This window comes from Chitinophaga sp. 9-1-y, from assembly GCF_059511905.2.
Genome location: NZ_CM197955.1, coordinates 5,764,058 through 5,879,400, shown reverse-complemented (window position 1 = coordinate 5,879,400; position 115,343 = coordinate 5,764,058). Strand labels below are relative to the sequence as shown.

At 46.2% G+C, this 115,343-nt stretch carries 97 protein-coding genes and 3 tRNA genes (2 of these 100 running past the window's edge); 62 read left to right on the top strand and 38 right to left on the bottom strand.

What is annotated here, in order from left to right; genetic code table 11:
- The 3 genes from AC5ZC7_RS23070 to AC5ZC7_RS23060 all read left to right on the top strand — a co-directional run.
- Positions 1-1,012, top strand: the 3' portion of a protein-coding gene (locus AC5ZC7_RS23070) for an NAD(P)(+) transhydrogenase (Re/Si-specific) subunit beta (protein ID WP_496158681.1). The gene continues 455 nt to the left of window position 1, outside the view; 1,012 of the gene's 1,467 nt are visible here — the last part of the coding sequence; its start codon lies beyond the left edge, outside the window; it ends in the stop codon at positions 1,010-1,012.
- Between the two features lie 43 nt (positions 1,013-1,055).
- Positions 1,056-2,465 (top strand): methyltransferase RsmF C-terminal domain-like protein, encoded by a 1,410-nt coding sequence (locus AC5ZC7_RS23065; RefSeq protein ID WP_496158682.1) that lies wholly within the window; start codon positions 1,056-1,058, stop codon positions 2,463-2,465.
- A gap of 305 nt (positions 2,466-2,770) precedes the next feature.
- Positions 2,771-3,772 (top strand): LysM peptidoglycan-binding domain-containing protein, encoded by a 1,002-nt coding sequence (locus AC5ZC7_RS23060; protein WP_496158683.1) that lies wholly within the window; start codon positions 2,771-2,773, stop codon positions 3,770-3,772.
- A 185-nt stretch (positions 3,773-3,957) separates the two neighbouring features.
- Here AC5ZC7_RS23060 and fmt read toward each other — a convergent pair whose 3' ends face one another.
- Entirely contained in the window at positions 3,958-4,887 is a 930-nt protein-coding gene (fmt, locus tag AC5ZC7_RS23055) for a methionyl-tRNA formyltransferase (RefSeq protein ID WP_496158684.1), read from the bottom strand.
- A 52-nt stretch (positions 4,888-4,939) separates the two neighbouring features.
- Positions 4,940-6,106, bottom strand: a complete 1,167-nt coding sequence (locus tag AC5ZC7_RS23050; RefSeq protein ID WP_496158685.1) for an exo-beta-N-acetylmuramidase NamZ domain-containing protein — start codon at positions 6,104-6,106, stop codon at positions 4,940-4,942.
- Positions 6,107-6,210: 104 nt separating this feature from the next.
- Here AC5ZC7_RS23050 and AC5ZC7_RS23045 point away from each other — a divergent pair, with 104 nt between their 5' ends.
- The gene (locus AC5ZC7_RS23045; RefSeq protein ID WP_291916936.1) at positions 6,211-6,639 is read left to right on the top strand and encodes an FKBP-type peptidyl-prolyl cis-trans isomerase; all 429 of its coding nucleotides are present in this window, start codon (positions 6,211-6,213) and stop codon (positions 6,637-6,639) included.
- A 125-nt stretch (positions 6,640-6,764) separates the two neighbouring features.
- Here AC5ZC7_RS23045 and AC5ZC7_RS23040 read toward each other — a convergent pair whose 3' ends face one another.
- Both AC5ZC7_RS23040 and metE read right to left on the bottom strand, forming a co-directional pair.
- Positions 6,765-6,989, bottom strand: a complete 225-nt coding sequence (locus AC5ZC7_RS23040) for a cysteine-rich CWC family protein (RefSeq protein ID WP_496158686.1) — start codon at positions 6,987-6,989, stop codon at positions 6,765-6,767.
- A gap of 107 nt (positions 6,990-7,096) precedes the next feature.
- Positions 7,097-9,397, bottom strand: a complete 2,301-nt coding sequence (gene metE / locus AC5ZC7_RS23035; RefSeq protein WP_496158687.1) for a 5-methyltetrahydropteroyltriglutamate--homocysteine S-methyltransferase — start codon at positions 9,395-9,397, stop codon at positions 7,097-7,099.
- 191 nt (positions 9,398-9,588) lie between these two features.
- Between metE and pepT the strand changes: the two genes are divergently transcribed.
- The 3 genes from pepT to AC5ZC7_RS23020 all read left to right on the top strand — a co-directional run bounded on the left by pepT (position 9,589) and on the right by AC5ZC7_RS23020 (position 12,033).
- Positions 9,589-10,836: a peptidase T gene (gene pepT / locus AC5ZC7_RS23030; protein WP_496158688.1), complete on the top strand. Its 1,248-nt coding sequence runs from the start codon at positions 9,589-9,591 to the stop codon at positions 10,834-10,836.
- Positions 10,837-10,909: 73 nt separating this feature from the next.
- Positions 10,910-11,626: a MotA/TolQ/ExbB proton channel family protein gene (locus tag AC5ZC7_RS23025; RefSeq protein WP_496158689.1), complete on the top strand. Its 717-nt coding sequence runs from the start codon at positions 10,910-10,912 to the stop codon at positions 11,624-11,626.
- A gap of 11 nt (positions 11,627-11,637) precedes the next feature.
- Positions 11,638-12,033 carry a biopolymer transporter ExbD gene (locus AC5ZC7_RS23020; protein ID WP_496158690.1) on the top strand — a complete coding sequence of 132 codons (396 nt, stop codon included), beginning with the start codon at positions 11,638-11,640 and terminating at the stop codon, positions 12,031-12,033.
- A 97-nt stretch (positions 12,034-12,130) separates the two neighbouring features.
- On the opposite strand, the gene prmC is transcribed toward AC5ZC7_RS23020, so the two are convergent.
- Positions 12,131-12,994 (bottom strand): peptide chain release factor N(5)-glutamine methyltransferase, encoded by an 864-nt coding sequence (prmC, locus tag AC5ZC7_RS23015; protein ID WP_496158691.1) that lies wholly within the window; start codon positions 12,992-12,994, stop codon positions 12,131-12,133.
- 135 nt (positions 12,995-13,129) lie between these two features.
- Between prmC and ribD the strand changes: the two genes are divergently transcribed.
- Positions 13,130-14,143 (top strand): bifunctional diaminohydroxyphosphoribosylaminopyrimidine deaminase/5-amino-6-(5-phosphoribosylamino)uracil reductase RibD, encoded by a 1,014-nt coding sequence (gene ribD / locus AC5ZC7_RS23010; RefSeq protein WP_496158692.1) that lies wholly within the window; start codon positions 13,130-13,132, stop codon positions 14,141-14,143.
- Positions 14,144-14,172: 29 nt separating this feature from the next.
- On the top strand, positions 14,173-14,769 hold the full coding sequence (locus AC5ZC7_RS23005; protein ID WP_496158693.1) for a YigZ family protein: 597 nt from the start codon (positions 14,173-14,175) through the stop codon (positions 14,767-14,769).
- 112 nt (positions 14,770-14,881) lie between these two features.
- Here AC5ZC7_RS23005 and AC5ZC7_RS23000 read toward each other — a convergent pair whose 3' ends face one another.
- Together AC5ZC7_RS23000 and AC5ZC7_RS22995 are read right to left on the bottom strand one after the other, a co-directional pair.
- Positions 14,882-15,769, bottom strand: coding sequence for a 3-hydroxybutyryl-CoA dehydrogenase (locus AC5ZC7_RS23000; RefSeq protein ID WP_496158694.1), 888 nt, complete (start codon positions 15,767-15,769; stop codon positions 14,882-14,884).
- Between the two features lie 67 nt (positions 15,770-15,836).
- Positions 15,837-16,502 carry a carboxypeptidase-like regulatory domain-containing protein gene (locus tag AC5ZC7_RS22995; RefSeq protein ID WP_496158695.1) on the bottom strand — a complete coding sequence of 222 codons (666 nt, stop codon included), beginning with the start codon at positions 16,500-16,502 and terminating at the stop codon, positions 15,837-15,839.
- 126 nt (positions 16,503-16,628) lie between these two features.
- On the opposite strand from AC5ZC7_RS22995, the gene AC5ZC7_RS22990 reads away from it, so the two are divergent.
- Positions 16,629-17,726 carry a P-loop NTPase gene (locus AC5ZC7_RS22990; RefSeq protein WP_496158696.1) on the top strand — a complete coding sequence of 366 codons (1,098 nt, stop codon included), beginning with the start codon at positions 16,629-16,631 and terminating at the stop codon, positions 17,724-17,726.
- Positions 17,727-17,980: 254 nt separating this feature from the next.
- Positions 17,981-18,802, top strand: coding sequence for an orotidine-5'-phosphate decarboxylase (pyrF, locus tag AC5ZC7_RS22985; protein ID WP_496158697.1), 822 nt, complete (start codon positions 17,981-17,983; stop codon positions 18,800-18,802).
- A gap of 124 nt (positions 18,803-18,926) precedes the next feature.
- Here the strand turns inward: pyrF and AC5ZC7_RS22980 are convergent, their stop codons facing one another.
- Positions 18,927-19,211, bottom strand: coding sequence for a YciI family protein (locus AC5ZC7_RS22980; RefSeq protein WP_496158698.1), 285 nt, complete (start codon positions 19,209-19,211; stop codon positions 18,927-18,929).
- A 360-nt stretch (positions 19,212-19,571) separates the two neighbouring features.
- Here AC5ZC7_RS22980 and AC5ZC7_RS22975 point away from each other — a divergent pair, with 360 nt between their 5' ends.
- Positions 19,572-20,750 carry an acyl-CoA dehydrogenase family protein gene (locus AC5ZC7_RS22975; RefSeq protein ID WP_496158700.1) on the top strand — a complete coding sequence of 393 codons (1,179 nt, stop codon included), beginning with the start codon at positions 19,572-19,574 and terminating at the stop codon, positions 20,748-20,750.
- A 115-nt stretch (positions 20,751-20,865) separates the two neighbouring features.
- Positions 20,866-21,882 (top strand): FAD:protein FMN transferase, encoded by a 1,017-nt coding sequence (locus tag AC5ZC7_RS22970; protein ID WP_496158701.1) that lies wholly within the window; start codon positions 20,866-20,868, stop codon positions 21,880-21,882.
- Positions 21,883-21,960: 78 nt separating this feature from the next.
- On the opposite strand, the gene AC5ZC7_RS22965 is transcribed toward AC5ZC7_RS22970, so the two are convergent.
- The 6 genes from AC5ZC7_RS22965 to AC5ZC7_RS22940 all read right to left on the bottom strand — a co-directional run bounded on the left by AC5ZC7_RS22965 (position 21,961) and on the right by AC5ZC7_RS22940 (position 26,976).
- Positions 21,961-22,581 (bottom strand): outer membrane beta-barrel protein, encoded by a 621-nt coding sequence (locus AC5ZC7_RS22965; protein WP_496158702.1) that lies wholly within the window; start codon positions 22,579-22,581, stop codon positions 21,961-21,963.
- Between the two features lie 30 nt (positions 22,582-22,611).
- A complete protein-coding gene (locus tag AC5ZC7_RS22960; protein ID WP_496158703.1) occupies positions 22,612-23,250 on the bottom strand; it encodes a DUF4136 domain-containing protein in 639 nt (212 codons plus the stop codon).
- A 205-nt stretch (positions 23,251-23,455) separates the two neighbouring features.
- On the bottom strand, positions 23,456-24,073 hold the full coding sequence (locus AC5ZC7_RS22955) for an HAD-IA family hydrolase (RefSeq protein ID WP_496158704.1): 618 nt from the start codon (positions 24,071-24,073) through the stop codon (positions 23,456-23,458).
- A gap of 18 nt (positions 24,074-24,091) precedes the next feature.
- Positions 24,092-25,339, bottom strand: coding sequence for a DUF2130 domain-containing protein (locus AC5ZC7_RS22950; protein WP_496158705.1), 1,248 nt, complete (start codon positions 25,337-25,339; stop codon positions 24,092-24,094).
- Between the two features lie 320 nt (positions 25,340-25,659).
- Positions 25,660-25,746: transfer RNA gene (locus AC5ZC7_RS22945), tRNA-Leu, on the bottom strand.
- Positions 25,747-25,827: 81 nt separating this feature from the next.
- Positions 25,828-26,976, bottom strand: coding sequence for an ATP-binding protein (locus AC5ZC7_RS22940; RefSeq protein ID WP_496158706.1), 1,149 nt, complete (start codon positions 26,974-26,976; stop codon positions 25,828-25,830).
- A 118-nt stretch (positions 26,977-27,094) separates the two neighbouring features.
- Here AC5ZC7_RS22940 and AC5ZC7_RS22935 point away from each other — a divergent pair, with 118 nt between their 5' ends.
- The 5 genes from AC5ZC7_RS22935 (at position 27,095) to AC5ZC7_RS22915 (ending at position 30,236) form a co-directional block, all read left to right on the top strand.
- On the top strand, positions 27,095-28,114 hold the full coding sequence (locus AC5ZC7_RS22935) for a glycosyltransferase (protein WP_496158707.1): 1,020 nt from the start codon (positions 27,095-27,097) through the stop codon (positions 28,112-28,114).
- An 82-nt stretch (positions 28,115-28,196) separates the two neighbouring features.
- The gene (locus AC5ZC7_RS22930) at positions 28,197-28,397 is read left to right on the top strand and encodes a hypothetical protein (RefSeq protein ID WP_496158708.1); all 201 of its coding nucleotides are present in this window, start codon (positions 28,197-28,199) and stop codon (positions 28,395-28,397) included.
- A 168-nt stretch (positions 28,398-28,565) separates the two neighbouring features.
- Positions 28,566-29,792: a PepSY domain-containing protein gene (locus AC5ZC7_RS22925; protein ID WP_496158709.1), complete on the top strand. Its 1,227-nt coding sequence runs from the start codon at positions 28,566-28,568 to the stop codon at positions 29,790-29,792.
- 228 nt (positions 29,793-30,020) lie between these two features.
- A tRNA-Gly gene (locus tag AC5ZC7_RS22920) sits at positions 30,021-30,096 on the top strand.
- A 67-nt stretch (positions 30,097-30,163) separates the two neighbouring features.
- A tRNA-Gly gene (locus AC5ZC7_RS22915) sits at positions 30,164-30,236 on the top strand.
- A 229-nt stretch (positions 30,237-30,465) separates the two neighbouring features.
- On the opposite strand, the gene AC5ZC7_RS22910 is transcribed toward AC5ZC7_RS22915, so the two are convergent.
- Entirely contained in the window at positions 30,466-31,629 is a 1,164-nt protein-coding gene (locus AC5ZC7_RS22910) for a hypothetical protein (protein WP_496158710.1), read from the bottom strand.
- The gene (locus AC5ZC7_RS22905) at positions 31,616-32,596 is read right to left on the bottom strand and encodes a DUF2157 domain-containing protein (RefSeq protein WP_496158711.1); all 981 of its coding nucleotides are present in this window, start codon (positions 32,594-32,596) and stop codon (positions 31,616-31,618) included. The genes AC5ZC7_RS22910 and AC5ZC7_RS22905 overlap by 14 nt, the downstream gene beginning before the upstream one ends.
- Before the next feature lie 116 nt (positions 32,597-32,712).
- Here AC5ZC7_RS22905 and AC5ZC7_RS22900 point away from each other — a divergent pair, with 116 nt between their 5' ends.
- Both AC5ZC7_RS22900 and AC5ZC7_RS22895 read left to right on the top strand, forming a co-directional pair.
- The gene (locus AC5ZC7_RS22900; RefSeq protein ID WP_496158712.1) at positions 32,713-33,585 is read left to right on the top strand and encodes an SMP-30/gluconolactonase/LRE family protein; all 873 of its coding nucleotides are present in this window, start codon (positions 32,713-32,715) and stop codon (positions 33,583-33,585) included.
- Between the two features lie 179 nt (positions 33,586-33,764).
- Entirely contained in the window at positions 33,765-34,058 is a 294-nt protein-coding gene (locus AC5ZC7_RS22895) for a GNAT family N-acetyltransferase (RefSeq protein WP_291916871.1), read from the top strand.
- Between the two features lie 139 nt (positions 34,059-34,197).
- On the opposite strand, the gene AC5ZC7_RS22890 is transcribed toward AC5ZC7_RS22895, so the two are convergent.
- Positions 34,198-34,695 carry an OmpH family outer membrane protein gene (locus AC5ZC7_RS22890; RefSeq protein WP_496158713.1) on the bottom strand — a complete coding sequence of 166 codons (498 nt, stop codon included), beginning with the start codon at positions 34,693-34,695 and terminating at the stop codon, positions 34,198-34,200.
- A 278-nt stretch (positions 34,696-34,973) separates the two neighbouring features.
- On the opposite strand from AC5ZC7_RS22890, the gene AC5ZC7_RS22885 reads away from it, so the two are divergent.
- The 8 genes from AC5ZC7_RS22885 (at position 34,974) to AC5ZC7_RS22850 (ending at position 45,356) form a co-directional block, all read left to right on the top strand.
- The gene (locus tag AC5ZC7_RS22885) at positions 34,974-35,546 is read left to right on the top strand and encodes an RNA polymerase sigma-70 factor (protein WP_496158714.1); all 573 of its coding nucleotides are present in this window, start codon (positions 34,974-34,976) and stop codon (positions 35,544-35,546) included.
- 10 nt (positions 35,547-35,556) lie between these two features.
- Entirely contained in the window at positions 35,557-36,537 is a 981-nt protein-coding gene (locus AC5ZC7_RS22880; RefSeq protein ID WP_496158715.1) for a FecR domain-containing protein, read from the top strand.
- A 15-nt stretch (positions 36,538-36,552) separates the two neighbouring features.
- Positions 36,553-38,361, top strand: coding sequence for an STN and carboxypeptidase regulatory-like domain-containing protein (locus tag AC5ZC7_RS22875; protein WP_511911272.1), 1,809 nt, complete (start codon positions 36,553-36,555; stop codon positions 38,359-38,361).
- A 68-nt stretch (positions 38,362-38,429) separates the two neighbouring features.
- Entirely contained in the window at positions 38,430-39,557 is a 1,128-nt protein-coding gene (locus tag AC5ZC7_RS22870; protein ID WP_496158717.1) for a hypothetical protein, read from the top strand.
- An 88-nt stretch (positions 39,558-39,645) separates the two neighbouring features.
- On the top strand, positions 39,646-40,056 hold the full coding sequence (locus AC5ZC7_RS22865) for a hypothetical protein (protein WP_496158718.1): 411 nt from the start codon (positions 39,646-39,648) through the stop codon (positions 40,054-40,056).
- 189 nt (positions 40,057-40,245) lie between these two features.
- Positions 40,246-42,786: a phosphocholine-specific phospholipase C gene (locus AC5ZC7_RS22860; protein ID WP_496158719.1), complete on the top strand. Its 2,541-nt coding sequence runs from the start codon at positions 40,246-40,248 to the stop codon at positions 42,784-42,786.
- Positions 42,787-43,036: 250 nt separating this feature from the next.
- The gene (locus AC5ZC7_RS22855; RefSeq protein ID WP_496158720.1) at positions 43,037-43,627 is read left to right on the top strand and encodes a hypothetical protein; all 591 of its coding nucleotides are present in this window, start codon (positions 43,037-43,039) and stop codon (positions 43,625-43,627) included.
- A gap of 163 nt (positions 43,628-43,790) precedes the next feature.
- On the top strand, positions 43,791-45,356 hold the full coding sequence (locus tag AC5ZC7_RS22850; RefSeq protein ID WP_496158721.1) for a L,D-transpeptidase family protein: 1,566 nt from the start codon (positions 43,791-43,793) through the stop codon (positions 45,354-45,356).
- Position 45,357: 1 nt separating this feature from the next.
- On the opposite strand, the gene AC5ZC7_RS22845 is transcribed toward AC5ZC7_RS22850, so the two are convergent.
- Complete coding sequence (locus AC5ZC7_RS22845) at positions 45,358-46,107, bottom strand: murein L,D-transpeptidase catalytic domain-containing protein (protein ID WP_496158722.1); 750 nt, start codon at positions 46,105-46,107, stop codon at positions 45,358-45,360.
- A gap of 336 nt (positions 46,108-46,443) precedes the next feature.
- On the opposite strand from AC5ZC7_RS22845, the gene AC5ZC7_RS22840 reads away from it, so the two are divergent.
- Positions 46,444-47,223 (top strand): DNA-formamidopyrimidine glycosylase family protein, encoded by a 780-nt coding sequence (locus tag AC5ZC7_RS22840; RefSeq protein ID WP_496158723.1) that lies wholly within the window; start codon positions 46,444-46,446, stop codon positions 47,221-47,223.
- Between the two features lie 51 nt (positions 47,224-47,274).
- Here AC5ZC7_RS22840 and AC5ZC7_RS22835 read toward each other — a convergent pair whose 3' ends face one another.
- The 9 genes from AC5ZC7_RS22835 to AC5ZC7_RS22795 all read right to left on the bottom strand — a co-directional run bounded on the left by AC5ZC7_RS22835 (position 47,275) and on the right by AC5ZC7_RS22795 (position 57,464).
- Entirely contained in the window at positions 47,275-48,087 is an 813-nt protein-coding gene (locus tag AC5ZC7_RS22835) for an SDR family NAD(P)-dependent oxidoreductase (RefSeq protein WP_496158724.1), read from the bottom strand.
- Between the two features lie 10 nt (positions 48,088-48,097).
- Positions 48,098-48,979 carry a phytanoyl-CoA dioxygenase family protein gene (locus AC5ZC7_RS22830; RefSeq protein ID WP_496158725.1) on the bottom strand — a complete coding sequence of 294 codons (882 nt, stop codon included), beginning with the start codon at positions 48,977-48,979 and terminating at the stop codon, positions 48,098-48,100.
- 324 nt (positions 48,980-49,303) lie between these two features.
- On the bottom strand, positions 49,304-49,897 hold the full coding sequence (locus AC5ZC7_RS22825; RefSeq protein ID WP_496158726.1) for an NTP transferase domain-containing protein: 594 nt from the start codon (positions 49,895-49,897) through the stop codon (positions 49,304-49,306).
- Positions 49,897-51,051: an XdhC family protein gene (locus AC5ZC7_RS22820; RefSeq protein ID WP_496158727.1), complete on the bottom strand. Its 1,155-nt coding sequence runs from the start codon at positions 51,049-51,051 to the stop codon at positions 49,897-49,899. Before AC5ZC7_RS22820 ends, AC5ZC7_RS22825 begins: the two co-directional genes overlap by 1 nt.
- A gap of 9 nt (positions 51,052-51,060) precedes the next feature.
- Positions 51,061-53,268: a molybdopterin cofactor-binding domain-containing protein gene (locus AC5ZC7_RS22815; RefSeq protein WP_496158728.1), complete on the bottom strand. Its 2,208-nt coding sequence runs from the start codon at positions 53,266-53,268 to the stop codon at positions 51,061-51,063.
- Positions 53,265-54,242: an FAD binding domain-containing protein gene (locus AC5ZC7_RS22810; RefSeq protein WP_496158729.1), complete on the bottom strand. Its 978-nt coding sequence runs from the start codon at positions 54,240-54,242 to the stop codon at positions 53,265-53,267. The genes AC5ZC7_RS22815 and AC5ZC7_RS22810 overlap by 4 nt, the downstream gene beginning before the upstream one ends.
- Complete coding sequence (locus AC5ZC7_RS22805; protein WP_496158730.1) at positions 54,239-54,874, bottom strand: 2Fe-2S iron-sulfur cluster-binding protein; 636 nt, start codon at positions 54,872-54,874, stop codon at positions 54,239-54,241. The genes AC5ZC7_RS22810 and AC5ZC7_RS22805 overlap by 4 nt, the downstream gene beginning before the upstream one ends.
- A 277-nt stretch (positions 54,875-55,151) precedes the next feature.
- Complete coding sequence (locus tag AC5ZC7_RS22800; RefSeq protein WP_496158731.1) at positions 55,152-56,363, bottom strand: tetratricopeptide repeat protein; 1,212 nt, start codon at positions 56,361-56,363, stop codon at positions 55,152-55,154.
- Positions 56,364-56,486: 123 nt separating this feature from the next.
- Complete coding sequence (locus AC5ZC7_RS22795) at positions 56,487-57,464, bottom strand: TIM barrel protein (protein ID WP_496158732.1); 978 nt, start codon at positions 57,462-57,464, stop codon at positions 56,487-56,489.
- 329 nt (positions 57,465-57,793) lie between these two features.
- Between AC5ZC7_RS22795 and lepB the strand changes: the two genes are divergently transcribed.
- The 18 genes from lepB to AC5ZC7_RS22705 all read left to right on the top strand — a co-directional run bounded on the left by lepB (position 57,794) and on the right by AC5ZC7_RS22705 (position 83,723).
- On the top strand, positions 57,794-58,978 hold the full coding sequence (lepB, locus tag AC5ZC7_RS22790) for a signal peptidase I (protein ID WP_496158733.1): 1,185 nt from the start codon (positions 57,794-57,796) through the stop codon (positions 58,976-58,978).
- A 310-nt stretch (positions 58,979-59,288) separates the two neighbouring features.
- On the top strand, positions 59,289-60,191 hold the full coding sequence (locus tag AC5ZC7_RS22785; protein ID WP_496158734.1) for an alpha/beta fold hydrolase: 903 nt from the start codon (positions 59,289-59,291) through the stop codon (positions 60,189-60,191).
- Between the two features lie 91 nt (positions 60,192-60,282).
- The gene (locus tag AC5ZC7_RS22780; RefSeq protein ID WP_496158735.1) at positions 60,283-60,873 is read left to right on the top strand and encodes a sigma-70 family RNA polymerase sigma factor; all 591 of its coding nucleotides are present in this window, start codon (positions 60,283-60,285) and stop codon (positions 60,871-60,873) included.
- Between the two features lie 63 nt (positions 60,874-60,936).
- Positions 60,937-62,127 carry a FecR domain-containing protein gene (locus AC5ZC7_RS22775; protein ID WP_496158736.1) on the top strand — a complete coding sequence of 397 codons (1,191 nt, stop codon included), beginning with the start codon at positions 60,937-60,939 and terminating at the stop codon, positions 62,125-62,127.
- 302 nt (positions 62,128-62,429) lie between these two features.
- The gene (locus AC5ZC7_RS22770; RefSeq protein WP_496158737.1) at positions 62,430-65,798 is read left to right on the top strand and encodes a SusC/RagA family TonB-linked outer membrane protein; all 3,369 of its coding nucleotides are present in this window, start codon (positions 62,430-62,432) and stop codon (positions 65,796-65,798) included.
- A 21-nt stretch (positions 65,799-65,819) separates the two neighbouring features.
- Entirely contained in the window at positions 65,820-67,385 is a 1,566-nt protein-coding gene (locus tag AC5ZC7_RS22765) for a RagB/SusD family nutrient uptake outer membrane protein (RefSeq protein WP_496158738.1), read from the top strand.
- 75 nt (positions 67,386-67,460) lie between these two features.
- Positions 67,461-68,888 carry a glycoside hydrolase family 30 beta sandwich domain-containing protein gene (locus AC5ZC7_RS22760; RefSeq protein ID WP_496158739.1) on the top strand — a complete coding sequence of 476 codons (1,428 nt, stop codon included), beginning with the start codon at positions 67,461-67,463 and terminating at the stop codon, positions 68,886-68,888.
- Positions 68,889-69,026: 138 nt separating this feature from the next.
- Positions 69,027-69,599: a sigma-70 family RNA polymerase sigma factor gene (locus tag AC5ZC7_RS22755; protein WP_496158740.1), complete on the top strand. Its 573-nt coding sequence runs from the start codon at positions 69,027-69,029 to the stop codon at positions 69,597-69,599.
- A gap of 52 nt (positions 69,600-69,651) precedes the next feature.
- Positions 69,652-70,788 (top strand): FecR domain-containing protein, encoded by a 1,137-nt coding sequence (locus AC5ZC7_RS22750; RefSeq protein WP_496158741.1) that lies wholly within the window; start codon positions 69,652-69,654, stop codon positions 70,786-70,788.
- Between the two features lie 91 nt (positions 70,789-70,879).
- On the top strand, positions 70,880-74,155 hold the full coding sequence (locus AC5ZC7_RS22745) for a SusC/RagA family TonB-linked outer membrane protein (protein WP_496158742.1): 3,276 nt from the start codon (positions 70,880-70,882) through the stop codon (positions 74,153-74,155).
- 11 nt (positions 74,156-74,166) lie between these two features.
- Positions 74,167-75,582 carry a RagB/SusD family nutrient uptake outer membrane protein gene (locus AC5ZC7_RS22740; protein ID WP_496158743.1) on the top strand — a complete coding sequence of 472 codons (1,416 nt, stop codon included), beginning with the start codon at positions 74,167-74,169 and terminating at the stop codon, positions 75,580-75,582.
- Positions 75,583-75,588: 6 nt separating this feature from the next.
- Complete coding sequence (locus tag AC5ZC7_RS22735) at positions 75,589-76,689, top strand: redoxin domain-containing protein (RefSeq protein WP_496158744.1); 1,101 nt, start codon at positions 75,589-75,591, stop codon at positions 76,687-76,689.
- 143 nt (positions 76,690-76,832) lie between these two features.
- Positions 76,833-77,381, top strand: coding sequence for an RNA polymerase sigma-70 factor (locus tag AC5ZC7_RS22730; protein WP_496158745.1), 549 nt, complete (start codon positions 76,833-76,835; stop codon positions 77,379-77,381).
- 66 nt (positions 77,382-77,447) lie between these two features.
- A complete protein-coding gene (locus AC5ZC7_RS22725) occupies positions 77,448-78,485 on the top strand; it encodes a FecR domain-containing protein (protein WP_496158746.1) in 1,038 nt (345 codons plus the stop codon).
- Between the two features lie 98 nt (positions 78,486-78,583).
- Entirely contained in the window at positions 78,584-81,235 is a 2,652-nt protein-coding gene (locus tag AC5ZC7_RS22720; protein WP_496158747.1) for a GH116 family glycosyl-hydrolase, read from the top strand.
- 3 nt (positions 81,236-81,238) lie between these two features.
- Complete coding sequence (locus AC5ZC7_RS22715; RefSeq protein ID WP_496158748.1) at positions 81,239-81,784, top strand: hypothetical protein; 546 nt, start codon at positions 81,239-81,241, stop codon at positions 81,782-81,784.
- Between the two features lie 34 nt (positions 81,785-81,818).
- Entirely contained in the window at positions 81,819-82,376 is a 558-nt protein-coding gene (locus AC5ZC7_RS22710; protein ID WP_496158749.1) for a DUF1543 domain-containing protein, read from the top strand.
- Positions 82,377-82,580: 204 nt separating this feature from the next.
- Positions 82,581-83,723, top strand: coding sequence for a redoxin domain-containing protein (locus AC5ZC7_RS22705; RefSeq protein ID WP_496158750.1), 1,143 nt, complete (start codon positions 82,581-82,583; stop codon positions 83,721-83,723).
- Between the two features lie 179 nt (positions 83,724-83,902).
- Here the strand turns inward: AC5ZC7_RS22705 and AC5ZC7_RS22700 are convergent, their stop codons facing one another.
- The 3 genes from AC5ZC7_RS22700 to AC5ZC7_RS22690 form a co-directional block, all read right to left on the bottom strand.
- Entirely contained in the window at positions 83,903-85,159 is a 1,257-nt protein-coding gene (locus tag AC5ZC7_RS22700; protein WP_496158751.1) for an acetyl-CoA C-acetyltransferase, read from the bottom strand.
- A gap of 257 nt (positions 85,160-85,416) precedes the next feature.
- Positions 85,417-86,391 (bottom strand): NAD(P)-dependent oxidoreductase, encoded by a 975-nt coding sequence (locus AC5ZC7_RS22695; RefSeq protein WP_496158753.1) that lies wholly within the window; start codon positions 86,389-86,391, stop codon positions 85,417-85,419.
- A gap of 27 nt (positions 86,392-86,418) precedes the next feature.
- Positions 86,419-88,968, bottom strand: a complete 2,550-nt coding sequence (locus AC5ZC7_RS22690; RefSeq protein WP_496158754.1) for an HAD-IC family P-type ATPase — start codon at positions 88,966-88,968, stop codon at positions 86,419-86,421.
- A gap of 93 nt (positions 88,969-89,061) precedes the next feature.
- Here AC5ZC7_RS22690 and AC5ZC7_RS22685 point away from each other — a divergent pair, with 93 nt between their 5' ends.
- The 5 genes from AC5ZC7_RS22685 (at position 89,062) to AC5ZC7_RS22665 (ending at position 94,624) form a co-directional block, all read left to right on the top strand.
- On the top strand, positions 89,062-91,134 hold the full coding sequence (locus AC5ZC7_RS22685; protein WP_496158755.1) for an alpha-N-acetylglucosaminidase TIM-barrel domain-containing protein: 2,073 nt from the start codon (positions 89,062-89,064) through the stop codon (positions 91,132-91,134).
- A gap of 127 nt (positions 91,135-91,261) precedes the next feature.
- Positions 91,262-91,720, top strand: coding sequence for an FtsX-like permease family protein (locus AC5ZC7_RS22680; protein ID WP_496158756.1), 459 nt, complete (start codon positions 91,262-91,264; stop codon positions 91,718-91,720).
- Positions 91,721-91,840: 120 nt separating this feature from the next.
- Positions 91,841-93,340 (top strand): glycosyltransferase family 39 protein, encoded by a 1,500-nt coding sequence (locus tag AC5ZC7_RS22675; RefSeq protein ID WP_496158757.1) that lies wholly within the window; start codon positions 91,841-91,843, stop codon positions 93,338-93,340.
- Positions 93,341-93,553: 213 nt separating this feature from the next.
- Positions 93,554-94,237: a hypothetical protein gene (locus AC5ZC7_RS22670; protein WP_496158758.1), complete on the top strand. Its 684-nt coding sequence runs from the start codon at positions 93,554-93,556 to the stop codon at positions 94,235-94,237.
- 9 nt (positions 94,238-94,246) lie between these two features.
- Positions 94,247-94,624 carry a hypothetical protein gene (locus AC5ZC7_RS22665; RefSeq protein WP_496158759.1) on the top strand — a complete coding sequence of 126 codons (378 nt, stop codon included), beginning with the start codon at positions 94,247-94,249 and terminating at the stop codon, positions 94,622-94,624.
- Here AC5ZC7_RS22665 and AC5ZC7_RS22660 read toward each other — a convergent pair.
- Entirely contained in the window at positions 94,621-95,679 is a 1,059-nt protein-coding gene (locus AC5ZC7_RS22660; protein ID WP_496158760.1) for a response regulator, read from the bottom strand. The genes AC5ZC7_RS22665 and AC5ZC7_RS22660 overlap by 4 nt on opposite strands.
- Before the next feature lie 2 nt (positions 95,680-95,681).
- Entirely contained in the window at positions 95,682-97,199 is a 1,518-nt protein-coding gene (locus AC5ZC7_RS22655) for a PAS domain S-box protein (RefSeq protein WP_496158761.1), read from the bottom strand.
- A gap of 314 nt (positions 97,200-97,513) precedes the next feature.
- On the opposite strand from AC5ZC7_RS22655, the gene AC5ZC7_RS22650 reads away from it, so the two are divergent.
- Genes AC5ZC7_RS22650 through AC5ZC7_RS22640 form a run of 3 tightly spaced genes read left to right on the top strand, consistent with a single transcriptional unit; the run spans position 97,514 to position 101,161 of the window.
- Positions 97,514-99,586 carry a TonB-dependent receptor domain-containing protein gene (locus AC5ZC7_RS22650; protein ID WP_496158762.1) on the top strand — a complete coding sequence of 691 codons (2,073 nt, stop codon included), beginning with the start codon at positions 97,514-97,516 and terminating at the stop codon, positions 99,584-99,586.
- 12 nt (positions 99,587-99,598) lie between these two features.
- Positions 99,599-100,192 (top strand): HmuY family protein, encoded by a 594-nt coding sequence (locus AC5ZC7_RS22645; RefSeq protein WP_496158763.1) that lies wholly within the window; start codon positions 99,599-99,601, stop codon positions 100,190-100,192.
- 18 nt (positions 100,193-100,210) lie between these two features.
- Positions 100,211-101,161, top strand: a complete 951-nt coding sequence (locus AC5ZC7_RS22640) for a DUF6607 family protein (RefSeq protein ID WP_496158764.1) — start codon at positions 100,211-100,213, stop codon at positions 101,159-101,161.
- 57 nt (positions 101,162-101,218) lie between these two features.
- On the opposite strand, the gene AC5ZC7_RS22635 is transcribed toward AC5ZC7_RS22640, so the two are convergent.
- Positions 101,219-102,163, bottom strand: a complete 945-nt coding sequence (locus AC5ZC7_RS22635) for a YiiG family protein (protein WP_511911271.1) — start codon at positions 102,161-102,163, stop codon at positions 101,219-101,221.
- Positions 102,164-102,363: 200 nt separating this feature from the next.
- Between AC5ZC7_RS22635 and AC5ZC7_RS22630 the strand changes: the two genes are divergently transcribed.
- From AC5ZC7_RS22630 to AC5ZC7_RS22610, 5 genes are all read left to right on the top strand, one after another.
- Positions 102,364-103,017 carry an NAD-dependent epimerase/dehydratase family protein gene (locus AC5ZC7_RS22630; RefSeq protein WP_496158766.1) on the top strand — a complete coding sequence of 218 codons (654 nt, stop codon included), beginning with the start codon at positions 102,364-102,366 and terminating at the stop codon, positions 103,015-103,017.
- A gap of 627 nt (positions 103,018-103,644) precedes the next feature.
- Positions 103,645-104,334, top strand: a complete 690-nt coding sequence (locus tag AC5ZC7_RS22625; RefSeq protein WP_496158767.1) for an NrtR DNA-binding winged helix domain-containing protein — start codon at positions 103,645-103,647, stop codon at positions 104,332-104,334.
- A gap of 11 nt (positions 104,335-104,345) precedes the next feature.
- The gene (locus tag AC5ZC7_RS22620) at positions 104,346-104,897 is read left to right on the top strand and encodes a 2OG-Fe(II) oxygenase (RefSeq protein WP_496158768.1); all 552 of its coding nucleotides are present in this window, start codon (positions 104,346-104,348) and stop codon (positions 104,895-104,897) included.
- A gap of 2 nt (positions 104,898-104,899) precedes the next feature.
- Positions 104,900-105,631: a metallophosphoesterase gene (locus AC5ZC7_RS22615; RefSeq protein WP_496158769.1), complete on the top strand. Its 732-nt coding sequence runs from the start codon at positions 104,900-104,902 to the stop codon at positions 105,629-105,631.
- Positions 105,632-105,664: 33 nt separating this feature from the next.
- Positions 105,665-106,390: a metallophosphoesterase gene (locus AC5ZC7_RS22610; protein WP_496158770.1), complete on the top strand. Its 726-nt coding sequence runs from the start codon at positions 105,665-105,667 to the stop codon at positions 106,388-106,390.
- Between the two features lie 46 nt (positions 106,391-106,436).
- Here the strand turns inward: AC5ZC7_RS22610 and AC5ZC7_RS22605 are convergent, their stop codons facing one another.
- The 3 genes from AC5ZC7_RS22605 to AC5ZC7_RS22595 form a co-directional block, all read right to left on the bottom strand.
- Entirely contained in the window at positions 106,437-108,992 is a 2,556-nt protein-coding gene (locus AC5ZC7_RS22605) for an outer membrane beta-barrel protein (protein WP_496158771.1), read from the bottom strand.
- A gap of 102 nt (positions 108,993-109,094) precedes the next feature.
- Positions 109,095-109,799: a response regulator gene (locus AC5ZC7_RS22600; RefSeq protein WP_496158772.1), complete on the bottom strand. Its 705-nt coding sequence runs from the start codon at positions 109,797-109,799 to the stop codon at positions 109,095-109,097.
- Entirely contained in the window at positions 109,799-110,839 is a 1,041-nt protein-coding gene (locus AC5ZC7_RS22595) for a histidine kinase (protein WP_496158773.1), read from the bottom strand. Before AC5ZC7_RS22595 ends, AC5ZC7_RS22600 begins: the two co-directional genes overlap by 1 nt.
- Positions 110,840-110,986: 147 nt before the next feature.
- On the opposite strand from AC5ZC7_RS22595, the gene AC5ZC7_RS22590 reads away from it, so the two are divergent.
- Positions 110,987-111,766, top strand: a complete 780-nt coding sequence (locus AC5ZC7_RS22590) for a fatty acid desaturase (RefSeq protein ID WP_496158774.1) — start codon at positions 110,987-110,989, stop codon at positions 111,764-111,766.
- A 103-nt stretch (positions 111,767-111,869) separates the two neighbouring features.
- On the opposite strand, the gene AC5ZC7_RS22585 is transcribed toward AC5ZC7_RS22590, so the two are convergent.
- Complete coding sequence (locus AC5ZC7_RS22585; RefSeq protein WP_496158775.1) at positions 111,870-113,195, bottom strand: AarF/UbiB family protein; 1,326 nt, start codon at positions 113,193-113,195, stop codon at positions 111,870-111,872.
- 5 nt (positions 113,196-113,200) lie between these two features.
- Positions 113,201-113,827 carry a TetR/AcrR family transcriptional regulator gene (locus AC5ZC7_RS22580; RefSeq protein ID WP_496158776.1) on the bottom strand — a complete coding sequence of 209 codons (627 nt, stop codon included), beginning with the start codon at positions 113,825-113,827 and terminating at the stop codon, positions 113,201-113,203.
- 620 nt (positions 113,828-114,447) lie between these two features.
- On the opposite strand from AC5ZC7_RS22580, the gene AC5ZC7_RS22575 reads away from it, so the two are divergent.
- On the top strand, positions 114,448-115,343 hold the 5' portion of the coding sequence (locus AC5ZC7_RS22575; protein WP_496158777.1) for an RtcB family protein. Its footprint extends 505 nt past the window's final position; 896 of the gene's 1,401 nt are visible here — the first part of the coding sequence; it begins with the start codon at positions 114,448-114,450; its stop codon lies beyond the right edge, outside the window.

Here is a 115,343-nt window from a genome sequence, read left to right as displayed (position 1 = left end):
GATTGGAGCGGTATCTTGCGCGGGCAGTATTATTGCCTGGGGGAAACTGGCCGGTAAAGTGAAGGATTTTTCTTTTAAAGGACAACACCTGGTAAATTTGGGCGTGCTGGCGCTGATTGTGGCGTTATCCGTTTGGCTGTTAATGATATTTGCGGTTTCACCCGGCACTGGTATCCTTGTTTTCTATATTATTTTCCTGCTGGCAATATTTTACGGTGTATTGTTTGTGCTCCCGATTGGCGGCGCTGATATGCCTGTTGTGATTTCTTTGCTCAATTCCTTTACGGGCGTAGCTGCTGCCTGTGGCGGATTCCTGTACAGTAACCCGGTGATGCTCACAGGTGGTATCCTCGTGGGTTCTGCTGGTACTATCCTGACCATCCTGATGTGTAAGGCTATGAACCGTTCTCTTAAGAATGTGCTGATAGGTTCTTTTGGTGCTGGTGCCGGCGCTTCGGCTGCTGGTGGAAAAGAGCAGGGTAGCTATAAGGAAATCAGTTTAAGTGATGCGGCTGTGGTAATGGCCTATGCCAATAAAGTGATCATTGTACCCGGGTATGGATTGGCGGTAGCGCAGGCCCAGCACGTATGTCATGAGCTGGAGAAACTGTTGGAGGAAAAGGGGGTAGAAGTGAAATATGCTATTCATCCGGTAGCGGGTCGTATGCCCGGACATATGAACGTGTTGCTGGCAGAGGCGGATGTGCCCTATGAGAAGTTGTTGGAGATGGAAGATGCCAACGCAGAGTTTCCTACCACGGATGCGGTATTGATCCTCGGCGCCAATGATGTGGTAAATCCTGCCGCCAAAAATGATCCTGCCAGCCCTATTTACGGTATGCCTATACTGGAAGTAGAAAATGCGAAAGTGGTTATCGTGAATAAGCGTAGTATGAAACCGGGATATGCCGGTATTGAAAATGATTTGTTCTTCCAGCCCAAAACGTCCATGCTGTTTGGGGATGCCAAGAAAGTATTGCAGGATTTGCTGACTGCCATTAAAGAGGTATAAAGACAACATCCGCATTTTCATTATTTTTGCGAAAAAACTTCCTTTGTCCAGTCATTTACCAGTAGCGCTGCTTGATTCGTTAGCAGGACTTCCGGGTTATAACCGGGAAACATTTGAACGCGTACATGCTGCCGCAGAAAAAATTACTTCACTGCGGTTGAATCCTAATAAAATCACTTCACCAAAGAAAGCACAACAGGTGCTGCAATCCTTATCTGCTGCCGGTGTGAATAAAGTGCCGTGGAGTCGTGAGGGATACTATTTGCCTGCCAGGCCTTCTTTTACTTTTGATCCATTTTTCCATGCGGGCGCCTATTATGTTCAGGAAGCATCTTCTATGTTCCTGGAGCAGGCGGTACGGGCTACGGTAGATGTATCGGCTCCTTTGAAAGTATTGGATTTATGTGCTGCACCAGGTGGAAAATCGACCTTGCTGCAATCGTTGATCAGCCCCGATAGTTTGCTGGTGGCCAACGAGGTGATTAAAGCCCGTGCGGCTTTACTGGCGGATAATCTTACTAAGTGGGGCGCGGCGAATGTAGTGGTGAGTAATAATGATCCTCGTGATTTTTCGAGGTTACCGGGCTATTTCGACCTGGTGGTGGTAGATGCGCCATGTTCCGGCTCCGGCCTGTTCCGGCGTGATCCTGAGCTGGTGTCTGAGTGGTCGCTGGAAAATGTAACCCTTTGCAGTCAGCGACAGCAACGTATCCTGGCTGATATACTGCCCGCAGTTAAAGAGGATGGCGTGGTGATTTATTCTACCTGCTCTTTTTCTGCCGCAGAAGATGAAGCCATCCTGGACTGGCTGGCTGATCATTTTGAGCTGGAAAATATGACGATACCACTGGAAGAACAATGGGGAATTGTACCAACAGTAACGACTAAACGAAATTGTACCGGGTATCGTTTTTACCCCGACAAGCTGCAGGGAGAAGGGTTTTTCATTGCCTGCTTCCGTAAGCGTAGCGGAGAATCTGTACGCAAAGGCAAAGAAAAGGAGCAAAAGCGGATAGCATTAACGGCGCGGCAACGGGAAGTGCTGATGCCCTGGTTAAAGGTACCTTCCGATTATGAATATTTCCTGCACCAGGAAGAAGTATTGATATTACCACCTTTATTAGCTGCTGACATGCCATTGTTGCAGCAACAATTGTATATTCGCAAAGCGGGTGTTAAAGCGGGGCAACCCGGTCAGAAAGAATTAATTCCTGATCATCAGCTGTCGGCGAGTATGCTGGTAGCAGACCTGGTCCCCACTGTAGATCTGAATTTCCAGCAGGCATTGCAATATCTGCGTAAGGAAGATCCGGGTGTGCCTACTGATGTGAGAGGCTGGGCGCTGGTACGGTATGAAGGAATGAACCTGGGCTGGGCTAAGTTTCTACCCAACCGCATGAATAATTATTACCCGAAAGAATTACGTATCCTGAAAGAAATTACCGGATTGTAAGCATAAGGTGCCACTATTTATCTCGCATTATTGCCAACTTGAAATCCAATGCCAACAGGTATTTGCGGTGAGTGTTTGATGAGAATTGTTCCCGTAGCAGACCACAACAAAAGGCGGATTTTTTCGTTTGGTTTATTAAGTAAAATTGTCAATTTTAACGCATATATTCGTTGCCCGAAATAGCAAATAAATAAATCAGATTTTTTGGTGCTGCTATGGTATAATTAGGTTGTCGTTGGGTAGTAGATACGAGAGCAGAAATATCCGGAGCAGCAGGCAGATCATCAATCATAAACAGAGTTAGTATGGTAAAATCGATTCTATCAATCGTCTTGTTTGGTTTCAGTGCAGGAGCGGTGCAGGCGCAGGACACGCTGCAGGTACAAGGTACTTCCCCCGCCCTTTACATATCCCATGTAGTTAAAAAAGGAGAAAATTTTTATAGCCTCAGCCGTGCATATGGTATTCCACCAAAAGAAATAGCTGCTGCCAATAAAGTATCCATGGAACAAGGGCTACAGCTGGGACATAGTCTGCATATTCCGTTGACCGCAGCTAACTTTTCACAGAAAGCCGATGCTACCGGCAAACCGGTATATCATAAAGTAACCGACAAAGAAACTTTATACCGGGTAAGTGTGAATTATAACAAAGTGCCATTGGATAACATCCGTCAATGGAATAGCTTTTCCGGTGATGGATTGAAGAAGGATAGCTATGTGATCATCGGCTTTATCAAAGCAGGTGGCGCAGCCGGAGACGCCGCTCCTAAAGTGGAAAAAGTGAAAGAGAAAGCGGAACCCGTAGCAGAGCCAGTAGAAACAGTTGCCACACCAGCACCGGCTCCTGTAAAAGAAACGGTGAAGAAAGGAAAAGAGAAAGAAAAAGAAAAGGAGAAAGAAGTGGCCGCTGCTGAGCCGGAAGCCACTGCCGCTGTTACACCACCACCAGCACCAGCGCCTCCGCCAGCGAGACCGGCAGCGGCTAATAGCAGCGCTGATTTTGAGCAGCTGTATGCAGAACAAACCAATAACGGTAAAAAGGCTACTTCCGAGAAAGGCCCTGGTACCTGGTTTAAAAGCAATGCGGTAGGAAAATATTATGCCTTGCACAACACCGCTCCCCGTGGCACCATCATTAAAGTGACCAACCCATTAAACGGTAAAGCTGTATACGCTAAGGTACTGGATGTTATTCCGCAGATGAAAGCCAATGCAGGCCTCATCATTAAGCTGAGCGACAGTGCCATGCAAGCCCTTGGTAATAACGAAACCCGCTTCTATTGCGAGTTGAGTTATGAGAACTAAGCGAATTTTGTCTTATTCAGGATTAAACTGATTAGACTGATTTTATTTTTTTGATTTAAAAAAATTGGGGAAGATAAACGGTAAATGTATCCGCTTATATCTTCCCCAATTTTTTTAAATCAAAAAAATAAAATCAGTCTAATCAGTTTAATCCTGAACAAGACAAAAAAACATTGGCTTTCCCTTTATTGAAAGCGATATCCCCGCAAGAATGCTTCAATATCCATCTTCTTCTTGCCCTCCAGCTGTATTTCATCCAGGTATAAATACCCGTCTGCTGCTGCAATTTTCACATAAGTTTTCTGATCCGTATCAAATTCACCAGGTGCTTTGGATGGGGGTGTATGTTCTTTATGCGCCTTATATATTTTCAGGTTCTTGCCCTGGAAAATGGTCCAGGCAGCCGGATAAGGACTTAGTCCCCTTACGTGGTTATAGACCTTGTCCAGCGGCTGTTGCCAGTTGATCTGGCAGGTTTCCTTGAATATTTTAGGTGCGTGTTTAATATCGGCGGCAGGGATATCGGCTTGTGGTGTGCCTACAGCATTGCCTGCTGCGATGGCCTGCACTGTTTTGAGCAGCAGTGTTGCGCCGGTTTGCATGAGCGCATCATGTAATTCGCCGGCCGTTTCATCTTCCCGGATCGCTACTTTATCGCTGAACAGGATGTCGCCCGTATCGATTTCGTGCTGCAGTTTGAAAGTAGTTACACCCGATACCGTTTCACCGTTGATGATCGCCCAGTTGATAGGGGCGGCACCACGGTAATGCGGCAGCAGCGACGCATGTACGTTGATAGTGCCTTCCGGTGGCATATTCCATACTATTTCCGGTAACATACGGAAGGCTACTACTACCTGCAGATCGGCTTTCAAATCCTTCAAAGTAGCAATGAAATCAGGGTTCTTCAGCTTTTCCGGTTGTAATACGGTTAAGCCTTTGCTTACGGCATATTGTTTTACGGCGCTTTCCTGCAGCTGTAAACCGCGGCCAGCGGGCTTATCGGGCGCAGTAATCACCGCAACAATATTAAAACCATGTTGCACTAATATATCCAGGGAGGCCACGGCGAAATCGGGCGTACCCATAAAAATTATACGGAGATCTTTACTCATAGGGTGCAAAAATAAAGCTTTTAGGGGTTAGCCATTCCCTTTTAGCAAAAAGCTAGTACAGTAAATACTTTGCCCTTATTGTTTTAAACTTTGTTAAGCCAGGTTCCCAGCTTTTGCGGATATCTTCCTCAGATACGCCTTTCACAATTTGCTGTTGTAGCTGTGTATTACCGGCTACTTTTGAGAAAAAGGGAATAAAGAATTTGTCTTTATCCGGGAACGTTTTGTACGCATCTATCAGCCATTTCAATTCAATTCTGCGGCCTTTGTGAGGCACGGTTTCCGGCGCATTACTCAGGTCGTAGCCGTAGCACAGCTGATCTTTGAGTACCGGTGAAGGGTTGGTAGCGCTGGCGCGGGGCGTAAAAGAAAAGCCTTGTTTGGGAAACAGCGGAGAGCCGTATACCTGGAAAGGCTTGTCGGTGCCGCGTCCCAGGCTGAGCACTGTACCTTCAAAAAAGCAGAGAGAAGCATACAGGTTGATGGCGGCCATATTAGGCAAATTGGGAGAAGGCTTAACAGGAACGCGGTAGAAGGTTTGGTGGCTGTAGTTTTCGCAGGGAATCACTTTAATGTTGCATTGCACGCCTTTGCTGAGCATGTGTTCTCCATTAAGCATGCGGGCGTATTCGCCTACCGTCATACCGTGTACAATAGGAATAGGTTGCATGCCAATAAAGGAGCGGAAAGCGGTATCGAGGATGGGGCCGTCTACGTAATCTCCGTTGGGATTGGGGCGGTCCAGGATAACGAGGGTCTTTTTGTTTTCTGCGGCGGATTCCATGAGTTCCTGCAGGGAGGAAATATAGGTAAAGAACCGGGTACCTACATCTTGTATATCGAAGAGGAGGATGTCTACATCTTTCAGGTCTGCTGCGGTAGCTTTGCGGTGTTTGCCGTAGAGAGAAACAATGGGAATACCGGTGGCAGAGTCGATGCTGTTGGCTACTGTTTCCCCATGACCGGCAGTGCCTCTGAAGCCATGTTCGGGGCTGAATATCTTTTGAATTTTTACATGGAGTTTCAGGAGTGAGTCAACCAGGTGGGTTTTTCCGATGGTGGCGGTTTGGTTCACCATCATGGCTACCCGTTTATCTTTCAGCAGGGGCAGATAACGGGTGGTTTGTGTAGCGCCTGGCAGTACGAGATCCGCGTATTGTGCGGAGGCTTCCATAAGGCATCCGGCCAGGAGGATGCAAATAAGTAATATACGGTTCATAGCGTTAAGATACAGCAAAGCTTTATTGGCTGCATCAAAAAAAGCGGATTATAGCAGCTTTTTGTATCTTGCGCGTAATTATTAACACTAAACAATTAATTTTTATGCAAGCTGTTAAAAACGGGGATACAGTGAAGGTGCATTACCATGGCCGTTTAACGAATGGAACTACCTTTGATTCATCAGAGGGCAGACCTCCACTCGAATTCAAGGTAGGTGCCGGTATGGTTATCAAAGGATTTGAGAATGGTGTGCTGGACATGAAAGTTGGCGACAAGAAAACCATTCATATCCCTGTTGATCAGGCATATGGTCCTAAGAGCGATGAAATGATCATGGATTTTCCTAAAGCGAATATCCCAGCTGATCTGAATCCGGAAGTAGGCATGGAATTGCAGATGAGCAATCCTCAGGGCCAGGTATTTCAGGTGAAAGTAGCTGCTATCGGCGACGAGTTCATTACCTTGGATGCTAACCACGCTTTGGCTGGTGAAGACCTGGTATTTGACCTGGAGCTGGTTGAAATCGTATAATGTTTTGGCTATTAGCCATTGGCTTTTAGCTTTTAGTAAAAATGCAGCGGAGATTAACACATAACATGTTAATCTCCGCTGCATTTTTACTAAAAGCTAATGGCTAAAAGCCAACAGCTGTAGAATTACCGTTCATGATCCTTCTTCAAAGGAGCGGCTGGCCCAGGATAGGCCGATTTCAGTTCATGTAAGCAATCTATACAAAGACAACCACTATACTGCTGTTGGATGAAGTGTCGTTCTTCTTCCGATAAGGTAATGTCCTGGCACTGACAGCGTAAAATGGTGCCTACACGGCATTCAAAGGTATGCTGGCAGCGCGGACAGGTAACGGTTTCATGACATGCCATATCATGAAAGTACGAAGGTTTTTTTTAGCTTTTAGCCATTAGCTTTTAGCTTTTAGCAAATGCAGCGGAAATTAGTATATGATGGTCTTCGCCGCATTTGCTAAAAGCTAACGGCTAAAAGCTGGTTGTTTTATCCTTGCATTTTTTGCTGCTGTGACCATATTACGCAGCGCAGCTTCTGTTTCTGCCCATTTCCGCGTTTTCAGCCCGCAGTCAGGGTTTACCCAGATATTACGTGCCGGTAATAATTCCGCCGCTTTTTCCAGTAATGCTTCCATTTCACTCACCGTGGGTACCCGGGGCGAGTGGATATCGTATACGCCCGGCCCTGTTTCATTAGGGTAGCGGAAGTGCGCGAATGCTTCCAACAGCTCCATTTGGGAACGGGAGGTTTCTATGGTAATCACATCCGCATCCATAGCGGCAATGTGTTCAATAATATCGTTGAATTCCGCGTAGCACATATGTGTGTGTACCTGGGTGGCATCATCTACAGTGCATACCGCCAGCCGGAAGGCCTTCACGGCATTTTCCAGGTAGGCTGCACGTGCCGCCCTGCGGAGTGGCAAGCCTTCGCGTAACGCCGGCTCATCTACCTGTATCACGGTAATGCCGGCGTCTTCCAGGTCGCGCACCTCATCGCGGATGGCGAGTGCCAGTTGAAACGCCGTGTCCATGCGGGGTTGATCATTCCGCACAAAAGACCATTGCAGAATGGTTACCGGGCCTGTCAGCATTCCTTTCACCGGCTTATTGGTGAGGGATTGCGCATAGCGGCTCCAGGCCACCGTCATCGGTTGCGGACGTTGCACATCACCGAAAATGATAGGTGGCTTTACACAACGGGTACCATAGCTTTGTACCCATCCGTGTTGGGTAAAGGCGAATCCATCCAGTTGTTCTCCAAAATATTCTACCATGTCGTTCCGCTCAAACTCGCCATGGACTAGTACATCCAGGCCCAGGTTTTCCTGGCGGTAGATGGTGTCGGTAATGGCAATGCGGATTTCTGCGTCATAGGTTTCCTGGGAGATAACCCCTTTTTTCAGATCGGCACGTAGCTGCCTGATCTCCGTTGTTTGCGGGAAAGAGCCGATGGTAGTAGTTGGAAACAGGGGCAATTGTAGCACCGCATGCTGTAATACCTGGCGGTGTGCAAACGTGCTATGACGCTGGGTATCGGCGGTAGTTACCTGTTTAATCCTGTCTTTTACGGCGGGAAGATGTATGCTGGCAGACGTTTTGCGGCTGTTCATCGCTTTTTCATTATCTGCCAGTAAGCTGTTGTCACCACCAATAATTTGCTTTAGTGCTACTACTTCTCCTACTTTTTGTTTGGCAAATGCCATCCATTGTTTTATTTCGGGAGACAGGGCTGTTTCTGCTTCCAGGTCGTATGGCACATGTAGTAACGAGCAAGAAGTGCCCAGCAGCAGCCGGTTTTCACCGATTTTGATGATGGCTTTATGAAGGAGTGCCAGGGAAACGGTATAGTCGTTTTTCCAGATATTGCGGCCGTCTACTACACCGAGCGACAGCATTTTATCTTCCGGTAAGTCCGCCAGTACTGCATCCAGTTGTTCCGGCGCCCGTACCAGGTCAATATGCAATGCGGTTACCGGCAGTTGCAAAGCCAGGGCAGTATTATCTTCCAACCCACCAAAGTAAGTGGCCAGCAAAATCTTCAGATCTGGTAATGCACGACGGATGGCAGTATAGGCGGTATTGTACAGTTCTCCGATGGCCGGTTCAAGATTGGTCACGAGGGAGGGTTCGTCCAGTTGCACCCAGGTGGCACCTGCCTCCTGTAGGGCTTCCAGCAATTGGATATATACCGGCAGCAGTTTTTCCAGCAAAGTGGTATGGCTTAAACCGGCGTCTTTTATTTTACCGCTCAGGATAAAGGTAACAGGTCCTATCAGCACGGGTTTGGTAGTAATGCCGAGACTGAGGGCTTCTTTAAATTCCTGTACACATTTAGGTTGATGCAGGGCATATTGTTGGTTAGATTCGAACTCAGGCACCAGGTAATGATAGTTGGTATCAAACCATTTAGTCATTTCCAGGGCGGTGATATCAAATTTATTTTTCTGGTAACCCCTTGCCAGCGCGAAATACAGCTCCGGGCAATTAGGGTTGGCGAATGTTTGTCGTAATGCCTGGAAGCGGGACGGGATCACGCCCACTGTCATACACATATCGAGTACCTGGTCGTAATAAGAGAAGTCGTTGGAGGGAATGAGGTCAATGCCTGCTTCCTGTAATAAGGTCCAGTTTTCTTTTCGTAGCTGCCTGGCCGTTAGTTCCAGTCTTTCCAGTGAGATTTTTCCGGCCCAGTAGTTTTCACAAGCTTTTTTCAGTTCCCGTTGGCTGCCTATTCTAGGATAGCCTGCAATATTGGTAAGCATTAGGATGTATTTTATTCTTGCAAACCTATTATTATTGTTTGTTTGTTCGATATTGTGATGAATATTTAGATTTTTGTCTTAAAAAAAGATCTTTTAAAAGAATAAATTACTTTTTAGGATATTGTGAGCGGTGGTAAAACAGAATAATTTACGGCAGGGAGTGTATAGGTGTTTTTCCTTAGGTTTGCAATATGTTTACAAATTACGCATACACAGTCGACAAGCGCTTCATGCGCTATGCACAAATAGATACGCAATCAGATCCGATGAGCAATACTTTTCCGACTACGGAAAAGCAGAAGGATTTATCACGCTTGCTGGTACAGGAATTACAGGAGATGGGCATTACGGACGCAGAGTTGGATGAACATGGTTATGTATATGCTACTATTCCTGCCAACACCGACAAGCAGGTACCGGTAATTTGTTTTTGTTCTCACGTAGATACCTCTCCGGATAGCAGTGGTACTGGTGTGAAGCCAATTGTGCATCAACAGTACGATGGTGGCGACATAGCGCTGCCGGATGATGAAACCGTGGTGATCAGTGCCAAAGAACATCCTTACCTGGCCAGCAAGAAAGGAGATGATATTATTACTGCCAGCGGTACTACCTTGCTGGGAGCAGACGATAAAGCCGGTGTGGCTGAAATTATGGATGCTGCCCACTTCCTGATGACACACCCGGAAGTAAAGCATGGTGCCATCCGCATCCTGTTTACTCCCGACGAGGAAGTAGGACGTGGGGTAGAAAAAGTAGATATGAAGAAACTGGCTGCCAGCTTTGGTTATACCATGGATGGTGGTGAACTGGGCTCACTGGAAGATGAGAACTTTTCTGCCGACGGCGCCAGGATCACCGTATATGGTGTTAGTGCGCACCCCGGAGCTGCCAAGGATAAGCTGATCAGCGCTATCAAGATTGCTGCAGAAATCGTAGATGCGTTACCGAAAGATGGCCTGTCGCCCGAAACAACCGACGACCGGGAAGGATTTATCCATCCGGTACGTGTACAGGGCAATGTGGAAAAAACTGAGATCGACTTTATTATCCGTGACTTTGAAACGGCTCACCTGGAGGCGCATGAAACATATTTGCGCCGTATCATGGAAAAAGTGCTGGATAAGTATCATGGCGCAAAGGCCACGTTGAAAGTAACAGAACAATATCGTAATATGAAGGAGGTGTTGGTGCATCATCCGGAAGTAACCGCCTACGCGGCAGAAGCGATTCGCCGTGCCGGTGTACAACCGTTGAGAATGAGTATCCGTGGTGGTACAGATGGTTCCCGGTTGTCTTTTATGGGATTACCCTGCCCGAATATATTTACCGGGGAGATGGCCTTACACAGTAAACATGAATATGTGAGCATACAGGATATGCAGAAAGCGGTGCAAACAATTGTATATCTGGCACAGCTTTGGGAGGAGAAGGCGTAACTTTTCGCAAATATTTTATTACTTTAAGCGTTTATAGTAGTGTTCTACTTATGCACCCGTTAAAATATAGTTCATGTTGTTAGGTTTAATTACATTATTACAGGATTCTTTATTACGTCCCAAAGCAGATACTGTTGCACAGGGCATATCCGCTGCTACTGCGCCTCCTCCGGAGATTCATTTGATTGATATGCTGATGAAGGGTGGTGTGTTGATGATCCCGTTAGGTATCTTATCACTGGTAGCAGTGTATGTTTTTGTGGAGCGGGCCATCACTATTGCCAAAGCTGGTAAATTGCCTGATAATTTTATGCCGATGATCCGTGACCAGATCACCAGCGGTAATATGCAGTCGGCACGTTCACTGGCGAAGAATACGGCAGGACCTATTGCTCGTATGATTGAGAAAGGGATTCAGCGTATCGGCAAGCCGATCGATAATATTGAGAAATCTATGGAAAATGTGGGTAAACTGGAAATTTACCGGATGGAAAAGAACCTGGTGATCCTGTCTATTATAGCAGGTATTGCACCTATGTTCGGATTCCTGGGTACTATTGCGGGGATGATCCAAACCTTTTTCAACATCTCTATTACTTCAGATATAACACTGGGAACTATTGCAGGCGGTATCTATGTAAAGATGATTACTTCGGCCTCCGGGTTAATTATTGGTATCGTGGCATTCATCGGCTACAGTTACCTGAATGCACAAATTGATAAAGTAGTAAATAAGATGGAAGGCGCTTCTGCTGAATTCATCGATATCTTGCAGGAACCTACCCGCTAAAACCACCCATCATGAATTTACGCAGGCGAAATAAAAGGCAGGTGGAAATGCACAACTCAGCACTGAATGACATCTTGTTCATTCTGCTGTTGTTTTTCCTGATTGTTTCCACACTGGCTAATCCGAATGTTATTAAACTGCTGTTGCCCAAAGCGAAGAGCAACACGAAAGCCAAGCAAACGGTGGTAGTAAGTATCAATGAAAAGCGGGAGTTTTTTGTAGGCACTAACAAAGTACCGTTCGATAACCTGAAACAGGCCCTGGCGCCGTCTATTGGCAATGAAAAGATAGATCCTACTATTGTGATTAATGCAGAGAAATCTGTACCAGTGGAAGATGTGGTGAATGTAATGGAAGTAGCGAGGGAAATGGGAGCCAAGGTAGTGTTGGCAACAGCGCATAAATAGCATAAAGCAGAAAGCATAAAGCAAAAAAGCTATCGGGGCGAATGATCAAAGCGAATTAATGTCCGCAATGGTTGTTCGCCCCGATAGCTTTTTTGCTTTATGCTTTTGTCTTTATGCTTCCCCGCACCATTCTGTCTTTCCCAAACATATCCTGTTTCAGCACTACATCTATGAAGCCCAGGGATTCCATGAGGGCCACCACTTCTTTGCCCAATGCTTCATTGATTTCGAAATAGAGAGAGCCGCCGGGAACGAGTTTATTTTTAGCCATGATGGAGATATGGCGGTAAAACAACAGGGCATCGTTGTCTGGTACGAAGAGGGCAAGGGAAGGCTCAAAGCCCCAGACGAGCTCCTGCATATTTTTTTGTTCGCTTTGCGTGATATAGGGGGGATTGCTGACAATCATGTCAGATTCCGGTAATGTGGCCACCTGTGCGGGATCCAGGGCATCCAGTTGCCGGAAGCTGACCTCCAGCCGTTGACGGGAAGCATTGCTGCGGGCTACTTCCAGCGCACCTTCACTCACATCTACAGCGGTGACAATGGCATCAGGCAACGATTTCTTCAGGGCCAGGGGAATACATCCGCTCCCGGTGCCAATATCCATCAGGTGCAGGCGATGCCGGTGGGCGGCATCCTGTACCATCCATTCTACCAGTTCTTCTGTTTCCGGGCGGGGAATCAGTACATTTTTATTGACCAGCAGCTCCATGCCATAAAACCAGCCGGTACCGGTAATGTATTGTACCGGCTCGTGCCGTTGTAATGCTTCGATGGCTAGTTTTAGTCGTTGGTTCTGATCGGGCGACAGGATCTTTGTTTTGTGTACAATACGATCCAGTTTGCTCATACCCGTCAGGTATTCCATGATGATATGCGCTATGTTAGCGGCTTCCCGCTCATCATATAGTTCACTGATGGCACCTGTAATATAGGTAAAGGCCGTTTGTATAGTCAATATATAAAGTTTAAGGAATATAAGTAGGAAAATGCAAACCTGGGGAAGTGGCTTTTCCACTGGCTAAAAACGAATACATTTGCAAAAATATTACATCGGCCGGTATATATGAATAGCACGTTCAATGAATTTTTTATGCAACGCTGCCTGGAGCTCGCAGTGATGGGGGCAGGACGGGTAGCACCTAATCCAATGGTGGGTGCGGTATTAGTGCATCAGGGACGGATCATCGGAGAGGGCTATCATCAACAATATGGGCAGGCTCATGCAGAGGTGAATTGTGTGAACAGCGTAGTACCGGAAGACCGGTCGCTGATTCCACTGGCCACCATGTATGTAAGCCTGGAGCCTTGTGCGCATCATGGGAAAACTCCGCCCTGTGCTGATTTGATTGTATCGCAGGGCATTAAAGAAGTCGTAGTTGGCTGCATAGACACTTTTTCTGCAGTAGCCGGGAAAGGTATTGAGAAGTTACGAAAGGCAGGTGTGACCGTGCAAACAGGCATGCTGGAGGCGGAATGCCGGCATCTTAACCGCCGATTTTTTACTTTTCATGAACAGCAACGGCCTTATATTGTATTGAAGTGGGCACAGGCAAGCAATGGCATGATGGCCGCAGCAGATGGCGCGCCGGTAAAGATTTCAAACCCTTATAGCGACCGGCTGGTGCATAAATGGCGTAGTGAGGAAATGGGTATCCTGATAGGTACCCGAACAGCGCTGTTGGATAATCCCCGTCTCAACAACCGGCTGTGGACCGGCAAAGATCCGGTACGACTGGTTATTGACCGGGAAGGGAAAGTACCGCGTACCCATCATCTGTGGGACGGTAGCATTCCTACCATATTCATGACGGCTGCTCCCGCGGAAACACATGGGTTAACAGAAACCATGCAGCTGGATTTTACAAATATGTTACCAGCATTGCTAAAACAGCTGCATCAACGGCAAATACAGAGTATTTTGGTAGAGGGTGGCCCTCATTTATTGCAACAATTTATCGATACCGGATTATGGGATGAAGCCCGCGTTATAACGGGGATGGTTACACTGGTAAATGGACGGATGGCGCCCACACTTACCAATGCCATCCGCGTACACACCATGTCCGTAAATGGTGATAATATTGATTTTTATGATCCTGCGTAGTTCTTTGAATGCGCATTTAAATGATATGGATGGAGGTTTATTTTACAATTGATAAAACAGCAGTAGCAGAGTTTAAAGACAGGGGCAGCAAATTTCTTGCGTATGCCTTTCCTGTTAAAACTCCGGAAGAAGTAAAAAAGGCCCTTGGAGAAGTAAAGATAGAACACCCCAAAGCCACTCATCATTGTTACGCATATCGCCTGGGTACGGCGGGCCTTCAGTTCCGGGCTGCCGATGATGGGGAGCCTTCCGGTTCTGCCGGTAAACCCATCCTGGGACAAATAGACAGCAAGCAGCTTACGGATGTACTGATTGTAGTAGTGCGTTATTTTGGCGGTAGCCTGCTCGGCGTACCTGGTTTAATTAACGCCTACAAAATGAGTGCTGCCATGGTATTGCAGCTTATTCCGGTGATCCAGAAAAATATAGAAGCCAAATACCGTCTCAGCTTTGACTATACGATCATGAACGATGTAATGATGGTCGTAAAGCAAAATAACTGCACTGTTATTTCCCAGGAATTACAATTATTTTGTGAGATGGAAATAGGCATACCTAAATCCAGCGAAGAACTGTGTCTCTTGCGCTTAGGCGATATTTACGGTCTCGTTATTAAGAAAGCATAAAGCGTAAAGCAGAAAGCATAAAGCTATTATAGCGAATGATCAAAGCGTGTTAATATCCGCAATGATCATTCGCTATAATAGCTTTATGCTTTCTGCTTTACGCTTTATGCTCTCAAGAAAATCTTTCGCTAACTACCAGATCTTTGCTACCGGCAGTATATTTATAAAATCCTTCCCCACTTTTCACGCCGAGATAACCTGCTGTTACCATATTGACGAGCAGCGGGCAGGGGGCATATTTAGGATTGCCAAAGCCATCGTGTAATACCTGCAGGATAGAAAGGCAAACATCCAGCCCGATGAAATCCGCCAGCTGTAAAGGTCCCATTGGGTGTGCCATACCGAGTTTCATGACTGTATCAATTTCTGCCACACCGGCTACACCTTCAAACAGGGAGCAGATGGCTTCATTGATCATGGGCATGAGGATACGGTTAGCAATAAAGCCCGGATAGTCGTTTACGACGCAGGGTACTTTTTCCAGTTTCTCGGAGAGCGTTACGATGGTATCAGTAACTGCTTTATCCGTAGCATAGCCGTTGATGATTTCCACCAGTTTCATGACTGGTACGGGATTCATGAAGTGCATGCCTATTACTTTTGCCGGGCGTTTAGTAGCGGCAGCAATTTTGGTAATAGAAATGGAAGAAGTGTTGGTAGCGAGAATAGCATCTGCCGGGGCGTGCTGATCGAGGTCCTGGAATATTTTCAGTTTCAGTGAAATATTTTCGGTGGCAGCTTCCACTACGAGGGAAACATCTTTCACACCAGCAGCGAGATCCGTTTGCAGGGAAATATTGCCGATGGTTTGAGCTTTCACTTCCGCTGTAATACTGCCTTTAGTAACCTGTCTGTCGAGGTTCCTGGTAATGGTTTGCAGCGCCTTATCCAGTGCCGGGGCGGATACGTCTATTAAAGTAACGGCGTAGCCGTGTTGAGCAAATACATGCGCAATACCATTTCCCATGGTACCGGCGCCGATGACCGCAATTTTTTGCATGGTGTAGTGATTTGTCTGAAATGAATCGGGCACTAATTTAAAGAATTACCTATTACAAACTAGTTATCTAGTTGCCGTAACTTTCATCCTTCCGTTTAAAGTCGCCACGTTTCCAGGCTTGTATGAACTGGGCCCATGCCAGTGGATTAAAGATATTCTGTGGTGGTGGCTGGCCTGCGTAGTAGAGATTTTGCGCCTGTTTGTTGAAGTATTGATTTACGCCTTCCCGTCCATCAACAGGGATAAAGCGAGCCATGGCACGGAGCCTGGCGTTATTGGTATTTTTCCGGGCTACTTCGTAGGCATCATCCGGGATATCTGCGTTGGCGAATGCCCGTTCAAATTCTTCTTTGGAGAGATAAGGTTTGATGATAGTTACCGGGAGATAGGTGGTATCTTCTACCATCAGCTGTATCAGGGAGAAGCTGTTCCCCTTGATATCCGGTGGTACCCGGTAGTTTTTATGTTTGAAGCCCACTGCGCTGAACGAGAGGGTATCGCCTTTGAATACAACAATAGAAAATATACCTGACCTGTTGGAGATAGTTCCTCGTCCCTGACCTTTCACCAGTACGCTTACTGCAGGGATGGCCCGGAGGCTGTCTGCCGTCATGGTAATACCTGAAATCTGGATAACGCTGTCTCTGAATTCCGCAATCTGTGCTTTCAATAGGAAAGGTGACAAAAGGAAAACAATGATGAGTGACAGTATGTAGGATCTTTTCTGATGCATGCTGGCCCTAAGATATAAAAATTTAATTACGTGTTTCCATGCAGTTGATCAGCTGCCCAGAGAAATTGTAAATTAAATCCCAATTGGGTTAACTTTGCTGTCTGGATTCAAAATTAACAACAATTTATGATCACGAAAGAGCAGGTTTTAAAGGCCCTGAGCAACGTAGAGGAACCAGATCTGGGGAAAGATCTCGTTACGCTGAACATGGTAAAAGATATAGAGATTGATGGCAATAAAGTAAAATTTACCGTCATATTAACCACGCCGGCTTGTCCGTTAAAGGACCTGATCCGGAATGCCTGTGTTAACGCCATTCATATGATGGTGAGTAAAGAGGCTGTCGTAGAAGTAGTGATGACCGCCAATGTAAGTACCAAAAGAGCCAGTGGACAAGGAGTACTGTCTAAGGTCAAAAATATTATCGTGGTGGCTTCGGGTAAAGGAGGCGTAGGTAAATCTACGGTGGCAGCCAATCTGGCGCTGGCCTTGGGTAGAGATGGCGCTAAAGTGGGATTGATGGATGCAGACATTTACGGACCTTCTGTTCCTATTATGTTTGGTGTACGTGGAGAAAGACCATTGATGGTGAATGTAGATGGCAAGGGCATGATTCAGCCGATTGAAAAATTTGGCATCAAGGTTATGTCTATTGGTTTGCTAATCGATGAAAGACAAGCCGTTGTGTGGCGTGGGCCTATGGCCAGCAGTGCATTGAAACAGTTTATTACAGATGTTTATTGGGATGAACTGGATTACCTGATCATTGATATGCCGCCTGGTACCGGTGATATCCACCTGACGCTGGTGCAAACCGTGCCTGTTACCGGGGCCGTCATCGTGACTACTCCGCAGGATGTGGCATTGGCGGATGCAAAAAAAGGTATCGCCATGTTCCAGGGACAACAAATTAACGTGCCTATTATCGGGTTAGTGGAAAATATGGCCTATTTCACCCCAGCAGAACTGCCGGAAAACAAATATTATATTTTCGGTAAAGAAGGTGGTAAGCGCCTGGCGGAAGAGCTGGAAATACCATTCCTCGGACAAATACCGCTGGTACAAAGTATCCGCGAAGGGGGAGACGATGGCGTACCTGCAATGGCCGGTGATGAAAAGTTAACCCGCAAAGCATTCCTGGATGTTGCCGGTGCAGCTGCACGCTCCATTGCGATGCGTAACGCCAATATAGCACCAACTAAGATTGTTGATATTATTGTTTAGCCGAAAGCCACTGTGCAGAAGCACCTGTAAATAAAGCTAAAGGCGTAAAGCTGAAAGCAAAAAGCTATTGTAGCGAAGGTAGTAGCGATGCATATCGTGGCTTCATTACAATAGCTTTTTGCTTTCAGCTTTCCGCTTTTTGCTTTCCCGAAAAAGAGTATCTTTAATTACCGCCATTATAGGTAATCATAATATGTTTAAAGCAGCGCCAATACTTAAGTTTTACTTAACTTTGCGCCCCAAATTAACCGACTATGAATCGACAGGAATTGGTGAATCTGATTAAGGAAAAGCAGTCTTACTTATGCGTAGGGCTGGATACAGACATACAAAAGATTCCGAAACACCTGCTTTCTCATGCAGATCCGGTGTTTGCCTTTAATAAGGCGATTATTGACGCTACAAAAGACCTTTGCGTAGCCTACAAAATTAATACGGCCTTTTACGAAAGTATGGGGATCCGTGGCTGGGAAAGTTTACAACGTACTATCGAGTATATCCCTTCCGGTATTTTCACTATTGCAGACGCTAAGCGCGGCGATATTGGTAATACTTCTACCCAGTACGCTAAAACTTTTTTTGAGACCTATAAGTTCGATTCTGTTACAGTAGCGCCTTATATGGGAAAAGACAGTGTGCTGCCTTTCCTGCAATTCTCTGAAAAATGGGCAATCATGCTTGGACTTACTTCCAACGAAGGTAGCCAGGACTTTCAGATGCAGCAGGTAGGTGATGAATTCCTGTTCGAAAAAGTGCTGAAAGCAGGTATGGAATGGGGTACACCAGACAACCTGATGTTTGTGATTGGTGCTACCCAGTCCACACAACTGGGATATATCCGGAAACTGGTACCGGATCATTTCTTCCTGGTACCTGGTGTAGGCGCACAGGGTGGTAGCCTGGAGGAAATTTCCACACAGGCCATGAATAAAGATTGCGGACTGTTGGTAAATGCCAGTCGCGCTATTATTTATGCCGGTAACGGAGAAGATTTTGCCACTGATGCCAGAAATGAAGCCCTGAAATATCAACAGGAAATGGCAGGGTATCTGAATAAGATTGAAGCGGCAGTATAGCGGAAGCATAAAGCCGAAAACGAAAAGTACAAAGCTATTATAGCGAATGATCAGAGCGGATATATCATCTTTTGCGCTCTAATCATTCGCTATAATAGCTTTGTGCTTTTATGTTTTTCGTTTATTATTTAAACACTGCATTTTTCACAGTCCACCACGGCTTCACTTCAAATACCAGTCTGCCGGCTTTTACTGCCGGATCTGTATTTACCAGTGATACTACTTCGAGACTGTCTTTACAATTCATAATAAAAATGCCGCGGAGATCTTCATCATTGCCAAAAGGACCTGCAACTACCAGCTTGCCGGTTTCGGCCATTTTGTTGATGTTGGAAAGATGTGCTTGTTGGATTTTTGCGGCAGCCAGTGAGTCCTGGTTACGTTGGGGGCCCTTTTTCAGGAAAACCATCCAATACTTTTTTAGTTCGGGGGGTGCGACAGGTTTGACTTTTGGGGGCAGCACACGGACTGCAATGGATTGTAATGGTGTGGGGTGAAATGATAACATCACAATGACTAGGAATCCCAATAGCAAAAGCGCAGGTATAACTTTGCTTGCCATAGCTCTCTGATTTGATTGTAAGGTACTAACTTGCTGTGAAATAACCCGTTTATAACAGCGAAGATTTTGCAGGATCATGCATTATTGGTGCAGCCGTAGCAGGTTGATCGGCATTTTCGTTCCTTCCCTGATTATCATCATTTGTAATTCCTGATTCGTAATTCGTAATTCGTAATTTCTTATATTGGGTTAATAAACCTGTAGTTAATGCAACAAGATCTGTTTCAGTCGCCCGATTACTTTAATGTAGACGCCCTGTTGAATGAAGAACACCTTTTGGCCCGCGATGCGGTGAGACAATGGGTGAAGAAAGAAATATCCCCGATCATTGAGGACTATTGCCAGCGGGCCACTTTTCCCTCGCAGATTATCAGCGGATTGGGAGAACTGGGCTGTTTTGGCCCCACTATCCCCGTAACTTATGGCGGTGGCGGAATGGATCACATTTCCTATGGGCTGATGATGCAGGAACTCGAACGCGGTGATAGTGGTATCCGGTCTACCGCTTCTGTACAGGGTTCGCTGGTGATGTATCCAATTTTTACTTTCGGTAGTGAAGAACAGAAACGGAAATATCTTCCTAAACTGGCTACAGGAGAATTAATGGGCTGTTTTGGCCTTACCGAACCAGATCATGGTTCCAATCCCGCCGGTATGATTACCAACTTCCGTGAAGAGGGGGATCATGTTATCCTCAATGGCGCCAAAATGTGGATTTCCAACGCCCCTTTTGCGGACATTGCCGTAGTATGGGCGAAAGATGAAGCTGGTGTTATCCGCGGTATTATTGTGGAAAGAGGGATGCCTGGTTTCACTACTCCTGAAACAAAAGGAAAGTGGAGCTTACGTGCCAGCGCTACCGGAGAGCTGGTGTTTGACAATGTACGAGTACCGAAAGAAAATATATTGCCGGAGGCCAAAGGACTGAAAGGCCCGTTATCCTGCCTTTCTTCTGCCCGTTATGGTATTGCCTGGGGCGCTATTGGAGCTGCAATGGATTGCTATGATACGGCTCTTCGTTATTCGAAAGAACGTGTTCAGTTTGGCCGTCCTATTGGCGGTTTTCAGCTGACGCAGAAGAAGCTGGCAGAGATGATTACTGAAATCACCAAAGCCCAGTTACTTAACTGGCGCCTGGGGGTGCTGAAAAATGAGGGCAAAGCCACCCCTGCACAAATATCCATGGCAAAACGTAATTCCTGCGAAGTGGCCGCAAATATTGCCCGCAGCGCCCGCACTATGTTAGGTGGCATGGGTATTACCGGGGAGTTTTCTGTGATGCGGCATATGATGAACCTGGAAAGTGTGATGACCTACGAAGGCACGCATGAAATCCATCTCCTGATAACAGGTATGGATGTAACCGGATTTGACGCATTTAAATAAAGCTGAAAGCATAAAGCATAAAGCAAAAAGCTATTGTAGCGGATAATAAAAGCGATTTTTTTATTATTATTCGCTATAATAGCTTTTTGCTTTATGTTTTTTGATGAAAATTAAAATGAACAGATTACTATTTGTGGGTATCCTGCTATGGGCTACTGCGGTGAAGGCGCAGCAGGAGCCGGCGTTGAAGCTGGTGGCTTGTGAGGGTAAAGCGCAGGGCACCTATTACATTGTGAAGTATTTATCAACAGATACCAGTACACTGCAACCGCAGATCGATTCTATCTTCCGGGTCATTGACCAGTCGCTTTCTTTGTATAAGCCGGGTTCAGTGATCAATCGTTTTAATGAAACGGGCGCCGTGCAAATGGATGAACATATGCAGGCGGTGATAAAGCAGGCATTGTTGACGAATAAAGCCACCAATGGGTTATTTGATATCACGGTGAAGCCGCTGGTATACCTGTGGGGATTTGGTGTCAGCAAGCCTTCTTTCAAAGGTATACCACCTACAGATAGCATAAAGGCAGCGATGGCGTATATTGGTTCGCGTTATCTACGCGTGAAGGGAGACTGGTTATATGCAACCAAAAAGGGTGTGCAAATTGATTGTAATGGTATTGCACAGGGATATACAGTAGATGTATTGGGCCATTTCCTGGCGTCAAAGGGGATTGAAAATTACCTGGTAGATGTGGGAGGGGAGTTGTGTGCCAAAGGACACAATCACCAGCATAAAGTATGGAGTATCGGGATAGAGCGGCCATCGCCGGGAGATACTACTTATGAGCCGGTACAGGGATTGGTGCGTTTACCCAACAAAGGCATTGCTACCAGTGGAAATTACCGTCGTTTTTTTGACCAGGGACGCACCCGTTTTGCACATACCATTCACCCGTTAACCGGCATTGCGCTGCATAATAATATCATCAGTGTTACGGTCATTGCAAAAGATTGTTTTACAGCAGATGCATTTGATAATCCGCTTATCTTAATGGGGGTGGAAAAAGGACTGGCTTTTATTGCCCAACATCCGGAACATGGATTGGAGGCGATTTACATCTACAAAGATAAAGACGGTACTATTAAAGAAGCTTTCAGCGAAGGATTTAAACAATACATGGAGTTCTAAAAAAAATCCCATCCGCCATAAAGACGGATGGGACGCACTCTCACGCTTTCTTTCTTAGAATATGGACAAAAGAAGGTTTTAGTTCAAATGGAACTTAAACCCAATGTTTCCCTGGATGGTGTTGAAATTGGTAATATCCGCATATTTATACGGTGCGTAGTTGTAGCGCACATTCGCGTTAAACATTACTGGTGAAGCTTTGCCAAAAGGCACGTTGATGCCTATTTCTGGGCTTACGAGGAACTGCCAGCTGTTATTCTTCTCCACAAACTCACCCCAATATTTTTCATAATTCATATTCGCGGTACCTACACCCAAAGTAGCATATGGAATAACTACAGATTCAGGTTTAGTGAAGGCATAGCTTACGGTAGCCTGAATAGGAATTACCTGCAAGGTGCGTGACTGTACAGCGGATACATCACCTAATTTATCAGGATACACCGCACGTGGCAGCCGTTGGTAAAAGTCCTGGAACCCGGAACGGAGTCCTACAGACCATTGATCATTGAGCGAATAATTCAAGCCGGCGCTCCAGCCGCGGAAGCTGGTTTTATCGGTATAATCTTTCAGTGATCCTAATGGCTGTGCGATGGAATAGTTGATATCCACTGACAACGGTGGACGAACCTGTGCAGATACTGTCTGCGCTGCAAAACATCCTGCAAAAACTAATATCCAGTTTATAATCTTTTTCATCTTCCTCTCATTTAAAAGTTCAAGTCAACATTATTTTTTAGTCAGGTAAGCGGATTGGGCAAAAGATGCCTGCACCATGGAATCAATGTTACCAGTGGTCCATACGCCTGACCCACGCCACAGCGCGTTCCACACAGCTGTGAACTTGCCATTTTTCGGATTTTTGAGGTCGAAGAGGTCAATAGCTACCTGCTTTTCGTTTACCCGGTATACGGTATAGTATGGAGGCCAGTACCAGCCACCACCAGGATATCCCCAGTAACCAGGGTCCCAGTAGCCACCACCGCCCCACCATCCTGGATTCCAGGAGATGCTGGAGTAGGAGTTGTCGATACGGGTAAGATTCACTGCCAGATCAGGTTTGGAAGCCTTACTTACTAAAGTGTAGCCACGTTGCTGCATGGTAGCGGTAACAGACGCAATCAATTTTTTGTCGTAGTCTGTTAAAGCTTTTTTGGCAGTATCACTGCTCAGCGTTAGTACAGCCACCGAATCTACTATGCTAAAAGTTGAATAAGAGGTGAAATTTGCGGTACTGTCGTGGTTAGTGATGTAGATCCTGGACTCTTCGTTAGTCATATCTTTCAAAGGATCTTTACGACAGCTGCTGAATGAAACCATCGCTACCACGGCGGCAGCGGCACTGAATAAAAACAATGTTTTTTTCATGTCCTAGCGTATTAATTTAAAAAATAATTTCTCACAGGTTAACGATGAAGAAATCCAACAGGTTGGTATTCCTGACAATCATGTTTCCGTGTTCCTCTCTAGAACGGTTTAGATGGTTGATTGTTACAGAAAGTTTATCAGTGCAGTGTTAAGGAAATCCTAAAGTGGGAGAAGGGCTAACAAATTCAAGTAGTAACAAAATGGATTAAATATTAATAGATCGATTTTCTAATTCAATTTTTAACTGATGTGGATTTTTAAATAAAATGCTATCAATGCCAAATGCGCGTGCTGCCAGCACATTCCGTTCGTTGTCGTCAATGAATAGCGCATTGGCGGCTGTTACGTGGTACCTGTCTAATAATAACTGAAAGAAAGCCGGGGCTGGTTTCCGCATTTTTTCACGACCGGATACTACCACTCCATCAAACCAATGCAGGGAAGGATATTTATTCCGCGCAATGGGATAGGTTTCATCGGACCAGTTGGTGAGTGCATACAGTTTATATTGACCACTTGCTTTTAACTGCTGCAGGATATTTTTAGTGCCTTCAATTTCTCCGTTCAACATTTCGGTCCATCTGCCGTAATAGGCGCGGATGTTGGCTTCGTGTTGCGGAAACTGCGCCACCAGCAAAGCAGTACCTGCTGCGAAGGTTCTGCCTTCATCCTGTGTTTCATTCCATTCGGAGGTACAGATATCACGCAGAAAAATTTCCATTTCTGCTTCTGAAGAAAAGATTTTTCGATAGAGGTGTCGGGGATTCCAGTCGATTAATACGGCACCCAAATCAAAAATGATGGTATTAATAGTTGATGGCATAAGTGTAAAAATGAAAATTTAGTCTAACAGGTCATCTGCTGCATCTTCGAGCAGTTGCAGGTCTACAGAGTCGTTGCCGGCAATGCCTTCAATAGATCCGCGTATATGCGCTGCGTTGAGTAATACTTTTTCCAGTTGTTTTTCGCGTGATTTCCACAATTTTTCCATGGCATCGCGTTCGCGTTGTATGGATAATTTCATGGACATAAATCCTTCGCGGATGGCTTTCCATTGCTCTGCAAACTCTCCACCGGTGAGGTATTCATAGAGCATGTGCATTTTATCTCCTTTGTTTTCCTGGGTACGCAGTTTACCGGAGATTTTGATGATGCCATCGCGGAGTACGTAGGCGAGTGCTTTTACTTCTGCGAATGTGCAGATCCAGATGCCGTCTTTTTCACCGAAGCGTTCCATGTCTTTCGGCATTGTTTGCGTAACGAGTATGGCTACGTCTACGCCCTGGCTGCGCATATCGGCTTTCAGCTTTTCTACCCAGTCTTTGATAAACTCCTTGGTACGTTTGCTTTCATAGATGATGCGGCCGCATTCCTGTCCGTATTGGTTGCGTACCAGTTGTATACAATCGGCGCCGCGTACACCTTTTCCTACGGGTGTTACTTCATCGAAAGGGAAGTTGACGCGCAGCATTTCTTCCAGTACCAGTTCCTGTACTTCTCCCTGCAACTGTGTAGAACCTTGTTCTACCCGGCGTTTCATTTCTTCTGCCAGGCGGCGTTGGTCTTCCAGTTGTTTTTCCAGTTCTTTGAGGCGCAGTTGGTGTTCGGTATCTCTGAGGCTGTTACGTTCTGCTTCTTCCTTGCGTATTTTATCGGCCAGTTCGGAGCGGGCTTCCAGTAATTTCTTTTGCAGGCTGATTTCCAGTTCCTGTTCCCGGTTGTTCAGGTCTTGTTCTTTACGGAGAAATTCCAGTTCCTGTTTACGGGCTTCTTTGAGCTTTTCTTCCTGTTCCTGGTTGGCTTCGCGTAATACTGCCATTTGGTTGTCCATGTCGGCAGTAATGGATTTACGCAGTTCCAGTTCCAGGGATTCCTGGAGTTGTTTTTTTTCAGCGAGTACCCGTTTATTTACTTCTTCTTCCTGTTGTTGTTTGAGCGTGTCGATTTGGCGGCGTTCCTGCGCCATTTTATTTTTTTCTGAGAGAAGGGTATCTTTTTCATCCTGGAGCGACTTGAGGCGGCGGCGCCATTCGTCTTCCATTTTACCTCTCATTTCCTTCTCTATATCCGCTGCAAATGCATCCTCCATGACAAACTGATGTTTGCAATTGGGACAGGTGATTGATGTTCCCATAGTATTCAGTAAAAAATATGTCGTAAAGATAGGGGATTGGCGGCCGGAATAAAAAAAGGAAGGAATTTCAGCTTCCTTCCTCATCTATCAACATTTAGTAGAACAAACAACAGGCAGGGCTTCAGAGGGTAGTAATGTCATAATCACGTTAGGGTATATGTAAGTTCCGATTGGCATGTTAGGAGGGTGTTAAGGAGGGATTAGGAAATTGTTAAGGATAACGGCAGGTGGCAAAAAAAAACACTGCAGGCATTCCTGCAGTGTTTTTTAATTTTTGGTGCGAAGGAGGAGATTCGAACTCCCAAGCCCTTTCAGGCACTACCACCTCAAAGTAGCGCGTCTACCAATTTCGCCACCTTCGCATCTGGTAGAATGGGGTGCAAAAATAATGGCTTTTTTAAAATAAGCAAATTTATTTATTCATATTTTCCCGGAAAGGTCAATTATTTTCTTAACAGGATCCTGAAAGTGGTGCCTTTATTGATTTCAGATGCTCTTACATATAGGCGTCCCCGGTGGTATTCTTCGATGATTCTTTTGGCAAGTGAGAGGCCAAGGCCCCATCCCCGCTTTTTGGTGCTGAATCCGGGTTTGAACACTTTTTCGAAGTTCATTTTAGGGATCCCTTTTCCGGTATCAGCGATGTCTACGGTGATGTAGGTGGAGTGATTTTCCAGGGTAATATCGATTTTCCCTTTGCCTTCCATTGCATCCAGTGCATTTTTCAATAAATTTTCCACTACCCAGTCGAAAAGTGGGGGAGAGATCATAGCAGGGAGTTCTTCTTCGGTGCTATGAACGGTTAATTGTACCTTTTGTGGCGCTCTTTTCCGGATGTAATTGGTCATGTTCTCTATCTGGGCTACAATATTGGTTTCCTCCAGTTTAGGGATGCTGCCTATTTTGGAAAAGCGGTCCGTAATGAGTTTGAGGCGGTCTACGTCTTTCGATAGTTCTGTAACGATGGTGGTATTGGCTTCGTTTTCCCGGAGGATTTCGAGCCATGCCTCCATAGACGAGAGTGGGGTTCCAAGCTGGTGGGCGGTTTCTTTGGCCAATCCTACCCACACCTGGTTTTGGGTGGCCCGGTTGGTGCTGGAGAGGGCAAAGAGCACGATGGCGATAAAGAGGGTGACTACAAACAGCTGAATGTAGGGGTAGTACCGGACTTGCCGGAGAATGAGGGAGTCGCCGTAATAGATGTAGTTATACATTTTTTGTTTGGCGTCTACCTCCATGATAAAGGGGGGGTGTTGTTTTTTGAAGGCCCGCAGTTGCTCAGAAAGGTACTTAGGGTCCTGGGAAATGCGTATGGAGTCGATGTTCCGGCTATCGAGTATGTGGCCTTCCTCATCTGTCAGGATCAGGGGAATGGTGGTATTGTTGGTAACAATGCCCACGGCCAGGTTGATGTTGACGTCACTATCTGTGCGCAGCAGTTCCCGGTTGGCTTCCACCCAGGTGGCTACTTTTTTCCGTTCTTCTTCCTGGATATTCTTTGATAAATTACTTACAAACCATATAGTGGTACCAATAATGAGCACTGCTATGGAGGCCAGTACAAACTTCCATCCGATATACTGTTTAAACATACTTCTAATTTAAGCCATATTTGGCTTCCCTGATTCTGTAATGATTGGCAAATATTAACATCGTTTGTTGCATATTTGCATCTCAAAAATAATTGTTCACGCATAAACGTAAGATCCATTGTCCGTATTGCCATCAGTAGCAGTTGTTATTTTAAATTGGAATGGGAAGTCTTTCCTGGAGAAGTTCCTGCCGTCTGTTTGCCGTTCTACTTACGGCAACCTGCAGCTGGTGCTGGCAGATAATGCCTCTACAGATGACAGTGTGGATTTTGTGGCGGCCCATTACCCGCAGATCCGGATTGTCCGGAATGCCCGTAACGACGGCTTTGCCGGTGGATATAATGATGCCTTGCAGCAAGTGCAGGCAGATATTTACGTATTGCTGAACCAGGATGTGGAAGTGGAAGCGGGCTGGATTGAGCCGGTAGTGGCTTTGATGCAGCAAGATGCGCGTATTGCGGCCTGCCAGCCCAAATTGAGGGCTTATAAGGAGCCCGACGAATTTGAGTATGCTGGTGCGGCGGGTGGCTGGATGGATATCCTGGGCTACACTTTTTGCCGGGGACGTATTTTGTATACTGTGGAGAAGGATCGCGGACAGTATGATGACGTGCAGGATGTTTTTTGGGCTACCGGGGCGGCATTGTTTATACGCTCGGCCTGTTTTCATGAGGTAGGGGGCTTTGACCGTGATTTTTTTGCACACATGGAAGAAGTGGACCTTTGCTGGCGTTTACAGCGCGCCGGGTACCGGATTTGTTATTGCCCGGAGTCGGTGGTGTTTCATGTGGGAGGAGGTAGTTTGCCACAGGGGAATCCCCGTAAGTTATACCTGAATTTCCGGAATAACCTGATGATGTTGTGGAAAAACCTGCATAGTGAAGACCGCTGGATTGTGCTGGTACAACGCTTCTTCCTGGATATCCTGGCCGGGGTTAAAAGCCTGGTAGCAGGTAAACCAAAGGATATGGCCGCCATTTACAGGGCTTATAAAGATTATTACCGCTGGCGCCGTAAGTATGTGCGATCTGATAATTTGCCGGAAATGAAATTGATGAAAATGAAAGGCGTTTTTCATGGCATCATGATCTGGCGGTATTATTTTCTAAAACATAAGAAATTCTCAGAGTTAGTATAGGCGCCGAAAGTTTTCTTTCTCTCTCAAATAACTTCGAAAATTTCAAAATATTATGTAGGTTTGCAGCGGAAATAAACTGATTATGGAACAGAATACAGTAGAAAATAAATACGATATTACCTTAGACAAGGTTTCCCGCTCCCGCTGGATGTTTTACGTGCAGTTGTTTTGCCTGGTGGCTTTCATCCTGGGACTCAGCTATGGTCTTTACGCCCACAGATATGCAGGTAAACCTGATGTAAAAGTACAGGGAAGCTCACTGTATAATCCAAAATATAAGTAAGCAACTGCTTTCACATAATTATCCAGGCCTCCTCCGGTTTTTCCGGAGGAGGCTTTTTTTGTGCCCCAACTTTCCGTTTTGCGTAAATGAAATTCCGGATCTGATTACAGATACTCGTGCTTTACGGGCAACTTTGTATCCTGGAGATTTGCTCTCCGTTGGTACAGTATGTTTAAGCGAACGGATAAATTAAAAAAGAAGCAGCATAAATCGCTGTTCAGGGTAATAGTAGAAAAATTGCATCTCTGGCTGGGCCTGGGATCAGGGATTGTTGTACTTATTGTAAGTATTACCGGCTGTTTGTTTGTATTTCAGCAGGAAATCAATGATTATTACTATCGTAAGCAATTATATATAACACCGGAAAACCATACGGTGCTGCCTCTCAGCGAGCTGAAGAAGCGGGCGGAAGGGATACTGGGACCCGGTAAGCCGTTACTGAATATCACTACCTATCCTGCGCCAGACCGGGCCTGGGAATTTATGACCTATAAAGGGAATGATACTGCCCTCACCTATTTTGGTGGGGTGGAATATTATGAGTCTGTGATGATAAACCCATATAACGGGCAGGTAACAGGGATCATCGACTACAAGCATAATTTCTTCTCTGTAATAAAGTCTATTCACTGGAGTTTATTATTGAATACGCCTTATGGGCAGCCTATTGTGGGCTGGAGTGTTTTCATTTTCGTGATCCTGCTGATTACCGGGCTGATTATGTGGTGGCCTAAGAAATGGAACAAAGCCAATCGTGATAAGAGCTTTAAAATTAAATGGAAAGCGGGGTTCAAAAGGGTGAACTATGACCTGCATAATGTATTGGGTTTTTACGCCCTGACGCTCGCGTTGGTATTGGCATTGACGGGCATGGTATGGGCGTTTACGTGGTTTCAGGCCACGGTATATGTGGTAGCTGCCGGCACCACTACGCCACCGGACAGAACCCTGCAGGAGTCAGTGAAAGGCACGGCTGCGCTTACCGGCAATTCCCTGGATGTGGCTTTTGAAAAGGCGCTGCCAGTACTAAAAGGCTCCCGTCGTATCTACATTTCTCCTGCAAGCGGCGAGAAGGGCGTGCATGTAATTGGCGGTTATAAAGGAAAAGAAACCTATTTCGGCGCAGATGAATTACAGTTTGACCAGTATAGCGCCAAACTGTTAGGTCGCCGCAACGACCGTCATAAAAACCGGGGGGAACGATTGATAGAAATGAACTATGATATTCATGTGGGCGCTATTGGAGGGATTACCGGAAAAATCATTGCTTTCATAATCAGTTTCATCTGTGCATCCTTGCCAGTAACGGGTTTTTATGTATGGTGGGGTAAGCAGAAAAAGTCGAAAAAGAAGCCTTTAGTGGTTCGTAGCGTAGTAGTAACGGACGCATTGTAAATAAAAAGTATTACTTTTTTTCTGCTGAAATGCTTTACTGTACTGTATTTCAGTAAGTTGATATATATATTCGTGCAAAATTTTTTTAGAAAAGTTTGAAAAAAAATTTTGTGTTTTCAGTCCGTTTCCTATCTTTGCAATCCCAACGAAAACGCCACGGGGCAAAGCAAACGAAAGAATGCGTATCGAAGGGAAAAGTTCTTTAAACTAACAAAGTTTTTAATACCTGCGAAAGTAGCTCATTTGGTAGAGCACGACCTTGCCAAGGTCGGGGTGGCCGGTTCGAGCCCGGTCTTTCGCTCCAATAAAAGGATCATAAAACGCATGCCTGTCATGTGGAGTAATATCCTCCCAAAGTTCTTAATACCTCTGCGAAAGTAGCTCATTTGGTAGAGCACGACCTTGCCAAGGTCGGGGTGGCCGGTTCGAGCCCGGTCTTTCGCTCTTTAAGCCTGACTGATTATTCAGTCAGGCTTTTTTATGCCCATATGCGAGCTTTGTCTTTCCCAGGATTATACTGATTATACTGATTTTTACTTTTTTGATTATAAAAGATAAGGGAAGATGAATGCGGATATATTCGCTTTCCTCTTCCCTTATCTTTTATAATCTGCCAAAATCAGCAATAAAAATCAGTATAATCAGTATAATCCTGAAAAAGACAATCTCCCCATTAATAATCGCCGCTGGCTCCGCCACCACCGCCGCTGCCGCCGCCAAAATCCATATCGGGTTTAGGGGCACCGGGAACATATGTTTGTGCAATGATCAATGATTCCAGTTTCAGTTTATCTGCCAGCGAAGGCTCATCCGCTTCTACATAGGTGAAGCCGTGACGCGGTGTTTGCAGGTAACGAATCAACGCCCAGGCCCCTACGGTGAGTATGAGCCCGCCTACTACCATGGCGGCTTCCAGTGGCATCACGTGATGGTAATACCGTACGGTGAATACAATGGCCGCTAATAGCACCATACCGGTACGTAACAGGATGGCATCTTTTTTACGAATGCCCAGGTAGCCGTAGCCAATGGGGATGATGACAGTGCAAATCCAGAAGAATGCAGCGCCGGGTATAGATTGTCCCTCTTTTAGATCCAGGTCAAACATCGTATTACTTACTTCCCTGACTACAAAGTAATTGCCGGCCAGGTAAAAGGTGAGTAAAGAGAGTACAGCTATCACTGTCAGGCAATGCTGGTAGTGCCGGAGTGCGTTTTGCTGCATACCTCTTCTTACCACAAAATAAACTCCCAATGAAAGTGCCATGACAACAAAGGGAACCACGGTTTTAGCTACCGGCCCCATTTCCACCAGGAGGCTGAAAATAAGCCCCAGGAAGGCGAGAAAGGCTACGCCTGCCATCACCATATCTGCAAACCGTAGTGTAGCCAGCAGGGTCACCACTAAAGTAATGGCACACCAGGAGGTGGTACTTACATTATCATACATGGCCAGGCTGGAAATAAACAGCCCCGTAGCACACCATAGCAGCCCATCATCTACGCCTGCACGGAATAGTTTTTTATTGGCAATAAATAATTCAAGCATCGCATAACAGCACAGGCCCGCAAAAATGCAGAGACCTGTAAAGCTTTCCTTGTGATTCAATGCATCCAGCATCAGTAAGGTAAGGAGCCCCAGCGAAAAAGTAACAATCACCAGGGTGAGTATAAACAGCCCGATTTTTATAACCGGATTGGGGGTATAAAAATTTACCGGATGTGCCGCTTCAATGGCTTTATAGGTAGGCGCGTCGATACAGTCTTTACGTAAGGCTTTCGCTGCTTCTTCCTGTATATGAAGGTTGTCGAGGGTTTGAGATTTATACGCCAGCATTTTTAATTCTTTTGTTGAGGTTAATCAATAGTAAAATCACACCAATAGCGGATCCGATAACGTAGAAGAAGGCGGTATACACTTGCTCAATATTCGACCCTTTGAATAGTATACGGAAAAATACAATCGAAAAGGCCGCATAGATATATAGTACCGTGATGAGCACAAAATAAAAAGAGCGTTCCCGGAAAGCTTGCAGGTATATGAAAGCAGCAACGGCGCTCATAAACAGGAACCACCATATGTGGGCCGAATCAAATATGCAGATACCGGCTATGCAGGCAATGTAAAAGATATGCGCGCCGAAATTTTGATAAGTAAAGGCGAAATGTTTTTTAAGATTTTTTTTGGAAGATATCAATGCGAGTATCAACAGGAAGATGCCTAATACCACGCCTGTGTATACGATGCGGTCGTTGCCGAAATCATTGTCTGCTAATATTTGTGCGGGTGTTAGCGCAATACCCATCCAGGCGGCGAGGTTGGTAATCGCCATAGACAATACGCCGAGGTGATCGAAGTAATAAGCGCTGATGGCGAGTACTGCCAGCGGGATAAACGTAGCGAGGCCATAAGCGGTGCCGAATGCCGTGTATTGAAATTGCAGGTAGCCAATAAAAGTAACGAACGTGAGACAGCCTAACAGTAACGCATAATCGAAAAACGCATTGGGGGAGGCAACCTGTTGCCACGAGAAAGGTTTTTTCTGGCGGATACAATAACTAAAACAACCTGCGCAAATGACGCCAATGATTAACAGGATGACCTGGTGGCCGATGGTATCAATATTTTTATAAATCAGGATGCCGAGGCCTCCGCTGAGCAGCAATACGCCGAGGTATAACAGGGTTTTGATTTCCCAATGGAGGGAGAACAGTCGTTGTTGCTCAGTGGTTTTTACAGCGGTAAGGGAGGTGTCATTTATCAGCCCTTCTTTGTGAAGTTGCTCAAAAACTTTTATGTTCATAGCAGGAGTTAAAGAACAGGAAATTAACAATGATTAAGGCTGCAATATACAATATCAGCGCACAAAAGTATATATTGGGTGTGGGCGTGGAGGCATCCATGATTAAAACACATGTTATGAAGACATACGAACCGGTATTATTATCGCCCTTAACAAGTGAGTTGGGTGAAGGTCCCTGTTGGTGGCCCGAAAGAAATTGTTGGTGCTGGGTAGATATATACGGGCATACTATTTATATGAGAGATGCGAATGGGCAGCAGCAAGCATTTGATGTGGGTACCTATGTGAGTGCCCTGGTGCCGGTAGCTGGTCGCAATGAGTTATTGGTAGCGCTGAAAGACGGCATTGCTTTTTTTTCTCCGGAGATGGGAGTAGGGCCTTTACTGGTGGTATTGGATCAAAGGAGCAATATGCGTTGTAATGATGGCAAATGTGATCCTGTGGGGCGCTTTTGGATAGGCGCCATGCAGATGCCGGTGGAAGAGGGCACGGGGATGTTGTATTGCATTACCGGCCAGGAGCCGCCGGAAGTAAAGCTGGCAGGTGTAACAATTTCCAATGGCCTGGTGTGGAAAGGAGATAAAATGTATTATAACGACACGTATACCTCAACCGTACAGGAATTCAGCTATGATGCGGCTACAGGCAATATTGCCTTTACGCGGGTAGCTATTCATATTCCGGCTGGATTAGGCAACCCCGATGGTATGGCGATAGATAGCAATGGCATGCTGTGGATTGCGCAATGGGGTGGCGCCGGGGTATACTGCTGGGATCCGCAAACCGGGGAGTTATTGGGGAAGGTGCCGGTACCGGCGCCGAATGTTTCTTCCTGTGCTTTTGGTGGGGCGGAGATGGATGAGCTGTTAATTACTACCGCACGGGAGCATATGACAGCGGCACAAATAGCGGAATTCCCATTGAGTGGTAGTGTGTTTCACGTTAGACTTCCTGTTAAAGGCTTGCCAGCCAACTACTTTAAGTATTAATTATTTATACATATTGATGTTTCACGGTTTTCTGCTAAAATATTAGTATATTTGCAGGCGGAATGGGCTTTTTTAGGGTATTTTAATACCAATCATGCTATCTATCAACTTCCCTTTTGCTTAAGATACTTTCCTTAGTATACCACCGCTAGAAACATCGTGTAAAAATAATTATGATCATGAAGGATTTTAAAATTATTGACAACAAAGAAGCCAGACAGTTTGAGGCGCATATTGCCGGACAAATGGCTAAAGTGATTTACGAGAAAAATGGTAGCCGTATTTTCCTGACGGGTGCAGAAGTGCCGCCGGTATTGGAAAAGCAAGGCGTGTTACCAATGATGTTAGGAAAAGTAATGGAGGAAATTTCTGCGCAGAATATTCGCATGGTTCCTTCCAGCAAAAAAGTAGCAGAATTTGTACGCAGTAACCCGCAGTGGAAAACATTGCTGGCGCACGGTTTACATATATAGTTCTTTACAACCACATTTGACATTTAGTTATTTAATTATTTGCCGGCCATAAACAAAAGGTATCAATTAGAATGGCGGAAGTGATATCAAATATTTACACCGGTCAAATAACTAAATAACTAAATAGCCAAATGCCTGTTTATTTGATGCCCATCTTCACTTTCACTGCTGGCATCAGATCGTCGGTTTCTGCGGATACCAACACCGCGTCTCTGGAGTTATCAATCACCAGCGTGTAGCCCTTTTCGTTAGCTACCGCCTTTAATATCTTTTTAGCTTTATCTAATATAGGTGTGAGCAATTCCTGCTCCCTGGCAGACATTGTTTGCTCTGACATTTGCCTGTAACGCTGTATGCTGGCTTGTGCAGATTTCAGTTCCGCACTTTTTACATCCACCATCGCAGGGCTCATATTACCTACGCTATCCAGTTCCTTTACTTTCTTACTATATTCTTCCAGCAATTGTTGGCCTTCCTGGTTCAGTTTCTCCTGGAGTACATTCAGGGTATCATTGGCCTGTTTACTTTCCGGCATCAAACCAATCATTTGTTGAAAATTAATGTAACCCGTTTTGGATTGGGCGAAGAGGACAGTGCTTCCAAACAGTAGCAGGCAAAGTGTACAGATAAATTTCATCGGGATAATTTTTACAATATTAATCGTCCAGTTGTGAAATATTCTTTAAAATGAATATAATGTAATGTTAAAGTGACTAGAAAAGTTTAGATATACATCAAACGATTGAGTATTAATTGGTTCACCCCGGAAAACCCCGACATCAGACCTTCTTTTTCAACTAATTCCCAAAAAAATCTCCTCCTCCGTAGGGGTAGGAGTCCTTCATGGTGTCGTATAATAAATCAGTTCAATTGGCAGAAGGAATTATATTTGACGTTAGATATCAAACCCTAAGCATGGAATTTACAAGTCCGGGTACTGCAGTACCGGAGATCGATAACTCATTAACATTTGAACAGGTTTTTAAAACGCATTTTAAAGGCTTGCATTCTTATGCCTGTACTTTATTAAAAGATGAAGTCATGGCGGAGGAAATGGTGCAGAATGTCTTTTGCAAATTATGGGAGAAATCAGGTGACATCAAAATAAAGCAATCTGTTTCAGGATACCTTTATAGGGCCGTATACCATGAATGCATTAATTATCTGCGGCATCAGAAAGTGAAAGCCACACATCAGGCACATACAAAATATCAGATGAGCAATGATCAAAGTACCGGCAATGCATCCGGAAAAGTAATGTTGCGGGAACTGGAAGAGAAACTGGAGGCGGCTTTGATGGCATTACCAGAAAAGTGTCGTACCGTTTTTCAATTGAGCCGCTTCGAAGAATTAAAATACCAGGAAATAGCGGATCGCCTGGATATCTCTATAAAAACTGTGGAAAATCAGATGGGCAAAGCTTTGCGCTTATTACGACTCAACCTGGTAGATTTTCTGCCCTTGTTATTAATTTTGCTCCACCTGTAAAAGTGCATAAGTGAAAAAACAATCAGAGCATATAAACGACGACCTCCTGGTAAAATACCTGCTGGAAATTACTACTCCTGCTGAAAAGGCAGCTGTAGCTGCATGGCTCACAGAAAAAGAAGACCACCAACGTTATTTTGAACATTTCCGCCTGATCTGGACAGAAAGTAAGAAACTGGCAGCTGTAAGCACCGTGAATGAAAATGATGCCTGGTCGCGCTTTCAGCAACGGGTAGGCACCAACGAACATACTACCCGCATCGTACAACTGGATACTGGGATCAGCTGGAAACCTATTTTACGTATCGCCGCCATAGTGGTGGTGGTGCTGAGCATCGCGGGGTTCCTGTACCAGTCGAACCGGAACACATCACCCATGATTGTCAGTTCCGGACAGCAAATCAAACAGGAAATACTACCAGATGGATCACAGGTGACGCTGAATAAGCAATCTACTATTGAATATGCGGCCATTTTCAAGAAAGAGCGGCAGGTAAAACTGGAAGGAGAAGCATTTTTTAACGTAGCGCAGGATCCCGGAAAACCTTTTGTACTCAAGGTGAATGACGTAACCGTGAAAGTGCTGGGAACTTCTTTCAATGTGAAAAGTGTGAATGGTAAAACCGAGGTGATTGTAGAAAGTGGCGCCGTGGAAGTGACGAAAAACAACAACAGCGTGCAGCTCAAACAACATGAAAAAGCTATCATCACCGCGGATCAAACCGCTCCCAGCAAGCAAAGTAATACTGATGAGCTGTATAACTATTACCGTACACAAACTTTTGTTTGTAATAACACGCCGCTTTGGAAACTGGTAGAAATATTAAACGAAGCATACGATGTAAACATTGTTATTGCAGATAATAAAAAGCGGGATTTGCAGATTAATTCTACCTTTACCAACAGTTCGCTGGATAGCACTTTACAGGTAATCGGGCTTACTTATGAGATTAATGTGGAGAAAAATGGGTCACAAATAATATTGAAATAATAGCCTTCGTTCCGTATGTTACTATCTAAGCATTTGTTAGCTTTATTTTTAGGATGTGTTTTTTCGATGTCGGTAGCTGCACAAAACCTGTTGAATAAAACAGTGAGTATAGAGGCAAGCCAACAGCCACTTTCAGCGGTACTTAATTCGATCAGTAAACAAGGAGGTTTTTATTTCTCGTATTTAACAACCATTCTTCCACAGGATAGCCTGGTTACCATTTCAGCAAAAAAGAAAACAGTCAGGCAGGTACTGGATATGTTGTTCTCCGGAGATTATCAATATAAAGAATCAGGTAACTATATTATTCTGTTAAAGAAAAACTCCACCGCGTCGTATTACGTGATCACGGGGTTTGTCACGGATAGAAAAACGGGACAACGGCTACCCAATGCCAGCGTCTATGAACGACAGCAACTCATATCTACACTCACTAATAACGATGGTTATTTCAGGCTGCGGTTAAAGGATAAATATCCTACCGCAGCCATCAGCGTTAGTAAGGACCTGTATGCAGATACTTCTTTGCTATTGCTTAACGGCCAGGATCAGGAAGTAGCCGTTAGTATTTCTCCCACTACTTACCAGCTTAAAACAGTTGATATTACGGGGCATTCACGGGTAGACAAAACCTGGTTTGCCAAAGTGTTTTTATCATCACGGCAGAAACTAACCAGTTTGAACATCGGTTCTTTCTTTGCCGATAAACCTTACCAGGTATCGCTTACACCCGGGTTGGGCTCACATGGGCGTATGAGCGGACAGGTAGTCAATAAATTTTCTGTCAACGTATTGGGTGGCTATACTGCCGGTGTAGATGGATTTGAAATGGGAACGGTTTTCAACATCGTGAAAAATGATATGCAGAGTTGTCAGGTAGCTGGTGTGGTAAATATCGTGGGAGGAAAAACGCGGGGAGCACAGATCGCCGGAGTACACAACAATGTGCTGGATTCCATGATAGGTGCGCAGATGGCAGGTGTAAGCAATATCACTGAAGGTAGTTTGAAAGGCATGCAGGTGAGTGGCGTCGTAGGCCAGGTATATGGTAATGCAAGTGGTGCACAGGTAGCAGGAATAGTATCCTCTACCCGGGGAGATGTAGGCGGTTTGCAGGCGAGCGGTATAGTGGCTTATGCAGGGGGCAATATGGAAGGCTTGCAGGTGAGTGGGATCCTTAATTATACCAAAAAAAATGTGTCTGGTGCACAAATTTCCGAGATAGGAAATATCAGTCACGGTTCGATGAAGGGGCTACAGTTATCCTCGATTTTTAACTATGCCAAACAAATGGATGGTGTGCAGATCGGTCTGGTGAATATTGCAGATACCTCAACAGGTTATAGCATTGGTCTTTTCAATTTTGTGCGCAGAGGATATAAAAAAATAGTGTTATACAGTACAGATGTATTGCCATACAATATCGCCTGGAAAGCTGGCCGTACGGAGTTATACAGCATTTTGCTGGGAGGGTTTGGTACGGGAGAAAACCACCATGCGTGGTCTATTGGATACGGTATCGGAAAGATTATTCCGTTTAATAAAGTGTGGTCGGTAATGGTGGAAGCTACCGGGCAAAATACGTTTCAAGGCACCTGGAATCATAATACGAAAATATTTCGTTTGCAGCCCTCCCTCAACGTCATATTGAACAAACATATCACGGTATTTGCAGGACCGGCATTGTCTATTGCGGTACCTGATTACGAGAATAAGATAGATCCGAACCGCCACTATATTGACTTTGGGGCACATTATCCTTCCTTTAATATGGGCGACGCCAGAGGATGGCTGGGCTGGCAGGCGGGCATCAGTATTTTTTAATTTCATTTTTTGCGTAGGGGTAGATGTTTCTCAACGTGTCGTAATTCTATACGAAATAATTACACAACATGAGAACAAACTACTTTAGCCGTCGGATTATTGTAATAGTGATTGCCTTTGTAACCTATGCCAATATTATATTTGCGCAGAGTGCTCCTGCACATGTCGGACTTGTTTACCCATTGAGCAGTAACGGTAAAAATGCTGCCGCCTATACCAATCATTTTTCTTTAAATATCATTGCTGGTGTATCCAAGGCAGAAACAGGCGTAGCTGTTGCCGGTATATCCAATATTATTAAAGACAGTGCTACCCGCCTGCAGGTAGCAGGTTTTTCTAATCATATTGGTAGTGCTACCCGCAGCGCGCAATTTGCCGGCTTTATGAACCAGGTAAAAAATAATACCAGTGGATCGCAGATAGCCGGATTTATGAACCTGGACGGGAGTATGAAAGGCTTCCAGGCTGCTGGTTATGCGAACTATGTGAAAGGTGATGCGGAAGGCACCCAGATCGCTGGTTTTATGAATACAGCCCGTAACAACACCCAGGCGCAGGTGGCCGGATTCGGCAATTTCTCCGGTAAAGCAGATGTGCAGATAGCCGGTTTTATGAACAAGGCTACTGAAGTAAATACGCAGATTGGTGGATTCCTCAACGTAGCCAGAAAGGTGAAGGGCGTACAGGTAGGTTTTATCAACATAGCAGATAGCAATGACTGTCCCATTGGTATCATCAATATTGTGAAGGGCGGAGAAAAGCAAGTGGGACTGACTATCGATGAAACGGCCACTATGATAGCATCTTTCAAATCAGGCGGCCGTGTACTGTATGGTATCCTGGGGTTAGGATATAACCTGAAGAATAACCCAGATCCGATATATGCCTTGCAGGCTGGTATTGGTGTACATACACCCCAAATTTTCCCTCATTTCCGCGTAAATGTAGAAGCTACCCATACCGTGATGACAGCATTTAAGAAGGGATACTATAACCGGGCATCCTTAGGTGCTTACGCCGCATATAGCTTTGGAAGGGTTGAATTATTTGCCGGTCCTACTTTTAATTATCTTGAAACAGAAGATGGGGTAGGATCAGATTTTGTAGGTCATTACATCTGGTCAGAGCATGTACGCCACGATCGTTTTCACGCTATATACATAGGCGCTGTGGGCGGGGTACAGGTGAGGTTGTAGACACCTGTTCCCGACCTCATTATGGGGAATAATAGCCTGTTAGGTATTATGGCATTGTATTTGGATAATCATCTCAAAATCGTCTCATATGAAAACATGGTTATACCTTCCGTTGGTGCTACTGGTGTTCGTTTTTACAGGGTGCACCAAAACTACAAATGAGGTTGTAATACCCAATAAAACAATACTCCAGCCTATTGAAGTGGCTGATTGGAAGTATGATGCAAGTGGAAACTTTTACTACTATGTAGCGGATGTTCCGGAATTGAATAATGTAAACCAAACCGACGGGGTGGTAGTATCTCTTGGCCGTTATTCCAACAGTAACATACCAGATTCATATGAGTTGATGCCACACTCATTCGGCAACCAGGCTTATTTCGTCATTTATGATTACAAGCAGGTGGAAATAGATATTAAGGGAATCAATGGGGCCGCGCCACAGAAGCCGACAACCAAAGTATTGCTGAAAATAGTGCTGATACCTTCTGTTCAATAAGCTTTACCATTACTCAACATATATACAGGGGCTCCCCCGCTTTTAGCGGGGGGGCCTTTTTTATTTATCCAGTAACAATAACATAACTACCATTCCTCACAGTTAGTTATGACTGGCCGGAGATTTTTACTATTTTCCGCTTTTCCCGTCAACGCTATTTATCAGTGTACATGAAAAAATCAACTATTAATGGATAACAGAAGAGATTTTATTAAGAAGGCGGCCTTTTTATCCGGTGCTGCCGGCGTATTCAGTGCCTTGCCGGCTTCCATTCAGCGGGCAATGGCCATAGATCCCAAGCCTGGTACTACGTTCCTGGATGCAGAGCATATTGTGGTGCTCATGCAGGAAAACCGTTCCTTTGACCACTGTTATGGCTCTTTGCGTGGTGTTCGTGGCTATAATGATCCACGGGCCATTCAACTGCCCAATAAGAACCTGGTTTGGTTGCAAAGCAATGCCAAAGGCGAAACGTTTGCACCTTTCCGCCTGAATTTGAAAGATACCAAGGCTACCTGGATGAGCAGTTTGCCACATTCCTGGGGTAACCAGGTAATGGCCCGCAACCAGGGTAAATACGATAAATGGCTGCTGGTAAAGCAATCCGGTAATAAAGACTGGGCGCCGATGCCGCTTACATTAGGTTACTACAACCGGGAAGATATTCCGTTTTATTATTCACTGGCAGATGCTTTTACCGTTTGTGACCAGAACTTCTGTTCTTCCCTCACCGGTACCACGCCTAACCGCCTGTATTTGTGGACGGGCACCTTGCGTAGCGAGCAAAATGCCAACTCCAGGGCTAACGTATGGAATGAAGACGTGGATTATGGCAGTGAGGCGCATTGGACCGCATTCCCTGAGCGCCTGGAAGATAACGGCGTTTCCTGGAGAATATACCAGAACGAAATCAGTGCAGCCGGATTGGAAGGAGAGAAAGATGGGATGCTGGCTAACTTTACCGATAATCCTATAGAATGGTTTGCTGCGTTCAATGTACGCTTTGCAGCAGGGCATATCGGTTACCTGCAAAGAAGACTGAAAGAGATGCCAGCGGAGATAACAGACCTGGAAGCCGTATTAGCAGCAACTACGGTGGCTAAGGAGAAAGAAAAGGTGCAAAAGAAGCTGGAACATCTGAAAGCATCGCTGGAGAAAACCAAGAGTGATGCTGCACAATTCACTGCTGCTAATTTTGCGAAATTATCGCAGCGCGCGCAAAACCTCCACAATAAAGCATTTACAAGTAATATCGCGGATCCAAACTATCATGAACTGGAGGCGCTGACGTATAAAGATGGGAACACTGAAAGAACCGTACAGGTGCCGAAAGGAGACATCTTACATCAGTTCAGAACGGATGTAAATGAAGGCAAGCTGCCTACCATCTCCTGGCTGGTAGCTCCCGGCGAGTTTTCTGATCACCCAGGGTCGCCCTGGTATGGCGCCTGGTACGTGTCTGAAGTATTGGATATATTAACAAAGAAGGAAGAAGTATGGAAGAAAACCATTTTCATTCTGTGCTACGATGAAAACGATGGGTACTTCGACCACGTGCCGCCGTTCACCGCACCGCATAAACCGGGCACCGGAAAGGTATCGGCGGGCATTGATACCGGTATAGAGTATGTAACCAAAGAAGAAGAGCAGGCCAAGAAATACCTGGGTGCAGATGAAATCCACGAAAGTCCGATAGGACTGGGTTATCGGGTACCGTTGGTGATTGCATCTCCCTGGAGCAGGGGTGGGTATGTGAATTCGCAGGTATGTGATCACACCTCTATTCTGCAACTGATGGAGAAATTCCTGCAGCATAAAACTGGTAAGGCGATTAAAGAAACCAATATTTCTGAATGGCGTCGTACAGTATGTAGCGACTTAACCTCTGTGTTCCGGCCATTTAACGGAGAGAAAATCACCGTGCCTTTCCCGGAAAGAAACGAGTTTGTGGAAATGATATACAACGCAAAATTCAAGAAGCTGCCGGATGGCTTTAAAGTGCTGACAGCTGAAGAAATTGCGAAGATCAATACCGATCCTGCCGGCTCCACCTGGATGGCGCAGCAGGAGAAAGGTGTACGCGTGTCCAATGCGTTGCCTTATGAGTTGTATGTAGGGGGGAAGCTGAGCGCAGACAAAAAATCGTTTGAAATCAGCTTTGAAGCGGGCAATAAAGTATTTGGCAACCAGGCGGCTGGTTCACCGTTTAATGTATATGCACCAGGAAAGTATCTGCAGGAAGATACCCAAACTATGGAAGCGGTAAGAACCTGGTCTTATGCCGTGAAACCGGCGGATAAACTGAAAGATACCTGGCCGCTGGCCTCTTTTGAAGATGCCCACTATCATCTCCGGGTATACGGGCCTAATGGCTTTTACAGGGAGTTTGCAGGAGATGCCAATGATCCGCAGGTAGAGATACAGTGTGGCTATCAGAAGAGCTTAACCAACAGCAGAAAACTCACTGGTAGTGTAGAATTAAAGCTGATTAACCATGGTAGCAAAGCTGCCGCTTTCAGTATTGAGGACCAGGGTTATCACAAAGGCACGCTGCATAAAACAGTAGCGCCACGTACGGAAGCTACCCTGGTAATAGATTTATCTAAGAGCCATGGCTGGTACGACTTCTCCCTGAAAGTGGCTGGCAGTGGTTCTTTTGAACAGCGCTATGCCGGCAGGGTAGAAACTGGTAAAGAAAGTTTCAGCGACCCGGTAATGGGGAGAGTATAGCAGAGCGCTTTTAGCCATTAGCCGTTAGCTTTTAGTCAAAATGCAGCAGAGATCATCAACGATGGTCTTTGCTGCATTTTTGCAAACAGCGGTCCCCCCAAAGTTATCCGCTTATGAATAGCCAATTGAACTAAATTATTGGATTTTTGTTATTTGTTTTTTTGTATATTGACTATAGTGTTAATTGATCCCGTTTGCCTTGTATTACCTCATAAATTAATTATATTAAATCACCCAAAATCTTTCCTTTATGAAACGCAATCACTGTCGCCTGCCTTATCTGTTTTTACTGGCTGCTATACTAGCTTTTGCTGCATGTTCCAAAGATGGAGCACAAGGCCCTGCCGGCCCGGCTGGCCCTGCGGGGGCTAACGGCGCTAATGGTGCTAATGGCGCCAACGGTCCTAAAGGAGACACTGGTGTTGCCAATGTGATTTATTCCGGTTGGCTCGATGTAGCCTATCTACCAGACACCATTCACACCTCTGTTGGTATAGATACTTTAGGATATTACGCTGACATTAATGCGCCTAAACTTACCAAAGATATTCTCTCCAAGGGGCTGGTATATGTATATGTGAACCTAAGTGTTGCCGATAATCCCGTTATAGCATCTATTCCATATAGTGAACCGAGTGGATTGTATATTAAGTTTGTATCATTTGAAAATGGGATTGAACTATCTTCTAATGGTGATGTAAGTACCTACACTGTCAGTGGTAAAAAAAGAGCTCAATACCGCTATGTGCTGGTACCGGGTGGTGTGGCAGCACGCAGCAGCAACGGCGTAAACTGGAAGGATTACAAGTCGGTACAGCAATACCTGGGTTTGAAAGACTAGTTTTAATTATTCACAACGATAGAAAAAGGCCTCCTCCATTAATGGCGGGGGCTTTTTGTTGCCCTATATGCACAGTTTGTTCCCATAGGGCTACGTAATAAGTGTGCAGGCACAACGTGGAGGCTGTTTATTGTTCCGGCTTTTCTTTTGATATAAAGCAGGTATGAGAAGCTTATTATGGATGGCGTTGGTGACAGGGGTGCTGTGGGGTTGCGGTAGCCCTTCTTCCCCGGTTAACTCCGGTAACGGTCAGGATATTACCCCGCGGAACAACAGCATTACCCCAGAAAATGCTTACAATGATTTATTCCTGGATAGTACTACAGTCGCACAATTTATTGCCACGCATCAACTGGATGATACCCTTGCCGTGCGTATGCGTAGTTTTTACAATGCCCGCAATTATGAGTTTGCCTGGCTCGACAGCCACGGACTGGTAGAGCAGGCCGCGGCTTTCCGCAGCTTATACAATTACAGTAAAGACAGTATTAGCAATAAATCGCTGGACCGGCGACTGGATGATTTAATGGAAGAAGATAGCCTGGACATTAAGGCATCGGATCGACAGATGATCAGTACCGAATTACAGCTTACCTGGCGGCTGGTTAATTACTTCCGGGAAAAGAACGGCAGCATTGAACAGCTGGAACATATGATTCCTACACAACGATACCAGGTGACGGCGTTGGCCGATTCTATGTTACAAACAAGCAGCCGCCTGTTTCCCGCGATAGCCGTGATGAAGGCGCCACTCAAAACTTACAGGGAATATGTTGGTAACGGTGGCTGGGTGCCGGTTCCCGAAGTAAAAAAGGGGTTAAAGAAAGGTCAGTCATCTCCCGAAATTATACTTGTAAAAAAACGGCTGTTTATCACCGGCGAATTGACAACGAACGATAGTAGTGCGTTGTTTACGGATGAACTGGAAACCGCCGTTAACCGCTTCCGTAACAGCCATGGATATACGCAAAATGGCGTGTTGAATGATACCGTTATCCATGCCCTGAATATACCTGCTGAAGCCCGTTTACAGCAACTACTGGTAAATATGGAACGAATAAAATGGATGCCGGAAACGCCTGGAGGAAAATTAATTGTGGTAAATATTCCGGCGTTTAAACTCCATGTCACCAATGGTGGGCAGCATTTGTTTGATATGGATATTGTGGTAGGGAAAGAAGGGCATAGCACTACCATGTTTTCGGGCGAATTGAACCAGGTGGTATTTAGTCCTTACTGGAATATTCCCCGCAGTATTGTGAGAAAGGAAATATTACCGGCGATAGCCCGGAATAAGCATTACCTGGCAGCCAAACATATGGAGGTGACAGGAACGGCTAATGGCCTGCCGGTGATCCGGCAATTACCGGGCGCGCATAATGCACTGGGACGGGTGAAATTCCTGTTTCCGAACAGTTACCATATCTACTTCCATGATACGCCGGAAAAGGGGCTGTTTAACCGCGATAACCGCGCTTACAGTCATGGGTGTATCCGGCTGAAGGACCCGGTGAAAATGGCGCAGTTTGTTTTGGAAGACTCACCGCAATGGACCAACGAAAAAATAGATAGTGCCATGAACAGCGGTAAGCAAAAATTTGTGGCAGTAAAGCATCCGGTGCCGGTGATCATTACTTACTTTACCACCTGGCGTACGGACGGGCAACTATACTTCGCGCCCGATGTGTATGGACACGATGCTGTTTTCAACCAAAAGCTGTTTAAATAAATCAGGATGCAGTGTTTTTGCCCAGGATTTTTGTATGTAAGGAATAGTATTTATCCGGGCTGTATAAAAACAGGCAGGTACCGTTTCTGATGCGTTCAATTACTTTACGGTGAATGTTTTCCGGGATAGCCGGACAACCGAGGCTGCGGCCAATGTAGCCTTGTACTTTTGCGAGACTTTCGTTTACATAATCTGCACTATGCATGACAATTCCTCTGCTGAGTGCATTGTCGTTGATGCCCGCCTCTTCTCCTTCCAAACGCAGCGAGTAGCCGTGTTCCCCGGTGTAAGTGTCGCCGGTAACGTAAAAGCCTAAACTGCTTTTAAAGCTATTCATCTTGTTGGAGAAGGTGTTGGCGATATCCTTCCCGGAATTCCGGCCATGTGATACCAGGGTATTAAAAAGTAATAGCTTGTTTTTGAGATCTATTACGAATAAGCGTTTTTTGGTACTGGGCAGGGAGAAGTCGATGATGGAAATAACATCAGGATTTTTAATCCGGCCCAATTCTTCCAGGTGCTGGAATCCTCTAAGTGCTTTGTCGAAAGCTTCCCTGGAAAGCCCTGCAGAGTCGAGCCGCATGTTGTCGTATAAGCTTACTTCCTGTGTGGAGTCCGTTTTAAGAATTGCACCGATAGGTAGCGGCTTTTTGCCGGGATTTTCAGCTGTTGTAAGAGTGGTAAATAAAAATGCAAAAATGCAAATCGTTACAATAAAAATTAACGGTTTAATCGCTTTCTTCCAATTCATGTTCACGCCGTAATGTTTTTGTTGATGGTAAAAATTATTGAAAAGGCATAGGTGACGAAATTAACGTTTTTAACGAGAAGAAAGTGCCCGGGGAAATAGCCAGAGTTCGCTGTGGACATATTTTTAACAACCTGTTCACATACATGAAAAATGTATATAAGTGGCAAATGGGGTTAATGAATGGACAATATCGGCAAAGAGGGCTATGTTATGGGGTTTATCTTTGATGTACTGTTTTGTAAAAAGGAAAACTGCCATAAAAAAATGGGTCGGTTACTGTTACCGGCCCTTTATTATTTGCGCCATTATCAGTAATTTTTCACAAAAGAAAATTTTATGCCTGAGTTACCTGATCTGCAGGCTTTTCGCCATAACCTGGAAAAAGCGCTTTTACATAAAAAACTGAAGTCGTTGACGGTGGTGAACGCCAAAAAATTGCATGCCACACCAGCGGCATTGCAGGAAGCACTGGAGGGACAAACACTGGAGCATATACGCCGGGTGGGAAAAGAATTACATTTTATATTTAAGAATGGGCATGTATTAGGGATGCATTTAATGCTCCATGGCAAGTTGTACTTCTTCCAGCAAAAAAATACAGAGAAGTATACCATTGTGGAAATGTTATTTGGAGATGGCACTGGTTTGGCTTTGGCAGATTTCCAGGCTGCTGCCAATGTTTTCCTGGATCCGGAGGAGAAAACGGCACCGGATGCGTTATCAAAGGAATTTACGGAAAGCTACCTGGAAACGCAGCTTGGTAAAAAGAAAGTGACCATAAAAAAATACCTGCTGGATCAGCATAATGTATTGGGTATTGGTAATGCATATGCGGACGATATTTTATGGGATGCCCGCATTTCGCCTTTTTCTGTTTGTAATAAGATTCCTGCCGCAGCGGTGAAGACGTTGTTTACATCCATTAAAAAAATCCTGGAGGGTGCGGAGAAGAAGATCCTGAAAAGTAATCCGGATATTATTCACGGGGAGATCAGGGATTTTATGCTGGTGCATTCGTCGAAACTAACTGAAAGTCCTGGTGGTGCAGAGATATTGAAGGATACGGGTGGGGGAAGAAAAACGTATTACACCGATGAACAGGTGTTGTATACCTGAATAGGAACCGGCATCGCTAAAAGCGATGCCGGTTTTTTTTATGGCAAGATATCAGGTAGTTAATGCGATGGCAGCGGTTGTTTTTTCTTTGGGTGCGTAAATGCCGGCAGCAATTTTTTCCACGAATGCTTTGGGGAAAAATTTAGGCAGCCATGCATTTAGTTTATTGGTGAAGCCGGGGATGATTTCGGCCTTTCCTTTAAAAAGGCCGTCTACCGCTATTTTAGCCACAGACTCCGCCGTCATGTTAAAGCGATGGGCGATGTTGCGGGTGTAATCGCCCATACGTGCCCTGTTCACAAAATCGGTATCGGTACTGCCCGGACTGAGCGCGCTAACGGATATAGGAGAATGCTTCAGCTCATGTCTTAATCCACGGGTAAACGACAGCGCAAAGGCTTTGGTAGCCGCGTAGATATTGAGATAAGGCACGGTTTGATAAGCCGTAGTACTGGCCAGGTTCAGCAGATATGCTTTCGGGTGTTTCCGCAGCACTGGTATATAGGCATAAGACAAGCCCACCTGTGCTTTGATATTTACGTCGATGATATTGAATTGTTCTGCCAATGTCAGTTGTTCAAAAGCGCCATTGATGCCATAACCGGCGTTATTCACTACTACCTGTAATTCATCGTGCCAGGTGCTGGTCCAGGCGGTTACTTTCTGTAGCGCATCGGGGTGCGAGAGATCCTGGTGCAGCGTGTGTACGTTTACGTGATATTGTGCCGACAGTGCTTCCGCAGTAGTAGTGAGTGCTGCAGCGTCCAGGTCAACCAGCAGTAGCTGGTAGTTACGTTCTGCCAATTGTGCGGCAATGGCTTTTCCTATTCCTTTGGCGGCGCCGGTAATGAGTGCGTATGACATAGTTATTTTTTTAGCGTAATGGTGTGTTTACTCCGGTGAGACTTTCCGTATGGGCTTTTGCATGGGCCCATTGCGGCTTGCTGCCATAGAGGTGCGCCAGTTTATGATAAAAAGGCGTAGGGCTACTGGCTGTTTTAGGCTGATAGGCGCCGGTGATGATGGGAATATACATCACTCTTCTGCGGCTCTTTTCGCCGGTGTAAGGTGATTGTTGTACCCGGTGCCACAGGCGGCCGTCGTGCACCGTGAGATCGCCTGCTTCAATATCAAAGCCCACTTCTTTTTTATCGGGGTTATTGTCGATGAAGTATTTTTTCCGAAATAATAATTTGAGCAATCCCTGTTCATGTGTGCCGGGGAGTACCCGCAGACCGCCATTTTCCAATGGGCAGTTGTCGAGGTGAATACCCACATTCAGCATCGGCAGAATGCGTGATCCAAGGAAGAGATCCCGCGGGCTATCGGTGTGCCAGCCCAGTTGTTTGAACTGGCTTTCTGCAGCATTTACATAATGATTAATGACCAGTCCATCTTTTTCGTTCTCCCCTATTCTGCCGTCGTATGGGCCGAGTAAGGCGACGAGTGATTGCAGCCGTTGATCTTTCAGCAATGAGCGTAAGGTATTGCTGTAGTGAGAGGCAAAGGCAATGCGTTGTATCAGCGGACTTCCGTCCACGTCTGTACCAAATTTCAATGGAATGCCATTGACTTTCTGAATATTGTTGCGGAGTAGTAATTCCTGTACCTGTTGTACTTCAGACAGAATATGTGACAGGGCAGATTTATCCAGGAAATGTTTAAACTGGATAATACCATATTTACGGAAATAATCCAGATGCGTGTTAGTGATCCCCTCATTGAGGTGGAAAATGGGTTGGTTGTTCGTTTCCATGACGGAAGATTTTTGAATTGACAGTAAAGAAACAGTTGGGTGATATTAATGATGGTTGCGGCATTGGTGGGGTGACCGCAGGCAGGAGTGGGGTATTAACAACAACAACGGGCGTCTGTAGCTACACGTAAATATAAGGTGGCAGCGGGTCGCCGGCTTGGATGATGATATGTATGATTGGTGTCCATGGTGTGTATGTTTTTATTAGTCTACCATTCTTGTAGACAAATATACGGATATACTTTTAACGGCAAAATTTTTTTTGCTGTTGACCGGTATGCTGTTGATTTCCTGTTGATTACTATTTCAAAGATAGTATGTTGCTTACACTTTCGTGAGCAATTGCTCGTAATCGCCGGTGGTATCAATGTCTATGGCGCCTTGTGGAAAGTCAATGGTGGCTACTTGTTCGGGGTGTTGCAACAATATTTTCTTGGCGCCTTCCTGGCCGGTGAGTGATAGTAGTTGCGGAAAAATGCTTTTATGAAAAAGGGCAGGCGTGCCGATGGTATTACCATATGTGCAGGCTACCATCGCTTTGCCGGAGGTGTTTTTGAGGGTAAACATATCTTCCAGCAGCGCAGTAGTGATGAATGGCTGATCGCAGAGCAGCAGCAAAGCATGGCTGATTTGTGGCGACAGTTGCAGCAGGTATTGCAGGCCTGTTTTGATAGAGCCGCCCATACCGGTAGGCCAGTGGGGATTTACCACGGTATGTACCATTTCTGCCACCAGTTGTTGTTTCACCTGGGTGGCGAAAGCACCGAGTACTACAACTGCTGGTGTGGCGCCCGATTGGCTGGCGGTGTGTACTACATTTTGCAGCAGGCTTTTATTTTGAAAGGGTAGTTGTTGTTTGGGTGTGCCCAATCTTTTGGAGGCGCCTGCGGCGAGGATGATGATACCGGTTGTTTCCATTATAGTTGTTGTTGAAGGATGATTTGTTGTTCGCGTGCATGGATGGCCGTTGTTTTTTCCCGCAGTGAGGTAGCGGCGGTGGCAGACAGCACGGATTTTATTTCGCTGATAATAGACAAGGCAATTTCTTCTGCTGTTTCGGCGCCGAGGTCGAGGCCTGCGGGGCCGTGTACACGTGCCCGTTGTTGCCGGGAAATGTTGATACCATTTTCCGCCAGTTCATCGAGCATGCGCTGTAGTTTTTTGGCTGGTCCCAGCACCCCAATGTAGTGGAGGGGGAGTGGCAGCAGTTGTGCCAGCAGTGCCAGGTCGTAGTTGTAGTTATGTGTCATGAGTACTACGGCGGTGTGTGGGTCCGTAGTTACCTGTGTTAATACCTGTGCGGGTTTGGCGGTAAGCAATTGGGTGGTTTCCGGGAACCGGGCCGGGGTGGCGTATCCGGGGCGACCGTCTGCCACAATGGTTTGCCAGCCGAGAATGGTGGCCATTTTCACCAGTGGGATGACATCGTTGCCGGCGCCTGCAATCAATAATTGTGGCGCCGGTGGCAGGAAGGCGGTATGTGCCGTATAGTCGTTGCCGGTAGACAGGTAAGTTTTGGTGCAGCTGCTTTGTGTTTGGAGTGCCAGGTGTGCATCGGCCGTGAGGGCATTTTGCAGGTGGCAATCCGGGATGTGGTGCTGCATTAATCCATTGGCTGTAAGCACCAGGCAGGTGCCGGGTTGTGGTGCTTTACGGTTGCGTAGTGTAAACAGGGTTACCAGTACCGCAGGTGTGCGATGTTGGGTAATTTCCTGTAATAGTATAATCGGGTTGTGTGGATCACCGGTGTTGACCGGTTCCAGCAATATATGTATGATGCCGTTGCAACCCAGTCCTACGCCCAGTTTGGCGTCGTCTTCGTCATTGGTATCGTAGGTGACCAGCATGGGTTGTTGCTGCAGTATCACGAGCTGAGCTTTCCGCAGTGCATCGCCTTCGAGGCAGCCGCCGCTGATAGCGCCGGTGAGTAACCCGTTTTCCGTTACCAGCATACGTGCGCCGGGTTGGCGGTAGGCGGAGCCTTCCACATGCACTACTGTTGCCAGCGCTGTTTTTAGCCCCTCCCGACAGGCAGCGTAGTATGCTTTTACGATATCGCTCAGTTCTTTCATGTGGTTAGTTTAAACGGTGACCGGGGTATTCAGCACTTTATCCGGCGTAATAGGTAAATCACGGACCCGCTTGCCCGTGGCATTGAATACGGCGTTGGAAACAGCCGCTGCAAAGCCTATCAGTGCAATTTCTCCCATCCCTTTGGCGCCCATGGGGTTGATGTAGGGATCTTTTTTATTGATGAAATATACATCGGTAGGTGGTGTATCTGCGTTTACCGCTACGTGGTAGTCGGCCAGGTTGTTATTGACGAATCTGCCGAAGCGGTGATCCAGTATAGCCTCTTCCGTTAGTGCCATACCAATACCGCCTACTACGCCGCCAATCATCTGGCTGCGGGCTGTTTTGGCATTGACAATGGTGCCGGCATCGGCTACGCTGACAATATGTTGGATGCGTACTACGCCGGTAGCCGGATGTACCAGTACTTTGGCGAAGTGCACAGAAAAGGAATACATGGAGTATTTTTTTCTTTCCGGACCGCCCTGTGAGGTAGCGGTTACTTTTACTTCCGGTAGCTGTTGTTGTTGCAGGAGTGCTTCGTGCGTGATGTTGGTTTCCCGGTTTGGAGTAAAGAGTTTCCCGTCTTCATAAATAATTGTTTCTGGTGTACTCCCTTTAAAAGCAGGTATATGTGCAATGGCCAGTGTGCCGAGTTGCTGCTGCAATGCTTTACAGGCATCGGTTACGGCGCTGCCCACCGTAGATACAGTGGAAGAACCGCCTTGTTCGGGTGCAAAAGGATACACGGATTCTCCCAACATAAACGTAATTTTTTCTGCTGCCATACTGGTTACATCCGCAGCAATTTGTACCATGGCGGTAGCGGTGCCTGGACCAATATCGGCGGCCGCGCTTTGCAGTACCAGGGAGCCATCTGATTTTAGTGTAGCCGACACCGTAGCCTTGCCGCGATAAGCACCGAAAGTGCCGCTGCTCATGCCGTAACCCACCAACATACCATTCTCTTCTGTGCTGCGGGGCACCGGGTTCCTGGCAGACCATCCTATTTTTTCTGCGCCCAAAGCGTATGCTTCTTTCAAATACTTACTGGAAAAAGGCAGGTTCTTTTCCGGATCCGTATCTGCATGGTTGAGTATCCTGAGTTGCAGCGGATCCATTTTTAGTTTGTGCGCCAGTTCATCCATAGCGGATTCCAGTGCAAAGGAGCCGGTAGCTTCACCCGGGCCACGCATCCATACCGGCGTACTCATATTGAGTGGCACCAGCTGGTATTTGGTATCCACATTCGGACAGGCGTACATGAACTTGCTCATGGCCACAATGCCTTCTGTAAAATCTTCGTAGGGCGACGTGATGGCCACTGCCTGATGGGTGATCCCGGTCAGCTTGCCGTCTGCCGTAGCGCCCAGGCTGAGTTGCTGGGTGGCGTTAGGCCGATAGCCTACGAGTGTAAACATCTGTTCCCGGGTAACCACCAGTTTTACCGGGCGGCGTATTTTTTTTGCAGCCAATATGGTAGCTACTTCCATGGGCCATATACGAAGGGCCATACCAAAGCCACCGCCTACAAACTGGGAGTGTACCGTGATGTTTTGTTCCGGCAGCTGGAAGAGCTCCTGGATCGTTTCCTGTACGCTTTTTACACCTTGTGTTTTTGCCCAGAGGGTAAGGGTATCCGGCGTAGTCCAGTGAGCAATGATGCCGGCCAGTTCCATCGGGTTATGTACTTCCAGTGGAAGGGTGTAGGTAGCGCTGTGTGTAACTGCTGCTTTTTCCCAGGCGCCGGCTTCCCCGCGGAGATAGTCTTTCATGTGATTATTCTGAAAGGCTTTGCCCATGCTGGCATTCATGTCGGTATAATGTGTTTCCTGGTTGTATTGTACATCTACCAGTGTGGCGGCATGTACAGCGCGTTCCAGTGTATTGGCAATTACAATGGCCACTGGTTGACCATTGGAATAGATGCGGTCATCTTTAAATATCTGCAGGCCGTTTTTGTCGCCCGATTTGGCAGACTGGTAGGCCGGTACCCGTGGTGCATTGAGGTGGGAGACTACGTCTGCCACGCCGGGCGCCCGCAGTGCTTTCGTAGCATCTATACTTTTAATGGTGCCGCTGCTGATAGGACTGCAAACCAATGCGGCATACAGCAGATCTTCCACCTGATAGTCTGCGAAATATTTTGCGCCGCCGGTTACTTTTAGCCGGCCATCTACACGGTCCATGGACTGTCCTGTTTGTTGTTTTCTCATACGGAAGCGGCTTTTAGTAAGGCGGTTTGAATACTGTTGGCGGCGAGGGCCGGTTTAAACGCATTATGTTTGTAGGTTTTGGCAGATTGCGTAGCGATGTTGGCCGCTATGCGGAAATTTTCTGCCGTGGGTGCTTTACCTGTTAATGCTTTTTCCGCATCGGGTAGGCGCCAGGGTTTATGTGCCACCCCGCCCATAGCGAGGCGGGCCTGTTGAATCACACCATCGCGGATATCCAGTGCCGCAGCTACTGATACCAGTGCAAATGCGTAGGAAGCGCGATCGCGTACTTTCAGGTAGTATACATTTTTAGTAAAGTTGTTGGCAGGGACTTCCACCGCTGTAATCAGTTCATTTTTGCCGAGGTTATTATCCAGCTGCGGGGTGTTGCCCGGCAGGCGATGAAAGTCGGTGAAAGGAATACGGCGGTCGCCTTTAGGGCCACTTACCAGCACCGTGGCATCTAATGCAGCCAGGGCTACACACATATCGCTGGGATGCACAGCAATGCAGTTATCGTTGGCGCCGAAAATGGCATGCATGCGGTTGATGCCGCCGAGGGCGCCGCAGCCGCTATTGGGGGTGCGTTTGTTGCAGGGCATGGTGGTATCGTAGAAGTAAGAGCAGCGGGTTCGCTGCATCATATTACCGCCTACGGTAGCCATATTGCGTAGTTGCTGGGAAGCCCCGGCCAGCAGGGCCTGGGACAGCAGTGGGTGATGCATTTTTACTTCTTCATGTGCAGCAAGATCACTGTTGAGCACCAGGGCGCCGATGTGCAGCATCCCGTTATTTAATTGAATATCTTTTAGTGGGAGGCGGTTAATATCTACCAGTTTTTCAGGTATAATAACGCCATTTTTCATCAGGTCCAGCAGGTTGGTACCACCGGCGATAAAGCGGGCGTTGTTTTTTGCTACAGCCTCAATAGCGGCTTTCAGGCTGGCTGGCCTGACATAGGAGAATGGGTTCATACTGTTTTTCCTCCATTTTTTACATCAGTAATGGCATGTACTATGTTATCGTAAGCACCGCAGCGACAGATATTTCCGCTCATGAATTCACGTATTTCTTCCGGTGAGTTGGCATGGCCTTCCCGCAGGCAGGCAACTGCCGACATAATCTGGCCGGGGGTGCAGTAGCCGCATTGAAAGCCATCGTGTTTGATAAAGGCTTCCTGTACCGGGTGTAGCTGATCACCGTTGGCCAGGCCTTCGATGGTGGTGATTTTTTTGCCTTCCTGCATCACGGCGAGGGTAAGACAGGCATTGATACGGCGGCCATCTACGTGTACGGTGCAGGCGCCACATTGACCATGATCACAACCTTTTTTGGTACCGGTAAGATGCAGTTGTTCCCGCAGTAGGTCGAGTAAAGTGGTGCGAGGTTCTACCGACAACTGCATTTTTTTTCCGTTGATGTCCATGTTAACGGGCATCTTCTCAAAGATGCCTGCAATGGCTTCATCATGTTGTGCTGCTTTCATCACCAGTGGCGGCGTTAGGGCGAGGGCCATCATAGCAGATGATTGCTTGAGAAAGTCACGGCGGGCTTCCTGTTTATCCTTTTTATGTGGAGAAAATAGTGGGTTGTTTTCAGCGGCCATTTTTGTGGATATTAATCACTAATAAGGTAGGAAAAAATATTGGTATTTCAGTTTTAATTAGTCCTGCTTTATCTCCAGTAGGTAGTGAAGATGCTGGTTGCTGCGGGTGCTCATCTGAATATTGGGGATAAAGATGGCGTGACTGCTTTGCAGCACGCGAAGAAAAGGGGGATATTTTAGCCATTAGCCATTAGCTGTTAGCTGTTAGCAAAATGCAGCGGAGATGATATTATATGTTGATCTCCGCTGCATTTTGCTAACAGCTAACAGCTAATGGCTAAATGCTACGTAAATGGCTCAGCCATTGCTGTGCAAATTCATTGCCGGGATCGAGTTGCAATAGTTTTTCGAAAGAGGCGATGGCAGCGGGGATTTGTTCCATATGATAAAAGAGTACGGCACGATTCAGGTGTACATAAGGGTTTTCCGGTGCAATAGCGAGGGCCTTATCGTAGGTGGCGAGCGCGGGCTCGTATTGTTCCAGCAACATGAGGATAGAACCTTTATTCATCAGCAGGCCGGGTTCGGTTGGCGATAGCTCCAATCCTTTATCGGCGTATTGCAATCCTTCCTGCAGGCGATTGAATACTTGTTGCTGACCGGTTTCATCGGCGCCATGGTCTTCCATATGGCTGATGACTTCATTGGCTTCCTGTAATATTTGTACTACCTGTTGTTCATACCAGGCTGCGCTTTTTTCCACTGTTTCTGTAAAAGGAATTTTTTCCAGGTCAACTTCTTCTTCCGGTGATTCTGCGGGTTTCATTTTATCTGCTGCGGGGGCGTACCACCACTGGCAGAATTTGCCCAGTTCCCCACCTACCGGCAATTCATCGGCAGGAGGCAGTCCTTCTTCCCGGATGGCGTCGTTGGCTACTACCAGGTCCAGTATGGCTTCCAGGGCTTTGTAGTGAATGGTTTCCCCTTCCTGTTCGGCTTGCATCACCATAAAAGGCAGGAGCAGATACCAAAGCCCAAGCAGGTCTTTGTCTTTTTGTTCACCGGCCATCTCGCAAATTTCCAGCGCCATAAGGAAGGTATCGATGTGTTCCGGAGCGATGGCATCTTCGCCGGTAATGGTACCATTGGCTACCATAGCGGCCCAGAGGGAGGAGCCTGCATCGCAGTATAAAATATATTTTTGGGTGGTTAAGTCGTAGTTGGCGTAACCGGCAACAGGATTGCTTTCTTCATCCCATTGGTTGGTGGGTTGTTGGTAGATAAAGCTGAATTTCTGACTGGCGGCCAGTGCGTCGAACCAGGCCTGGTGTGTAGTGTAGGCCGGGTGGGCGCTGACAGGAAAGGTATATACGAAATGGTGTTTAACCAGGATATCCATTACCCGGAAGTGGGTGAAGCCGGTGTCGAACTGGCTTTGTAATTTATACAGATTGTAAAACAGACTTCTGCGATCCAGTCCTTCTTCCTGACTTTTGTCCAGGCTATAAACGGATAGCTCCACTAATGATTCTACTTCATGCATCGCCATATGTAACTTTTGGGCGAAATTACGAATTACGAATTACGAATTACGGATTTGTGGGTAGATAGTAAACGCGAAGATTAACTTCGCTACTATCTACCCACAAATCCGTAATTCGTAATTCGTAATTTATTTCATCAGCACATTCTTCACATACTTATAACTGGTAGTAATACTTTGGAATGGATCGATGGTAATTTTATCCTGTTCTACAAACAGGTGTTTTACGCCTGCCAGTTTTGCCTGGGCAAATATTTTGCGGAAGTCGATGCTACCGGTGCCTACTTCTGCGAAAGTGACGCCGGAGAGGAGTTCCATGGAAGTTTTGTTTTCTGTACCGGCGGCGGTAAGACTGGCAGTATTGTTTTTGTCCATGTCTTTTACGTGCCAGGCTACAAATCTGCCGGGGGCTTCTTTAAAGAGGGTGATAGGATCGCGGCCAGATTTTACGGCCCAGAAAAGATCCAGTTCGAAGGAAACGAGGGAAGGATCCGTTTCTTTCAGCATGATATCATAGCCGGTGCTATCGGTATCTGCCAGTTTTTTGAACTCCCAGTAGTGGTTATGATAGCCGATATGCAGCTGGTGTTTTTTACATATTTCGCCGGCTTTATTCAATTGTTCGGCCATGAATTTGTAGTCGTCTGCGCCCAGTTTTTTATCCCAGAGGGAGAGTGGTAGTACCGGTACAATGAAATATTGCTGGCCGAGGGCGGCTGCCAGGTCTATTTGTGGCTGTAGCGCCGCTGCGTCGCCATTGCCGCGGGTCAGGTAATCATTGAGCTGATAGTGACCGGAGGGTGTATTGAGCTGGTGCTGTTTTAGCAAAGCACTTAATGCCCTGGGTTTCAGGCCCCAGAATGCTCCTTTGTCGGCGGCACCTTCATAGCTATAAAACGTTTCCACTTCGTTGTAGCCGATCTTAGCTACTTTGGCCAGGGTACCTTTTACGTCTTTGGCCAGCTCCTCGCGGAGAGTGTATAATTGCAGGCCTAATTTCTTAGGGAGGGCTTTGTTGCCGGTCATGGCAGAGAGGCCACCAGGCAACATCATGCCGGCAGCTAAGAGTCCTGTTTGCTGAATAAATGAACGTCTCGAAGTATGCATGCAGATTATGTTTTTTAACGTGGATGAATATATAACCGGGTGATTATGTGCAGCAATTTAGCAAAACGATTGCATCTTGTTCAAAATTTTTAAAAAAGAATATCCTGTTGATGTTTTTTTGCCCGGAAGGTTGAAATAATATAATTGATCCTAACGTAGCCGGATATACGTGTAAAGTAATTTTTAACGGGCAACGTAATGTGGGCGTGGTTTGTTGAAATGCTTACTGCATCATAGTTGCAGCAGTTTTTGTTCGTGTAATTTTTGAAGAAATGTGCGTTTAATTCATTAAATTGTTTAGTAGTTACTTATCCAAAAACCGCGTCCAAATGAGTTTTTTTTTCAGCAATGTAAGGCAGGCAGAAGAAGGCGTCCGGAAGAAATCTAAAGTAAGGGAATGGATAGAGGCAGTTCTTTTTGCGGTGGTTGCTGCTACCCTTATCCGCACTTTTATTTTCGAAGCATTTGTTATCCCCAGTGGTTCAATGGAAAAGACGTTGTTGGTAAACGATTTTATTTTCGTTAGCAAAATCAGCTACGGTCCACGGATTCCCAATACCCCGCTGGCATGGCCTTTCACCCATCATACGATGCCCTTTACGAAAAATGTGCAGCCTTTTTCCACCGCAGTCAGCTGGCCGTATAAAAGACTGCCGGGATTTAGCAGTATCCAACGGAATGATGTTATTGTTTTCAATTATCCCTGTGGCGACAGTGTATTAAAGAATATAGCCGAAGAGGATGAAGATTACTATACGCAGGTTCATTCGCAGGGGTATGAGTATGTCAGCAAGCATTACCCGCCGGTGATAACGAGGCCGGTAGATAAGCGGGAGAACTGGATTAAGCGATGTATCGGCATAGGTGGCGATACATTGGAGATTGTTGATGGCGTTGTTTATATTAACGGTGCGCCTGGCCGGGTGCCGCCATTGTTCCAGGCCAAGTACCTGGTAACAACTCCTAACCATGAACCTATCGACAGTTTACTGGAGATAAAACTGGGTATTGATCATGTGTTGTGGCGTGAAGATTCTGCCACGTTTACCTATAATCTTACGGCGGCGGGGATCGATAGTCTTCGTGCACGGGGATGTACGGTGAAACCTAAAGTATATTTTAAATTCGGAGACAACCGCGTATTCCCTTTTGATGCGAAACACTATGAATGGAATGAAACATGCTATGGTCCCATATATATTCCGAAGAAGGGAGCAACGGTAGCACTCGATACGCTTACCTTACCGCTCTATCAGCGGATTATTACCACGTATGAACATAATACGCTGCGGACAGACAGCAATAAAATTTATATTAACGGACAGTTAGCTACTACCTATACTTTTAAAATGAATTACTACTGGATGATGGGGGATAACCGGAATGAATCTACGGATTCCCGCTTCTGGGGCTTTGTTCCGGAAGATCATGTGGTAGGGAAGGCGTGGTTGGTGTGGATGAGTATTGACCACAAACGTATCCGGTGGAACCGGTTATTTTCGGTGATAAAATAAGCGGATGTTGTTTTTGGAAGATGATTAAACTGATTTTATTTTTTTGAATAAAAGAGTTTAGGGAAGACAGATGCAGTTATCTTCTAAAATCAACAATAGAAATCAGTATAATCAGTTTAATCCTGCTTCAGACAAAAAATCGCATTCATCCTTATTTAGTAAGGGTGGTTAAAAATATTTTCCATACCGAAGGTGGGAAGTAACATGGGGCAAAATTACAAATTAAGGGCTACGAATTCGTAATTTCGCGTTTATGCCATTGATTCAACACTCGGACTATCAAGCGCCGTTTCTTTTACAGAATCGTCATATGCTGACGATTTATCCTTCTTTGTTTCGCAGTATTAAGCCAGCGGCATACCGGCGGGAGCAAATCTCCACGCCGGACAATGATTTCCTGGACCTGGATTTCAGTGAGCAGGGGCATGACCGTATTGTGGTGATTTTGCATGGTTTGGAGGGTAGTTCTACGCGCAAGTATGTGTTGGGAATGGTGCATATTTTTAATGGCGCCGGGTTTGATACTGTGTCCATGAATTTCCGGGGATGTGGCGGAACCCCCAACCGGCAACTCCGTTTTTATCACAGCGGGGAAACGGGTGATTTGCAAACGGTGATTAATTACCTGGTATCGCTGAATAAATATAAGGCCATACACCTCGTGGGTTTTTCCCTGGGTGGAAATGTTACCCTGAAATACCTGGGTGAGCAGGGGGCCGCGGTGGAGGGGCTGATTAAATCGGCGGTGGCCATCTCAGTGCCCTGCGACCTGAAGAGTGGGGCCGTAGAGTTAGAGAAGCGACACAACATCATATATATGCAACGGTTTATCCGGGAGCTGGGGAATAAATTGCGGACCAAGGAGCAGCAGTTTCCCGGTAGTATCCGCCTGGAAGGATATGAGGAGGTAAAGACGTTCCGGCAGTTTGATGATCGCTATACGGCGCCTATGCATGGCTTTAAGGATGCATTGACCTATTGGGAGCAATGTAGCTCCCGCTCGTTTTTACCCCATATTCGTATACCCGTGTTAGTCATTAATGCCAAAGATGATCCTTTCCTGGGAGCAGGCTGTTATCCTTATGACGTGGCGGCGACGAGTCCTTATGTTTTCCTGGAAACGCCCCAACAGGGTGGGCATGTTGGTTTTGTGCAGTTTGGGGCCGATTTTTACTGGTCGGAGAAGCGGGCGTTGGCCTTTATCCAGGGGTAATTTCCGGGAGTGATGGTAGTATTGGTATTATTACGGCTTTTTTATAATTTACATCCGAACGGTGTGCATCATTTAAAACTTGTTATACTCAATGGAGCGAATGCCATCAGAAGAGGAGGTGTTACGGCGGATGATGGGAGGTGATGAATTGGCTTTTTCCAGTATTTACCGGCACTACCATTCCTCGCTCTATATCTATCTGTTACGCTTTTGCAAAGTGCCTTCCCTGGCGGAGGACCTTGTTCATGATGTATTTCTGAAAATCTGGGAAGTCCGGGACCGCATTAATCCACAACTATCTTTCAGCGGCTACCTGTACCGGATTGCCCGTAATCATGTTTTCAAAACGATCGCGAAATTATCTACCGATGAGCAAATGCGGGAGCAGTTGTTATTGCAGCTGGCTAACCAGGATGCCGGGTTAACAGACCTGGCGGTGAGGGCAAGAGAGTATGAGCGGTTGCTGCAGGAAGCGCTGAGCCAGATGACGAGCCAGCGTTTGAACGTATTCCGTCTTTGCCGGCAGGAGGGTAAAACGTATGATGAAGCCGCTGCCATATTGGGTATTTCCCGCGATACCGTTAAGAAGCATATGGTGCTTAGTATGCGGTTTATACAGGATTATATTTTCCGTCATGGCGATATTTTGGTGGCCGCCTTTCTCCTCAGCACCATCGTTTAAAAAAATATTTTTTCACAGGGGTACCCTCTTTCTCTATTTCCGGATATTATATACAGGGCCTGTATGCAAATGGCCCGTATTACCAGCATGTATCAACCGGAAGAACAACAGGAAGCACTTATAAAAAAATACCTTGACGGGCAATGCAGCCCGGAGGAGATAGCTGTTTTATATAGCTGGCTGCTTTCTTCTGATGCGCATAAACCATTGCTGGCTGTTATGCAACAGGATTTTGAACGCGTGATGAATGAGCGTCCGGCTGTGCCGGAAGCAATCAGTAACCGGATAGAAACCAGGTTGCTGGCATCCATTGGACAAAACAAGGTAATGCCTATGCAGACTACCCAACGCTGGAAATGGGTGGCAGCAGCCTCTATTATGGTGTTGGTGACAGCAGGAACGGCGTTGTTTTATAATTGGCGTAAACCCGCTACACCGGTGGTATTAGCTACAAAAGCGGCGGATGTGAAACCTGGTTCCAATAAAGCGGTGCTGACCCTGGCAGATGGTTCGGTAGTAACCCTGGATAGTGCAGGTAACCAGGTGATACAACAGGGTGGCACTAAGGTAGAACAGAAGAATGGAGAACTGCAATATGCGGCGGCCGGTGATAAGGCGGCTATTGGTTATAATACCTTAAAGGTACCCCGTGGGGGCCAGTTTACCATTGTGTTGCCGGATGGTACCCAGGTGTGGCTGAACTCCGCTTCCAGCCTGCGTTACCCGACTGCTTTTAACGGAGGTAACCGCACCGTGGAAATGCAGGGGCAGGGATATTTCGAAGTAAAGAAAAATGCGAAACAACCTTTTATTGTGAAAGTGAATAGTACAGAAGTGCAGGTATTAGGTACCGGGTTTGATATCATGGCTTATGCGGATGAAGAAGAATTACGGACTACACTGGTAAGTGGCGCCGTAAAAGTGAAGCAGGGTATCGTGGAAAAATACCTGAAGCCCGGACAACAGGCGGCTATTGATAATAATACTGGTGTGATATCCGTACGCAATGCAGATGTGCAGGAGGTGGTAGCCTGGAAAACCGGTTTCTTTGAATTTGATAATGCCAATATAAATGTTATCCTGCGGCAGTTAGCCCGTTGGTATGATATTGAAGTAGATACAAAAACTGCTGACAACAGACTTTTTGGTGGCCGGATTAACAGGAATCTGCCGTTATCAGAAATGTTAGCCCTGTTGGAAAGTAGTGGTGCTAAATTTAAACTTGAAGGAAGAAAATTAACTGTTATTAGATAAAATAAGATAAAAGCTTTGAGAATTGCTGCTTCCACGTTGCGGCACCACGTATTTATTAAAACTGATAAATTTTAAACAGAATGGCAACAACCGAGACGAGTTAGTCAGGGAACGTATGCCCAAAAAAAACCGGAAGTGCTCGCAACACTGCCGGTGTATATCTGGGTGTCCCTTGAAAATCAATCCCTTAATCGAAGAACTATTTTACAAGAATTCCCAAACACTACAAAAGTATGCAATTAAACTTATGTGGTATAATTTCCTGTACCCGGAAATTACTATCAACCAAAATGTTCTGCGTTATGAAAATGACCGCCTTTTTGCTACTCACAGCTTGCCTGCATATCAGCGCAAAAGGATTGTCGCAGCAGATCACCCTCTCAGAAAAAAATGCTCCGTTAAAGAAAGTACTGAAGGAAGTGGCGCGACAGGCAGGGATCTCTGTGGTGTATGATGAAACCTTATTATCTTCTTTCGCAAATGTGAATGTAGATGTTACCAATGTATCGGTAAAGGAAGCATTAGACGTTTGCCTGAGAAATAAGCCACTGGCTTATGTGATAGAAGGCAACCGTATCACCCTGGTGAATGTTTACCCGGAGAAAGGTGCCGCAGATTCCAGCATCGTTGTAACCGGTAAAATTGTCAATGAAGCAGGAGAGCCTATTCCAGGTGCTACCATCCGGATACAAAATACAGGTGCTGGTACTGCAGCAGACCCGGATGGAAAGTTTAGCCTCCGGGTGCCTAACAGTAAAAGTGTACTGCAGGTATCTTTCATTGGCTATGATACCAAAACAGTACCTGTTTCCGGCAGTCCGTTGCGTATACAACTGAAACCCGCCAATACCGCGCTTACAGAAACAGTGGTAGTGGGTTATGGTATTCAGAAGAAAAGTGTGGTAACGGGCGCTATCTCCAGTGTTCGTGCCGCGGATATTGAATCACAGCCGGTAACCCGCATTGAGCAAGTATTACAGGGCCGTACTTCCGGCTTAACTATTGCCGCCAGTTCTGGTCAGCCAGGATCTAATTCAGCCGTGCGTGTAAGAGGTATTACTTCTTTCAATAATAACAATCCATTGTGGGTAGTGGATGGTGTGGTAGTAGACAATGGTGGTATCAGTTACCTGAACCAATACGATATAGAATCCGTGGAAGTATTGAAAGATGCGGCTTCGCAGGCGATATATGGTGCGCGTGCTGCTGCCGGTGTTATCCTGGTGACCACTAAAAAAGGGAAAGCAGGAAAAATTACGGTCAACTACAATGGTTACTATGGTACTTCTGCTCCGGCACATAAACTGAAACTGCTGGATGCCACCCAATATGCAACGTTAAGAAATGAAGCCGTCACCAATGATGGCGGTGCACCTGTATTTGCCGATCCCAAATCATTTGGTAAGGGCACCGACTGGCAGGCACAGATTTTTAATAATAGTGCTGCCCGTCAGAACCACGAATTAAGTATCAGTGGGGGTACCGATAAATCTACTTTTTATACTTCCTTTGGTTACCTGAAGCAGGAAGGTATTGTAGCCACTGCCATTTCAAAATATGAGCGTGCTAACTTCCGTGTGAATACCACGCATAAAATTACTCCCTGGCTTACCTGGGGCGAAAACGTAGGTTATTCCTATGAAAAAACAATCGGTATTGGTAATACCAACAATGAATTTGGCGGACCATTAAGTTCGGCTATCAACCTGGATCCTATTACACCTGCTATTGTAACGGATCCGGCAGAAGCAGCGTTGAATAAATATAAAAATCCAGGCGCCAGAAAAGATCCGCAAGGACGTTTTTATGGTATTTCCGATATCGTAACACAGGAAATTACTAACCCGCTGGCTTATATTTCTACCCGTTTGGGAAATTATAACTGGGCCCATAATGTGGTGGGGAATACCTACCTGGAAATGGAGCCTGTGAAAGGTTTGAGATTCCGTTCTACCATCGGTGCAAAATTATCTTTCTATGGAGATGAAACATTTACACCTATTTCTTATCTGAATAGTTCCAGCGTAACCCCTCGTACCAGCTTTAAACGCGGACAAAATCAGAACTATAACTTTAACCTCGAGAATACTGTTTCCTATACCAGGAACTTTGGTTTGCACAATGTTACCTTGTTGGCTGGCCAGGGTGCTTATATGGAGAACCGCTTAAAATCTATCAACGTCACTTTCTATGATATTCCGGCAGAAACGTTTGCAGATGCTTCCCTGAACTTCAAATCATCTGCAGCTAACCGTATTTCAGACGGTAGTGAAGGAATAGAACATAAAGTGTCTTCCCTCTTTGGAAGATTGAATTATAACTATGGAGAGAAATACCTGGCAGAAGCGATTGTGCGCCGGGATGGATCTACCCGTTTTGGAGCCAATAACCGCTATGGTATTTTTCCCTCTTATTCCGTAGGTTGGGTTGCTTCTAAAGAAGCATTCTGGCCGGAAAATAAGGTGGTAGACTTCCTGAAATTCCGTGGTGGTTACGGTACGGTAGGTAGTGATGAAATTGGCGATATGGCTTATTTAGCTACCATCGGTAGTGGCAGGAACTATACTTTTGTTGGACTGGATGGTAAGCCCAACTACGTGGTAGGATACAGTCCTAATGCGCCTTCTAACCCCAACCTGAAGTGGGAATCTACCAGTCAGACGAACATTGGATTTGAAGCCACTGTACTGCGCAATATTACCATCGGATTCGATTGGTTTAATAAGAAGACCAAAGACATCCTGATGAAGCCCCGTATTCCTTTTTACATTGGTGCTATTGACAATCCTGCTGCCAACGTGGGGAGCATGGAAAACCGTGGCGTGGAACTGGAGTTAGGCTATCATGCTAAACTGGGTGAAGTAGATTTCTCTGCCAATGCTAATATTTCTCACCTGAAGAATAAGGTGACTTTCCTGGGTAATGGTGTGGATATATTAAGTGATAAGGTGCAGAATTTCCAGGGTATGAATGATATTGTGAGAACAACGGTAGGACAGGCTTTCAACTCATTCTACGGATATCAGTCGCTCGGCATTTTCCAGAACCAGGGAGACGTAGATGCCTGGGTGAATAAAAGTGGCGGGAAGATTCAGCCAGATGCCAAACCGGGTGATTTCCGCTGGGCAGATTTGAACGGCGATGGCGTGATCACTGACAAGGACCGCACCTTTATTGGCAATCCAACACCTACCTGGACGTATGGTGCTACGGTAACAGCAGCCTATAAAGGATTTGATATCATTGTATTTGGACAGGGTGCTGGTGGTAATAAAATTTTCCAGGGCTTACGCCGTTTGGATATTTCTACAGCCAACTGGCAAACCAAAGCATTGGATCGCTGGACGGGTGAAGGTACCAGCAATACAGTGCCTCGTCTGAGCATAGCAGATAAAAATCATAACTATACCAATGCTTCCGCTTTCTACCTGGAAGACGGCAATTACTTCAGAATTAAAACCCTGCAGATCGGTTATTCCCTGCCAGGTGCTGTTACCAAAAGGATAGGCTTACAGAAAATACGCGTGTACGTGATGAGCGAAAACCTGCTGACCATCACCAAATACACGGGTTATGATCCGGAGATTGGTGGTACTGATGCCTTGAGCATCGACCGTGGTATCTATCCACAGGCGCGTTCCTTCATGGGTGGTTTGAATGTTACTTTCTGATAATTTTAAAGCTGATCAAAAATGAAAAGAAGAAATTTCAAATATATAGTGGCAGTAGCCGCAGGCATGCAATTACTGGGCGCGTGCAGCAATAAGTTCCTGGATGTATCACCCAAAGGAAGTTTCCTGGAATCTAACTATTACAAAAACCAGCAGGAAGCTTTTAATGGGCTGGTAGCCGTATATGATGTAGTAGGCTGGCAGGCGGGTAACTATACCACCAAAGTGGGCGCCATGGATGCCGCTTCCGATGATCATTGGACGGGTGGTGGTAATGCCACAGATATCAACGTGTTACAGGTGTTAACACGGTTTACCCTTACGCCGGCATTTGGTCCACAGGACGAATTATGGAAGAAGGGATTTTCAGGGGTATTTCGTGCTAATACGCTGCTGGCCAAATTGCCGGGTGTACCAATGGATGATAACCTGAAGAAAAGATATGCTGCAGAAACTAAAATACTCCGCGCACATTTCTATTTTGACCTGGTACGTTTTTTCAAAAACATTCCGCTGTTCACCGCCCCGGTGCCGGCAGATCAAATGAACAATGTGGTACAGGTAGCCCCGGAAGAAGTATATAAACAAATTGAGCAGGATTTAAAAGATGCCATTGCAGAGAGTAATTTGCCAGATGTGCCTCCACGTTTAGGCGAAGGTGGTCGTGTAGGGAAAGGAGTTGCTCATGCGTTGCTGGGCAAGGTATATTTATACGAGAAAAAATGGACAGAAGCCGCAGCAGAATTTAAGGAGGTAAATGGTGAAACGCCCGGGCAACCGAGTGCAAAATATAACTATAACCTGGTGAAGGATTTTGCGTCGCTCTGGAAGTCAGATGATGCCAGCAAATTCAACAGTGAGTCTATTTTCGAGGTATCTTTCAACTCCATTTCCGGTGGTAACTGGACAGACGGCGTGGCCAAAACAGAAGGTAATATCCTGAATATCCTGTGTGGCCCAAGGTCTTATACCAAAACCTCGCCTGATGCACCGGATTATGTGGCCGGATGGGGATTCCTGTTGGTAAGTAAAGAGTTATATGCCGCTATTCATTATGACCCCCGCTTTGCGGCTACGGTGTTGGATATGGACAGCCTTGTGAAGGCCAAGAAAGTAACGTATGTTCCCAGTTTTGATGACACCGGCTACTTCCTGAATAAATTTGCCGGCAAACAATCCAATGCCTCTACCAGTGGTGGAGAAATGGTATTGAACTTTCCGCAGAACCTGTATGAAATCCGTTTGGCAGATACCTACCTGATGGAAGCGGAAGCCCGTGTGAATGCCGGAGAAGGCAGCGGTGCCGGTACCCGCGCCTATGCATTGCTGGGGGCAGTAAGGGCACGCGTTGGCCTGGGAGCCATTCCTGCCACGCTGGATAATATTTTCCTGGAAAGAAGGCTGGAACTGGCAGGAGAGGGACATCGTTTCTTTGACCTCGTTAGAACCGGTAAAGCAGCAGCAGCTTTTGCTCCTATCCTACCTAAACGGAATTTTGTGCCGGGCAGAAGTGAAATATTACCTATTCCACAACTGGAGCTGGTGAACACTAAGCTCAAACAGAGCAAAGAGTGGGAGTCCCAATAAAATCATCTGATTTCAAGTGCTTTCAGCTACCCGCTGAAAGCACTTGACGTTTTTACCCGTTTCCTATAATAATTTATGAAGAAGATATTTTTAACAGGCGCCTGCCTGTTGTTAGCAGCAGGTAGCGGATATGCACAGCAGCAAAAAGTAACCGTTGTTACGACTGCTGCCAATACCAACCTGCGACTCACGCCAACGGGTACACTGGAATTTACGCCAATGTCGCAGCCGCTGGAAACAGAGCCCTGCGTGTTTGTAGATACCCGGAAAACCTTTCAGACCTTTATTGGTATTGGAGGTGCACTAACGGATGCATCGGCTGAAACGTACGCCAAACTGCCTAAAGAAAAGCAACAGGAATTGCTACGTGCCTACTATGATGTTAATAACGGTATAGGTTATACGTTTTCAAGAACCCATATACAAAGTTGTGATTTTTCCAGCGGTACTTATAGTTATACAGCGGATCATGATACGGCTTTGAAAACCTTCAGCATTGACCATGATAAGCAGTATCGTATTCCTTTTATCAAAGCAGCTATTGCGGCTGCAGGTGGTAAACTGCCGTTGTTTGTGAGTCCGTGGAGTCCGCCGGCGTGGATGAAAGACAATAACAATGTATTACAGGGAGGACATTTGCTACCGTCATTTTACCAGGCCTGGGCCAATCATTATGTGAAATTTATCCGTGCCTATGAAGCATTGGGTATTCCGGTATGGGGGCTTTCCGTGCAAAATGAACCTATGGCGAAACAGCGCTGGGAATCCTGTATTTATACCGCTGAAGAAGAACGTGATTTCATCAAAGGATATCTTGGTCCTACTTTGCAAAAGGCGGGCATGGACAACAAAAAACTGATTGCCTGGGACCATAACCGCGACCTGTTATATCAACGCGCCACTACGTTGCTCAGCGATCCTGGTGCCGCTAAATATATCTGGGGCATCGGGTACCATTGGTACGAAACCTGGACCGGCAGCGAGATGCAGTTTCAGAATGAACGATTGGTGCATGAAGCATTCCCTGATAAGCCACTGGTATTTACCGAAGGCTGTATAGAAAAATTTGACCTGGCAAAAGTGCATGACTGGTTTATTGGAGAGAAGTATGGCAGCTCCCTGATCGGTGACTTTAATGCGGGTACGGTAGCGTGGACCGACTGGAACATCTTGTTGGATGAACAGGGAGGGCCTAATCATGTGGGCAATTTCTGTTTTGCGCCGGTACATGCAGACACGCAAAAAGGCACATTAATTTATACCAATGCTTATTATTATCTCGGACATTTTTCCAAATATATTCGTCCGGGTGCGAAGCGGGTGGTGAGTGCCAGCAGTCGCTCCATGCTGCAAACCACGGCTTTTATGAATACAGATGGGAAGTTGGTAGTAGTAGTGATGAATACTACTGACCAGGAGATTCCCTTTCATTTATGGATAGCGGGGAAGGCGGCGGCTACGAAAAGCCTGGCGCATTCTATTGCTACGTTAATTGTTCAATAGATCTTTAGGGGGCTTGCTGTGTTGCCGGCAGGTCCCTTGTTAACCGCATTTCTCATAAACTCCCCCCAGCCCCATACTACGTGATTCCTTTTTTACTACATTTATCCCGCAAAACCAACCAACCAGTGTATTTAGGATGTGGAGCCAGTCATGGAGGAACAGCAGGACATATTATTGCTACAGCAGTTGAATACCGGGGATAAATCGGCGTTTGACGCTATTTTCCTGAAGTATTACCGGATGCTTTGTACTAATGCGTATTTTCTTTTACAGGATGAACAGCAGGCCAAAGACCTGGTGCAACAATTTTTCCTGGAAATGTGGGATAAGCAGTTGTACCGGCAGTTGCATGGGGAAATAAAAGGATATCTTTTCCGTGCCGTGCAGCACCGGTGCCTCAATTTACTGAAAAAGCAAGCCTATCAACAACGGGAGCTGGAAGCATATGGTTTGCAATTGGAGCGGGATATGATCCCGGAGACCCGTTCTCCTGAAATGTATCAGCAGATAGTTAGTGCGATGGAAGTGTTGCCGGAACAACGGCAGCAGGCTTTTCGTTTGGTTTATCTGCAGCAGAAAAAATACCAGGAAGCAGCGGATGATATGGGTATTTCTGTTAATTCGTTGAAAACGCATTTGAAGCTGGCATTGAAATTTTTGAGAGAAAAGCTAAAAATTAGCGGAACGGATTCACCCGATAGCACTTTTTAATTGTAGTATAACTGTAATGGCCACGAGTAGCGAACACATACGGATTTTGTTCATGGAACAACTTACCGGCACCTTGTCTGAATCTGATTCGGAGGAGCTGGCACACCTGTTGGCTACAGATGAAGATGCCCGTATAATGTGGGCCGCATTGCAGGAGGAATCGGCCGTATTGGACGCGGCTTCTTTTGCGCAGGAGTTGGACCCGGCAGCGGAGTTGGCGCAGTTACACGCCGCACAAAAAACATTTGTTTTACCGGCAACCAGGGTGTCTGATACGTTACAACACCGCTATCGCTGGTGGGTCCGTGTTGCAGCGGCGGTATTGCTGTTGCTGGCCGCAACGGGCCTTTATCAGCTATTGAAGCCCTCCCGGACAGCTGCACCACTGGCAGCGGGCGATCATTATACCCCGGCAAAGAAACAGGCGGTACAACTACTGATAGCCGGACAAACCCCGGTTGCTTTAACCGGCGACAGTGCCATCCGACAGTTGCAATCCGGCAGTGTGCAGTTGCAAAACGGTACAAATGGATTAGCCTATACCGGCAATGGCAATGATGCCATGAATACGCTGGTAGTGCCTCCTGCAGCGGATTACCAGCTCACATTATCTGATGGTACAGAGGTATGGTTGAATGCCGCTACCCGGTTACGTTTTCCCTTTACTTTTTCAGGACATCAGCGAGAGGTATACCTGGAAGGGGAAGCGTATTTTAAGGTCGCTAAAAACAGTACCCTGCCATTTATGGTGCATACACCGCATACTACGGTGCAGGTATTGGGTACGGCTTTTAATATCAATACCTACAGCACTAACGAAATTACTTCGCTGGTGGAAGGCGCTGTGCAGGTAATGGGTGCCGATAAAAAGATACAATTAAAACCAGGGATGGAAACGGTGTATACCAATGAAAGGCCATTGACCATACGGGAATTTGATGAGGGAGAAGTATTAAGTTGGATGAAAGGCATCAGTTATTTTCATCATACCACTTTACAGGACATGCAGCCTTTACTGCAAAGATGGTTTGATATTAAAGTAGTATTTGATCAGCCAGCGGTGGCTAATACATCGGTCACCGGAATGGTAGAGAAAAATAAGTTACCGGAATTTTTACAGGACCTGCAAACATCTACACACATACGCTATTATTTTAGCGGCAGTCAGCTACATTTTAGCCTGCCTTAAAAAAAGTTTGTTACTACCGTTCACCCGAAGCAACTATTCATTTGTAGTTAATCCGATGTTGATTATTTCGGATTAAACCAAAATCTATTTTATGGGAAGAAACTCACTGCGGAGAAAGCTCCGGCAGTCGTTGGCAGTTGGTAGTATCACTGCACTGCTTTCCGTTTTAGTATGCACCTCCGTATATGCACAGGAGGGCGGAAAAGTAAGAAGGCTAAACGTTTCAGGCCAACAACTGACTTTAGAAAGTGTTTTTAAGACAATCAAAAAACAAACAGGGCTCACCGTTTTTTACGATAGCCGCTTGCTGGACGACCAGGAAAAAGTAACGCTTGATTTTAAGAATGGTACACTGGAAGAAGTATTGAATTATGTACTGAGCAACAGGAACATCAGCTATGAAATCAGGAGAAACCAGGTGATTGTACTAAACAAGAAAGCAGCGGCAGATAACAATGCGAATGCGGCTGCTTTTAGTTTATCCGGTACCGTGACCAGTACGGAAGGCACGCCGCTGCCGGGAGTTACCATTAAAGTGACTAACAGTAATACCGGTACCAGTACCGGGTCACAGGGAGAGTATGTATTGGCAGGTATTTCGGAAGATGCTGCCCTGGATGTGACCTACATCGGCTACGTTCCACAACATATTGCCATTGAAAAAAGACGGGTGATTCATTTAAAGTTATCGCGTGCTACCAGTGTGTTGGATGAAACCGTGATCATGGGATATGGCACCACCACCAAACGGTACAATACCGGTGCTATCAGTCGTATTAACAGCGCTGTGTTTGAAGAGCAACCGGTAGGTAATCCTTTGCTGGCCATGCAGGGCCGGGCGCCAGGGGTGTTGATTACAGCTACCAGTGGAAAGGCAGGATCCAATGTAGCGGTGCAGATCCGTGGACAGAATTCCATTGGCGAAAATAGTCCGTATGTAACCCGCAACGAGCCATTGTATATAGTAGATGGCGTACCTTTTTTCTCTGTACCACTGAACCAGTTTGATGCGTTGGGTACCCCGGTGCAAGGCTCCAGGAGCCCGCTCAACAGTATCAGTCCGGATGATATTGCCAGCATAGAAATCCTGAAAGATGGAGACGCAACCGCTATTTATGGCTCCAAAGGTGCTAACGGCGTTATTCTCATTACCACCAAAAAGCCTAAAAGAGATGGTAGGTTAGCCGTGAATGCCAATGTATATGCCGGCGCAGGAAAAGTAACGCATATGTTGGATATGCTGAATACGGATCAATACCTGGCGCTCAGAAAAGAAGCTTTTGCTAATGACAATATTCAGCCGGGCGCGGCGAACGCACCTGACCTTGTTACCTATGACCAGCATGCCTATACCGACTGGCAAAAATATTTAATTGGAGGAACCGCACATCTTTCCGATGCGCAGGTAAGTTTAAATGGTGGCGATAGCAAAAGCCGCTTTATGCTGGGTGGCAGTTATCATAAAGAAACCACGGTGAATCCTGGTGACGGACGTGATCAGCGCATTGCATTTAATGCTTCTTACGACTTCACTTCAGTGAATTCGAAATTCAACCTCATTTTCGCGGCCAATTATTCGAATGATGATGATAAAAATTTTTCCGGCGATCTGGCAACTATATACAACCTGCCTCCCAATTTTCCCCTGTACAAGGCAGATGGAAAAATGAACTGGGATATGGGAAATAATCCAGCCGCCAACTTGCTGCAACGCTATAATAATAAGGCGGCTTACCTGAACAGCAATGTTACCATGCGTTATGCCATCCTGGATAATTTGCAGGTAAAAGTGAACCTGGGATATAATCAGAATAGCATGGATCAGTACCTCGCCAATCCATTATCTTCCCTGGATCCCCGTTACTATAAACAATCTGTGGCCTATTTTGGGAACACACAACGTAAGGGTTTTATTGTAGAACCGCAGGTAGATTACCAGCTTAAACTGGGAAGCGGTAGCCTGAAAGCATTGGTAGGAGCCACCTGGCAGAAACGGACCTCCGACGGATACTATATTACGGCCACCGGTTATTCTTCAGAAGAAACGATGGGATCTATGCAGGGCGCCACTTCGCTGGTGGCTTCTTCTTCCTATGGTAATCCCAATGCAGGGTATAATGATTACCGTTACCAATCTTTTTTCGGCCGTTTGACCTATAACTTACAGGGTAAGTATGTAGTAAATGCTACTGCACGCCGGGATGGTTCTTCCCGTTTTGCCCCGGAAAACCGTTACGGTAATTTCGGTGCGTTGGGAGCGGCCTGGATCTTCAGTGAAGAATCATTTGTAAAAGATCATTTACCATTTTTAAGTTTTGGTAAGCTGAGAGCCAGTTATGGAACTACCGGTAACGACATGATTGGTGATTACGGCTATATGGCCAGCTGGACGGTGAGTGGTAATAGTTATAATGGCGTGGCCACATTAAATCCTTCCCGGTTGGCGAACTCCACTTTCGGCTGGGAAAAAGTGGCGAAAACAGATGTCGCCCTGGAAACAGGTTTGCTGAATGATAAGCTCCTGTTCAATATCAATTTTTACAGCAACCGTACTACTAACCAGTTGGTGGGCTATAACCTGCCATTTACTGCCGGCTTCACATCTGTACAGTATAATTTGCCGGCAGTAACACGTAACCAGGGTTGGGAATTTGAAGTAAGCACCACTAATTTATCCCGTAAATCATTTAAATGGACTACTTCCTTTAATCTGACGATTCCGCAAAATAAACTGGTGACTTATCCCGGGTTGGAAAGTTCTTCTTACCGTTATAATTACGCTATTGGTCAACCTTTACAGGTATCGAAGGGATATGAGTTTACAATGCTGGATGAGAAAACAGGTGTGCCGCAGTTTACCAGCATGGACTTCAATAAACGAATTGTGCTGGGTACCCGAACACCTGCGTACTATGGCGGTTTACAAAATACGCTGCGGTATAAGAACTGGCAATTGGATGTGTTTTTCCAGTACAGCAAACAATCCGGCTTTAACTATTTCAACAATGCCTGGAGTAATATAGGCGCGATGAGCAATTTTGACGTGACGGTGTTGAACCGGTGGAAGAAGGCGGGTGATGTAACCAACATTCCGGGGGCGACTACTTATTCGCCGGTATGGTTTAATTATATGAACTCTACGCAAACATGGGGAGACGCTTCATTTATCCGTCTGAAGAATGTGTACCTGGCGTATAATATGCCATCTGCATGGATATCGAAGTTAAAGCTGAGTAACTGCCGTGTTTATTTACAGGGGCAGAATCTGCTGACTATTACCAATTACCTGGGGTTTGATCCGGAAACACAGGGTATTTTCCAGCCGCCATTAAAAATGTATGTCGCCGGTATTCAGTTATCCTTGTAAATGATTAAAAGATGCAAAACGTGAACGTATATACGAAAAAAAACAGCTTGCTGGCAGTATTGCTGTTATGTTGTGTAACGATGGTGTCCTGCAAGAAGTTTCTGGACGCTGATCCACCGAAAGATGTTGTGCCGTCGGATCGTTTGTTTGCAAACGATGCGAATGCCCTGGCCGCCGTATCTGGTGTATACCAGGATATGATGGGAACAAACTCAGCCCGTATCGCCAATGGTACGCTGAGTGTGTACAGTGGTTTGATGGCAGATGAAATCTATAGTTTTAACGCTGCTGACCAGGAATTCAGTACCAACCAGGTTACTTTTCAGTCGTATTCAGCGGCAGAGTATTTATGGCAGTATGGCTATGCTTCCCTATACCGTGTAAATGCCATTTTAAAAGGGCTACAGGCGCCCAATGGTGTGAGTGCGGCTATGAATGCTCAGTTGTTGGGAGAAGCCTATTTCCTGCGTGGATTCATTTACTTTCAGTTGACGAATCTCTATGGTAAAATTCCTTTAACGGAAGCTACTGACTACCATGCTAACAGTAATCTGCCCCGCACAGAAGTACTTGTGGTATACGATACCATTATTGCTAACCTTAAATTGGCGGAAGGGCTGTTGCAAGCTGCTTATCCGACTTCCGGTAAAGTAAGGCCGAATCGCTTTACGGCATCTGCCTTACTGGCGCGTGCCTACCTGTACCGGGGAAAATACGCGGAAGCAGCTGCTAAAGCAGGGGAAGTTATTGCTGGGCCGTATACGTTAGCGACAGACCTGAATAAAGTATTCCTGAAAGAAAGCGGAGAAGCTATTTGGGAGCTGATGCCAGTACTCAACCGTGGGGTCAATACTTTTACCGGTAGTATGTTTATCCCGGATACGAGTAGTTCTTCTGCGCCCAAGTATGCACTGGATTCAGTATTAGCAGTGGCTTTTGAACCAACAGATAAACGTCTGGCCAATTGGGTAGGTATTAAAACATATAATGGTAAAACCTATCTCTATCCGGCCAAGTACAAAGTAAGAGTGGGTAGCTCTACGGTGCCGGCGAATGCAACGGAATACGAAATTGTATTCAGGTTGGGGGAACAATACCTGATTCGCGCAGAAGCCAATGCACAACTGGGAAATATGGTTCCTGCCATTGCGGATGTGGATAGTATCCGTTCGCGTGCCGGATTGCCATTACTGTCGCCGGCTATTAGCAAAGATGCCTTACTTTCCGCTGTTGCCCGGGAACGGAGAATAGAACTGTTTGCGGAGTGGGGGCATCGCTGGTTTGATCTGATCCGCACCAATAAGGCAGATGAAGTGTTGCGCGTATTGAAGCCTACCTGGAAATCTACCGCTATTCTCTGGCCAATACCACAATACGAATTAAACACCAATACAGCTATCCAGCAAAACGCTGGCTACACAAACTAACCGCATATGAAAAAAATAATGACCGCTACTGCCGTACTACTGGCGTCGTTTGCTACTGCCCGGGCGCAGTCTGTTATCCGGGGCAGCATTCAGAATGGTGCCGATGGCCGCGTATATTTAAGCTATGAGTATCATCAGAAAGAGATGAAGGATTCTGCCGAAATAAAAAACGGACAGTTTACTTTTTCTGTGAAAACGAGTGGCACTAACTTGTATTACCTGCATACTTTGGGTAGTACTTCTTTTCTCTCTGTCATGCTGGAGAAAGATAAAGTAGCCACTGTAACGGCGACTGATATGCAACTGGGAAATGCAACGGTTACTGCCGGCGCCGCACAACAGGACTGGAGTGCATTTGATAGCGCCCTGAAAACGTTGTATCCGATTGCAGGGCAGCTGAATGAAATGTATGATGCTTCCCGGAAGGCCAATGGAGGCAAGCCTGATTCTGCTACCGTAGAGAAAGTAAATGCCGGCTTTAGGGCATTGGATGTAAAAGGCGATAGTATTGTAAAATATTATCTGGCCACCAGGCATAATACAGTATTGGAAGCTTACCTGGTAGGTCGTTTTCACAGTGGTCCCGGCAAAGATAAGGAAGCGAAAGCGTGGTTTGATAAAATGGGACCTGTAGCCAAAGCATCATTGTTTGGTGAAAACATTCAATCCTTCCTCGCTATTGCAACAAAAACGGCAGAAGGAAAAGTAGCACCTACTTTCTCCATGAAAGATGTTAATGGCAAAATGGTGTCGCTGGCCGACTTCAAAGGTAAATATGTACTCATTGATTTCTGGGCGAGTTGGTGTGGCCCTTGCCGTGCCGAGAATCCCAATGTGGTGAAAGCTTTTGAGGCGTATAAAAACAAAGGATTTACGGTGTTGGGTGTATCACTGGATGATAACGCAGAAAAATGGAAGGCAGCTATCGACAAAGATCATCTTACCTGGACGCATGTGTCGGATTTGAGTGGCTGGAAAAATCCTGCCGCGAAATTATACGGTGTCAGTGCCGTGCCGACTAATTTCCTGGTAGATCCCAAGGGAAAGATTATCGGTAGAAATTTGAGAGGAGCAGCATTAGAAGAGAAGTTGAAAGAAGTATTATAGTGTTTTGTCCTTATTCCGGCGGCGTTCTTCAACAGGACGCCGCTTTTTTTATGGGATGATGATTTTTTCACATTTCGTGACGCTGGTTTAACAAGGAGGTACAACCTGCCTAAAGGTTGTATATATTGCTTGTCACGCTCGTTATGATAAACACCTGGCAGGAGAATATTGCATTGAACAATGATAGTAATGCTTTCAAGGCGTTATACCTGCATTTTATGCCGGGGTTATCGAAGTTTGCCTATTCTTTTGTGAAAGACTCCCGGGCGGCAGAGGACATTGTAGCAGACATTTTCGCAGCATTGTGGAGCAATCGTGGGGATCTCCTGAAAATAGCACATCTCCGGGTATATCTTTTTACCAGTGTGCGGAATGCCTGTATGAATTACCTGCAGAAGCGCGACCGGATTACTTTTTATGCTTTTGAGGAAATGGAGGTACTACTGGAACCCTTAGGCACAATTAACCCGGAGCAGCAGTTAATGGCAGGTGAAATGACCCAGGCGATGCAGGACGCCATTGATAAACTTCCCCCCAAATGCAGGTTAATCTTCAAACTGGCCAAAGAAGAACGGCTGAAGTATAAAGAAATAGCCGCGATCCTCCGTATTTCTGTTCGCACTATTGATAGTCAGTTGGCGATTGCTTTCCAGCGGATTCATGCAGCGGTAGATGCGCATCTTGTAAAATAATTTTCCATTTCTTTTAGGTGATTTCCCCGGCTGTTTTGTCTTATGGTTAAGACGAAGTCACTATTCATGCAAATTGAACGATACTGGATATTAACCGCACGCAAATTAAATGGCGAGGCCACTCCGGAAGAACTCACGGAGCTGGAGGCATTGTTTGCAGCGCATCCGGAGATAGCGCCTACTGTAGATGCCCTGGAGCGGGTCTGGCACCAGGAAGTACCTATTGTCAGTGCCGAAGAACAACAGCGCATGCTGGCCCTGCTGGAGCAGCGGGTACCTGAAATGACCAGCATACCGGTAATAAAGCCGGTGCAACGTTGGCATAGCCGTTTGGCCTGGGCGGCTGGATTCCTCTTGTTGGTGGCGTTGGGCGGCCTGCTTTTATTTTTTACGCATCAGCAACATACCGCCCGGCATGACGTGGTGGCTAACCGCGGTACCCGTAGCCAGGTGAGATTGCCGGATGGTTCCGTGGTATGGCTGAATGCGGGGAGTAAGCTGGTGTATGACGATAACTACGGCATTCATACCCGTTTGTTGCAGCTGGAAGGAGAAGCTTATTTCGAGGTAGCGCAACAGGCCAATGTTCCCTTTGAAGTAAAGGTGAAGGGGGCTACGGTAAAGGTGTTGGGCACATCTTTCAATTTACGTGCTTATACTGATGAATCTATCGTGGAAACAGTCTTGATCAGCGGCAGCGTACAATTACAATTCCAGGAAGATACGAAGCCGCGTCAGGCCCTGCTGAAGCCGGGGCAGAAATTGACACTGACCCGTGAAAAGGGAACAGACAATAGTTGCACCGCCGCCTGGCAGCCGCTCCCGGATAATAAAGAAGAAGCTGTGAAAGAGATTGCCTGGAAAGAGAATACCCTTTCTTTTAAGAAGGAATCCTTTGCCAGTTTGGCTACCCGGCTGGAAAGGTGGTACAATATCACCGTTATTTTTGAAGATCCACAATTGAAGCAACTGGAATTTACCGGAAGTATAAAAGGAGAAAAAATTCAGGAGGTCATGAATTTATTAAGCAGCACCTCCGGACAGTTTACTTACGATTATGATCCGGCCAGCAGCGTATTAATTATTAAAGCACTTGGCTTTTAGCTTTTAGATTTTAGCAAATGCAGCGAAGACCAACATATTATCGTCTGCCGCATTTACTAAAAGCTAAAAGCTAATGGCTAAAACCTAAAAAAACATCTATGGGAATTGAACGGAGAAAATTCTTAAGGAACATTGGATTGACGATGGCCGGCGCATTAACGGTACGCCTTCCGGTAGTGGGCCGCACTATTGCGGACACCCCTCACTACCTCTTGACCACCCGTCAGCCGGATGCTGCCTGGATTGCCTCGCTGTATGAACGAGGTACTGTGACCACCTATCGTAAAAGCAAAAATGAACTGCAATATATCGGGATGCCGGTAGGCGGCATTATGTGTGGTACGGTATACCTGGGTGGCGACGGTCGTTTATGGCTATGGGATATTTTCAACAGGAACCAGGAAGGTATTGAACCTAAAACGGTAGACTTCTCCGTGGATGTACTCGGTGGCGGCAAGAAAGTTCGTTCCCGCGATGGGGCCTGCTACATTGCACCTTCAAAAGATATTCGTCCGCTTGACCAGGGATTTGCCCTGCAGCTTACTTACAACAATCAAACGATTATACGCAGGTTTGATGAGGCCAGCTGGCCGGAAATCACCTTTGAAGCCACTTACCCAATGGCAGTGATCCGGTATACAGATCCGGCACTACCTGTAGAAGTAATGCTCGAGGCATTTTCTCCGTTTATTCCGCTGAATGAGGATGATTCCGGATTACCAGTAACTATTCTATCTTACAAAATTATAAACAAAGGTACTACACCTGTTACCGCTACGGTACTGGGTTGGCTGGAAAATAAAGCAGCTATTCACAGCGCCGGTGCCGATCATGAGCGTACCAATACAGTAGTGAAGGAAAAGGGCTGGCAGGGTGTATATGCTACTGTACGCGTAAAGAATGGCAGCAATGAGGAGTTCAGTAAATTATACGACTACGGCAATCTATGCCTGGCCGCCTTCGGTACAACTGTGCAGGTGAATCCGTTATTGTCAACCGGTGAATTATCGGCAGCTGATTTTAAAGCGGCTGCTACACAACCGGTGGTGAAGCCTGTTAATGAAAAATTAACCGGTAGTGTAGCCATTCAAAATAAGATACTACCGGGTAAGTCTGTACGAAATGATTTCGCCATCAGCTGGTATACGCCAAATCTTTGGTTTAATGTGATACAGGACAAGGGCCGTTACTACACCAATCATTTCAGTGATGCCACTGCGGTAATGAACTATGTACAGAAAAACTACACCCGCTTATACCGCGAAAGCCGTTTGTGGAAAGATACCTGGTATGATGCTACGTTGCCATGGTGGTTTATGGAACGTACCTTCCTGAACATTTCTACGCTGGCTACCACTACTGCGCATCGTTTCCGTTCCGGCCGTTTTTATGCCTGGGAAGGCGTGGGCGCCTGTGAAGGTACCTGTACGCACGTATGGCAGTATGCACAGGCGGTGGGCCGCATTTTCCCCGCCCTGGAGAGAGATACCCGGCAGCGGGTAGACCTGGGCATCGGGCAAATGGCAGATGGCGGTATCCTGTTCAGGGGAGAGGCTGAAAAGCGCCCTGCGATTGACGGACAAGCCGGAACTATATTGCGCATCTATCGTGAACACCAGATGAGTAAAGACAGCCGCTTCCTCGAACATAACTGGGCTAACATTAAGAAGGCATCACTGTTTCTTATTCACCAGGACCGCAACGGTGATGGCATGGAAGATACGCCGATGGAAAACACACTCGATGCTGTTTGGGATGGAGAAATTGCCTGGATTGTAGGCTTGTGTATTGCTGCCGTAAAAGCAGCGGCACTCATGGCTACAGAAGTGAAGGATATGGAGTTTGCAGCCATCTGTAATGATTATGTGGAGAAGGGAAAACGCAATATGGAATCACAGTTGTTCAATGGGGAATACTTTATTCACCAGCCGGACAAAGTTAAAGGACGCTCGGTGATCGGCTCTTATAACACCTGTCATATCGACCAGGTATACGGCCAGAGCTGGGCATTCCAGGTGGGTATGGACCGTGTGATTGATAAGGGAAAAACGATGTCGGCTTTAAAGGCTTTGTACAAGTACAACTACAAGCAGGATGTGGGGCCGTATATAGCGGCGCATCCGGGAGGCCGGCCTTATGCACTGGCGGGAGAAGCCGGCATGATCCTCAACACCAATCCACATAACGAACAATATCCTTTCGGTGTGAAAGATGCCTGGCAGCTGGGCTACTTTAATGAATGTATGACCGGTTTTGAGCACCAGGTGGCATCGCATATGATGGCAGAAGGTATGACCGATGAAGCGCTCACGCTTACCCGCGCGGTACATGACCGTTATCATGCCTATAAACGCAATCCGTTTAATGAAATAGAGTGCAGTGACCACTATGCACGCGCCATGGCCAGCTACGGCACTTTTGTTACAGCCACCGGCTTCCAGTATCATGGCCCTAAAGGATACATCGCTTTTGCACCAGCGATGAACAAAGAAAATTTCAAATCACCTTTTGTGACGGCAGAAGGATGGGGTACTTATACACAAAAGAACGGGCATCATACCCTGCAGTTGAAGTATGGCAGCTTGTCGCTCCAGACATTACGATTTGCGCATACCGGTGTGAATAAAGTAACGGTAGCCGGTCAGAAAACTCCCGTAGCCTTTACAGAAAACAACGGATGGGTAACTATACAATTGCCTGCACCCGTGCGTTTACATGCCGGGCAATCACTTCAAATTACAATTGCCTAACAAATGAAATCATTTCTTCAAATAGCCGTTGCCGTTGTATGTTTATTTGCCTGTAAGCCGGGAGACAAGACGGCACCGGCGCCGGCCACTGCCACCTGGCAAGCCCAGCTGGACAGCGTATTGCCTTTACTGGGCCATCGTAACTGGATCATTATTGCCGACAAGGCATTTCCTTTTCAATCGGCCCCCGGTATGGTATACATTAACACCAACGCGGCTTTGCCGGCAGTAGCGGAGTATACCATCCAACAGCTTAATAAAGGCACGCATGTAAGTCCAATACTTTACCTGGATAAGGAGTTGTCGTTTGTTCCGGGTGCCGCTGGTTACCGCGATAGCCTGCAACAGATTTTTAAGGGACAGTCCGTACAAACATTATTACATGATTCCGTTTTTGCGAAGATGGATAAAACAGCGGGGTTGTTTAAAGTAGTGGTATTAAAAACAAATACCACGCTGGCTTACTCGTCTGTGTTTATCAACCTGGATTGTAAGTACTGGAGTGCAGAGAAAGAACAGGCCATGCGAGAGGCGATGAAAACAAAGTAAAATAATGCTAACTTCCGCCCCACAATCTATTATCATGGCGGAGTTAAAATTGTTTATGCTGCTGCTGGGATGTACGCCTGAAGGGCGACACACGGAGCAACACGATGTTTTTTTCGGTATTGGCAGTCAACTGAGAGACCTCATTCCTGATATGCTGGCTTTCTGGCCGGAAGCAAAAGGAAAACTACATATTGATGGCTGGAGAGAAGTGAATATGGTAGACGGACATCAGATCCGGGTGGTGGAAAAACCAGCGCCTACGCAACAGGATATGCAGTTATTCTTTTTGAACCTGGGAGGTTATAAACCTAATGAGATGGAAGAATTCCATTATAAAATGCTCAGTGTACAAAAAGATATTGGTGTAGCGATCCGGGCATCTAAAGAAACGGTGTTTTTTAAGCACACCACCTTTGGAACGGCTACTTCGCATGTGGATGATAAATATGGCGTAGACGTGGATGATATCCATACCGTAAAGGATATTTTACCGGCACATCTGAAAGAAAAGTATACCCTGGAAATAACACCGGCTGCCCATGCCGGGGAAGATGAATTACACCTGGGATATTTTCAGCTCAGTAAGATTTAGATAATTACGAATTACGAATTACGAATTACGGATTTGTGGGTAGATACTAGCGAATGTTATCATTCGCGTTTACTGCCTCCCCACAAATTCGTAATTCGTAATTCGTAATTCCGGCGGTACGCCGGCACGACCGCCTGTCATTAAGCAATTGAAGTGTTGCCCACCTTTTTCTACTTTCGGTTAAAACCAACCAACCACCTACAAATGAAAAAAGTTTTGCTCAGCGGCCTGGTCACCCTGGCTGTTTCCGGTGCATTTGCACAAAAAAAAGCGACTATAACAGGTAAAGTGCCTGCTGATTTTAACAACGAATATATTTATCTCCTCAAGGCTGCCGGTTATGGCTTCAACCCTTTGGACTCTGCACTGGTGGAGAAAGGGGCGTTTACGCTTACTTATGAAGTTAAAGATACTGCGGAGGCCATGTTGAGTATCCGCCTGAAGAATGAGCCTAAGCACGTTGGTTATCGCTTGTTGTACATCACGCCAACAGATAAAATGAAGTTTACGCAGAAAACCGTCGGTACTAACAACCTGTTGGATGGTGCGGAAATTAAAGGCTCTGTGTTTACAAAGCAACAGGATGAGCTGAATGCTTTGGTGGCGCCGCAAACCAAGGCGATGGACTCGCTGCGTACGGAATTTCAGCATATGATGATGACTACGCCCAGGGATACCACTGGTTATTATGTGATGAGCACGATGTTTCAAAAACTGATGGAAGAGCAAAGTACCTTGCAGAAGGAATTTATGCTGGCACACGCTGACTATTATGTGAGCCTGGTAGCGCTTCTTAAAACAATGGATGGCCGTGTCAAAGATGTGGCAGGCACCCAAAAGATTTACGATAAATTTTCACCTGCATTGCGTGCAACAAGTGTAGGACAGAAAGCAGCCGCTATCCTGAAAGCCTCTGCCGCCCTGGATATTAACCAGGTGGCGCCCGATTTCACCGCAGCAGGTCCGGATGGTAAAACCATGAAGCTTTCTGATCTGCGTGGTAAATATGTACTGCTAGATTTCTGGGCCAGCTGGTGTGGTCCCTGCCGTGCAGAAAATCCTAACGTGGTAAAAGCGTATCAGCGTTTCAAGGATAAGAACTTTGATATCCTGGGTGTATCGCTCGATAAAACCGGTGATGAAGCTAAGTGGACGGCTGCTATTGAAAAGGATGGGCTTACCTGGCATCATGTGAGTGATCTGAAATTCTGGAGCAGCGATATCGCGAAGTTGTATATGATCAATTCTATTCCGCAAAACTTCCTGTTAGATCCGCAGGGCCGCATTATTGCTACCAATTTGCGTGGAGAAGCATTGGAAGCAGCGCTGGAAAAAGTATTGCACTAGATATTATTTTCCATTTCCGGCATGGTATATGTCGCAATAAAACAATCGAAATTTTTATTCGGTGAAATGGATGACAATGATCACCCGTTCCGGTTTCCCGGGACGGGTTTTTTATTTGATAACTTTTAATGTGTGTTATGTTGACAATTAATTATTTCCGGGTGGAGGAGGTGGAAAAATTAGCGTTCCAGGATGGCTACCACCCCCATACCACCGGCGGTACAGATAGATACCAATGCTCTTCCACTACCGCGTTCCTGCAGTATTTTTGCAGCCTGTGCGAGGATACGGGTACCGGTGGCCGCAAAAGGATGCCCAATTGCCACACTGCCACCTTTGGTATTTAGTTTACTTCGATCGATGCTACCCAATGGTGTATCCCAGCCCAACTTTTTGCAATAGCTGGCATCTTCCCAGGCTTTAAGGGTACAGAGTACCTGCCCGCAAAAGGCTTCGTGAATTTCATATACGTCGAAGTCCTGTAGTTTTAGATGATTACGTTTGAGCAGGCGTGCTACGGCGTAGGTAGGTGCCATGAGTAGTCCTTCGCCGTTTACGTAATCCACTGCGGCGGTTTCCGCATCTACCAGGTGCGCCATCACCGGCCAGTTTTGTTGTTGCGCATATTCTTCCGAGGCCAGCAATAAGGCGGAGGCGCCATCGGTGTAGAGTGTGCTGTTGCCGGCAGTAAGACTGCCATTAGCGTCAAATGCGGGTTTCAATGCCGCGAGTTTTTCCGGGCTGGTGTCTCCGCGTACGATGGTATCTTTTTTTACGCCTTTAAATTCGAAGATAAGGTCACTGAAGAATCCGTCTGTATGGGCTTTGGCGGCGTTCATATGACTCTGATAAGCCAGTGCATCCTGTGCTTCCCGGGTGATGCCCCATTCTTTCACCATTTTCTCGGTATGCTGTCCCATAGACATGCCTGTTCTGGGTTCTACGATGGAGGGATAAACCGGGGCAAGGTCTTTGAATCGAATAGAGGCCAGTATTTTCAGTCGCGCACCCAATGTTTTGGCTGCGCGGAGATCCACCAGTTTCCAGGCCAGTTGTTGCCGGAACAGTAAGGGAATATCACTGTTGGTATCACTGCCACCGGCGATACCGGTGTCTATTTGCCCGCATCCGATCCGCAGGCCCAGTTGTATAGCGGCATCCAGGCTGGTGCCGCAGGCCCGTTGTAAATTGTAAGCGGGCGTATGTGGATCCAGAGCTGTACCTAACACACATTCCCTGGCAAAGTTCCATTCTGTAGAACGGTTCAACAATGCACCCAATGCTACTTCACCAATTCTTTTACCTGCCAGCTGGTGACGGTTGACCAGTGCATTTAAAACAGCGGTCAGCATTTCCTGGTTACTGATATGGTTATACTCTTTGAAAGACTTTACGAAAGGGATTCGTTGCCCGCCGATGATAGCGACTTTTTTCATAGAGCAATGCTTTTACTAAAGTTAGTGAATCTCCCGTTCACTTATGGAGCAGGGGACGATTGTGGACAGGATAAAATTAGTAATGCGGCCTACAAAATAGCGAATCAATGGATGGCCAGCGATATTGGCTGGTGCGCCTCGTCCGGCGGCCTACTATGTTTTGTGAAGTTATGCCCCGGGATCACTGTTGCAGCAAAGGGAAAAGTATTACCTGATCTTCTGGCCAACCCTTACTTAGCCTAAAGAATGAATCATGTTTAAAGTGCGTAAAGATGGTTTACCGGGTTGGGCACCGGCTTACCTGCTAAAGCAGCGAGCACATTTTCCGCCGCTATGCGCGACATAGCATTCCTTGTTTCTACGGTGGCAGAGCCGATATGCGGTAATATAGCTACCGTAGGCATATTCAGCAAAGGACTACCTGGTGGCATGGGTTCAGGATTGGTCACATCCAGTCCTGCGCCCCAGATCAGCCCTTCCTGTAAGGCCGCCAGTAAATCTGCTTCGTTGTGGATACCTCCCCTGGCGGCATTGATAAAAATAGCGGTGGGCTTCATTTTCCGGAATGTTTCCTTATTAAAGGTATCCCTTGTTTCCGGTGTGAGGCTGGTATGTACGCTGATAACATCGCTTTGCCGTAACAATTCCTCAAATGACACGAAGGTGGCGCCCAGCTGTTTTTCAGCTGCTTCGTTGCGATGACGGTTGCAGTAAATAATTTTCATATCGAATGCGGCCTTACAGCGTTTAGCCATTACCGTTCCAATATTACCCAGCCCCCAGATGCCCAACGTTTTTCCTTCTATATCAATTCCCAGGTTAGCCGTGGGGGTGGAAAATCCCCAGTCGCCGTTTAATATTCTTTTATGTTGATAGAAAGCTTTTCTTGCTACTGCCTGCATTAATAAAAAGGCGGTATCGGCGGTAGCATTGCTCAGTACCCCGGGTGTGTTGGTGATCTGTATACCTAATTCTGTGGCGGATTTCAGGTCTACATTGTCGTAGCCTACGGAGAGTAAACTAATTACTTTCAGGTGCCGGGCATGTTCCATAAAGGGGCGATCTATGTGCCTGCCACCGGCATACAGTAACGCATCCTGGTCTTTGCATTGTGCAATCATATCTTCCAGCGTCAGTTCCCTGGTTTCTGCCCACTGTTTAACGGTAACGCCTGCACGTTGAAGGAGCAGTAGTCCTTCTTCCGGAATAACTCTTGTTGTGAATACTTTCATGCCTGTTTTTCTTTTTTGAGATGTTGATTACATACTACCTGCGTTGGCTGCAGATAACGTTTCCCGCTGTTGTTTGCCGGCAGGACGCGTGCTTCGTTTCCACCATTTCCAGATTTCAAACCACAATACCGCCGCAGCTCCGATGCCAGCGCAGATCAATAATTGCGGGACCTGCAACGCGTTGATACTGAAAAATTGTGCCACAGGCGGGATATATAACATGGCTGCCAACAATACCAGCGTAATGGCAATAACGCCAATCATTAATTGGTTGCGATTGCGCATGCTGTGCAGGAAAGAGTAGTAGAAGGAACGATTGACCAGGGTGAGAAAAATATTAGCCAATACCAGCGTAGTAAATACCATACTACGGGTGTGGGTTTCATCATAACCCTGCGCCACACTCCACTGGTATGCCGTGAGTACGCCCGCGGTGATCAATAATCCCTGTATAATACTGATATTCATTTCCCGGAACGAAAGAAAAGTTTGTGTAATAGGCCGTGGTGGCTGCCGCATGGCATTTTCTTCCATAGGCTCATTTTCATATACAATGGAGCAGGTGGGCCCCATAATGATTTCCAGGAATATCACGTGTACCGGGGTGAAAATATTGGGATATATCCAGCCCAGGAAGAGTGGGAGAGATACGGTGAGGATGATAGGAATGTGAATAGAAATAATGTATTGTACTGCTTTTTTGATATTGGTATATATTCTCCTGCCCACGGCAATGGCGTCTACCATGCCGCTGAGGTCATCGTTGACGAGTATCAGTGCGGCTGCCTGTTTGGCGATCTCCGTCCCTTTTTTGCCCATGGCAATGCCGATGTGCGCGGCTTTGAGGGCTGGCCCATCGTTCACACCATCACCTGTCATCGCTACTACTTCCTTGTCTGCTTTCAGGGCGTTGATGGCGGCCAGTTTAGCTTCCGGGAACATGCGGGTGAAAATATTGACGGATTGTAACGTCTGTTGCATTCTGGTGGCATCCATTTGCATCAACACTTCACCGTCGATGGATTTGTCGGCGTTTTTCAGGCCGGCCTGTTGGGCGATGGCGCAGGTGGTAACGGCATTGTCGCCGGTGATGATTTTTACGGTGATGCCTGCCTGGTAAAAATTGCTGAACACCTCTCCTATATTCGCTTTTGGAGGATCATAAAAAGCCAGCAATCCTATGAAAGTAAATGGAAGTTCTTGTTGGGCGTTGGGGTATTGGGTGCCGGTAAAACCGGAAGTAGCTACGCCAAGTACCCGGTAGCCTTGTTGGGCCAGTGCGCGCACCTGCCTGGTAAGGTCGCTTTTTGTTTTTTCCGGGAGATGACAAACGGCAATAATAGCTTCCGGCGCTCCTTTTGCGGCCACGATGCGATGGCCGGCATTGTTTTCATACACATGTGTCATCATAGGAGGCTTGCCTGCTAACGGATACTCATGTACGATTTTATAATCAGGCCGTTCATCGGAAGGTGTCAATTTTTCGTATAGCCGGTGCAGTGTTTTTTCCATAGGGTCAAAAGGCACAGGTTCACTGGCCCACATCGCCATGGTCACAACGTCTGCCGGCAGTTGGTCTTCTCCATATAAGGTATGATCTGCTCCGCGATAAATTGCCGGCAGGCTCATTTTATTTTCTGTGATAGTACCGGTTTTATCGGTGCAAATGATGGTAGCGCTACCCAGTGCTTCCACGGTACGGATTTTTTTAACGATGATACCCATTTGCATGAGGCGCCGGGAACCCAATGCCATAAAGGTGGCAAAGGCCACGGGTATTTCTTCCGGCAAAATAGACATCGCCAGTGTTAGTCCTTTCAGCAGGCTATCTGTTAAGCTACCGCTGCGGATGAAGTTAAAGAGCCATACGGCCAGGAAAACACCAACGCCTGCTACGGCCATCCATTTCACAAATTGTTCAATCTGCTGTTGCAATGGGGTCGGCTCTTCTTTGATATTGAGAATGGCGGTGCCTAACTGTCCTATTTTGGTTTGGGCACCTACCTGCTGTACTTCGCAGATGGCCAGGCCAGATACCACTAACGTGCCGCTGTATACCCGGTTGTCATCTCCATCAGGTTGTTTAAAAACGGCAAAGGCTTCACCGGTGAGGGCGGATTCATTCACAGAAAAGTCGTTGGCATGCACAATGATGCCATCAGCGTTGATAGTATTGCCTTCGGATACGAGCATCATATCGCCGGTGACGATATCGCTGGTGGCAACGCTTTTCAGCTCACCATTCCGGATCACTTTACTCAACGGCTCATTTATTTTTTCCAATGCTTCCAGCGCTTTGCGGCTGCGGCTATCCTGGTAAAAGGAGATACCGGATACCAGTGCAATGGCTACGAGCATGAAGTAGGCTTCTCCGAGTTCACCCATGACGAAGTAAATAACGGTCACCGCTATCAGCAACAGCAGCATGGGTTCGCCGAGTATTTCTTTGACCAGGTGCAGGAGAGGATTAGTGGTGGGGGCGGCGGGGAGATTGCTACCGTATTTTTCCCGGGAGGCGGCTACTTCCGCATCATTCAGTCCTTTGATATGTTCTGGTAAATTAGTATTTCCTGCCATATAAGTTATTTTGATGACCAGCGCGATACTAAATTTACGAATTATGTAATTGATCATTACATTTACCTTCTTTATATCATAACAGTGAAACTAATGAAAGGTAAAAATTTGCTGGCAGGGCTACTCCTATGCCTGTCTTCCGGCGTATTTGCACAAGACTTTCCTGCTGTGCAGCAACTGGCTCAACGCCGCGTTCCCTGGCTGGCTAAATCGCTGGTGTTGAAAAGTATACCAGCTGAAAATGGAAAAGATCAGTTTGAAATTACCACACCAGGTAAACAGGTACATATTAGCGCTTCCAGCCCCAGCGCGGCTGCTGCCGGGCTGAACTGGTACCTGAAATATTACTGCCATCGTGCGATGTCGCATATGGGCGATAACTTGTCGCCGGTAGCGCCACTGCCAACGGTAAAATCACCGGTGCGTATCAATACCACCTATGATTACCGCTATGCGCTGAACTATTGTACCATCAGTTATACCATGAGTTATTACAATTGGAAGGACTGGGAACACGAACTGGACTGGATGGCGCTCAATGGTGTGAACGTGATGTTAGCTACCATGGGTACAGAAGCAGTATGGCAGCATACGCTGGAGCGCCTGGGCTACAGCAGTGAAGAAGCGCGTCGCTTCGTAGCAGGACCAGGCTTCACCGCCTGGTGGCTCATGGGCAACCTGGAAGGCTGGGGCGGACCCGTTACCCAACAAATGATTGACCAGCAAACCGTGCTGGAGAAACAAATCCTGGCGCGAATGAACGGACTGGGTATTGCACCAGTGATGCAAGGCTTCTATGGTATGATACCGGTGAACCTGAAAGAGAAGATGCCGGTGAAAGTAGTAGAGCAGGGCAAATGGGCCGGTGGCTTTCAGCGCCCGGATTTCCTTATTCCAGGCGACAGCAACTTCACCAAAATTGCAGGCATCTACTATGAAGAGCTGAAGAAGCTATATGGTAGCAACATTCATTTCTTTGCCGGCGATCCTTTCCATGAAGGAGGTATCAGCAAAGGCGTAGATGTGAGCGCCGCTGCAGCAACCATTCAACAAACCATGCAACAACATTTCCCGGGCAGCACCTGGGTATTACAGGGCTGGCAGGCAAACCCTTCAGGCGCCTTATTAGCAGGACTAGATAAGTCTAAAGTGCTGGTACAGGAACTTTTTGGAGAAAATACCGCCAATTGGGAAACCCGCAAAGGATACGAAGGCACACCATTTATCTGGTGCAGTGTGAACAACTTCGGAGAAAAGTTGGGACTATATGGTAAGTTGCAACGTTTTGCAGATGAAACTTACCGCGCAGCGCATAGCCCCTATGACTCGCTGTTTAAAGGCGTAGGCATTATGCCGGAAGGGATCCACAATAACCCGGTTATTTACGACCTGATGTTGGAGCTGGCCTGGCATGCCGAAAAGGTTGACGTGAAAGACTGGATCAAATCATATGTACGTTACCGTTATGGATCCGATAACCCGCAGGTGCAGGCAGCCTGGCAGGGATTGGTAGCTACGGCCTACAGCAGTTTTTCACAATACCAGGAAGGGCCTAATGAATCTGTTTTCTGTGCCCGCCCTACGCTGAAGGACGTACCCGTATCTTCCTGGGGCACCCGTAAGCGGAACTACGATACTAAAGTATTTGCAGATGCTGTGGCTACTTTCCTGAAAGCTGCTCCTGCCATGAAAAACAACACTACTTACGAAATTGACGCGATCGATTTTCAGCGGCAGGTAAATGCTAATCGCGGCGAAGAAATTTATGCAGCAATGGTAGCCGCTTTTGAGAAAAAAGACCTCACTACCTTCAAACAAACCTCCGCAAGTTTCCTGGCGCTCATGCAGCAACAGGATTTATTGTTGAGCGGCAACAAACATTTCCGGCTGGATACCTGGGTGAATGCTGCACAAAACCTGGGGCAAACACCTGCGGAAAAGAAGCTGCTGGTGCGCAATGCTAAAACACAAATCACCTATTGGGGACCTGATAATCCGGATACCGATTTGCATGAATACGCCAATAAGGAATGGGGTGGCCTGATGCGCAGTTATTACCTGCCTCGCTGGAAAATGTATATTGCGGCACTGACCGATCAGCTGGAGGGCAAGAACACGCCTATGCCGGCTTTCTTCCAGTGGGAGAAGCAATGGACGGAGCAGTAATGCAGCGGATGTTGTCTTGTCCGGGATTATACTGATTAAACTGATTTTTATTTTTGGATGTAGAAAGATTTCCAACATCATAAATAAAAATCGGTTTAATCAGTATAATCCCGGACAAGACAAAACGGTGGAGCCGGGATTTCCTTTGCGGTATTCGTTCCTGGACGATAATTTCCAGCAGTTGTTTAGTGGTTATACCCGGGTGAGATATATCATTTATGTATTTACGGTGATCTCCATTTTTATTTCCGTGATGGGCTTACTGGCCTTAACCATTTATATCACAGAACAGCGCACGAAAGAAATTGGTATCCGCAAAGTGCTGGGGGCCAGCATGGGTAGCATTGTGGCGTTGTTGTCAAAAGATTTCCTCATACTGGTGATTTTATCTATTGTGCTGGCTACACCGGTGGCCTGGTATTTACTGGAGCATTGGCTGCGTGATTTTGCCTATCATGTACAAATCAGCTGGCTATTGTTTGCCCTGGCAGCTGCGGGGGCTTTGCTGATAGCCTTTGCTACCGTGGGTTTACAAGCCCTGAGAGCAGGCAGTGCCAACCCGGTACAGCGCTTAAAGGCAGATTGATGCTGCTGACAGGGGAATGACAGTGTTAAATATCGTTAAACAGGGGCTGCCAGCTTATCAGGCGGCACAGAGATTGTGGGAACAGGGACACTGTCATTAATAGAACTGTCAGCATTACATATGCAGGAATCAACAGGAGGGAAATGGTTTAACACCTATATCACTGCCCACAAGTGGATGGCGCTCGCCATTGCAGTAGTTATTGTACTAAGGTTTTCTTTTATAGGGGTGATGGGGGCGATGCCGCAGGATGCGTATTACTATTTCTACGGGCAGCATTTCGCACTTTCCTACTTTGACCATCCACCCGCTATTGCATGGATTTTACGGGCATTTACGGACTTGTTTGGGCGGCATGTATTTGTGATCAAGCTGGCGGATACGCTGGTGACTATTGGCACGCTGCTGGCTTTTTACCGTTTGGGCTGTTGCTTCCTTTCCCGGGAAAGGGCCTGGAGAAGTGTTTTGCTGCTGTATGCCACGCTGATGATTACCATCTTATCATTGGTATCTACCCCGGATGTTCCCTTATTGTTTTTCTGGTGTATTTCGCTGATAGCGGTATACCGGGCGGTATTTGAATCGCGTAATGCATACTGGATATATGCCGGTATTGCCATGGGGCTGGCTTTTGACAGTAAGTATACTGCCATTATGCTGCCGGCAGGCGCGGTGTTGTTCCTGTTGTTGAGTAAGGCGCATCGCCGCTACCTGTGGTCGCCCTGGTTTTTTGCCAGCATTGTGGCTTTTGGGGTGACGATTTTGCCGGTGGTGATCTGGAATGTGAATAACCAGTTTGCGTCTTTCCGTTTTCAGTCGTCGGAAAGGGTAGGAGGTGTGGAGTTTCATCCGTTGGATTTCCTGGGGGTTATTGGGCATCAGGCGGCTATCCTGTTGCCGGTATTGCTGGGGGCATTGTTATACTACTGCTATAAATTTGCGCGCAAATACCAATGGCGCGTGACCCGCATTCCGGCGCCACAGTTGTTCCTGTTATGCTTCTTTGTGCCGCTTTTCGGGATTTTCTTATTGATATCTCCTGTTTATTGGGTAAAGATCAACTGGATGATGCCGGCCTATATAACAGGCACTATCTGGGTTAGTACCTGGGTAACGATGAAATACATCCGTTGGCAGTGGATTTGCTCATTGGTGGTGCATCTGGCCCTGGCGGTGGAAGTGATTTTTTACCCGGTGCCCATTCATTCTGATGATACCATGATCGGTTGGAGCGGATTAGGTACAGGAGTAAAGGAACTGACAGCTGCGTATCCGGATGATTTTATCTTTTCTGCGGACGATTATAAAACCAGTGCCATGCTCAACCTGTACCTGGGGCGTATGGTATATTCCAGGAATATTATAGGGGAAAATGCCCTGCAATTTGATTTTATAGGCACGGATGTTAATACCCTTAAAGGGAAGAACGCCCTTTTTATCAACTCACTCACCGACGTAAATGATGCCGTAGATGAACTGGCATTTGTGAAAAAGTTAGCGCCTTATTTCAGCTCCGTTACCCAGTTGCCTCCTATTGTAGTGCGGCAACAGGGCCGTGTGGTGCGGAAGTTCCTGGTATTCCGCTGCCTGGATTATCATCCGCCTTTAGGGAAGCGATGATTATGGTCATCTCAAAAAATGATCAACATCAGTGGGCCGGATAATGTCCGTCATTGTTCAGCAATTCAAACGGGGGTAGTTTTACAGTAACATTTGGGCATCCACCCGGATCACCAAATAAAAAAATTAATGAATGACGGAGATGTGCTGTTGATAAGGTATCACCGTTCACTGGCGGTGATACTCTTTATCCACACATAAAAAATGCAAATCATGTTTAGTGGACTGACACCTACTTCCCGGCAACGCAAATTTTGCGAAGGTTTTCTCTTTTTTCCCATCAAGCACTTACGTAAGTATGGGAATCATATTTTCAGGCAGTACAACCGGCAGTCGGGTGTGAAAAACCTGCTGGACATGAAGTTGAAGGTGTTGGATTATACTACAGGTCATGCAGAGGATGTAGATGATTATATTACTCATCGGGCTATGCCGCAGGCAGCACAGGTGCTGGCAAAAATGGAAGATTTTTATACGAAGATGCAGGAGATGGCCAGTCCTGCGCCCGGTGCGTTACAGGATTTCAATGAATTGTTTATTCACTATTACCGCGAGGTATCGGTATATCACAGTGTTGTATTACGCAACCTGAAAGAAGAATTGAAGCCGGTATTGAAACCGAAGAAAGGAGATGTTTTTACCGAACAGGGATATGATCATATCAGCAAGGTGTATAAACTGGTGAAGGAATTTGTTTTGCAAAGCAAGTCCATTGTGCATTTGATGGAAGAAGTTGTGGAGAAAGAATATGCTATTCCACAAGGACAGGCCGGGCAACTGGCCGCTTTGCATTCAGATATCCGGCAGCTATATTTTATACAGAAAAACCTGTGTCAGTTGTTGAAGAGATGGGAGACCGATAAAAATATAAATGGACTTCAAACCTATTACAACTAGCGAACAAAAATGTCTTACGAACTGCAGCGCGATCCACCCTATCTTGAATACCAGGAAGTTTGCAGGACATGGATCCGGATACTGAAAACCTTGAGAGAAGACAATGCTTCTCTGATTAATCGCCTGGCCGCGGCGCTGCGCGGAACAACGCGTCGTTCCTTTATAGAAGAAGCGGAAGAGTTTCAGCTCACCATGCTGGCATGCGAGGAGTCGATGATATTGCTCCGGCATGAGATTGGCGAGCAGCTCAGCTGGCTGGAGGAACAACCCGAAGGGGTAGCTCCACCGCATACTTTTGCTGTGTTGGAAAACGATGTAAAAGGCATGGTGGCTGGTCACGAAAAAGTGAAAATGGCTTTTCTCTTATTTATCTCCAAAGAAAATTAGTTAATCATTTCGGAGAGTTTCTTCACCGATAACGCTGCTATTTGCCCCTCTTTTAATGCAATCAGTCTTTCATCCCTGAAATCACCCAGGGTGCGGATCAGTGACTCTTTGGCCACGCCCGCCACTGCCGCGAGGTTTTCCCGGCTGATATCTATCGTGAAATTTTTATTACCCGCTGTATTGTATTTTTTCTCCAGCATAATTAATGCTTCCGCTACTTTTTTGCGCAGGGAGTTATAAGCCAGGCCAATCAGTTGTTGTTCTTTTTCTGCCATTTCGCGGGAAAGCAGCCGGATAAATTTCCCCAATACTTCCGGGTTGCTGCTGATGAGCTGTTCAAAATCCCGGTGTGGGATCAGGGCAAGGGTGGTATCTTCCATGGCTTCGGCGTTTTCGAGGTAGTTACCACCTTCCAGGAGGGCATTGTAGCCAAGGAAATCGCCTTCATTATATAGCCCGATGATGAGTTCTTTCCCCTCATCATTGCGTTTATAGGTTTTTACTTTTCCCTGCAGGAGGTAGTATAAATAATCCGGACGGTTGCCGGCAGCATAAATACTTTGTTTCTTTTTGTAGTGATGGGTATTGCGGTCTTCTTTGAGGAGCGACAGCTGATCGGTGCCACTGCTGGCAGCAAGCAGCATATTGAAGCCCTGTAAGCCACTGGCGGGGGTATGTTTTATTTCCGCGCAGCGTTTAAGGCGGCTTTCGATAGCGCTGAGTAGTTCGGTGCCTTCAAAGGGTTTTGTGATGTAATCATCGGCGCCCATTTCCATACCTTTCCGCATATCTGTTCTTTCTGCTTTGGCGGTCAGGAAAATAAACGGCGTGGTTTGCAGGGCTTTGTTTTTATGGAGCATATGCAACACACCATAGCCGTCGAGTACCGGCATCATGATATCGCATACAATGAGGTCCGGGAGATGTTCCAGGGCCATCGCCACGCCTTCTTTTCCATTGGCGGCGGTGAGTACCTGGTAGTTGGCCAACTCCAGTATTTCAGCCACATTTTCACAGATAGCAGGATTGTCCTCTATCAGCAGTATTTTTTCCATGTTCATTGGTTTTGGGGAAAGGGAAGGGAGATGATAAACTCTGTGCCATTTTCAGGCATACTGTTGCAGGCCACTGTGCCGTTCATCAGTTCTGCATACCTGGCTACAATGTGTAAACCAAGACCAGTACCCTGGATGTTGGCAACATGCTGACTGCGGAAGAAACGTTCAAACAGGTGTTGCCGGTCTTCCGCTGAAATGCCAATTCCCCGGTCTTTTACCGATAACTGGAAGGAATCATCGGTACCCTGGGTACGAATAGAGATGATGCCTCCTTCCGGAGAGAATTTAATAGCGTTGGACACCAGGTTCATTACAATGTGTTTCAGCAGTGTAGGATCCAGGTTGGCTTGTGGAGTACCGTGGTGTGCATAGTAGATATTTTGTCGTGGTTTTTTGAGGCCGTCCATTTCACCAAGAATATTACCGATGTGTTTGGCGGTATCAAAAGTGGTGTAACGGACCTGGATTTTCCCTTCTTCTATTTTTCCTACTGAAAGGAAGTCGTTCAGGATGTCTGTTAACATATTTACGGAAGATATAATCCGCTGAATGTGTTTGCTGCGCTTGGGGATGTCATCGGCGCCTTCGTATTTGGATACCAGGTAAACGGAGGAGAGGATGGCGCTGAGGGGTGTCCGGAATTCGTGCGAGGCAAGTGAAACGAACCTCGATTTCAATTCATTCAGTTCCCTTTCTTTTTCCAGTGAAACGCGTAACTCGGATTCTGCTTCTTTGATGCGTGACAAATCGATGGCGATGCCAATATATCCGGTGATTTCGCTGCCATTGCGGATAGCGGATACCGTAAGTGATACCGGGAGGGAGCTGCCATCTTTCCGGATATAACTCCACTCGTATTCGTTCAGTAAATTGAGTTTAGCTTTGATAATGAGCGTTTCCATACCGGGTTCTACCGGTTGTTGCAGTTGCCGGGAAAACTCTTCGGCACGGAGGGCCACTTCATGCTGGTTATGCAACATAAGCGGGGTGCAGATATCAATTACTTCACTCGCTTTATAACCAAGTATTCTTTCAGCGGCGGGGTTGAACCATTTGATAAATCCATCGGTATTGATCACAATGATCATAGCGCCGGCATTGGTCCACAGGCTGTTAAGGAAACTGTTCATGCGCTGGAGGGTCCCATCTTTAATGGCGGCTTCCTTTTTCTGCAGGTCGAGTTGTTGCCGGGTTTCTTCGGAGATTTTCCGGTCGGAGATGTCTATGACGTATATAATGGTTAGTATTCCTTCCGGTGTGCTGTGTTCGCCATGACTGATTTCTACCGGAAACCTGCTGCCGTCTTTTCGCAGTGCAATATGTTCTTTTTCATTGTCAGGCAGCAATACGCTGACTTTCTGGCCGGTGATTTCTTCTTTCGTGTAGCCGAACTGGTTAAGAAGGAAGGGGTTAGCCATCACAATGTGGTGATGACTATCAGCTACCAGGATGCCAATGGTGGCATGATTAAAGAGTACTTCGAACCCTATGTAACTATGCTGAGTCGTGTTAATCATACCCTTATATGACCCTTTACTTCGGTGCAATATAAATTTAATGATTCCCGTTGGAATAAAATGCAGGTTGTGCAAAAACAGATGTTAACTGTTTCCTAATGCACCCCCTTGCTTTCAATAATCTCCAGTTGGCGGATATTTTAACCAGGAGAAATACTCATTTTTAGGTGTACTGCGGTACGGCTTCACTGGTTTTTATATTCCGGGAAATGTAATGCCGAATTTCCCGATCTCGCAAATTTCTTTCCCGAACTCGTAAGCCGTTTTTTTTGTGGCCCCTTACTTTTGCGTCACAATTTCAGATAAGCTTTAAGATGTATAAATATTTACTCCTGATTGCCTGCATAATGCGGGTAGGGACGCTGTTTGCCCAAACAGATACCTCCAGGGCATTGCCCGAAGTAGTGGTCACCGCAACACGCAATGAGCAGTTAATTGATAAGGTACCAGTACCCGTTACCGTGATCAATAAACAGCAGTTGCAGTCGATGGGCGCGGTACTACTGCAACAGGTACTGGCGGAGCAAACAGGGATGTTCATCACGTCTAATCATGGTACGGGGATACAGATGCAGGGCCTCGAAGCGGAGTATACGCTGATTTTGTTGGATGGCGAACCGCTGATAGGTAGAACTGCCGGCACTTTTGACCTGTCGCGTATTGTAGTGAGTAATATAGAAAGAATAGAAATTATCAAGGGCCCGGTATCTTCCCTCTATGGTAGCGATGCGCTGGCCGGTGTAATTAATATCATTACCAGCAGCAACAAACAAACGGGTTTAACCAGCATCGGCGCGCGGTATGGCTCCAATAATACCTATACCCTGGATGGTAATACCCGTATTCCATATAAGAACGGCTCATTTACAGCAGGCGTGAGTACTTATAACAGTGATGGATATACGCTGGGGAATGCTACCACCCCTACGGCGTCGCCTTTTAAAACGGTGACACTACAATCGCGCTGGCGGCAGGATTGGTCGCCCAAATGGCATACTACGCTTTCCGGCCGGTACTACGAACAACGATACAATAGCTACTTTAATGATACCAAAGGTGTGGTGGATGATATTGGTAAAGAGAAAGACATGAATGCTGCTGCACAGATAAGTCATACACCGGGAAAGGATTTCAGACAGGTATTACGACTATATTATTCCAGGTATTCGACAAATGAAGATATGCATTACCAACAGGATAAATCGGTGTATGATCTGTCTTTCTTTAAACAACAATATCTGAAACCAGAGTACCAGGCAGACTGGCAATTGAATACACAGCATCAGTTGACCGGCGGTATGGGTTATGTGCATGAATCGCTGGAAGCTACGCGGTATGATGACCGGATGGCATTTCATTCGGCCTATGTATTTCTGCAGGAAAACTGGAAACCATCAGCCGCCTGGAACATATTGGCCGGCGGAAGATTTGATACACATAACCAGTATCCTTCGCAGTTTAGCCCTAAAGTGTCTGTATCATACCATATCAATTCCCGCTGGCGCCTACTCGCCGCCGTTGGCCGTGGTTACCGTGCCCCGGATTTCCGGCAACTATACCTGCATTTTAACAATGCGGCAGTAGGGTATACTGTAGCAGGCACCAAACTGGCGGCGGATATCCTGAAAGAGATGCAGCAGCAGGGGCAGATCAAAGAAGTGAAAATTGACCCGGCACAGATGAAAGACCTGGATGCAGAAAGCTCCTGGTCCTATAATGCCGGGGTGGAAGGGAAACTATTTTCCAGCACGGGTATTAAAGTAAACTTCTTTTATAATGATGTAAAAAACCTGATAGATACCCGGGTGATTGCTGTAAAAACCAATGACCTGGCGGTGTATAGCTACGTGAACCTGAAAAGTATCACTACCTCGGGAGCCGAAGTGTCGTTGTCGCAAGGGATTGGACGTTACTGGCAGTTGTCTGGCGGTTATCAGTACCTCCGATCAAGAGACAATGAGTTGTTTAAGAAAGTTAAAAAAGGAGAGGTGTACACAAAAGACGCTGGTACCGGCGAAACCCGTGCCCTGCGGAAAAGCGAGTACTTCGGATTGTTTAACCGTTCACCGCATTCAGCCAATTTAAAAATTTCGTATATACATCCCCGTTTGGGCATCGATGTCAATGCAAGGGCGATATACCGCAGCAAGTATGGATTTACGGATGAAAATGGCAATAATACGCCCGATCTGAAAAGTGAGTTTGTACCGGGCTATGCCACCGTTAACCTGGCTGCCGCCAAAACGTTATTCCATCAACAATTGCGGCTACAGGCCACCCTGGAAAATCTCTTTAATTATACAGACCCACAACATATTACTACCCTGCCTGGCCGGATTTATTCGCTGGGTGTTACCTGGAATTTTTTTCACACTAACGATAAATAAAAAAACACCTATATGAAAATGCAATTTCTTTCAGCAGGCGTTCTGCTACTGTCTTTCTTTGTATTGTCGTCCTGTAGTAAAGATGGTGACAAAGCCACCCCCACACCGCCTGTTGTTACACTGCAATCAAAAGTAGTTACCAATATAGACGCAGACGTAGCCGCAAAAGACCTGTATACTTTTTATAGCCTGGCAGATAATAAAGTGATTCCTAACAGCGACTCTGCGAGCACCAAATGGGATATCGGTTTTAAGGCGACAACTGTTATTATCAACGGTGGTACCAGTGGTCCGGGTAAAGCGGAAGCGCAGGTGATTACCGGGGTATATAACAACCTGGTGGCGGCGCCTGAAACCGGCTACAAAACGGATGCTGCAGCTACCAAAGCGATTGCAGGCTGGTATTCTTATAACATGAGTACGCATATCATTACACCGGTTGCCGGCGCCATCATTGTACTGAAAACCGCTACCGGTAAGTATGCCAAACTGGAAGTAACCAGCTATTACAAAAATTCACCCGCCACACCAGACGATAAATCTGAACGTCGCTATTACAATTTCCGGTATGTATACCAGGCCGACGGGTCCCGCAATTTCAAATAGTATTAACTGTATAGTATCATGAAACACATCACCAGATTAACCATTGCCGCCACTTGTTTAGCGTTGAGCGCTACCGCCCAGCAAAAAAGTAACGATAAGCTGGCGCAGGATAAAGCCGCCATTAAAAGCATGTGCGGCTGCCAGGAGGTAACCTTCGAATACACAGAAACATTTCCGGCAGATACCAGTTACAAGCCGAAAGGATATCATAAAATTACGGATGCAGTAGAGTATGTAACCGTGGCTGCGGAAGATCGTAACCGTATTGTGCTGCAACACCTGCTGATTGCAGATAGCACGGTGATTAAGCACTGGACGGAAGACTGGCAATATGAAAACCAGCAATTGCTGGCCTATAACCAGGATAATGAATGGAAAAAGATAACCCTGCCTGCCGCACAGGTAAAAGGACAGTGGACACAAAAAGTATATGGCGTAGATGATGAGCCCCGCTACGAGGGTTCCGCTACCTGGGTACACGCAGATGGCCGTCATTACTGGGAATCGGCCAGTGATGCCCCGCTGCCGCGCCGGGAGTACACCACCCGCAAAGATTATAATGTGCTGCATCGTACAAATCACCATGAAATCACTGCCACCGGATCTGTACATGAACAGGACAACGCCAAAGTGATTCGCGCCAATGGTAAAGACCAGGTATTGGTAGGAGAAAAAGGCCTGAATACCTACAACCGCACCGACGAAAAGAAATGTGCACAGGCGAAAGCATGGTGGGAGCAGAACAAAGCATTCTGGGCAGTAGTACGCAAAGGATGGGATAAAGTGTATGGTGTTAACAGCATGATTAACCTGCAGCACAAAGTGAATAACGAACCACTGTATAAAGTGATGATGACACTGGAGCAGAAAGCTTTCCGCAAGGAGTTAACAGGAGAAGCGTTGGAGAAAGAGATTGCTGTGACGTTACAACAGTTCGCTACAAAAACCGAGTTGAGTTTACAACGATAAACGAGTGGATAAGAAAAAGCACCGCAGCCAATCCTGGCTGCGGTTTTTTTATGTTAATTAGTTGGTGAAGCTGTTATATCTTCCTACCATGGTGTCGAGTGCACCATCGAGGTTTTCCAGTTCCCGGTCATCGAGGGAGCCTTTTTCTTTGGCATCACGCAATGTTTTTTTGGCTTGCAACAGGAAGTCGTGGAAGCTATCGTAGAACGATTTATAGTAGGGCGCTTTGTCTGCCGCTTTGGCTGGATCTATGGCCGCATGGGCTGCCTGGTCTTTTTCCAGTGCTTCGTAAGCGGTTTGGGCAGCAGCGCTGATTTTGCTATAATCCTGTCCACCTTTTTCCAGTTGATCAATGAAGTTCCGGACAGACTGCATATCCGTTTTCATGGCAACGATATAATCCTTCAGCGGGCTATCTTTCAGGATAATTATTTCGCTGGCATCGGCTACTTCTTTTACTCTTTTCATCAGCACTTCTTTGACGTCAAAGAAGGCTTGCGCATCGCTGCGGATAGAATCTGCCAGGGCTAGGCCTTTAACGCCTTTGTCGTCTTTATAATCCTGTGCTTTCAGGTAGTCGTCGAGTTGGCCGTAAGTGGCTTTCAGTTTTTCAAAAGAACCATTAAAGGCCGCTACTTTTTCCTTGAAGAAGGTTTGATCTTCCTTGTTCAGGGCATCCACCGGCTTGTCGGCACTTACGTTGCCATGACGGATAGATCCCATCATGATAGGTTTAATGATGCTGTTCATGGAGCCAAACTCGGGCTTTGATTTCAACAGTTCGGTTACGCGGTCCGCATTTTTTACCAGGCGTACTACATAACCGGTGTTTTTGTTGGAGAGGTCTACAATCAGGTTGGTGTATTCAATCACATCATTTGCCGAGGATGCAGATTTCTCTGTATAGGCGGCATTGCCTGGTTTTCCAGTGTTATTACAGGACAAGACAGTGGTGAACAGCGCCAGGCTGAGCGGAATGTACAGAATGGGTTTTTTCATCATAAAATGGTATTGGTTTAAGTCGGATTAATCAATTGCACAATAGCGTGCAGGGGCATTCTCGGTGGCAAAGATATTTTTTCAGGTAAATAAAACAAAAGAAATGTAAGGTGTACCAATCACGCAATCATTACTTCCCAGCAAATTATTCGGGCGCTATTGGAACTAAATATTTAATTTCAATAGCACGTAAAAAGAATCCCATGGACATCAAAGCCATTATTACCGGCAGTACTGGTATGGTAGGAGAAGGGGTATTGCATGAGTGTTTACAGCATCCGGATGTGACGGAGGTACTGGTCATCAACCGCCGGCCCTGCGGGGTTAGTCATCCGAAGCTAAAGGAAATAATTCACGCTAATTTCCATGATATGCTGCCCATAGCCGCGCAATTGCATGGATATAATGCCTGTTATTTCTGTTTGGGGGTGTCGTCCATTGGGATGAAGGAAAATGCTTACCGCCATGTTACCTACGACCTAACCATGGAAGTAGCGAAAACCCTGGCCACCATGAACCCGGGTATGATTTTCTGTTACGTGTCCGGTGCAGGAACAGATGGGCGGAGTATGTGGGCCAAGGTGAAAAAACAAACGGAGCGCGACTTGCAGCGGCTACCTTTTAAAGCAGCATATATGTTTCGTCCGGGTTATATGCACCCTACTCCAGGGCTGCAACGTGCGCCGAAGGCGATTAAATACGTTAGCTGGATGTACCCGTTTTTCAGGCGCTTTCTCCCACAGATGGTAACTACATTGGCAGAAGTGGGGCAGGCCATGATCAATGTTACCCGGCTCGGGTATCCGAAGAAGGTGCTGGAAATAAAGGATATTGTGGTACTGGCGCATTCCAAATAATAGTGGTAACCTCCGGGATAGCAGGCTGTTTTTTATGCGTTTCAGCGTGTAACTTTGCATCTTGTTACTTTAACAGTGTAACAGTTGTAGGTTATGAGATGACTGGAATATTCCTATCCCGGGTCCAAATAAAAAATAGACTGCTCATTTACGGGTGGTCTATTTTTATTTACTAATTTGACACAGGTACACATTTCAATGAAATGGCGCTTATTCGAAAATGTAGTTATGCTATTTTGGATCTATTAAGATAATAAACCCCGTTTTTTAAATAATATAAATCAATAAACATGCTTTTTGGCACTTTCGTATATGGCTTACTGGCTGTGAAAATTATCTTTATTTGTGTGGTACTTTTTTTGATTTGGAAATTGATTAAAAAGTTAGTTTAAAAAAGGAGTAGCCTGCTGTGGTGCAGGTGAGCTGATAGTTTTAACATTAGTATTATACCAGGTTAACCATACCGCATTTGTTTGCACTTCCTCCTGAAGAAAAACTGTATTGATCTGTAGCGTCGCTTTATAGTTTCCTGTAGTCAGGGGCATCAACTGCTGCTGCCGCTACGACAATTTTTAGGTTATCTCCCAAAAAAACGTTTACTTCACGTTAAATTGACGCAAACAAAATATGAAGGCTTTTCACGAGTACCAGAACCCCTCCCTCGCGGTTGACCTGGTGGTATTTGGTTACCACGACAATACCCTTTCCGTATTGCTGCTGAACCGTAAGGAAGAACCGTTTAAAGACTGCTGGACCTTGCCGGGCGGCTTCCTGCAGATGCAGGAAACTTTTTTGGGCACTTGTTCCCGCATCCTGCAAACGAAACTGGGCATGAATGAAGTATTCCTGGAACAGCTGTATTCTTTTGATGCGCCAGACAGGGACCCCAGGGGACGTGTTATTGCTGTTGGATATTATGCCCTTATCAACCCCGCTAAATTCCAGGTAGTAGCCGGTAACATGGCTAATGATGTAAAATGGTTCAATGTAAGAAAATTGCCCACCCTGGGATTTGACCATAAGCATATTTTCCGCCAGGCCCTGCAACGCCTGAAATCCAAGATACTGTACGATCCCGTAGGCTTCGAGTTGTTAGACGAATTATTCACTATTACAGAATTGCATGAACTCTATGAGTGCGTGCTGCAAACCACGCTGGACCGGCGAAATTTCCGCCGGAAAATATTGGATGCCGCCTACGTGATTAACACAGGACTGAAGCGGGAAGGCCTGAAAAACAGGCACCCGGAGCTATATAAATTCAATAAACAACTGAAGAAAAATAGTTTTCAGATCCATGTTCCAACGGAACCTTAACCCACCTTTGTATGGAAAAACAGGTATATGCCCCCGGTATTTTTACATTGAAAAACTTTCTTTCCCGGGAAGAATGCGCTGTCCTCATTGAAAAAAGTGAAGCCATCGGATACGAGGAAGCCACGGTAGACGTGGGTAAGGGCGTACAACGGATGATAAAAGGCGTACGAAATAATGAGCGGGTATTGTATAAGGAGCCTGCTTATGCTACCTTTATCTGGGAACGGCTGAAGGATTTTGCGCCGGAAGGCACAGATCAAAGGACTGCCGTAGGCCTCAACGAATTGTTCCGGTTTTATAAATACAGCCCGGGACAACGCTTTAAAATGCACAAAGACGGCAGTTTTGAGCGGAATCGTTTTGAAGCCAGTCAATATACTTTCATGATTTATCTGAACGAGGCATATACAGGTGGGGAAACCATTTTTGCTTCCGGAGAAGTAATTCGCCCGGAAACCGGCACGGCCCTGGTTTTTCACCATCCATTACGGCATGAAGGCGCCCTACTGACCGAAGGGGTGAAATATGTGCTGAGAACAGATATAATGTACAAACAGATTTAAACATGCCCGCAACCTACGTTATAGGTGATATACATGGTGCGCTGAAAGCACTGCAACAGTTGATAACACGAATAGCACCGAAAAAAGAAGATACCCTGATTTTTTTAGGAGATTATGTGGATGGCTGGTCAGAATCGGCAGAAGTGATTACCTACCTGATGGAACTGGAGCAACAGTATCCCTGCATTTTTATAAAAGGAAATCATGATGCCTGGTGTGAGTCCTGGCTGCATGGTATTATGCCCGAAGCTTCCTGGCTCCGGAATGGCGGGCAGGCAACGGTAGATAGTTTTAATAAGCTAACGCCCACGCAGCTACGCGAACATACGATGTTCCTGGAGCGGATGAAAATGTATCACGTTGACGCGCAGCACCGCTTATTTATCCATGCCGGCTTTACTTCCACCCATGGCCCGGCCTATGAAAGATTTGAACCTTCCCTGTACTGGGACCGGAGCTTCTGGGAACTGGCACTGGCGGTAGATCCGCGGATACCCAAAGATTCACTGCGTTATCCTAAAAGACTGGCCCTGTTTCACGAAGTATATATCGGGCATACGCCCAGCGTGAATTATGGAGAAGATATGCCTATGATAGCTGCCAATGTGCATAACATAGATACCGGCGCTGCCTTTATGGGAAAAATTTCTGCCATGAATGTGGATACCAAAGAAGTATGGCAAAGCGATATGGTGCAAGGGATGTACCCGGATGAAAAGGGACGGAATCCCTGATGTATTTACCTACCTGTTAAATTACCTGTAAACATGCCCGCAACATATGTCATTGGTGATATTCACGGTGCACTGAAAGCACTACAGCAATTGCTTACCCGTCTGGACCTGAAGGAAAATGATCAACTGATTTTTTTGGGAGATTATGTAAATGGCTGGTCCGATTCTATTGCGGTAATCAGCTACCTGATAGCATTATCACAGCAATATCCCTGCATTTTTATTAAAGGCAATCATGACGACTGGTGCGAATCCTGGCTTAAAGGAACGCTTCCGCCCAATAGCACATTGAAAAATGGCCGCCTGGGTACAATGGCCGGATATCAGGAGTTTTCAGCTGAAGAAAGAGCCCAGCATATGGCCTTTTTTGCGGGTATGAGCGACTATTATGTGGATGATAAGAACCGCCTGTTTATTCATGCAGGTTTTACTGTTACACCAGGTACGATGCCTTTTGATCATGCGATGTATAAAGACAGGACCCTCTGGGAACTGGCCCTTACCATGGATAAAAGGATAGTCAATCACCCGGAGCTGTATCCGAAGATACTACAGCAGTTTCACGAAATTTATATCGGGCATACGCCTACGCTGATTTATGAAAAAACGATGCCCATGAAAGCCTGTAATGTGTATAACCTGGATACAGGAGCCGCCTACCTGGGCCGCCTTTCTGCTATGAATGTGGATACGGGCGAAGTGTTCCAGAGCGACCTGGTGAAGGAACTATACCCAAATGAAAAAGGCCGGAACGCTTAGGTGTACCCCCTTCGCATTCCGGCGCTTTAAACTAAAAGACAACTTCTTACTGAATCACTTCCTGCATTCCCTGCATGCCTGCGCCCATATTCTTTCTCTTAAACAGGCTGGCATCTATTTTACCAAATCTGTAAGCAAAGTTCAGGCGGACCATTTGCGGATCTTTTATGCGGCTGTAATACTGTGTGAAATAAGCACTTTCAGAGTACTGGTCAGACCAGCGGGTTCTGAAAATGTCGTTGATGCTTAAGGTCACAGAAGCGGCGTTGTTTTTCAGGAAGCTCTTTTTAATGGCCGCGTCTACGCCATAGAAAGAAGCAATATATCCCTGGGAAGCATTCTGCGACTGCTGCATCGGCGGACCCGCCTGCACATTTTTATTATCATTTACCGGCAGGTTGGTTTTCGACTGATAAGTACCGGTGAGTTGTAATTCAAAGTTGGCCGGTAACTTAAAGCTGTTGTTAATTTTACCGAACCAGCTCCACAGGGCGTCTTGCGACTGTGTTACATTATCGGTATTGATTTTTGAATTGTAGATATTCACGTTGGTTGACATTGTCCACCATTTCGAAATGGTGTTCATAGACGTGAGTTCCAGACCACCGGAATAGCTGGAATTGGCATTGATATACGTATTTACCAATATTTGCTGTTGACTCACCGGATCGGTTTCCTTGGTCAGGTAACGGGTGATGAGGTTGTTGGTATGTCTGTAATAGACAGATGCCAAAAAGGTATTGTTACCCTTAAACGTTTTCAGGTACGACATTTCCAGTGAAGTGGTGAACTCTGGTACCAGGCCCGGATTACCTTTGGTGATATTCAACTTATCGGTAGAATCGGTGAATGGTATCAACTGGAAGAAGTTCGGACGATTGATACGGCGGGTATAGCTCACCTGAAGTTCCTGGTTATTTTTCAGCTTCTGGCTTACAAATATGGATGGGAACAGGCTGATGGGATAGTTGTTTTTGAAACGCTGACCGTTGTTCAGCAACTCACCTGAATAATCGGAGCTTTCCGCGCGCAGGCCGGCTTTATATCCAAAATTACCGATGTTGTCGGATAAGCTGGCGTAAGCCGCATATACGTTATCGTCGTTTTTGTAATTGTTGGAAGCGGCCGGAACCAGGACGTACTTATTGGATTCCTCATCAAACATGTAGTTGTTGAAGTTGCTTTTGGTAGTACGTACGGCGGCTCTTAAGCCTGTTTCCAGTTTCATTTTGCCTTTAAAGGGCTTCACGTAATCTGTTTGGATGGTCATGAAGCTCACCTTGCCGGTGCCTATAATTTGCTGGATATCGCTGCCGGTGATAACATTATTGTTGCCGAAGCGATCCGTTCTGTAGTCGGTGTTGTTATCACCTTTACCGCCAAAGTAGTTGAAGTCGGCGGTTAATTCTTCGCCTTCTTTAGGGAAGAGGTGTTTCATACCCAATACCAATCCACTTGCATTGAATTTGTTGTGGCCATCGGAGTTACGCTGGCTGAGTGATCTGATGCTGGGGCCTGACTTGTAAAGCGTATCGGTATTGATATCGATATGCTCTTCCGGATTCATGGAGCCGTGCACTTTGATACCAGCGATAGACAGCGTGGTGCGGTTGGTCACAAACCAGTCCAGTCCCAGTTTACCGAAAATAAATCCGCCATTGGTTTTGTTGGCGTTTTCCTGGTTAATGGCGGTAGGTGGTACATCTGCAAAGTTGCTGCGATCGGTAGTACCATTGGTACGTGCTTTCATCTGGTTGCCCATCGCGCTGGCGCTGATGTTTACTTTGTTCTGGCGCAGGTTGAAGTCGGCGCCGCCATTGAGAGCCCCGCGTTTATCCACACCGGCCCGGAGGTTACCATTGTAGCCTGTTTTACGGTTCTTTTTCAGTACAATGTTCAGGATACCGGCGCTACCACCGGAAGCATCATATTTAGCGGAAGGGTTGGTGATCACTTCCACATTTTCGATGGCATCGGCTGGAATCTGTTCCAGGGTAAGGGTAGTAGGGCGTCCATCGATGTAGAGCTGTGGTGCGGCGTTGCGCAGGGTCACATTTCCGTCGATGTCCACATTTACAGAAGGTACATTTTTCATGACATCGAGGGCAGTACCGCCTGCGCTCACAATGTTTTTTTCCACGTTAAATACCTTCTTGTCAACATCCATCTGCATGAGTGGCTTGGTACCTGCTACTGTAACGCCTTGCAATTGGGTGGTGCTGACAGCCAATTTGATGTTGCCCAGATCTTTATCAAAAGGGGGGAAGCTAACGGCCTGGTCGTACGTTTTGTAGCCGGTAGCGGTAATGCGCAGTTTCAGTGGACCTCTGGCAGGCAGGTCGTCCAGGCTGAATTCACCATTCCCTTTGGTGAGTGCGCCTTTGAGCAGTTTTTCTTTCATTTTTTTGGTGAGCGTATCCATGCGGTTTTGGAGTACGATTACGGAAGCATAGTTGATGGGTTTTCCATCAGGGTCAATTACTTTCCCGTACACATGCCCAGTCATTCCCATCGGCATTCTGCCACCGGGACCTCCTGGAGCCTGCGCCCAGGCACTCATTGAAAGCAAAAACAGGGTGATAAACAAATAAATCTTTTGCATTTTGGTATAATTCTAATCGTGCAAAAGTATAGTGTCGTATCGGATATTATAAAATAAATGAGATGAGTGGGGGAAAAAACGCTACAAACAGCATCCGCTGCATTACATTTTACCGGCAATGGCATATACGGCATCGCGGTAGGTGTCGCCAACCGGGAGTTCCAGCTCTTCCAGGAAAATACTGTTTTTCCGGATGGAAGAAATAGCAGCAACAGCCACAATATAGGATTTATGGATCCGGATGAATTTCGTATCCGGCAACTGCTCTTCCATGCCTTTAATACTCATGCGTGTTATAACAGGTTTTGGCGTACTCCGGAGATGTATTTTGACATAATCTTTCAGTCCTTCAATCCATATGATGTCTGCAAATACTACTTTCAGCAAGCTGTAATCTACGTTTACGAAAAAGAATTCCGCATGTTCTTTAGCCGTTTTGCCAGCAGTTTTCAGCTGGAAAAGCTCTTGTGCTTTGTTGCATGCTTTGATAAAGCGCTCCAGGGATACAGGTTTTACCAGGTAATCGGTCACAGAGAGATTGAAGCCTTCCAGTGCATATTTTTCATAGGCAGTAATAAGGATCACGATAGGTTTATTGGGCAGGGATTCGAGGAATTGCAAGCCGGTAAGCCCGGGCATTTGTATGTCCAGGAAGATCAGGTCTACCTGCTGCTGCCGCAGTATTTCCATGGCTTCAAAGGCATTGTTGCATTTCCCGGCGAGCTGCAGGTAAGGCACCATGCTGATATTGTCTTCCAGCAGGTCCAGCGCCAGGGGCTCATCATCTATGGCAATACACTTCATCATCAGTGGAGATTTAATTGCAAGGATACTATAAACCAGTCATCTTTCCGGGAGATATTCAATACATAATCATCTCCATACAATAAATTCAGGCGTCTTTTTACATTGGTGAGGCCAATACCGCTGGTTTTGTCTTTTATTTCGGAAGAAATTTCATTGAATTTATTCTGTACAGAAAAAAACAATCTGCCCGGACGCGTATACAGGCGGATGTCTATACAGGCATCTGCAATGAGGCCGGTACCATGTTTAAAAGCATTTTCCACGAAAGGAATGAGCAGCATAGGTTCTATTTCGTAGGTGTTGTCCGTCGCTTCCAGTGATACCCGGATTGCCACGTTTTTCCCAAAGCGTTGCTGTTGCAGGTCGATATAGCTCTGCAGGTATTCTGTTTCTTTTTGCAGTGGCACTTTATCTTCATCTGCTTCATATAGCATATAGCGCATCAGGGACGAAAGCTTTATCAGGGAAGGTTCCAGTATATCCGATTTCTTGCGGGCCAGCGCTACCATGTTGTTGAGTACATTAAACATAAAATGCGGGCTCACTTGTGACCGTAACAGGGATAATTCAGTTTTCAGGTTTTCATTTTCCCGGGCGCTGATTTTCCGTTCCTGTTTCATTTTATCCACAATCATCTGGAATGCGGTACTGGTAGAGAGTACGAGGAAAAAGATAAAGAAGGTAACGAGGATGATAGGTCTGATATCGTTGGATGGTGGGAGTAAAAACAATCTTCCAAAAAAAATCCGGCTGGCGATCATCATTAAAAAGATGCCCAGCATTAAAAAGATGTATTGGGCAATTTTCCTTTTATAGATCATTTTTGGGATAAATACCCAGGCATTCAGATAAAAGAAAACGATCAGCACTACATCCGTATAGTACTGGTAAATAGTCAGGGCCATTTTGTCCTTGACATGGTCCTTTTCCCAGCTATCGTTGGTTGGGTGCAACAGGTAGGGTAGGGAAAAAAATACCAGCCAGGCAAGGAGATGCCTGCCAATCACTGCCCACTTTTGATGGTACCATTCTTCTTTCATGGGGGCAATTTAGAGATTTCTGCGATTGGCAGGTCATGGGTTGCGACCAACCCGAATAATTATACGACCAACCGATTATCATATTCAATTATGGTTTAATTTTACGTCCGAATTCCTTATTACCTCATTCTCCCTAAATTCTGGTATATGGCAGTAGCTGATATTACCCGTCAAATTGCCTGGAAAGACTTAACCCGCCTGTCTGTCCGCGAAATGCTCATTGAAAATAATATTTCTATTCCCTGGGCGCTGGGTTCCTGGGTACTGGCGTATTATGGCTATTACCTGTTAGCCATGCCGTTGTCGGCCATTTTTTTCCTGACAGCACTCCGGCAGGTGCATAACGGTTTTCATCAATCGTTGGGTACCAATAAGCAGCTGACCTGGTTTACGCTATTTTCCAATAGTATCCTGATGATGGCGTCCATTCATGCAGTGAAGTTTAACCACATCCGTCATCATAAATATTGTTTATCAGAAGAAGATTATGAAGGTAAGTCTGCCGGAATGAGCGCACTGGGCGCCATTTTTTACGGACCTAAGCATATGTGGCTGATCCACCGGGTTACCTGGCAGTTAGGCAATAAAAATTACCGTCGTAATATGTTGCTGGAATTAGCCGCCATTGCCGTATTTACGGGATTCGTGTTTTATTTCCAGGTATATTTCCTGATGTACCATATTGGTGTGATGCTTCTTGGGGAATTGATGATGGCTTTTTTTGCCGTATGGAGTGTGCACCATGACTGTGATCATGATACCATTGCCAGAACGCAGCGTACGGGATGGAAAAACGCGATTACTTTCAGTATGTTTTATCACCTGGAGCATCATTTGTTCCCTGCGGTACCTACTATCAAGTTACCGGAGTTGTGTAAACGCATTGATGAGGCGTTGCCAGAGCTGGAGAAGAAAAATACTTTTTAGGAGCGCAGGAAGCTAAAAGCAGAAAGCAAAAAGCTATTGAAGCGAGTCATCAAAGCGTATATTCGCAATGGTCACCCGCTTCAATAGCTTTTTGCTTTCTGATTTAGCTTTCTGCTCTCTGCAATTCCTGTATCCTCCCGGGACCTGTGACTACATTCGCTTTCAGGTCACTGAGAATAGAGTAGAGGCCGAAATAAGTACGGTTAATATAAAGGCTATGCCTGGAGCCGCGGGCTACTTTAGAGTCGCGGATTTCCTTCATGTTATACAACTCATCCATGTAGGCATATATTTCATTGAAATAAGCTTCATTGCCGAAGTCGAAGGTTTCCAGCGTAAATGGTAAGGTGAGTAAATCAATCATATGCTGGAAAAGACCGGAGAAGAATTCTACTTCTTTAGGCGTATCGGATGGATGGATCATTTCCAGGTTGGTATAAATCTCATGCCGGCGTTTTTCATCTTTCAGCACTTCTTTATCTACCAACAGGAAGTAGTTGACATAAAAATCTTCCGGAATTTCTTTCACACAGCCGAAGTCGAAGATGCCTACCGTACCATCGGGGCGCATGAGGAAGTTGCCGGGATGTGGATCGGCATGTACCTGTTTGAGACTATGTACCTGGAATTGGTAGAAATCCCACAGGGCTTGCCCGATTTTATCTCTTGCTTCCTGGGAGGGGTTGGTGAGTAAAAATTCTTTCAGGTGCTGGCCGTCGAGCCAGTCCATAGTAATAATCCGGTCAGATGACATTTCCGGGTAATACCCGGGAAACAGCAGGTTGGGAATATGTGCGCAGGCCTGGGAAAGATCCATGGAGCGGCGGAGTTCCAGTTTATAATCGGTTTCTTCCAGCAGCTTGCTTTCTATTTCCTCAAAGTATTTATCCATATCTACTTCGTTCATGCCTACAATGCGGATAGCAAAGGGTTTCACGATACGGAGATCTGATTTTACGCTATTGGCAACGCCGGGGTACTGAATTTTTACCGCCAGTTTTTTGCCGTTTTTGGTGGCTTTATGTACCTGCCCGATAGAGGCGGCGTTAGACGCCTGCATTTCGAAGCTATCGTATAGTTGTGTGGGTGATTTACCCAGTGTTTTTACAAAAGTATTCACTACCAGCGGGCCACTCAGTGGAGGCGCGCTGTACTGCGACATAGCAAATTTCTCAGTATAGGCTTTTGGAAGCATTCCTTTGTCCATACTCAGCATTTGCGCTACTTTCAGCGCGCTGCCTTTCAGGTTGCTCAGGGTATCATAAATATCAGCCGCATTGTCCTGGTGTAACGCTTCTTTGGTAGTAGAAGGGTCCATCAGTTTGCGTGTATAATGTTTGATATAGTTGGTACCTACTTTAAGTCCGGTCGTTACGAATTTGCCTGCCCTTTCCACTTTGGTAGTGGGTATATTGGATTGCTCTTTCATGGTGCTTATTTCCGCGTAAAAATAAATTTCCCGAAGTCCAGCAAGCTATCCAGTGTATTGGATTTGATCAGCTGGAAGCTCAGGTTCACTGCTTTTTCAATGGCAGCATCGGTCATTTCAAACTGGTTGCTGGTATCATCCAGCCAGTATTTGAGTACAAACAGGGCCTGTAGCCAGAAACCGTGTACATATTGGTCAGAGATGTATTTTCTTTCTTTGATTTCGCTGGATTGGTAGCCTTCTTTTACCAGGTCGCCCACATAGTTGTTGAACGCATGGCGGAAGGTATCCAGTTTATTGCGGTAAAAATCGGGCACGCGGAAGTGCTTACGCTGCAGGAGCAGGTAGCTGCGGTCTTCTTTCAGTTTCTGTACCCAGAGAAAGTAGAAGGCCAGTAGTTTTTCCTGTGCATTGTATTGCTGGTAAATGTCGTCTGCCTGTAGTTGTTCCAGTGTTTGTTGGAAGATGGCTAACCAGATGTCTTTTTCTACTGCTTCCAGGGAACTGTATTGTTCATAAAAGGAAGCTTCGGTGATGTCTACAATTTTGCAGAGTGCATAAACAGATACGGGCGCTTTGCCGTTTTCCAGCCAGTACACTTTGTAAGCGTTGCGGATGAGCTGTTTGTCCATGAGAAAAAGTTTTACTATTGTTGAAATAACCCGTCCGGAGCGGGTTGCCGGAGGTTAATAATTACGGGTATACAAATTTACGTCATGCCGGGTTATAAACCCTTTTTTATCTTTCTCCGAAATGTTAAAATCTGCCGCAAAAAAAGACTGGAAAAGAAGACGATGAAAATTGAATGTTTGGTATTTCGGAAATAAATATATCTTTGCACCCGAATTCCTTTTTTTCATTTTTAAAATTACAAGGAATCATGACAGAACATTCTCACATATCGCCCCTTTCGCTGCTTGCCTGATCAGGCAAACGCTGTACATTACTTTTGCATAAGCCGGAGTTATAATGTTGTGATGGTGATACACTACCCAGTGTAAGCCAGGAACTTTTATACCCTTTTTATATGTTGATGGTGATTATTGCACCCCACTGGTGCTGCGAACCTTTCTTCCTATAATCGTATGTGCATATACGTTATACCTGCCGTTTGCTGATCGCTGACCCCGGCGAAACCACGTTCCCTTTTGCGGGAAAAAATTACCATTTTTTATTTCTTGTATACACCAACAAATATTTGGTGCAACAGCCGTGTGCGCGGGCATACCCGCCACACCCAAACCACCATTTTATGGGCAGCATAAAAACAAAAGAACTTAGTAAAATAGGTTATACCAACGACAGGGCCAGAAGCCTCGTCATCAACATTATGTCCCGGCATTTTAAACATCACAGCAAGCCGGAAATAATGGAATTATTAACAGACATTAAAGCAGATCCTGCCAAGTACCGGGCTCACGATATCCTGGGAAAAATTGCAGATACTTTTATGGATGAACCGGTGGAATGTAATTTCCAATCGTATGAACTGCTGGAAAAAACCGGGCAGTTAAAAGTATACGGTGCCAAAGAAATAGAGCGTTCTGCCAAACAACAAATGGAACTGGCCATGTCGCTGCCAGTCACCGTACAAGGCGCTTTAATGCCAGATGCACATACCGGCTACGGGTTACCCATCGGCGGGGTATTAGCCACTCAAAATGCGGTGTTACCTTTCGCCGTTGGCGTGGACATTGGTTGCCGGATGGCACTCACCATCCTGGATGAAGGAGAAAGCTTTTTAAAACGTTTTTCTCACCAGGTGAAAGTAGCCTTGAAAGCATACACGCACTTCGGAATGGAAGGCGGCCTGGAATTTTCGCAGGAGCATGCAGTATTAGACAGCCCGGTGTTTCAATACACCGAACTGTTGAGAAAGCTACAGGCCAAAGCCGCACGGCAGCTGGGATCTTCCGGTAGTGGCAACCACTTCGTGGAGTTTGGACTCATTGAATTACAGGAAGATAATGCCCTGCAATTACCGCCGAAGAAATACCTCGCGTTGTTGTCGCATTCCGGCAGCCGTGGCCTCGGTGCTAATATTGCGCAGCACTATACCAGCATTGCGATGGATACCTGCAAATTGCCACGTTCGGCGCAGCAGCTGGCATGGCTGGATATGAACACCGAAGCCGGACAGGAATACTG

Excerpts from the sequence above, each read along its gene's own strand:
- AC5ZC7_RS22980 (WP_496158698.1), bottom strand. The coding sequence starts at position 19,211 with ATGGTTTTCCTGAAAAAGGGCCCCCAACGTAACCAGGACTCACTGGCT.
- AC5ZC7_RS22690 (WP_496158754.1), bottom strand. The coding sequence starts at position 88,968 with ATGGCAGGAAATACTAATTTACCAGAACATATCAAAGGACTGAATGAT.
- AC5ZC7_RS22590 (WP_496158774.1), top strand. The coding sequence starts at position 110,987 with ATGGCAGTAGCTGATATTACCCGTCAAATTGCCTGGAAAGACTTAACC.
- AC5ZC7_RS22870 (WP_496158717.1), top strand. The coding sequence starts at position 38,430 with ATGAGAACAAACTACTTTAGCCGTCGGATTATTGTAATAGTGATTGCC.
- AC5ZC7_RS22725 (WP_496158746.1), top strand. The coding sequence starts at position 77,448 with ATGCAAATTGAACGATACTGGATATTAACCGCACGCAAATTAAATGGC.
- AC5ZC7_RS22650 (WP_496158762.1), top strand. The coding sequence starts at position 97,514 with ATGTATAAATATTTACTCCTGATTGCCTGCATAATGCGGGTAGGGACG.
- AC5ZC7_RS22620 (WP_496158768.1), top strand. The coding sequence starts at position 104,346 with ATGGAAAAACAGGTATATGCCCCCGGTATTTTTACATTGAAAAACTTT.
- AC5ZC7_RS22660 (WP_496158760.1), bottom strand. The coding sequence starts at position 95,679 with ATGGAAAAAATACTGCTGATAGAGGACAATCCTGCTATCTGTGAAAAT.
- AC5ZC7_RS22830 (WP_496158725.1), bottom strand. The coding sequence starts at position 48,979 with ATGGAAACGAACAACCAACCCATTTTCCACCTCAATGAGGGGATCACT.
- AC5ZC7_RS22655 (WP_496158761.1), bottom strand. The coding sequence starts at position 97,199 with ATGATTAACACGACTCAGCATAGTTACATAGGGTTCGAAGTACTCTTT.
- AC5ZC7_RS22900 (WP_496158712.1), top strand. The coding sequence starts at position 32,713 with ATGAAGACATACGAACCGGTATTATTATCGCCCTTAACAAGTGAGTTG.
- AC5ZC7_RS22610 (WP_496158770.1), top strand. The coding sequence starts at position 105,665 with ATGCCCGCAACATATGTCATTGGTGATATTCACGGTGCACTGAAAGCA.
- AC5ZC7_RS22750 (WP_496158741.1), top strand. The coding sequence starts at position 69,652 with ATGGAACAACTTACCGGCACCTTGTCTGAATCTGATTCGGAGGAGCTG.
- AC5ZC7_RS22940 (WP_496158706.1), bottom strand. The coding sequence starts at position 26,976 with ATGTTTAAACAGTATATCGGATGGAAGTTTGTACTGGCCTCCATAGCA.
- AC5ZC7_RS22635 (WP_511911271.1), bottom strand. The coding sequence starts at position 102,163 with ATGATGAAAAAACCCATTCTGTACATTCCGCTCAGCCTGGCGCTGTTC.
- AC5ZC7_RS22615 (WP_496158769.1), top strand. The coding sequence starts at position 104,900 with ATGCCCGCAACCTACGTTATAGGTGATATACATGGTGCGCTGAAAGCA.
- AC5ZC7_RS22995 (WP_496158695.1), bottom strand. The coding sequence starts at position 16,502 with ATGCATCAGAAAAGATCCTACATACTGTCACTCATCATTGTTTTCCTT.
- AC5ZC7_RS22740 (WP_496158743.1), top strand. The coding sequence starts at position 74,167 with ATGCAAAACGTGAACGTATATACGAAAAAAAACAGCTTGCTGGCAGTA.
- AC5ZC7_RS22845 (WP_496158722.1), bottom strand. The coding sequence starts at position 46,107 with ATGAATTGGAAGAAAGCGATTAAACCGTTAATTTTTATTGTAACGATT.
- pepT (WP_496158688.1), top strand. The coding sequence starts at position 9,589 with ATGTTTACAAATTACGCATACACAGTCGACAAGCGCTTCATGCGCTAT.
- AC5ZC7_RS22930 (WP_496158708.1), top strand. The coding sequence starts at position 28,197 with ATGGAACAGAATACAGTAGAAAATAAATACGATATTACCTTAGACAAG.
- AC5ZC7_RS22675 (WP_496158757.1), top strand. The coding sequence starts at position 91,841 with ATGCAGGAATCAACAGGAGGGAAATGGTTTAACACCTATATCACTGCC.
- AC5ZC7_RS22595 (WP_496158773.1), bottom strand. The coding sequence starts at position 110,839 with ATGAAAGAAGAATGGTACCATCAAAAGTGGGCAGTGATTGGCAGGCAT.
- AC5ZC7_RS22925 (WP_496158709.1), top strand. The coding sequence starts at position 28,566 with ATGTTTAAGCGAACGGATAAATTAAAAAAGAAGCAGCATAAATCGCTG.
- fmt (WP_496158684.1), bottom strand. The coding sequence starts at position 4,887 with ATGAGTAAAGATCTCCGTATAATTTTTATGGGTACGCCCGATTTCGCC.
- AC5ZC7_RS23005 (WP_496158693.1), top strand. The coding sequence starts at position 14,173 with ATGGAGGTTTATTTTACAATTGATAAAACAGCAGTAGCAGAGTTTAAA.
- AC5ZC7_RS22625 (WP_496158767.1), top strand. The coding sequence starts at position 103,645 with ATGAAGGCTTTTCACGAGTACCAGAACCCCTCCCTCGCGGTTGACCTG.
- AC5ZC7_RS22970 (WP_496158701.1), top strand. The coding sequence starts at position 20,866 with ATGAACAGATTACTATTTGTGGGTATCCTGCTATGGGCTACTGCGGTG.
- AC5ZC7_RS22770 (WP_496158737.1), top strand. The coding sequence starts at position 62,430 with ATGAAAATGACCGCCTTTTTGCTACTCACAGCTTGCCTGCATATCAGC.
- AC5ZC7_RS22910 (WP_496158710.1), bottom strand. The coding sequence starts at position 31,629 with ATGCTGGCGTATAAATCTCAAACCCTCGACAACCTTCATATACAGGAA.
- AC5ZC7_RS22825 (WP_496158726.1), bottom strand. The coding sequence starts at position 49,897 with ATGGAAACAACCGGTATCATCATCCTCGCCGCAGGCGCCTCCAAAAGA.
- AC5ZC7_RS22720 (WP_496158747.1), top strand. The coding sequence starts at position 78,584 with ATGGGAATTGAACGGAGAAAATTCTTAAGGAACATTGGATTGACGATG.
- AC5ZC7_RS22695 (WP_496158753.1), bottom strand. The coding sequence starts at position 86,391 with ATGAAAGTATTCACAACAAGAGTTATTCCGGAAGAAGGACTACTGCTC.
- AC5ZC7_RS22600 (WP_496158772.1), bottom strand. The coding sequence starts at position 109,799 with ATGATGAAGTGTATTGCCATAGATGATGAGCCCCTGGCGCTGGACCTG.
- AC5ZC7_RS22885 (WP_496158714.1), top strand. The coding sequence starts at position 34,974 with ATGGAATTTACAAGTCCGGGTACTGCAGTACCGGAGATCGATAACTCA.
- pyrF (WP_496158697.1), top strand. The coding sequence starts at position 17,981 with ATGAATCGACAGGAATTGGTGAATCTGATTAAGGAAAAGCAGTCTTAC.
- AC5ZC7_RS22765 (WP_496158738.1), top strand. The coding sequence starts at position 65,820 with ATGAAAAGAAGAAATTTCAAATATATAGTGGCAGTAGCCGCAGGCATG.
- ribD (WP_496158692.1), top strand. The coding sequence starts at position 13,130 with ATGCAACGCTGCCTGGAGCTCGCAGTGATGGGGGCAGGACGGGTAGCA.
- AC5ZC7_RS23025 (WP_496158689.1), top strand. The coding sequence starts at position 10,910 with ATGTTGTTAGGTTTAATTACATTATTACAGGATTCTTTATTACGTCCC.
- AC5ZC7_RS22865 (WP_496158718.1), top strand. The coding sequence starts at position 39,646 with ATGAAAACATGGTTATACCTTCCGTTGGTGCTACTGGTGTTCGTTTTT.
- AC5ZC7_RS22745 (WP_496158742.1), top strand. The coding sequence starts at position 70,880 with ATGGGAAGAAACTCACTGCGGAGAAAGCTCCGGCAGTCGTTGGCAGTT.
- AC5ZC7_RS22855 (WP_496158720.1), top strand. The coding sequence starts at position 43,037 with ATGAAACGCAATCACTGTCGCCTGCCTTATCTGTTTTTACTGGCTGCT.
- metE (WP_496158687.1), bottom strand. The coding sequence starts at position 9,397 with ATGCTTACCAATATTGCAGGCTATCCTAGAATAGGCAGCCAACGGGAA.
- AC5ZC7_RS22890 (WP_496158713.1), bottom strand. The coding sequence starts at position 34,695 with ATGAAATTTATCTGTACACTTTGCCTGCTACTGTTTGGAAGCACTGTC.
- AC5ZC7_RS22785 (WP_496158734.1), top strand. The coding sequence starts at position 59,289 with ATGCTGACGATTTATCCTTCTTTGTTTCGCAGTATTAAGCCAGCGGCA.
- AC5ZC7_RS22730 (WP_496158745.1), top strand. The coding sequence starts at position 76,833 with ATGATAAACACCTGGCAGGAGAATATTGCATTGAACAATGATAGTAAT.
- AC5ZC7_RS22810 (WP_496158729.1), bottom strand. The coding sequence starts at position 54,242 with ATGAACCCATTCTCCTATGTCAGGCCAGCCAGCCTGAAAGCCGCTATT.
- AC5ZC7_RS23000 (WP_496158694.1), bottom strand. The coding sequence starts at position 15,769 with ATGCAAAAAATTGCGGTCATCGGCGCCGGTACCATGGGAAATGGTATT.
- AC5ZC7_RS23050 (WP_496158685.1), bottom strand. The coding sequence starts at position 6,106 with ATGAACCGTATATTACTTATTTGCATCCTCCTGGCCGGATGCCTTATG.
- AC5ZC7_RS22950 (WP_496158705.1), bottom strand. The coding sequence starts at position 25,339 with ATGGAGGATGCATTTGCAGCGGATATAGAGAAGGAAATGAGAGGTAAA.
- AC5ZC7_RS22905 (WP_496158711.1), bottom strand. The coding sequence starts at position 32,596 with ATGAACATAAAAGTTTTTGAGCAACTTCACAAAGAAGGGCTGATAAAT.
- AC5ZC7_RS22605 (WP_496158771.1), bottom strand. The coding sequence starts at position 108,992 with ATGCAAAAGATTTATTTGTTTATCACCCTGTTTTTGCTTTCAATGAGT.
- AC5ZC7_RS22640 (WP_496158764.1), top strand. The coding sequence starts at position 100,211 with ATGAAACACATCACCAGATTAACCATTGCCGCCACTTGTTTAGCGTTG.
- AC5ZC7_RS23020 (WP_496158690.1), top strand. The coding sequence starts at position 11,638 with ATGAATTTACGCAGGCGAAATAAAAGGCAGGTGGAAATGCACAACTCA.
- AC5ZC7_RS22715 (WP_496158748.1), top strand. The coding sequence starts at position 81,239 with ATGAAATCATTTCTTCAAATAGCCGTTGCCGTTGTATGTTTATTTGCC.
- AC5ZC7_RS22875 (WP_511911272.1), top strand. The coding sequence starts at position 36,553 with ATGTTACTATCTAAGCATTTGTTAGCTTTATTTTTAGGATGTGTTTTT.
- AC5ZC7_RS22775 (WP_496158736.1), top strand. The coding sequence starts at position 60,937 with ATGCAAATGGCCCGTATTACCAGCATGTATCAACCGGAAGAACAACAG.
- lepB (WP_496158733.1), top strand. The coding sequence starts at position 57,794 with ATGAGTTTTTTTTTCAGCAATGTAAGGCAGGCAGAAGAAGGCGTCCGG.
- AC5ZC7_RS22580 (WP_496158776.1), bottom strand. The coding sequence starts at position 113,827 with ATGGACAAACAGCTCATCCGCAACGCTTACAAAGTGTACTGGCTGGAA.
- AC5ZC7_RS22800 (WP_496158731.1), bottom strand. The coding sequence starts at position 56,363 with ATGGCGATGCATGAAGTAGAATCATTAGTGGAGCTATCCGTTTATAGC.
- AC5ZC7_RS22895 (WP_291916871.1), top strand. The coding sequence starts at position 33,765 with ATGAAGGATTTTAAAATTATTGACAACAAAGAAGCCAGACAGTTTGAG.
- AC5ZC7_RS23045 (WP_291916936.1), top strand. The coding sequence starts at position 6,211 with ATGCAAGCTGTTAAAAACGGGGATACAGTGAAGGTGCATTACCATGGC.
- AC5ZC7_RS22585 (WP_496158775.1), bottom strand. The coding sequence starts at position 113,195 with ATGAAAGAGCAATCCAATATACCCACTACCAAAGTGGAAAGGGCAGGC.
- AC5ZC7_RS22705 (WP_496158750.1), top strand. The coding sequence starts at position 82,581 with ATGAAAAAAGTTTTGCTCAGCGGCCTGGTCACCCTGGCTGTTTCCGGT.
- AC5ZC7_RS22820 (WP_496158727.1), bottom strand. The coding sequence starts at position 51,051 with ATGAAAGAACTGAGCGATATCGTAAAAGCATACTACGCTGCCTGTCGG.
- AC5ZC7_RS22700 (WP_496158751.1), bottom strand. The coding sequence starts at position 85,159 with ATGAAAAAAGTCGCTATCATCGGCGGGCAACGAATCCCTTTCGTAAAG.
- AC5ZC7_RS22795 (WP_496158732.1), bottom strand. The coding sequence starts at position 57,464 with ATGCATACTTCGAGACGTTCATTTATTCAGCAAACAGGACTCTTAGCT.
- AC5ZC7_RS22960 (WP_496158703.1), bottom strand. The coding sequence starts at position 23,250 with ATGAAAAAAACATTGTTTTTATTCAGTGCCGCTGCCGCCGTGGTAGCG.
- AC5ZC7_RS22710 (WP_496158749.1), top strand. The coding sequence starts at position 81,819 with ATGGCGGAGTTAAAATTGTTTATGCTGCTGCTGGGATGTACGCCTGAA.
- AC5ZC7_RS23040 (WP_496158686.1), bottom strand. The coding sequence starts at position 6,989 with ATGGCATGTCATGAAACCGTTACCTGTCCGCGCTGCCAGCATACCTTT.
- AC5ZC7_RS22850 (WP_496158721.1), top strand. The coding sequence starts at position 43,791 with ATGAGAAGCTTATTATGGATGGCGTTGGTGACAGGGGTGCTGTGGGGT.
- AC5ZC7_RS22760 (WP_496158739.1), top strand. The coding sequence starts at position 67,461 with ATGAAGAAGATATTTTTAACAGGCGCCTGCCTGTTGTTAGCAGCAGGT.
- AC5ZC7_RS22955 (WP_496158704.1), bottom strand. The coding sequence starts at position 24,073 with ATGCCATCAACTATTAATACCATCATTTTTGATTTGGGTGCCGTATTA.
- AC5ZC7_RS22780 (WP_496158735.1), top strand. The coding sequence starts at position 60,283 with ATGGAGCGAATGCCATCAGAAGAGGAGGTGTTACGGCGGATGATGGGA.
- AC5ZC7_RS22965 (WP_496158702.1), bottom strand. The coding sequence starts at position 22,581 with ATGAAAAAGATTATAAACTGGATATTAGTTTTTGCAGGATGTTTTGCA.
- AC5ZC7_RS22685 (WP_496158755.1), top strand. The coding sequence starts at position 89,062 with ATGAAAGGTAAAAATTTGCTGGCAGGGCTACTCCTATGCCTGTCTTCC.
- AC5ZC7_RS22805 (WP_496158730.1), bottom strand. The coding sequence starts at position 54,874 with ATGGCCGCTGAAAACAACCCACTATTTTCTCCACATAAAAAGGATAAA.
- AC5ZC7_RS22815 (WP_496158728.1), bottom strand. The coding sequence starts at position 53,268 with ATGAGAAAACAACAAACAGGACAGTCCATGGACCGTGTAGATGGCCGG.
- AC5ZC7_RS22990 (WP_496158696.1), top strand. The coding sequence starts at position 16,629 with ATGATCACGAAAGAGCAGGTTTTAAAGGCCCTGAGCAACGTAGAGGAA.
- AC5ZC7_RS22840 (WP_496158723.1), top strand. The coding sequence starts at position 46,444 with ATGCCTGAGTTACCTGATCTGCAGGCTTTTCGCCATAACCTGGAAAAA.
- AC5ZC7_RS23060 (WP_496158683.1), top strand. The coding sequence starts at position 2,771 with ATGGTAAAATCGATTCTATCAATCGTCTTGTTTGGTTTCAGTGCAGGA.
- AC5ZC7_RS22735 (WP_496158744.1), top strand. The coding sequence starts at position 75,589 with ATGAAAAAAATAATGACCGCTACTGCCGTACTACTGGCGTCGTTTGCT.
- AC5ZC7_RS22630 (WP_496158766.1), top strand. The coding sequence starts at position 102,364 with ATGGACATCAAAGCCATTATTACCGGCAGTACTGGTATGGTAGGAGAA.
- AC5ZC7_RS22975 (WP_496158700.1), top strand. The coding sequence starts at position 19,572 with ATGCAACAAGATCTGTTTCAGTCGCCCGATTACTTTAATGTAGACGCC.
- AC5ZC7_RS22645 (WP_496158763.1), top strand. The coding sequence starts at position 99,599 with ATGAAAATGCAATTTCTTTCAGCAGGCGTTCTGCTACTGTCTTTCTTT.
- AC5ZC7_RS22670 (WP_496158758.1), top strand. The coding sequence starts at position 93,554 with ATGTTTAGTGGACTGACACCTACTTCCCGGCAACGCAAATTTTGCGAA.
- AC5ZC7_RS22860 (WP_496158719.1), top strand. The coding sequence starts at position 40,246 with ATGGATAACAGAAGAGATTTTATTAAGAAGGCGGCCTTTTTATCCGGT.
- AC5ZC7_RS22665 (WP_496158759.1), top strand. The coding sequence starts at position 94,247 with ATGTCTTACGAACTGCAGCGCGATCCACCCTATCTTGAATACCAGGAA.
- AC5ZC7_RS22835 (WP_496158724.1), bottom strand. The coding sequence starts at position 48,087 with ATGTCATACGCACTCATTACCGGCGCCGCCAAAGGAATAGGAAAAGCC.